The organism is Serratia oryzae, from assembly GCF_001976145.1.
In the GTDB taxonomy this organism is placed as follows: Bacteria; Pseudomonadota; Gammaproteobacteria; order Enterobacterales; family Enterobacteriaceae; genus Chania; species Chania oryzae.
The window spans coordinates 57722-173064 of the sequence record NZ_MOXD01000009.1; the positions used below are offsets into that span (position 1 = coordinate 57722).

Genomic DNA, 115343 nt, shown 5'->3' on the forward strand with positions numbered 1-115343 from the left:
CCATAACCCCACCGCCACCAGCAGGAACAGCAACAGAGCCACGGGAATACCGAGAAGGTTGCCGTTGCCGAGATACTGAATCACCGCCGGGAAGCCGGAAATCACCGCGCCGTTGGACAACAGGATATTCAGCCCGGTGATCAGCGTCATGGTGCCGAGCGAGGCGAGGATCGGCGAAACGCCGACCCAGGCGATCAGCGCACCGTTGAGCGCGCCGATGGCGATCGCCACCGCCAGCCCGGCCAACAGCGCCAGCAGCAGCGGCTGTTCCGGGTAGTTGACGATAATCGCTGCCATCACCAGCGAACAGGCGTTGGCCCCGGCGATGATCGACAGGTTGATGCCGCCGGTGAGCATGGTGATGCCCATGCCCAGCGCCAGCATGCCGAGGATCGGCAGTTGCGAAGCGATCGACTGGAAGTTGCCCACGCTGAAGAAGCGTTGGCCCAGCAACAGGGCAAACAGCAGGCCAACGGCCAGGATGATCACGCTTTGCAGGCGGATGATGCGATCTTTGGGGAGCAAACGGATGAATGGCGTCATATTAAAGCTCCTTTGCCAGCTTGCGTTTTTCGTTCCAGGCGGTGGTGCTGATGCTGATCAAAATGATCGCGCCGCTGAAGACCTGGTGCCAATAGGAAGAGACGCTGAGCAACGTCAGGCCGTTCTGCAGGAAGGCCAACAGCACCACGCCGAGCAGGGTACCGGTTAGCGAACCGCGCCCGCCGGTCATGCTGGTGCCGCCCAGCACCACGGCAGCCAGCACCGTCAGCTCGAAGCCCAGCAGTGAGTTGGGCGCAACCGACTGGGTGATCTGTGCCTGTACCACCGCCGCAATCCCCGCCAGAATCCCCATATAGCCGTAAACATAAAAATGCAGGCGCAGCAGGTTCAGGCCAAGACGCGAGGCCGCATCACGGTTGCCGCCCATGGCAAAGATCTGGCGGCCAAGGCGGGTGAAGTTCATCAGCACGCCGGTGACGATAATCACCGCCAACAGGCACAGCAGCGGCAGCGTCAGGCCATAGTCATAGCCGTCGGCACCCTGGAACGAAAACCAGTTAATGCCGTCCATAAACCAGTCGGGGAAGCCATACAGCCAGGTGCCCTTGGTGGCATACACCAGCAGGCCGTAGAACAGGTTCAGCGTGGCAATGGTGATGATAATGGCCGGTACTTTCAGCCAGTAAACCAGGAAACCGTTCACCAGGCCGAGCAGCAGCCCGCAGCCGATCGCCATGGCAAACGCCAGCGGGAAGCTGCCACCGTGCTGGATGACCCAACTGGCCATCACGTATTGGGCGATGGCGGTAATGGCGGGGAATGAGATGTCGATACCACCGGCGATCAGCACCACGAACAGGCCGCAGGCGAGAATGCCGAGAATGGCGTAGCTGGTGGCGACATCGCTCAGGTTACCCAGGGTGAGAAACTCATCGGTGCTCAGGCTCAGGCCGATGGCCAGAACCAACACCAGCAGGCCAAGATAGAATTCATGCCGCCCGGCCAGGCGGGCGAAAAACGGCTTATCCATTCACCACCTCGGCGATCTGTTGTTCGGTGCTGTGGTGCGGCGAAAACTCGGCGATCAGCTCGCCTTTGCGCATCACCATCACCCGATGGCTGTTGTAATAGGCTTCCGGGATCTCATCGCAGATCATCAACACCGCCATGCCCAGTTCGGCCAGGTGTTTGGCGATCTGGTAGATCCCCTCTTTGTTGGCGATGTCCACGCCGACGGTGGGGGAGTCGAGGATCAGGATCTTCGGCTGAGTAGCCACCCATTTGGCGATCGCGATACGCTGGGCGTTGCCGCCTGACAGGGTTTTCACCGGCAGTGCGCTGTCGGAAACTTTGATGTTCAGATCGCGGATCAGCTTATTCACCAGATCCTTGGCTTTCTGGTGATCCAGCAGGCCAAGTGGGGTATGCAGTTGATTAAACACCGTGACGATGGTGTTGTCGTAGATCGACTGCTCCATGATCAGCCCTTGCGTTAAACGATCCTCAGAGACATAGCCGATCCCGTGCTTGACCGCATCGCGGTTGCTGTGCAACTGCACCGGCAGGCCGTCAATCTTGATTTCACCGCTGTCTGGCCGCGTCATGCCAAACAGGCTCAGGCACAGCTCGGTGCGCCCAGACCCGAGCAGCCCGACGATGGAGACAATCTCGCCGCTGTGCAGTGCCAGGTTGATATGCTGGAACTTGCCGCGCCGGCTGAGATTGCACACTTCCAGCAGCGGGGTGCTTTCCTGCGCTGGGCGTTCCGGCAGCGGGCTGTAGTGGAAGCGTTGGCCGGTCATCAGGAAGGCCAGTTCGTGGCTATCCAACTCATTGGCCGGATAGGTGCCGACCAGTTTGCCGTCGCGCATGACGCTGATGCGATCGGCCACTTCCATTACCTCATCCAGGCGATGGCTGACGAAAACCACGCAAATCCCGGCGGCTTTCAGCTCATTCACCACCCGCAGTAACCCGTCCACCTCCTGACGCGTCAATGAGGCCGTGGGCTCATCCATAATCACCAGCCGTGCCTCGGCGGCGATGGCGCGGCAGATTGCCACCAACTGGCGATCGGCAATCGACAGCTTCTCGACTTTTTTCTCGGGATCGATATGGACGCCGACGCGGGCCATCGCGGCCAGCGCTTTCTCACGCATCACTTTCTGGCTCACCCAGAAATGCCCACCCGGCAGATAGCGGTGAATCGCGATATTCTCCGCCACCGTCAGATTAGGGAATAATGACAAATCCTGGTAAATCACCTGAATGCCGTAATAACCGGAAAGCTGCGGCGTCAGGGAATGAAACAGTTTGCCCTCCAGCGTAATAGCGGCGCCTTTTTCCGGCTGATAAACGCCCGAGATAATTTTAATAATGGTGCTTTTACCGCAGCCATTTTGCCCGGCCAGACAATGTACTTCGCCTTTATTCAGCGTCAGATGGATTTGGTCTAATGCCAGTACGCCTGGGAATTTTTTACTGATATTTTCCAGCGTGATAAATGCGGTGGATGCAGTCATGATAATTATGCCCATGTGTTAACGCTAACTATACCCTGCATACTTTAAGTAGCTTGGGTGTTATACCCTTCATACTTCAAGTTGCTTGGGTGTTGGCTGCCTTCGTTCACCCCAGTCACTTACCTGAGTAAGCTCCTGGGGCTTCGCTCAGTTGCCGCCTACAAGCAACTCGGATTATTTTGGGTATAGCGGCGCACCGTCGCCTACAGGCAACTCGAATTATTTTGGTTATAATCCCTCCCCCATGAAAAGGGAGAGGGAGAACAGAGATTTCCCGGTGTGGCGCATCAACTAAAAATTAAAAGCCCAGTGATTTGGCGTTGTCCTTGGTCACTTCAAGGATCTTGTTAAACCGAATCACTTTCTTGTCCATATCAACATCCGCCTTGCCTAACCCTTCGATCGCGAGATCCTGGGTGACGGCTTTACCCTGCAACAGCTGATCGGCGACGGTCACCATGGCATAACCGGCATCTTTCGGATCCCACAGCAGTGCTTTCTTGATATCACCGCGCATCAGGTAAGGGCCGGCCTGTGCTGGCATGGCGATACCGACTACGGCAATCTTGTCTTTGGCGCGTTTCTGAGCAACCGCCTGACCGGCACCGATCGGGCCGAGTGAGCCAAAGCCGATAATGCCCTTCATCTGCGGATAGGTTTTCATTAAATCCAGCGTGGTGGCGTAGGATTTATCGATGCTTTCTGCCACCGGCAGGCGTGAGGTGACCTCGAACATGTCCGGGTATTTTTCTTTCTGGTATTTTATGGCGGAATCGGCCCAGGCGTTGTGCAATGGCACGGTCAGCGAACCGACGTAAATGGCATAGCCCCCTTTACCACCCATATTTTTTGCCAACTCATCAATGTTGGCCTGAGCGTATTTCTCGCTGTCGATGGTTTCGATATCCCATTGACCGATCTGTTGATCCGGTGATTCATGGGTCAGCACGACGATGCCTTTGTCACGGGCTTTCTTGAGCACCGGTTCCAGCACTTTGGCGTCGTTAGGCACCACGATAATGGCGTTAACGTTCTTGGCGATCAGATCTTCAATCACTTTGACCTGAGCGGCCGGATCGGGCGTGGCGGGGCCAGTCTGGTAAGCATTCACGTCGAGTTTTTTGGCGGCTTCGTTGACGCCCACTTCCATACGGTTGAACCATGGAATGCCCGTCACTTTAGCGACAACCGCGATTTCGTATTTTTCTGCGGAAAAAGAAGGTGTTGTGGTGAATATGCACGCAGAAACCACACATGCATTCAATAATGCGAGGTTAAATTTCATAGCTATACCTTTTTATCTGTAGGGTGGTGTTTTTTCCACCGTTGCAGATTACAAAGGAAAGGAAGAGGGAGCGTAGCCAAAGTGATCAGAATGTGATCTATGACCATTTGTGTAAAATCAAGAGGTGTTTTTTGTTAAAAAAGTGTTATTTAAAAGATGAGTGGTAATATTACTACAAAATAATAGCGTTTTATCCCATTTAAATTAACAAGTGCATGTCAATTTATTAACATTTTCACAAAGATAAAAGAGGGATTCGGCGAAATTAATGCCGGCTGAAGCGCCGGCATTAAGACTTTTAACAGATTTGTGAGCAATGTCACTCAGGACTGCAATTAGAGCACGCCCTGGGCCAGCATGGCGTCAGCAATTTTAACGAACCCGGCAATATTGGCACCGTGAACATAATGCGTTTGCTTGCTCTCGCCACCGTATTCAACACAGGCCTGATGAATATCCGCCATAATATGACGCAGGCGCACATCCACCTTCTCGGCGCGCCAGTTAAGACGTGCGGCATTCTGTGCCATTTCCAGGCCAGAGGTGGCCACGCCACCGGCATTGGCCGCTTTGCCTGGTGCAAACAGAACACCCGCTTCCAGGAACGCATCGGTAGCTTGAATGGTGGTTGGCATATTGGCGCCTTCTGCCACGGCTTTAACGCCGTTGTGGATCAGCGTTTTTGCGGCGTCCAGATCCAGCTCGTTCTGGGTGGCGCAAGGCAGAGCGATATCCACCGGCACGTTCCACGGCTGCTGGCCAGCCAGATAGGTCAAACCACGCTCACGGGCGTAATCTTCCACGCGGCCGTAACGCTGGTTCTTGATTTCTGCCAAGTGAGCCAGTTTTTCGGTGGTGAAGCCTGCTTCGTCCACCACGGTGCCGCCGGAGTCAGAAACGGTGATCACGCGGGCATCCATCTCCAACGCTTTCTCAATGGTGTATTGTGCCACGTTACCGGAACCGGACACCGCCACACGCATGCCTTCAAAGCCCAGGCCATGGCGCTGCAGCATCGAATCGGTGAAGTAAACCAGGCCATAACCGGTGGCCTCCGGGCGGATCAGACTGCCGCCGAACGACAGGCCCTTACCGGTGAACACACAGCTGGTGTTGTTGGACAGTTTTTTCATCATACCGGCCATAAAGCCGACTTCGCGGCCACCAACGCCGATATCCCCGGCAGGAACGTCGGTATCCGGGCCCAGGTGGCGGTAAAGTTCGGTCATCAACGCCTGGCAGAAACGCATGATTTCGCCCTGGCTTTTGCCTTTTGGATCAAAATCTGAGCCGCCTTTGCCGCCGCCCATTGGCAGCGTGGTCAGGGCATTCTTGAAGGTCTGTTCAAAGCCGAGGAACTTCAGAATGGAGGTGTTGACCGACGGATGGAAACGCATTCCGCCTTTATATGGCCCGATAGCTGAGTTGAACTGGATACGATAAGCCCGGTTCACCCGTACTTGACCCAGATCGTCCACCCAACTGACGCGGAACTGAATGATCCGCTCAGGTTCAACCAGGCGTTCTAACAAGGCGTGGTCGCGGTAATGTGGGTTGCGTTCGATGAAGGGCCACAATGAGGTGAAAACTTCCCGTACTGCCTGTAGATATTCCGGTTGATGTGAATTATGGCGTTGTAACGAGGTTAGAAATGACTCCAGTGATACAGCTTGTTCCATGAAAAAACTCCTTTTGGATTTGGGTTCCCCTATTTTTTTAGATGCAGCTCACAGTTGGGGAGGATGTTGTGTCTATATCGACTATATCACCGGGGGGAGGCTGAATAACAAGTAATAAATAAGGGCTATACAACGAAAAACGCCCGCATCAGGCGGGCGTAGGCAGGAAGGGTTAGCAAATACTTACTTTTCTTCCTCGTCACGCAACGGCACAATCAGCATATCGATGTGCACAGTGTTGATTAACTGGCGTGCAGAAGACATCAGCTTGCTCCAGAAATCCTGGTGGTGGCCGCACAGCACCAGGTCCACGTTATATTTCTTGATGGCATCAACCAGCACCTGGGCCAGATCGCCGCTGCCGCTCAGCGTTTCGGTGATCGGATAACCTGCATTTTGCGACAGTTCGGTAAGCGCATGGTGAGTTTCTTCGGAGATGCGTTTCTGCATATCGCCGAGATTGACGTCGATCAGGCCGGTATACAGATCGGAATAGTTAACATCAACGTGGATCAGGGAAACTTTGGCATTGTACGGCCGCGCCATAGATACGGCTTTTTCTACCAGAATCTTGCTTTCCGGTGAGAGGTCAACCGCAATCAGAATGTGTGTGTAAGCCATGAGAATACTCCTTCCAGATAATGCCGATTAAAGGGTTGGCAGGCTTCAGTGTTTCAGCTTGGCGCTTGCGCCTTGCCTGCATAGTACCATCCAGATAACACAGTGATATGTCTGCACGATCACACTGTATTGCATCAATAAATCTTACTGACGTCTACCTATTTAGTTTTACACTGATGCAACAAAAAATCCCATTGTTTATATGGTTATTTGCCGTTTTCCCTCTTGAGTTATATACCCAAAATAATTCGAGTTACTTGTAGGCGGCAACTGAATGAATCCCTAGGAGCTTACTCAAGTAAGTGACTAGGGTGAGTGACAAATCTGCGCAAGCAGATTTGAACGCTGCTTGCAGCGGCCCCGAAGGGGCGAGGCCCAATATGGGCCGAGTAACGCAGCCAACACCCAAGCAACTTGAAGTATGAAGGGTATAGGCCTGTCTGAGTAAATAGGGGGTTACCATTTACCCTGCAGCGCTAAACGCAGTGTGGGTTACGGTTATGATTTATAACCAATGGATAGATGACAAATTTAACCATAGCGTTAAATTTTATACCTTGTGCAAGCCAGTTTGCGTTTCATTGTCCTACAATAGTGAATATGGGCTTCACCCTATCCCCTTTGAGCCGTAAGGCGCGCCCCGTCGGCCAAAGGTTGTGATAATGCGTGGACATCTATACCCAAAATAATTCGAGTTGCTTGTAGGCGGCAACGGAGTGACAAATCAGTCAAAGACTGATTTGAACGCTGCTTGCAGCGGCCCCGAAGGGGCGAGGCTCTACATGGGCCGAGTAACGTAGCCAACACCCAAACAACTTGAAGTATGACGGGTACAAAAGGTGCTAGGAGGATGGGAGCCACAGGCTCCGGCAGCATTGGGTAGAGTAGGGCGTTGGCCCGGCGGTTGGCCGGGATAACAACGCCCTTGAGGGGGCAATCATGATGAGTACCGTCGCGCTATTTTGGGGTTTGTGTGTGGTATGTGTGATTAATATGGCTCGTTATTACTCTTCTCTGCGTGCATTGCTGGTAGTTTTACGCGGCTGCGATCCGTTGCTGTATCAATACGTCGATGGTGGGGGATTTTTTACTTCGCACGGGCAACCGAGCAAGCAGATACGCCTGGTGCGTTACATCTTTGCGCAACGCTATGTTGAGCACCATGATCCGGAGTTTATTCGCCGCTGTGAACGTGTACGCGGCCAGTTCCTGCTGACCACTGAGCTGTGCGGCCTGGTGCTGCTGAGCCTGCTGGCGATGGCGATTTGGTACTAGTTACTTCTTGATTTAAAGGTATAAAAAAGGCGGCCAAGGCCGCCTTTGCTATTTCATTTGCGAGGCTTAAATCAGCTTCAGCGCCAGCCAGTATAGGCCGCCGGAAAGCAGAATCGACACCGGCAGGGTCAGTACCCAAGCCAACGCGATACTCTTCACGGTTTTACTCTGTACACCGCCGCCATCCACCAGCATGGTCCCGGCAACCGCCGAAGAAAGCACTTGGGTGGTGGAAACCGGCATACCGGTATAGCTGGCCACGCCAATCGACAGTGCGGCAGTCATCTGCGCCGACACGCCCTGCGCATAGGTCATGCCTTTCTTACCGATTTTTTCACCAATGGTGGTGGCAACACGCCGCCAGCCCACCATGGTACCGATGGACAGCGCCAGGGCGACCGCAATGATGATCCACAGCGGCGCATACTCAACGGTTTCCAGCAGGTCTGAACGCAGGTTCTTCAGGAAGCGCTGGTCGTCCGCAGAGGTTTCCGGCAGTTTGGCTACTTTGCCCGCCGTATCCGTTACGCACATCAGCAGGCGGCGCAGGTGGCTGCGTTGCTCTACCGTCAGTTGATCGTAACTTTGCAGATTATTCAGCAACTCCAGTGAACGCTCTACGGCGATCATGGCGCGCGAACTGTCGCAATGGAACTCGGCCGGTTGGTTAGGCGTTTGAGACGCCTCTTCCGGCGAAGGGACCAGCGGAGTCTGGGCAATCACATGAGAAAGGGAATCCCCATGCTGCTGATAGAATTGCTGCAGGTGAGCGACGGCATCACGCGTACGGGTGATGTCATAACCTGTGGCATTCATATTGAGGACGAAACCTGCAGGAGCAACGCCGATCAGCACCAGCATGATCAGACCGATACCCTTCTGGCCGTCGTTGGCACCGTGCGAGAAGCTCACACCGATCGCCGACAGGATCAGGGCAATACGCGTCCAGAACGGCGGCTTACGTTTGCCGTCGACCTTCTCACGCTCAGCCGGAGTCATGTGGATGCGCTGACGTTTCTTGGTCTTGCTCCAATAACGGCGCAGCACAAACACCATCAGCCCGGCAATAACCAACCCAATCAGTGGGGAGAAGATTAATGACAGGAAGATGCTGATCATTTTCGGCACATTCAGCGCGTCAACGACAGACGTGTTGGTGACGAGCGCGTTAGTTAAGCCGACCCCAATGATAGAGCCAATCAGCGTGTGTGAACTGGACGCCGGTATCCCAAGATACCAGGTGCCGAGGTTCCAGATAATTGCTGCCAGCAACATGGAGAAAACCATGGCTAAGCCATGCGTCGAACTGACGTTCAACAGCAGATCGGTTGGCAGCAGGTGCACAATGGCGTAGGCAACACTCAGGCCGCCGAGCATCACGCCAAGGAAGTTGAACAGGCCCGCCATCACGACCGCAAGTTGCGAGCGCATAGCACGGGTGTAAATTACAGTAGCCACCGCATTGGCCGTATCGTGGAAGCCGTTGATGGCTTCATAGAACAATACAAAGATCAATGCGAGGATTAACATTAGGCCGGTATGAAAATCCAGGCCAGCGAACAAATGCAGCATAAGCGTTACGCCAGGTTGGTGGACATGAACGCCGCGCATTATCCGTGACAACCGGTGTCGGGGAAAAGGAAAATATGACGTTTTTTTGATTTCAATATGACAAAAGAACATGAGTGGGATAGCTAATTGAAGAGATATCAGCACGTTATATGTATTTACGCCTGCTAACATTTTCTTACGGTAGCGCTGGCCGCATGATGCCCTTACAATCTGCCGCCGCAGATTTAACGCTGACTGGTAGCTAAACGGCGCAAAAAAGCGCTCTTTTATCGTGATTGTGATTTTTTGTTCAGAGAGGCTCAGGTGGAACAGTTTGATGTCGTAGTGATAGGTGCGGGTGCCGCAGGGATGTTTTGCGCTGCACAGGCAGGACAACTCGGCTGCCGAGTCTTGCTGCTCGACAACGGCAAAAAACCGGGCCGCAAGATCCTGATGTCCGGCGGTGGGCGTTGTAATTTTACCAACATGTATGTTGAACCGGCGGCCTATCTCTCAAACAATCCGCATTTCTGCAAGTCTGCGCTGGCGCGCTATACCCAATGGGACTTTATCGATCTGATTAATCGCTACGGCATTGCTTACCATGAAAAAACGCTGGGGCAGTTGTTCTGCGATGACTCTGCGCAACAGGTGGTCGATCTGCTGGTGAAAGAGTGTGAGCTTGGTCAGGTGACGGTACGCTTGCGCAGCGAAGTGCTGAGTGTGGAAAAAAGCGATACCGGGTTCGAACTGGCGCTGAATGGCGAAAAAGTGAGTGCTCGCTCACTTGTTGTGGCCAGCGGCGGGCTGTCGATGCCGGGTTTGGGCGCATCACCCTTTGGTTACAAATTAGCAGAGCAGTTTGGCCTGAACGTGTTGCCTACCCGTGCCGCGCTGGTGCCTTTTACCCTGCATAAACCGCTGCTGGAACAATCCCAGACGCTCTCTGGCGTTTCAGTACCTGCGGTAGTGACGGCGGAAAATGGCACCCACTTTCGCGAAAGCATTCTGTTTACCCATCGCGGCCTTTCTGGCCCAGCGATTTTGCAGATTTCCAGCTATTGGCAACCTGGTGAGTTTGTAAGTGTTAACTTACTTCCTGCGCTAGACCTGCTGGGCTTTCTGAATGAACAGCGGCAGGCCCATCCTAACCAGAGCCTGAAAAATACCCTGGCTCTGCACCTGCCGAAGCGCCTGGTCGAGTTCCTGCAAGCGTTGGGGCAACTGCCGGAGGCGACATTAAAACAGCTCACCCCAGCTCAACAGGCCGCGTTGGTCGAGAACCTGCAAAACTGGCGGGTGCAGCCGAACGGCACCGAAGGCTACCGCACCGCAGAAGTGACATTGGGCGGCGTAGATACCAAAGCGCTGTCTTCCAAAACCATGGAAGCAAACAGCGTGCCCGGCCTGTACTTTATTGGCGAAGTGGTGGATGTGACAGGGTGGCTGGGGGGGTATAACTTCCAGTGGGCCTGGAGTTCTGCCTGGGCCTGCGCACAGGCGGTGGCGGTGCAGGGGGGATAAGGTTGGTTTGTAAATGACACATCGCTGATGTTGCCGGATAGCATGATTTCCTACCGGTGGCATCAATATTTACTCTTTGCAGCGCTCACTATTAATTAGCGCTGAATAAGAATCAGAGGATTTATTTCTGTTAAGAAAAAGTATTTAAAGATAGACCACAATAGGCGGTCGTTTGGGTTGATAATTTCTCATAAATTAACCGGTTTAATTAGCTGAAGTTCCATACCAAGACGTATTGCATGTCGGGCATTGGTGACACCTAATTTTTTGACAATATTAGACATGTGGAATTTAACGGTACGCATCGTTATCCCTAAAATCATCCCCGTTTCTTGGTAAGTTTTACCCACGCTGGCCCAATAGAGAATGTCATTCTCTCTGTCAGTAAACCGAGGGGTTTCTTGCGGGTAAGGGGTGTTTTTTTCTGATAGCGAAGTCAGCATGAGATATATCTCATGTACCGCTGCCAGCAATATGGAGATATTCCCTTTATTCTGGGGAAGGGTTTGCGTTATTTCAGCCCTACGCTCCGCAGTGATAATAAAAGATAAGGTAGCAAGGTTATTATTATAATCATGCAGGACAAAAGTATAACCATTTGTGATGCCAAATTCTTCGGCCTGATCGAAGTTTTCATGCCATAAAAAAGGCGTCAACCGGTTTAGCGCGGTGATGACCACGGGATCGGTATACTGTAAACCATTTTCTATATATCGTTTCACCCACTCACCGGGGTAGTTGGTAACACCAAAGATAGATGACATATCATTTTTGGATAAGACAACGTAGGCCCAGGTTAACTCTCCAAAATCCTTTAATGCTGTTTCCAGATGCTTTTTGATAATGTGACTAATATTCCCAGTATCTTTCGTCAACTGCTTGCTCCTGGCAGCTAGAATCAATTTATCCGGTAGAATATACCAGACAAAGGCACAAAACCTGAATCGGCGAATACTTAACTACCCTAACCCCAGATGATGGCCTGGTTCTGCAGAATCACGAACGCCTGTCGGTTAAAGAGAGAGCTGAAGTACAGGTATCCGGCTGTACCTTTAGCCAGATGATTTTATCCAAAGTGGTGTACTACTATCAGCATCAATAAAATCTATGCTGGCGCAGTTCCCAGCGAAGCCCCAAACGCTTTCTAGGGGGAAGATCGTCAAAAACACCAGGGAAAACTAATCAATAGCGGGCATCACGCAGCACGAATCGTGCCGCTAAAAACGTGAACACCATTGTCGCAAAAGCCTAATTTAGGTTGGGTTTCAAGTTGCAGGCCGCTTCAGTCCCTTGTTTAGAAAGCGCGTTCTTAAGCAAAACATTGATCTCTGATCACCGGCTGGCGATGCCAGCCCCCACCTTTCGAGATCCCGCCCAGTGCTATTTGAGGCAAGGCGTTTAAATTATCGCTGCCTTTGAACGTTGGCCGCCGAGGCTTTGAGTGGTAACCCGATCGCCCTACGCCACTGGCTTAGCCTAACCTAAGTTGGCTCAGTAACACTCGATGCAATTCGCGGTTCTTGTTGACGTTGAGCTTGCGCATGGCCGAACGCTTGTGGGCACTGATGGTTTCCTGGCTGCGGTGCAGCATGCCGCTGCCTTGGTTAGATGCGGCCTGAGCAACCGATGCAGCAGTGAAAGCAATCACAGTTGCCAGCATTAATTTATTCAGTTTCATTTCTCAAGTTCCTGTAGAGAGTATTTAAATAAAAAGAAGAACACCTCTAAATCACCTACGTTAGCCGCAACGTCATGTCACGATTATCACAGTCGGAGCCAGTCCGTTTAGCTCGAAAAATATACTTCTGTACGTAATTCAGATATGAATTACGCACGGTTTAAGATGCGCTTAAAATCGCCATCATGGACGCAAAAGTATGAATATTACCATGGCTTTTTTATAGGAATGTTCCTATAAATAAATGGAGGAATTGAAAATAGATTTTGCCTTATTTAGGTGGATTCAGAGCGTAAATCCAAAATAAATTAAAAAGGTATGCCTTTGAAAATTAATGGTTCTTATATATGTGTGAAATAGAATAATAATCTTAATAAATTTAATTATTTGGTTTTTAATATCGATAATTTGTTTTTTCGACATATTTATCATGTATAGCCTGTCTTGGTTATGGTTTAAAGCCGTTGTCACTTGATTTCTTATGTCTACTAAACATTCTCTAACTTTATGTTTTTATATGAAAAATAATTTATTTTTATGTGTTGCATACGTTTTTAGCCATGTTTTTTATTAACGAATCGTCAACGAATTGGCGAGTGATTGAGTTATTTAATCTTTGTTGTTGTAAGCTGTTTTTTTCTGAGATTTTTCTGAGATTTTTCTGAGATTTTTCTGGTTTTTTAGTAGGGTATTGTCGGTTTTTTAGGGTTTATTGGGTGAGAGTAAATGTTAATTGATTGTGGTTACATTCACTTTTTCATGCGTGATACCTGCATTTAGTCGCTCTTCAATAAGCCTTGAAACTATCAATTATATATTTTAAATCGTGAGGGCTTAATAAATTGTGAAAAAATAACCATAGAAAATTCTTATCTGGTCGATGAGGCAGCCTTAGGTTAGGGATAGGTAGGCCACCATTTTTGTAGTCAACCCTCTGCGGATGGGGCCGCTGAAGAGAGAGGCTTAAAAGTTACGATGGAGCAAAACGGTATGAGGAATACAGCAAGCAAGTATGAGCTCAAGAAACGGCAGATGCTAAAGGAGTTACAAGGCTTGTGTGCACTGCAGATGACCGAAGAAACGCTACCGCCGCCGGAGTTGTGGCCAAAAACGCGGGAACTGGCAGATCGGTGCGGTGAGAATATCTATGTGGCGCGTTCGCTGCTTCTGGCGCTGGAAAAAGAGGGCAAGGTTTATTGCACTCATCGCAGCATAAATAATTCATTGCGTTGGTTTATCTGCACCGATCGGGTCTCTGCGCATAAAAAGTGATGGCTTGACGGTGCTCTGGAAGGTGCAAGGTATAATGGAACGATTGGGCACCAAACCGGAGTGAGCATGAAGAGCAGTAACGACATACTGGTACTGGATGATATCCACTATCAAATCGGGCAGGCGGTTATTCTGGATTCTGTTTCTTTCGCGCTGCAAGCGGGTGAATTTAAACTGATTACCGGGCCTTCGGGGTGTGGGAAGAGCACGCTGCTGAAGATCGTCTCGTCTTTAATCAGCCCAACTCGTGGGCGCATTCTGTTTGACGGCAAATCCATTGATGCTATGGCGCCAGAGGACTACCGCAAACAGGTGTCTTACTGCTTTCAAACGCCCTCGTTGTTTGGCGACACCGTCTATGACAACCTCGCGCTGCCTTACCACATCCGTAAGCTGAAGCCGGACGAAAACAACATGCTGCGGGGTCTTGAACGCCTGGCTTTGCCTGGCGACATGTTGAAAAAAGGCATTAACGAGCTATCCGGCGGAGAGAAGCAGCGCATTTCCTTGATTCGTAACCTGCAGTTTATGCCTAAGGTCTTGCTGCTGGATGAAATCACCAGCGCGCTGGATGAAGATAACAAGCGTAACGTTAATGCGCTGATCCATCGGTTGGTCGCCGAGCAGGGCCTGGCGGTGCTGTGGGTGACGCACGATAAGGATGAAATCAGCCATGCAGATGAGGTGATTACCCTGCCGGTTAACGGCGCGAATGCTCAGGAGAGTACCGATGGACCCGCATAGTATTACCAATGAATCATTGGGGCTTTCGATGATGTTGGTGGTGGTCGCCATTCTGATCAGCCACAGAGAAAAGCTGGCGCTGGAAAAAGAGATTATCTGGAGCATCTGCCGCGCGGTGGTGCAACTGATTATCGTCGGCTATGTTCTGAAGTCTATTTTTGCTTTAAATAATGACATTCTGACGGTACTGATGGTGTTGTTTATCTGCTTCAATGCGGCGTACAACGCGCAGAAGCGCAGTAAATATATCGATCACGCCTTTTCTATCTCCCTGATTGCCATCACCACCGGGGCGGCGCTGACGCTGTTGGTGCTGGTGTTAACCCGTTCAATCGCCTTCACGCCGATGCAGGTGATCCCCATCTCTGGCATGATCGCCGGTAATGCCATGGTGGCCGTGGGGCTGTGCTACAACCATCTGGGGCAGCGCTTTCACAGTGAACAGCAGAAAATCCAGGAAATGCTCAGCCTGGGGGCCTCCCCCAAATTTGCCTCTGCGGCGCTGATCCGTAGCAGCATCCGCGCTTCGCTGATCCCCACCGTGGACTCGGCGAAAACCGTAGGCCTGGTGAGTTTGCCGGGGATGATGTCGGGGCTAATTTTTGCCGGGATCGACCCGGTAAAGGCGATCAAATACCAGATTATGGTGACCTTTATGCTGCTTTCCACCGCCAGCCTGTCGACCATTATTGCCTGTTATCTGGCGTACCGGAAGTTCTACAACGCGCGTGCGCAACTGGTGGTGGAGCGGTTGAAATAGTGGGGAAAGGAGGAAACTAAGCCAGCGTGTAAAAATTGGCTGATCTATTATCAAAATAGATGAAGCCAATAATGTAAAAGTTGCCACCGTGTTTACTTAGCCTGCGGTAAACACGATGGAGAATAGGCCTATACCCGTCATACTTTAAGTTGCTTGGGTGTTGGCTGCGTGACTCGGCCCATCCATGGGCCTCGCCCCTTCGGGGCCGCTGCAAGCAGCGTTCAAATCAGCCTTTGACTGATTTGTCACTCCGTTGCCGCCTACAAGCAACTCGAATTATTTTGGGTATATATCAATCATACCGTACGTTAAACTGCACGGTGACATTGGCATTGCCAGGTTTAACATCATTACTCAAAGACTTATAGCGTGCGGAATAAGGGAAGGTAGTCTCTTTTCCCACTAGAGCAAGCCCTGTCGTCAAACGCCCTGACGGTGCATAACCCACAGGCATAACCTCTCCCCGGTAGTCGTCAATGATCTCCAGTCCTACACCGCTGGCCGTGGAGCTTTGGCCTGGTTCATCCAGAGCAAAGACCGTGCTGCTGTTTTCTGCGGCTGTGCCATCGAAACCCACCCAGGCGATCGTGCTAAGCGCACAGTCAGTAAATTTCAAATTGAACGGCACCGCTTTTGAAATAGCGCCTGGCGTTTTCAATTCTGACAGTTGAACATTATCCAGTGCTACCGTCATGTTGTGTGAGTCGGCATGCAGGTTGCAGGTGGCATCAAAGAATTCGGCAGTAACAGTCACGTTGCCATCGGCAGACAATGTACTGAAAGAGGTGATTCCGACAGTCGCAAATAATAAAATGCCATATATATTTTTCATCACAATATCCTTAGGTCTTGATGGATGTCTGTAGTGCCATAACATCACTGTCTGATGGTTAAAAAAGCGAGCCAGACGCCAGTCTTCTCAAGGGTATTCCACGCTAAATTGTATATTCGCTATGGCTGTTCCAGGCATTATTGCACCGGGTTCCAAAGCGTAATATCCGACAGTGAATGGCAGCTTGTTGACGGTGCCTGCACCCGTTTGAAGATCGTAGGTTTTGCTGACCCCATTAACCGAAACCAGGCTGCTGAAATCAAAGTTGTCTGAAATGATAAAGCCAGCGTTGCTTGCGGCATCTGTTTGCCCCGCGTTACTGAGAGCAAATAGCTTATCTGCGTTATATCCTGTGCTTAATGCTTTTTCTCCTTCAAAACGAATACGGACCTGATTGCTACTGGCTGGACAATTATTGAGCTGGATAGTGAAGCTAGCACCTTGACCACCGAGTGCCCCAATATGTGCCGTAGACCTTCTGCCCAAGTCCAACGTCTGTTTCTTCGAGCCTGCATCCAGCTCGCAGGCATTTTCTTTAAGCTTGCCACTGAACGTCATCGTGCCATCGGCGGCCCACAGCGGTGGGGCCAGTAGCGTGGCGGCCAGAATAGCCAAGGGGGTGATACGCTTAATCATGCTGAATATCCTTATTGGTAGGTCAGATTAAATGTCGCCACGGCGTTGACGTCGCCAGAGGCCACCTGGGGCTGCGTCTGGTAATAACGCACGGTAAACGGATAGGTACGCAGGCCCGCCGGGGCGGTTTCCAGCGGCAGTCGCTCACCCAGTTTCAACGGCGTCTGGTTGTACAACAGTTGCACACCAATACCGCGTGCCACGCCGGGTTGGTCTTGATCCACCAGCGCCAGCACCCCCGGCGTGCCGCTGGCGTCAGCTTCGCCGTCAAACTGAATGTTCACTTGTGCTCCGGCGTCGCAGATCAGCGATAGTTGAAAGGTTTGTTCGCCCTGTGAACTGCCCGGGCCGCTAAAACCGCTGCGCAGCACTGCGGGCAGCGGCACCACTCTGTCCCGGCTGTCGTTCATTTCACAGGCCTGGCGGGTGATGGCTATCGGGGAGGAGAGCATCAACTGTTCTACCACCTGCCCGTTCACGGTTTTGCGCGCATATTCACCGCTGTTGATCACCCCGGAGGAGATTGGCCCAGTGACCACCAGGCGCAGGCTGAAATAAGTCATTGGGCTGGGAGGGGGGCCCTCACGATAATTATCTGGCCAACCGTCGTTAAACATTGGGGTACTGGAAACAGCATATCCAACACCCGCGAGGCCGGTGCTGTAGACCTGGCTTTGCCCGCTGAGCATGCCGCTGTCCTGCCCCACCAGATTACTGCGCAACGTGTTAGCCGTTTCACATTCCCCGGTCAGTATTGACCGATTGGCCTCTGCGGTTTGCTGCCAGATCACGCTGCCCACCGGCAGATCGCGCTGTACCAGTAAAGGAGGAATGGTGACCGTTATCTTTGCCGCAGGGCCATCCAGTGCACAGGGAGCGGCCCAGGCATATCCACTGACCCCCGCCAACAGACACACTCCCGTTATCAGCTGTTTCATCCGTGCTCCTTAAAGACACTGTCCGTTGATCATCGGGACGCCGGGTTCTGCCGTTGGCGCTGGCAGGCGGTAATTCACCCTACATTGCTGGTCTGGTTGCGCGCCCCATTGCACCTGCAGCACGCCGCTTTCCGGCATCCCCGTCAGGTAGACCTGGCCACCGTCACCGACAATATTGCTGTTTACTTCTGCCGCGCCCTGTAACGCCGCCTGGGCACCAAAAGGCACCGGCTTGCCGCCCGCTTGCAGCAGCGTCATCATCAGCCTGCTGCCCACCTTGGTCTGGTAATCGGCCAGCACCACCGCCCCTTGTGTTGGCACCACCGTTTTGCTGGTTAATGTCAGCTCGACATCATCGGCCAGCGTGCTTGGATCAAGTGCAATGGTGTTTTCACGGTATGGCGTGGCGTAGGTCACCACGGCATAGCCGCGCCGATCGGTTTTCACCCCGGCGTTATTGAGCACGTTAACCCCTGCGGCCCTTGGCGCTTTCACCAGCACCACCGTTTCGTTAAGCGGTTGAGAAAGGGTCACCCCCCCGGCGTGCATCAACACGCCGCCCTGCGCGCCATAGCTCAGGCGCTGCTGGTTGCTGTCGTGGCTGAAACCGGTGCTGAGCAGTGCCTGTGGGGCACGATAGGCCAGGCTGGCGTTACCGCTTTGCCCTTGGCCCTGGTTGGTGTAACCCTGAGAGAGCCCCCAGTCGAGCGTGCCGTCGGCGGCACTGCCGTTAAGCCCGAGGGTATGCGTGGTCTGGCCGTTGTTGCTATGGCTCATGCCGTAACTGACCCACGCAGGCTGCGACCAGAGGTTGAACGGCACGCTGAGGTTGAGTGCCACTACCCGATCGGTGCTGTGGGGCGTATTGGCGGCATGGTTCTTGTTCTGGCTGTAATTGAGGCTGTAGCTCACGCCTTTAAAGCTGCCGTTGTATCCCAGGTTGATAGACTGCCGCTTGCCGCTGTTCCCCCTGAACTGTTCCGACACCAGGTTCAGCGCTAGTGAACCGCTCAGCGTTCCCAGCCCCTGCTGGATGGTCAGTTCCTGACGGCTGCGGGTTCGGGTGCCCAGGTTGGAAAAGTCAGAAGCGTTATCCACACCGCTGTTCAGCGTCTGCTGCAGCGTCGCGAACCCCTGGCTGGCGTACTGATACCCCGCCAGCGTCAGCCGCGTGCCCGTGGCATCGAAGCTTTTGCCGTAACGCAGGCGCCACATCTGCCCTTGGCTGTCGTTCTGCTCAGTGTGATCCGCTGCGCGAAGCTGGCTCCAGCCCTGGGTCACGTCCAGCGATAATGCCCCGGCGTTACCCATGTTTTTGCCGAAACCGGCGGCCAGAGAACGGTAGCGGCTGGCTAATTGTGTGCCGCCATAGACGGTGAGCCCCCACGGCAGGCCATAAATCAGCGTCGCCTGGAAGAAATCAGCGCGGGCCCCATTCTCATTCGGGCGGTACTGCCCGGCCGTGATGCTGTGGCTGAGACGGCCTTCCCGCTGCAGCACCGGCAGCGAAGCAAAGGGCACAATCAACTGCTGCTGGCTGCCGTCGCTCTCGGCGATTGTCACATTCAAGTCACCGCTGCCGGAGACGCCGTACAGATCGGCGATCTCAAACTCACCGGGGGGCACGTAGCGTTGGTCGATCACCTGGCCGTTTTGCCGCACCGTCACCTGCGCATTGCTGCGGGCAATCCCTCTGACCACCGGGGAGTAGCCTTGCAAGCTGTCTGGATACATCATGTCTACCGAAGCCAACTGCACGCCGCGAAACGGCAGGCTGTCAAAAATATTGCTGGGCGTGGTGGTGTCCCCCAGCGTCAACTGGCTTTTTAGCCGCACGATGTCACGTTGTAGATAGGTGTGCACGGCGTTAAAGTGCGTGCCGCCCCGATCGTCGCGGGTCCAGATGCTGTAGTTTCTCAGGCGCCAGGCTCCCAGGTTGGCACCGTTACGCAGGCTGAGAAAATAGCTGCTGTCCCGTTGCCCTCCACTGCGGCCGCGGCTCTGCGCCCCGTTGAAACCGTAGTTGCTGAACAGCGCAGGCACGCCGTTATCCCAGCGCTCGGGGGGGACGTAACCGCGCGCCTGATTTTTCAGGGCGATCTGTGGGATGCTGAGTTTGAGTTGCTGATGACTGAACTGAAACTCGGCGCTGGCATGGGGGATAGCGTGCGCCAGATCGATACATTTGGCCTGCGCATTCAGCGCGGGAAACGCGGCGGTATCGATGCCAAGCGCCGTCAGATCCGCCACGCTCAGGCAGGGTTGCAGAGCGGTTTTGCCCGGAGCGTCTTTTTGCAATGTAAAGGCCAGGGTGCGGGTATCGATCTTTTTTTCGTTGAGAAACAGATCGACCCGGTATTCCCCCGGTGGGGCCTGAGTGCTCTGGTTGGAAAACACCGACAGGTCAACGTCCGTTTTCGGCGTGTCGCCGATCTGCAGCAGGTTAGGGCTGAAAACATACTCGGCCTTTGCCAGCGAACTCCACAGCAGAAGCAGGCAGCCTATCTGCCACGCCAGCGGTGCCAACTCAGGTGCGCGGTTTGGCAAATCCCCTGTGAGGGTTGTGCTTGTCATTCACTCACGATCCTTGTTCTGTCATATTCCATGGCGAAATGCGAGGTGGCATTACCTATGTGAATAAGTGGATTTACAGCCTGTGCTGATAAACCTCACTGATCCCGCCAAAGTCGTTAATAATTTGCCAACTGACGTGGTTGCCCTGCGCGTTGGCGGGCAGCCTATAGCCGATCGAGGCCCCTGGGGCAACCATCTGCGGTTCTTTGATTTTTTCGTTTGCCAGTGAGACAGAGTAGAAACTCAGGTAATAGGGCGAATCGTTGAATGCCTGCAGGTTGTTGCCGTTGCGCTGCCAGCGCAACGCTTTAGCTGCCTCCTCCAGCGAACCTTTCAGGCCGGCAGGGCGGTAGATCAGCTTGATACGGGTTCGGACCGCAATTTGTAGCTGGTTGCCTTTCCCTTCTGAAGGGGGAACGGATTTAACACTCAGCCAGAACAGTGATTCCTTATCTTCCGGTAATTGCCCGGCGATGCGAACCACACGCAAGGTATTTTCCTGCTTGCCATCCAGACGAAACAGAGGAGGAGTGATGAGGAAAGGGGCTTTTTCTGTCCCTTCAATGTTGGTATTAGCCCAGGACTGTACCAGATAGGGAATATCGTCCGGGTTTTTGACCGTGATAGTAGCCTCTTTCTGGGCACCATTATAAATCAGGCGGGTTCCGCCAATAATGACCCCTGCATAGGCGCTGAATGGACTTAATATTGCAATCAGCAAAATAAAAGCTGCTTTCATTATTGATTACCTGATTATTAAGAATAAGGCGTTGTTGCGACACCCAGAATATTAAGAGCCGCGGGGCAATTAACGCTCCCCGCAACTCGAATTATTTGGGGTGAATGGCTGTTCTACAGAAAGACTCAGGTATTAATTATAAAGAACGCTGAACTGTACCGAGACGTTAGCATCCCCGGCGGTAATTTTGCCATCTGTCATTTTATAGGATGCGGTAAAAGGCAGCGAATTGGTGCCAGTGACTTTATCCAATGGCCAAGGGTCCGTTGCACCACCAGGGGCGACAACGCCAGAATAACTTTTGATTTCAAGCCCGACACCACTGGCCACCCCTGGCTGACCGGTATTATCCAGTTGGAAGGTATCGAGATCGCTGGCATTGGCGGTACCATCAAGCTGTATACTTGCCGTATTGAGGGTGTCAGGGCAGTCGGTCAAGACCAGTGTGAAATCTTTTGGGTTAGCTCGGTCACCGACAGCATGGAAAGTATCAATAGAGACATCATCCATGGTGACGTTGAGGGTTGGGCTGACATTACAGACGTTATCCACCACCTTTCCGGTAAAATGAATCACTCCGTCAGCAGCAAAGGCAGTGCTGGATAACGCCATACCGGTGATTAACATGCGAGTAATTAGAGACTTCTTCATCACAAAATCCTTATCAGTGAGCGTTAAGGGGATAACGCTTTGTATATGCGTTACCTTTTTTGTTATCGACACTTCCCATAGTGTCGATATTAAATCGGCCTTATCAGACTGGTTTTTTAGAAAAGCAGAGCCTAAATATGAAATTTTTTTGCTAAAAAATTCAGCATTACGCATGGCATCCCATGCATGATAATTCCGAAAAGATGTATAAGTTTTGAATGTTTCTGTGGGGTGGATTTTTAAGTTATATTTAACTTTTTGTAAAGATAAAAGAAATTAAGAGGTATATTTTAGAGTTAATATTACCTTGGAATGGTTAATGAGGTTTTTTTTACCATAAAATAATGATTAAGTAACATATTGTTTGGTTTTTATACATTAAACAAATAGTATTCAGAGCAAACTTTATGTTATGAGATTTATCCTGATAATAATGAAAGGCAGATGCGTTTTTATAAGTTAAATTAACCTGAATAACAGCATGAGATAATTCGCTTTTGGGGGCGAGATTAAAGCCCCTTGCGTATGCAAGGGGCTGATGATGATTACCCCTGCAACAGCGCAATACTTTGGCGGATCTCGCGCTCAATGTCCTGCTCTGTCCAGGTATCAAGCTGCGAAGAGAAGGGCTCGAAAGCATAGAGCCCCCGGTAGCCCAAACGCTCCAGATTCAGCACCTGTGCTTTACTCTTCAAGCGATCTTTGTCACTCAACATAATGCGCTGTTCATCGGTTAACCCACCTTTGAGCATCGGATCTTCCACGCCGGAAAGATGCACCAGACCAATTTGGTCGACCTGAATCTGCGCATCAAAGTCGGCCTGATTCACCTCGCTCAGATAGTGATGGAAGGTATCCAGCACCATTTTATAGGGCGCAGCCGCATCGCGGATCAGCGCCTGGGTCAGTAGCGAAGAGCGCAGAGAACTGATGCCAAAGCCCAGGGGCTCAACGTAACCTGCAATGCCGTACTGCTTGAACAGCGGGGCCAGCAATTGCAGCGATTCCAGCGTATCTTCACGCTTTTGTGCCTCACTGCGGCGATCGTTCGCGTCGCAGTTGGGGCACAACACCACCGCCCGGCAGTGGAGGGCTTGAGCCTGGGTCAACAGGGCCTCTGCCCTGGCCAAGAGCGCGCCTTTATCGGCCAGCAGGTTGAATTTCCCGAGGGCGTTGATAGTGACGATCTCAACCCCGTATTCGGTGGCTAGCGTATTGAGTTGTACGTTGCTGAGGTTATCAGTGACGCTGCCGCTCGGCATATCGTTACGCAACTCAACCTTGTTGAGCCCGCACCGTTGCACCAGGCGGAAGAAACTTTCCAGACTGAGCTTGGGCGCAATCTTGCGGTTGATGCAAAAACGTTCTAAGGCAATGGCCATGCTGTTTAACTCCTGTATGTAACGGGGATTCGCGCAGCTTGTTGCTGCACTCCGGGCTTCTATCCAATCTTTAAAAAGAATATTTATTTCATATTTATATGAATTTGAAATTTTATTGTTTGATCGAGTTCAAGGAATCGGTAAGGCATGACAAGAGTGATGCGCTTTTATCTTCTCTTTTGGCCAAGATTTGCGAGGTCCTGCACTAAAATTAAATTTTCTAAAATAATTTATTTGAAATATTTTTTTCATTGAAATAGAGTTTCTCGCATCTGGCCAGGATTTAGCCTGTCTGTAACAGCTGGGACTGAAAGAGGGTGGGGACATGAAAACTGTAGGTAACTTTATTGGCGGGCAGGTTTGCCTGAGCAGCAGCAATCAAACCGTCGACGTACACAATCCGGCCACCGGCCAGGTTGAGCGCCGCGTGACGCAAAGCACTGCCGCCGAGGTGAAACAGGCTATCGATGTCGCTCATCAGGCATTCACCGCGTGGTCGCGCACCACGCCGCTGCGCCGTGCACGTATCATGTTCAATTTCAAAGCATTGCTGGAACAACATCGCGAAGAACTGGCGCAGTTGATCGTCAGCGAGCATGGTAAGGTCTACTCCGATGCGCAGGGTGAACTGACGCGCGGGATCGAAGTGGTGGAGTTTGCCTGCGGTATTCCGCATCTGATCAAGGGGGAGTATTCAGCGGATGTGGGAAGCGGTGTCGACAGTTTCTCACTGATGCAGCCACTGGGCGTGGTGGCGGGGATTACCCCGTTCAACTTCCCGGCAATGGTGCCAATGTGGATGTTCCCGATCGCACTGGTCTGCGGTAACACCTTTGTGCTGAAGCCCCCTGCGCTGGTGCCTTCTGCCTCGGTACGCCTGGCGCAGCTACTGCAAGAGGCTGGGCTGCCGGATGGGGTATTTAACGTGGTGCACTGTGCCAACGAAGAAGCGTCGCCGTTGTGTACCGATCCGCACATTCAGGCGGTGAGTTTTGTCGGCTCATCCGCCGTGGCTGAGCATATTTACACCACCGCCAGTGCCCACGGTAAGCGCGTGCAGGCGTTTGGCGCGGCGAAGAATCAGGCCATCGTGATGCCGGATGCCGATCTGGATGCGACGGTGAATGCCCTGATGGGCGGCGCATTCGGCTCGGCCGGTGAGCGTTGCATGGCTTTGCCGGTGGCGGTTGTGGTCGGTGACAGCACCGCCGATAAGCTGATCGCCAAGCTTAAACCGCTGATCGCCCAGTTACGCGTTGGCCCAGGTATGCAGCAGGGTGGGGAAGAAAACGAAATGGGGCCGCTGGTTTCATCCGCCCACCAGAAAAAAGTGCTGGGGTATATCGATCTCGGTGTGGAGGAGGGGGCCACGCTGGTGGCCGATGGCCGCCATTATCAGGTACCGGGTTATCCGCAGGGCTATTACGTTGGCGGCACGTTGTTCGACAACGTCACGCCGAACATGCGTATCTACCGAGAGGAGATCTTCGGGCCCGTGCTGGGCATTGTGCGCGTACCGGATTATCAGACCGCCATCGACACGGTGAACAGCCACGAATTTGGCAACGGCAGCGCGATTTTTACCAGCAATGGCCACTATGCCCGCCAGTTTGTGCAGGAAGTGCAGGCCGGGATGGTGGGGGTCAATGTGCCGGTACCGGTGCCGATGGCGTTTCATAGCTTTGGTGGCTGGAAGCGCTCGGTATTCGGCGCGCTTAACGTACACGGCACCGACGGCGTGCGCTTTTATACGCGCATGAAAACCGCCACCGCCCGTTGGCCAAGCGGCCAGCAGACGCTGTCTGAATACAGTATGCCTACGTTGGGGTAACCGAGAAAATACCAGGAGAATCGCCATGTCTTCACTACTCGCCAAATGCCAGCCGCCGGACGCACAGGGGCGCATTCAAGCGGTGACGCCAGAAAATGCGGGCTGGCGTTACGTTGGGTTTGAGGTTTATCGCTTGCAGGCCGGGCAGACGCTGCAACTGGCCAGTGCGGATAAAGAGCTGTGCCTGGTGCTGGTGGCGGGCATTGCTTCTGTCGCGACTCAGCATGCGCACTATCCGCATATTGGCAAACGCATGAGCCCGTTTGAACGCACCCCGCCTTATGCGGTGTATGTTCCGCATCAGGATCGTGTAGAAGTCCGAGCTGAAAGCGACTTGGAACTGGCGGTATGCAGCGCACCGGGCAGCGGGTATTTGCCTTCGCGCCTGATCACCCCGGCAGAGATCGGCGTTGAGCGGCGTGGCAAGGGCCGCAATCAGCGGTTGGTGCACAATATCCTGCCGGACAGTGCCCCTGCCGACAGCCTGCTGGTGGTCGAAGTCTATACCGACGAAGGCAATACCAGTTCCTACCCGAGCCATAAGCACGATCGGGAGGATTCACCGGATGAAACCTATCTGGAAGAAACCTATTACCACCGCCTTAACCCCGAACAGGGCTTCTGCCTGCAGCGTGTGTATACCGACGACCGCTCACTGGATGAATGCATGCCGGTCTATAACCGTGATGTGGTGAAAGTGCCACGCGGTTATCACCCGGTGGCGACGTTAGCGGGTTACGACAGCTACTACCTCAACGTGATGGCCGGGCCGGTGCGCCAGTGGAAGTTCACCTGGGAAAAGGACCACGCCTGGATTAATAGCGAGAGTTATTCGTTGTAGGAATGGGGCAAAGGCGCTGCTGTGTTGCAGCGCCAAACCGCCCTACAACTCCTTAGCGTTATTCAGCGCCAGCGACACCGCCAGCGTTTGTGCCAAGCACATCGAGGCCACCTGCGAGCGGAACCCGTCGACCTGCGCTTCGCGCACCACAAAGCAGACATCGCTGAAGGCGGCCAGCGGGCTGACCTGGCTGTCGGTAATGGCGATTTGCAGCGCACCCTGTTTGGCTCCCAACTCCACCAGTTCAATCGCCTCTTTGGCATACGGCGAGTAGCTGATGGCGATCACCACGTCTTTGGGCTTTACCATACTGAGCTGTTCGGCAAACATCCCGCCTAAGCCGTCGATCAGAAATGCCCGCCTTTCCAGGTGGCGCAGGGCGTAGGTGAGGTAAGACGCCACGCTGAACGAACGGCGCAGGCCAATCACATAGATATTTTCCGCGTTATTCAGCAGCTCTACCGCCCGTTCCAACTGCGCGGCGCTGGTTTGCATCGCGAGCTGTTGCAGCGCCTGCGAGTTCACCATGGTGAAAACGTTGAGGATGTCGGCCGGTTTTTCTGGCGCGACGCTGTCATCGGAAGAGGTTTGGCGGAACAGCCGCGCACGTTCGGTGTAGTTGACCGTTTCTTCCATCAGGTGCTGACGAAAAACCTGTTTCATTTCGTTAAAGCCGCTGAAGCCAAAGGCGTTAGCGAAACGGATCAGGGTAGAGGGCGGAACACTGGCCTGCGCAGAGATGGAAGCAACGGTATCGAAAGCAATGCTGTTACTGTTATCCAGAATATAACGCGCTACCTGTTTCAAACGCTTGCTGAGCGTTTCATAACGGCGGCGGATCTCATCCTGTAACAGCGAAAGTTGAGTCGGGTTATTCATCAGTAGGCTCGCAGTAGGAGAGGAAGTGTATAGGTATATACGCCAGAAGCATTGGCAGGCCATTCTAACAGATGGAGTGGAAATTTCATTTCATCAAAAAGCGATTTATTCCATCGCAAGCGGTATTACCTCACAGAAAATCGGCAAAAACCCCCCTTAAAGCGGCGAAAAGTACCTTAAGGGGAAATGAGATAATGCCGGTCTGTCATGCCAAAAAGTGCCTGATTGTTCGGCACAATGCTGAAAATTTCGCCCCCTCTCGCTGTGGGAGAGGGCCGAGGTGAGGGGCTTGAGTTCGGTGAAATTCCCCTCATCCTAACCCTCAATTGTTGTCAGGTTTAGCGAAGCGCCGTTTTTCCCTCAGGCTGCGGGCGATATTGCCGCCACAGGCCGATCAGCCTCAGGTATTTCTGCTTCACCTGTTCGATTAGTGTGGCATCGTCGATTTCCCCCTGCAGCCAAAGACGGGAAGGGGGGCCAAAGATAGTGCGGCCAACCGCGAATCCTTTCACCCAGCGGGCGTCCGCGGCAGCGGCAAAACCGGCTTGCAGTGTGGCCTCCGGTGCATCCAGCCCCAGGATCAGCACTCCTCGGCAGAATGGATCATGCGTTTCAATCAGAGCACCGACCTGCTGCCAGTGGGCGGCACTGAGCGGAGGCAGCTTCCACCAGTCGGGTTTGAGCCCTAAGCGGTAGAAATGTTCCAGCACGGCCAGATAGTGGCGCTGGTCTTTATCGGCGCAGTTCTCCGGTAAAATCACCTCCAGCAGCAGTTCGTGGCCGGATTTGCAGCAGCCGCGATACACCTCGGTAATCCATTCATCCTGTTCATGGCGCAGCTCCGCCGCATCCTGTGGATGGTAGAACACCAGGCATTTCACCACATGCTCCTGTGGCCAATCGAGCAACTGTGAGCCGATATTGCCATGTTCCAGCCGCAATGGGCGCGAGCCTGGCTGCTCAACCGGGCGGCCAATCCACCAGCCTTGGCCGGTGATGGCATTCAGCGCCGCCTGGCCGTAGGTGGTATCGGCCAGAATGCCGCTGTTACCTGTGAGGCCGCCTTCCGCTGCTGCCGCCTGCGCCGCGGTTAACAGCAGATTTTTCAACTGTGGAATGCGCTGATGGCTGGCACCCGCCTGGTGCGCCATATCCGCTAACTGCTTACGGTGATCGAAGGCGAACACGCACAGCTCCGGCCATTGCTGCTTACGCGTGGTCACCCGGTGCAGATGATTCAGGTGTGCATCGCGATCCGGGCGCGGCACTTGCTGTTCGCGCTGCAAATAGTCGTCCAGCTCCAGTTTGGTGGGCATCGCCGGTGCGCAACCGTGGCGCGATACCACCAGCGCTCCGCAGGCGTTAGCGTAGCGGCAGGCCTGATCCCAACCTTCGTCATTCAGGTAGCCGCGCAGCAGGCCGGACATAAAGGCATCACCGGCGCCTAGCACATTAAGCACCTCCACCCGCACGCCAGAGTGCAGTTTCACCTGCTGCCAGTCAGTGGCGATAGCCCCTTCAAAGACTGAACAACCCTGCGCCCCGCGTTTGCACACCAGCGTTGCCTGAGTGGTGTTACGCACGTTTTGCAGGGCGGTTAATGTGTCGGTGCTGCCACCGGCAATATGGAACTCTTCTTCGGTGCCGACGATCAGATCGAAATGATGCAGCACCTCCTGCAACTTGCGGGTGACGTTCGCTGATTCAACGAAGCGGTTTTCACCGTCGCCCAACGAGGTCAGCCCCCACAGCACCGGGCGATAGTCGATATCCAGCGCGGTACGCAGCCCGTGGCGGCGCGCATACTCCAGTGCTTTCAGCACCGCCGCGCGGGTATTGGGGTGCGAAAGGTGGGTGCCGGTGATCGCCAGCGCCCGGGATGAGGCGATGTAGCTTTCATCAATATCCTCGGGCGTCAGGGCCATATCGGCACAGTTTTCGCGGTAAAAAATCAGCGGGAAGGTTTCTTGATCCTTGATGCCGAGGATCACCAGCCCAGTCAGGCGCTGTTTGTCGGTGATTAGGTACTGCGTATCGGCCCCGACGCGCTGCAGCTCTTCACGCAGGAAACGGCCCATGTGCTCGTCCCCCACGCGGGCCAACATGCCGGACCTGAGCCCTTGAATCGCCGTGCCATAAGCCACGTTGCCGGAGGAACCACCAAGATATTTGGCAAATGTGCTGGCATCTTCCAGGCGAGCACCAATTTGTTGCGCATAGAAATCGACAGCGATGCGCCCAAGGCAGATGACATCGAGCTGCTTGTGTTGTGTAGCCATACCCGTTTCCTTCTGTATTTAAACTGCGGTCCGGTAAAGGAGGTAAGCAGGAAGCTTGGGGTAAATTATGAGGAATAAAAATTTCAATTTCAATATTGAATGAAATTTACACCCCGTAAAGGGGCAAGGCCTGGCAATAATGTGCAACCGGGTATCAAGGTAGCCAAGGCGCGCTATGGCGGGCATAGGGCACTGCCAGGCTAAACCCGCGGCTGCCGCGTGCTGGAAGACGATTTTGTGTTAACAGGCCGAGACTTTTTACATCATCACGATAAAGAAAATTAATAACCATATGAATTTACTCCATAAATAGAGCACTGGCTTTCTTTGTTATGCGATCATTATCGCAAAATGAAATATTTTTTCTGTTATTAAATTTTATGGAAAATATATTTGTTTATAATCGATGGCGTTTCAGGTTTATCGACATCACAAGTTTCTCAGGCCCAGGCATGGCGTCCCATTGCAGGGCACCTACGGATAACAAAGCGGAAGGGTGAGTAAATGGGGAAGATCAGGTTAACCATGGCGCAGGCGCTGGTCAGATTTCTCGACAACCAGTACCTGCTGGCAGACGGTGTGGAAACCAAGTTCGTCAAAGGCATTTTCGCGATCTTCGGCCACGGCAATGTGCTCGGGCTTGGGCAGGCATTGGAGCAGGATTGTGGCGATCTGCGGGTGCATCAGGGGCGCAACGAACAGGGGATGGCGCACGCCGCCGCCGGTTTTGCCAAGCAGAAGCTGCGGCGGCAGATTTATGCCTGCACCTCTTCCGTCGGACCCGGCGCGGCCAATATGATCACCGCTGCGGCCACGGCCACGGCGAACCGCATTCCTTTATTGCTGTTGCCGGGCGATGTGTTTGCCTCACGCCAGCCGGACCCGGTGTTGCAGCAGATTGAGCAATCTTACGATCTGAGCATCAGCACCAACGACGCCTTCCGCACCGTCAGCAAATACTGGGATCGCATCGTGCGCCCAGAACAACTGATGAGTGCCTGCATCAATGCCATGCGGGTGCTCACCGATCCGGCAGAAACCGGGGCCGTCACGCTGTGCTTGCCGCAGGACGTGCAGGGCGAAGCCTACGATTACCCGGATTACTTCTTCCAGAAACGGGTGCATCGCCTCGATCGCCGCCCGGCCAGCGCAGGCATGCTGGCTGATGCGCTGGTGTTGCTGGCAGGCAAACGCCGACCGCTGCTGATCTGCGGCGGTGGTGCAAAGTACTCCCAAGCCGGGCAGGTGCTGAAGCAGTTTGCCGAGCAGTTTCATATTCCCTTTGCAGAAACCCAGGCCGGGAAGGGCACCATACCTTCAGACCACCCTTATAACCTGGGGGGGATCGGTGAAACCGGCTGCCTGGCGGCCAACATGCTGGCAAAACAGGCTGATGTGGTGATTGGCGTTGGCACCCGCTATAGCGATTTCACCACCTCATCAAAGTGGCTGTTCCAGCACCCGCAGGTGGCTTTCCTCAATATCAACGTCAGCGCGTTTGATGCCGGGAAGCTGGATGCGGTGCAGGTGCTGGCAGATGCGCGCGAGGCGCTGGCGGCCCTGAGCAACTCACTGGCGCAGACGGATTACCGTTCCGGCTGGGGCGATGCTATCCGCAGTGCGCTCAGCGAACAGCAGCAGGAAACCCGGCGCGTTTATCAGGCCGCCTATACCGGTGCCGACTTTGTGCCAGAAATTGATGATGCCCTCGATCGTGAGCGCGTCTTCGCCGAATTTATCGAAAAAACCGACTCCGTGCTGACGCAAAGCCGGGTGCTTGGCGTGCTGAATCAGCACTTGCCGCCAGACGGCATCGTCGTGGCCGCTGCCGGTAGCCTGCCGGGTGATCTGCAGCGCGTCTGGCAAAACCGCAGTGAGCATAGTTATCACGTGGAATACGGTTACTCCTGCATGGGTTACGAAGTTAACGCCGCGCTGGGCGTCAAGCTCGCCGAACCGCAGCGTGAAGTGTATGCCATGGTCGGCGACGGTGCGTTCATGATGCTGCATTCCGAACTGGTTACCTCGATCCAGGAAGGCTGCAAAATCAACGTGCTGCTGTTCGATAACATGACCAACGGCTGCATCAATAACCTGCAGATGGGCAACGGTATGGGCAGCTACACCACCGAATTCCGCTTCCGCAACCCGCAGGGCGGCAAGCTGGATGGCGAACTGGTGCCGGTCAACTTTGCCATGCTGGCGGCGGCCTACGGCTGCAAAACCTACAGCGTTACCAGCGAGCAGCAACTGATCGACGCGCTGGCGGATGCGCGCAAGCAGCAGGTTTCTACCCTGTTGGATATCAAAGTGTTGCCCAAAACCATGGTGCACAACTATCTCAGTTGGTGGCGCGTGGGCGGGGCGCAGGTGGCTGAAAGTGAAAAGATTGCCGCCGCTGTCCGCAGGCAGCAAGAAAACATCGATAAAGCGCGCGACTACTGAATTCCCAGACATTACATCTGCCGTATATATGCGAGGAGAGCGAGAATGACATTGAATATTGGGGTTATTGGTACTGGAGCCATCGGCAGAGATCATATTCGTCGTTGCAGCAAGGTGCTGCAGGGCAGCCGTATTGTGGCGGTGAATGATATTAACCGCGACAGCGCGGCCAACGTGGTCAGTGAACTGCAGCTGGATGCGCAGGTGTATGACAACGGTCACGATCTGATCCGCGCCGCCGACGTGCAGGCGGTGCTGGTGACCTCATGGGGGCCAAGCCATGAAGAGTTTGTGCTGGCGGCGATTGCGGCGGGCAAACCGGTATTCTGCGAAAAGCCGCTGGCGGTGACCGCGCAGGGCTGTAAGAACATCGTCGAAGCCGAAGCCAAACAGGGCAAACGCCTGGTGCAGGTTGGCTTTATGCGCCCTTACGATCAGGGGTACCGTGCGCTGAAACAGGTGCTGACCAGCGGCCAGATCGGCGAACCCCTGATGCTGCACTGCGCACATCGTAACCCGACGGTTGGCGAAGCCTACACCACGGATATGGCGATTACCGATACCCTGATCCACGAGATCGACGTGCTGCGCTGGTTGCTGGACGATGATTACGTCTCTGTGCAGGTGGTGTTCCCGCGTAAGTCCTCCAAAGCCTATTCCCACCTGAAAGATCCGCAGATTGTGCTGCTTGAAACGGCCAAGGGTACCCGCATCGACGTGGAAATCTTTGTGAACTGCCAGTACGGCTACGACATCCAGTGCGAAATCGTTGGTGAAAGCGGCATAGCCAAGTTACCGGAGCCTTCTTCCGTGCAAATGCGCAGCGGCGCCAAGCTTTCCACTGAGATCCTCACCGATTGGAAAGAGCGTTTTATCGATGCTTATGACGTTGAGCTGCAGGCTTTTATCAACGACGTACAAACCGGCAAGCTGACCGGCCCTTCCGCCTGGGACGGCTATGCCGCAGCGGTGGCTGCCGATGCCTGTATTGCCGCCCAGCTCAGCGGTGAAATTGTGCCGATCAGGCTGCCTGCCCGCCCTGATTTCTACGGTAAATAACTGGGTTGAGGGTGGCGTAATGCCGGTCAGTTAAACGCAAAACTGCATAATTGTGTGCAATTGCTAAAGGAGTCGCCCCCTCTCCCCGTGGGAGAGGGCCGGGGTGAGGGGCTTGCAGTGCGGTGTTCATCCCCTCACCCTAACCCTCTCCCCAAGGGAGAGGGAACTGGTTAGCCTTAACTCACAAGCATTACCGCAAGTGGCTGGCATTAACCGATTACCGAGGCTGAAAATGAACCAAGAACATGTGAAGTTGGCCATCGCCCCGATTGGCTGGACCAATGACGATCTGCCCGAGTTAGGGCAAGAAAACACTTTCCAGCAGTGCATCAGCGAAATGGCGCTGGCGGGGTTTATCGGCTGTGAGGTGGGTAGTAAATATCCGCGCGATCCAAAAGTGCTGAAACCGATGCTGGATATTCGTGGCATCCAAGTCTGCAATGCCTGGTTCAGCACCTTCTTTGCCGATGGTTTAAAAGAGAAAACCATTGATGAGTTTGTGAACCATATGAATTTCCTGCATGAAATGGGCGCGAAAGTGATCGGTTGTTCTGAGCAAAGCCGCAGCATTCAGGGCACCAGCAAAGGGGTGTTTGAAGAGAAACCTTATTTCAGCGATGCAGAGTGGCAACGCGTCGCCGCGGGCTATAACGAACTGGCGAAGATTGCCGCCAGCAAAGGTATGCAAGTGTGCCTGCATCATCACATGGGCACCGGTATCCAGACCGCGGAAGAGATCGATCGCTATATGAGTATGGTGAACGATGATGTTTACCTGCTGTTTGATACCGGGCACGCTTACTATTCCGAAGGCAACCAGCCTGCGATGCTGGCAATCCTGGAAAAATACCTGCCGCGTATCAACCATGTGCATTTGAAAGATGTGCGTGATGAGGTGGTGGCGGCAGTGAAAGCCAACAAGCTGAGCTTCCTCGATGGCGTGAAGAAGGGCACCTTTACCGTGCCGGGAGATGGGGTGATCGACTTCCGCCCGGTGTTTAAACTGTTGGACGAAGGTGGTTATCGAGGTTGGATGGTGGTTGAGGCCGAACAGGATCCGGCGATCGCCAACCCGTTTGAATATGCGGTAAAAGCGCGGCGCTATCTGCGTGCAACCGCAGGGCTTTAAGTTTGACGGGGCGCATCATCGCGCCCCGTGGTGATCAACAGGCTTCAAGCCGAACGGAAACGCGCCATATGGTAGGCATCCACCAGTTCGCCGTCGCGGAAGGCAAAGCGGCGGCTGGTGCCTTCGATCTCGAAACCAAATTTACGGTATAGCGCGATCGCGCTTTGATTATCAGTGAATACCGTCAGCTCAATGCGCTCGATAGCCCCCCAGTTGTCGCAAATATCGATCATCGCCTTCATCAGCGCGCTGCCGATGCCTTTACCCTGGTAATCGGCGTGCACACCGAGGCCAAACGTGGCCACATGGCGGCGGCGTATGCGCTGGATGAGTTCCACCGTCATTTGGCCGACCACCAGCTCATCAATACAGGCCACCAGGCTGTGTGTTCCGGGTTTCAGGTTGGCAAGGCGTTGTTGCCACAGCTCTTTTGAGGGTAGCGGCAGCTGTAGTGTGTCACGGTAAACGACAGGGTGTGAGAACAGTTGATGTAAAGCTTCGGCATCTTTATTTTCCGCGTGACGGACTACAATCTCACCCATTATTGCTTCTCCACTGAGTTTACCGTTTGAATAATCACTAAAATTATCCGTTTACCCGAGAGAGTCAATAGCCTTCTCCGTTGCTCAAAAAAACGCTTTACAAGTGCGAATGATAATGATTATTATTAACTCGCCTTCAGGAGAAGGCATCAATCTTTGATACTGTCGCTTGAAGGCACGACATTGCTCACATTGCTTCCAGTGTTTATTTAGCCAGCTCGGGTGCTGGCTTTTTTTTTGCCTGGATTTACCCCCTGCCGACTCAAGCAATTTATCTGTAACTTCGTTGAAAACTTCATCTAATTTTTTGAAGAGAGGGGTGAGATTTTTACGCTTTCTTATTCTGCTACCAAGACTAGACTGTAGAAAACATTGAGGAGAGTTGAATATGATTTATTTACGTAAAGCGGAAGATCGCGGTCATGCCAATCATGGTTGGCTGGATAGCTGGCACACCTTCTCATTTGCTGACTACTACGATCCTGATTTTATGGGGTTCTCGGCACTGCGGGTGATCAATGAAGATGTGATCGACGCGGGCCAGGGTTTTGGTACTCATCCCCATAAAGATATGGAGATCCTCACCTACATCCTGAGTGGTACGGTGGAGCATCAGGACAGCATGGGCAACAAAGAGCAGATCCATGCCGGTGAGTTTCAGATTATGAGTGCCGGTACCGGGGTGCGTCACTCGGAGTACAATGCCAATAGCGATCGGCCACTGCATCTTTATCAGATCTGGATTATCCCGGATCAGGTGGGGCTGACGCCACGCTATGAGCAGCGCAGGTTTGACGCGCCGCAGGGCCGTCAATTGGTGCTGTCACCCGATGCCCGCGAAGGCTCGCTGAAGGTGTTCCAGGATATGACGCTGTCGCGCTGGGCGCTGAAAAAAGATGAGCAGTCGGTTTACCCGATCCAGGCTGAACGCCGCATCTGGATCCAGGTCGTGCGTGGTAATGTGGCCATCAACGGCCATAAAGCGGGCACTAGCGATGCTTTTGCGGTGTGGGATGAAACCGCACTGTCGATCCACGCTGACGAAGACAGCGAAATACTGCTGTTTGACCTGCCGCCGGTATAATTGGGCTATGATCTCAGGGGTTCAGCGTGCTGAACCCCTTTTTCTTGCCCGCAGGCCGCGTAAGCAACGATATCGGCCAGCCGTTTTTTTTGCTAGAATGGCCGCCCATTCACGGTAAGCCAGTTCATTGATAATGAAGAAAAAACGGCCGGTGCTCCAAGATGTCGCAGATCAGGTTGGCGTCACCAAGATGACGGTGAGCCGCTATTTGCGTAACCCCGATCAGGTTTCCGCTGCCCTGCAGCAGAAGATTGCGGTTGCGCTGGACGATCTTGGCTATATCCCCAACCGTGCCCCAGATATTCTTTCCAATGCCACCAGCCGGGCGATCGGCGTGTTGTTGCCGTCGTTGACCAACCAGGTGTTCGCCGAAGTGTTGCGCGGTATTGAGAGCGTCACCGATGCGCATAATTATCAGACCATGCTGGCGCACTATGGCTATCTGCCGGAACGTGAAGAAGAGCGTCTGACGTCGTTATTGTCTTACAACATTGATGGGCTGATCCTGTCCGAGCGGCACCACACGCCGCGCACCTTGAAGATGATCGAAGTGGCCGGTATCCCGGTGGTTGAACTGATGGACTGCGTATCGCCGTGTATCGATCTGGCGGTGGGGTTCAACAACTTTGAAGCCGCCCGCCAGATGACCCAGCAAATTATCGCGCGTGGTCATCGTCACGTGGTGTATTTCGGCGCGCGCCAGGATGAGCGTACCATTATCAAGCAGCAGGGTTATGAACAGGCGATGCGTGAATCCGGTCTTGAACCCTACAGCATCATGACCACGCGTTCTTCCTCCTATTCTGCCGGTGGTGAGCTGTTGCTTGAGGCACAGCGCGATTACCCGCAGATCGACAGTATCTTCTGCACCAACGATGACTTGGCGATCGGCGCGGTGTTTGAATGCCAGCGTCAGGGGCTCTCGATCCCGCAGGATATGGCGATTGCCGGTTTCCACGGCCACGATATTGGCCAGGTGATGGTGCCGAAGCTGGCGAGCGTGCTGACGCCGCGTGAGCGTATGGGGCAGATCGGTGCGGAACGCCTGCTGGCCCGTCTGCGTGGTGAAATGGTCGGCCCGCGCATGGTTGACGTCGGTTTTACCGTGATCCCCGGCGGCAGTATCTGAAGCAGGGCACCGCAGGGTGCCCGTTGCCGGTTTATTTCTGCAGTGCAGCCACACAACGGCTGACTACGCCTTCGATATCGGTATCGATATCAATACCAATCACATCTTTCTCGTCGAGCGCAGGTTCTTCCAGTGCATCAAACTGGCTTTTCAGCAGCTCGGTCGGCATAAAGTGCCCGGAACGGGCTTTCAGGCGCGCCAGAATCACGTCGAAGCTGCCTTTCAAATAAATAAACACCATGTTCTCGTTATCTTGGCGTAGCAGATCGCGGTAGCGGCGCTTGAGCGCAGAGCAGACGATAACCCCGGTTTCATTTTTGTGATTCAGGCTGTACGCCGCATCATTAAGGCGCTGCAACCATGGAGCGCGATCATCGTCATTCAACGGTTGCCCGCTGGCCATCTTCTGGATATTGGCGCGCGGATGCAGATCGTCGCCATCAATGAATTTTGCCTGTATTTCCCGTGCGACAGCCGCGCCAATCGTGGATTTGCCGCTGCCGGAGACGCCCATCAGGATGATGCTTTTTCCCGCCATAAGTTTGATCTCTATCTCAGAATAAGAAATTCGCCTAGCTTCATGGTTCCGAATCTTAGCATGTTACCGGTATCATGATACGGGTAACAAATGGAGATGTGATTGTCATCACAAAGGGTAGAACAAGGGACAGTCGTCTGTACTCAATCGCACTCAAGTGGCCCGATAGCACCAGGACAGGGCCGTAAAATTAAAACCAAACACCCTCTTTTGCCGCACTTTGGCGCAGAGGTTTAGTGATAAAAGGGTTGGAGAAAAATTATGCCATTAGTGATTGTTGCAGTCGGCGTAGCGATGCTACTGCTGCTGATGATCCGCTTTAAACTGAACGGCTTTATCTCGCTGATTCTGGTCGCGCTGGCGGTTGGTGTTATGCAGGGGATGCCGGTGGATAAAGTGGTGGGCTCCATCAAGGCTGGCGTCGGCGGTACGCTGGGGGGCCTGGCGCTGATCATGGGCTTTGGTGCCATGCTCGGTAAACTGTTGGCGGACTGCGGTGGGGCACAGCGCATCGCCACTACCCTGATCGCCAAATTCGGTAAACAGCATATCCAATGGGCCATTGTGCTTACCGGTTTTACCGTTGGTTTTGCGCTGTTCTACGAAGTCGGTTTTGTGCTGTTGTTGCCACTGGTGTTTACCATTGCCGCTTCCGCGCGTATTCCATTGCTGTATGTCGGGGTACCTATGGCTGCGGCGCTGTCCGTGACCCACGGTTTCCTGCCGCCGCACCCTGGCCCGACCGCGATTGCCACTATTTTCCATGCCGATATGGGTAAAACCCTGTTGTTCGGTACTCTGCTGGCGATCCCGACCGTGATTCTGGCTGGCCCGGTATATGCCCGCTTCCTGAAAGGGATCGATAAGCCCGTTCCTGTCGGCCTGTATAACCCAAAAACCTTTACCGAAGAAGAAATGCCAAGCTTTGGTGTCAGCGTAGCGACTGCGCTGGTGCCGGTGATCCTGATGGCGCTGCGGGCAGTGGCCGAAATGGTATTGCCAAAAGGCCACCCGATCCTGGCTTATGCCGAATTCTTCGGCGATCCGGTGATAGCAACGCTGATTGCAGTACTGATTGCTATCTTCACCTTCGGCCTGAACCGTGGCCGCAGCATGGATGAAGTGATGGGTACCATCACCGAGTCGATCAAAATCATCGCCATGATGTTATTGATCATCGGCGGTGGTGGTGCGTTCAAGCAGGTTCTGGTAGACAGCGGGATTGAGAAGTATATTGCCGACATGATGCACGGCAGCAGCGTTTCACCGATCCTGATGGCCTGGTCGATTGCGGCGGTGCTGCGTATTGCACTGGGTTCAGCCACCGTTGCGGCGATTACCGCTGGTGGCATCGTTGCGCCACTGATCGCCACCACCGGGGTCAGCCCGGAACTGATGGTGATCGCCGTGGGGTCCGGCAGCGTGATCTTCTCGCACGTTAACGATCCGGGCTTCTGGCTGTTCAAGGAGTATTTCAACCTGACCATTATGGAAACCATCAAGTCCTGGTCAGTGTTGGAAACCATCATTTCAGTCTGCGGCCTGATTGGCTGCCTGCTGTTGGCGATGGTGGTTTAACGCTATGCCGCAAGGTGCTCCGCGCCTTGCGGCTACAGTTTCATATAGGCTCTGATGCCGTCCAGGAACATTTGGGTGGAGAGCATCACCAGAATCAGCCCCATCAACCTTTCCAGCGCGTTCACCCCTTTGCTGCCCAACAGGCGCAGGAACAGGCTCGACATTAGCAGGATCGCCGCCGACAGCCCCCAGGCAATCAGCAGCGCCACGACCAGGTGCGACAACTGATTAGGGTACTGATGTGAAAGCAGCATCAGCGCCGCCAGAATTGACGGCCCGGCCACCAGCGGAATGGCGAGCGGCACCAGGAAAGGTTCCTCACCGGCAGAAAGTCCGGTACCGTTGCCTTCCTGAGACGGGAAGATCATCTTGATAGCAATCAGGAATAGGATAATCCCACCCGAGATCGACACGGTTTCGGTACGCAGATTAAGAAACGCCAAAATGCGCTCACCGGCGAACAGAAAGATCAGCATCAGCAGCAAGGCGATCAGCAGCTCGCGGATCAGCACCACCCGGCGGCGGCGCGGTTCCAAGTGTTTGAGCACCGACATAAAAATCGGCAGGTTGCCCAGTGGATCCATGATTAAAAACAGCAGCACCGTGGCCGAAATCATCTCTGTCATCATTACCTCAAAATCTGAAAAATGTACCGGTGGTTCCGGTAACCCCCTTGGTCTCTACATCCCCTTCTCTTAGAAGGATGGCAGATATATATACTCGTCATACTTCAAGTTGCTTGGGTGTTGGCTGCGTTACTCGGCCCATACTGGGCCTCGCCCCTTCGGGGCCGCTGCAAGCAGCGTTCAAATCTGCCAAGCAGATTTGTCACTCACCCCAGTCACTTACTTGAGTAAGCTCCTGGTGCTTCATTCAGTTGCCGCCTACAAGCAACTCGAATTATTTTGGGTATAAGAAGCATTGCTGAGAATCGCTCAGCTATCGAATAAATTCACTTTGCGCCTGAGCTAACATTTTGTAAGGTGGGTAGATATTGCACACCACTTACGACATGGTCGTTATCCCCAAGGCAGGACTGTAAATTATGAAAAACGTTGGTTTCATCGGTTGGCGCGGTATGGTCGGCTCTGTACTTATGCAACGCATGACAGAAGAGCGCGATTTTGACGCCATTCGCCCGGTATTCTTCTCCACCTCGCAGCACGGTGCCGCCGCCCCGGCTTTTGGCGGCCAACAGGGTACGCTGCAAGATGCGTATGATGTTGAGGCACTCAGCGCACTCGACATTATTATTACCTGCCAGGGCGGGGATTACACCAATGAAATCTATCCAAAGCTGCGTGCAACCGGTTGGCAAGGCTATTGGATCGACGCCGCCTCCTCACTGCGTATGAAAGATGACGCCATTATTATCCTTGACCCGGTGAACCACGAGGTGATCCAGGAAGGGCTGAACAAAGGCATCAAAACCTTTGTCGGTGGTAACTGTACGGTCAGTTTGATGCTGATGTCACTGGGCGGCCTGTTTGCCAACAATCTGGTGGAGTGGGCGTCGGTTGCCACTTATCAGGCGGCATCCGGCGGTGGCGCACGCCATATGCGTGAACTGCTGACGCAAATGGGCATGCTGCACGCTGATGTGGCAAAAGAGCTGCAGAACCCGGCTTCGGCGATTCTGGATATCGAGCGTAAGGTGACTGAAGCCACTCGCTCCGGCAAGTTGCCAACCGATAACTTTGGCGTGCCTTTGGCGGGCAGCCTGATCCCGTGGATCGACAAGCAGTTGGATAACGGCCAGAGCCGCGAAGAGTGGAAAGGCCAGGCGGAAACCAACAAGATCCTCAATACCTCGGCGATTATTCCTGTCGATGGTCTGTGCGTGCGCGTTGGTGCGCTGCGCTGCCACAGCCAGGCATTCACCCTGAAGCTGAAAAAAGATGTGCCGCTGGCGGAAATCGAGCAGATGCTGGCAACGCACAACGATTGGGTGCGCGTGATCCCGAACGACCGCGAACTGACCATGCGTGAGCTGACGCCAGCGGCGGTGACCGGCACGCTGAACACACCGGTTGGCCGTTTGCGTAAGCTGAATATGGGCCCAGAATATCTCTCCGCGTTCACCGTTGGCGATCAGTTGTTGTGGGGGGCTGCCGAACCGCTGCGCCGCATGTTACGTATTCTGCTGTAAATCGATCTCCAGTCGACTTCAGGTTGCCGCCAACCGTGCTGCAGCCTGGGGGATGACGGAATAAGCTGAACTTCCTGAGGGCTGGTTTCTTTCGGCCCTTTAACGCCTTGTTTTCAACAATGTCTGTTCTCTGCGCATGCATCCGGTCCGGGTCGTTTCAGACCACGCGAAATATGGACAAAATCGCTGAAAGAAGGAATGAAACATCACCGTAACACGCATATCACAAAGCCGGTGGCAGTGCAAAATCGCTGTCAGATCGGCCATTTTCACCGTGCAAAATTTTCCTTTGAAATCATCAATGCTTTAACAGACTTTGGCTATGCTTGTTGGGGCGACGAATACATACCGATTAATGGTGAGTGTTTGTCTGAAAAATAGACATAAAGAGCGGTATTTCGGCTTTTAAGGATGCAAATTAATCAATAACCGACCGAAATCACGCTTTAGGTTCTGAATGAATTGCATGATAGACACAACGGCTGCTTTTAGATGTAGCCCCTTAAGAGTCATGCTCTTATCTAAGGAAGAATGCCATGCCTGTACTTCCCGATCGTGACGTGATTAATCAGATTATTTCCGGCCATTACGCCGATCCCTTCGCCCTGTTGGGTATGCATGTTACAGAACGCGGGCTGCAGATTTGCGCCCTGCTGCCGGATGCTGAGGCCGTATGGCTGGTGGAGAGCAAAACCGGTAAGCGTTTGGTTCAACTCGATTGTGACGATGCTCGCGGCTTTTTCAGCGCCATCGTACCGCGCCGTAAAAACCCTTTCCGTTATCAGCTAGAAGCCCGTTGGCGCGATCACCAGCAAATTCTCGACGATCCTTACCGTTTTGGCACCCTGTTGCAGGATATTGACACCTGGCTGTTGGCTGAAGGAACCCACCTGCGGCCTTACGAGCGCTTGGGGGCTCATCCCTGCGAGCTGGATAATGTAGAAGGTGTCAGCTTTGCCGTGTGGGCACCGAACGCGCAGCGCGTTTCCGTGGTGGGTGAGTTTAACTTCTGGGATGGCCGCCGCAATCCGATGCGCCTGCGCCGCGAAAATGGCATCTGGGAACTGTTCCTGCCGGGGGTCAAAGCCGGGCAACTGTATAAGTACGAGATCATTGACTGCTACGGCAACATCCAACTGAAAGCCGATCCTTATGCCTTCGAAGCGCAGATGCGGCCGGATACGGCGTCGTTGATTACGCCGTTGCCGGATGTGGTGGAAAATCCCCCTGAGCGGCGGCGCGCCAATGATTTTGATCGCCCGATCTCAATTTACGAAGTGCATCTTGGCTCATGGCGGCGTCATACCGACAACAATTTCTGGCTCAGCTATCAGGAACTGGCCGATCAACTGATCCCTTACGTCAAAGAGATGGGTTTTACCCATATTGAACTGCTGCCGATCAACGAACACCCGTTTGATGGCAGCTGGGGTTATCAGCCGTTGGGGCTGTATGCGCCGACACGCCGTTTCGGTACTCCTGCCGAATTCAAAGCTTTTGTGGCGGCGGCGCATGAGGCCGGGATTAACGTGATACTCGACTGGGTGCCGGGGCATTTCCCCAGCGATGCCCACGGGCTGGCGAACTTCGACGGCACGGCGCTGTATGAGTATGCCGATCCGCGCGAAGGGTTCCATCAAGACTGGAATACGCTGATTTACAACTATGGCCGCCACGAAGTGCGTAACTACTTGGCTGGCAATGCGTTTTACTGGTTAGAGCGGTTTGGCATTGACGGGCTGCGCGTGGATGCGGTGGCGTCGATGATCTACCGTGATTACAGCCGTGCCGACGGCGAGTGGGTGCCAAACTGCTACGGTGGTAATGAGAACCTGGAGGCCATCTCCTTCCTGCGCTACACCAACCAGACGCTGGGTAAAGAGCGGCCTGGCGCGGTCACGCTGGCGGAAGAGTCTACCGATTATCCGGGGGTCACGCTGCCGCCGGAAGCCAACGGTCTGGGTTTCCACTATAAATGGGACCTGGGCTGGATGCACGACACGCTCGATTACATGAAATGCGATCCTGTACACCGTAAGTATCATCACAATCTGATGACGTTCGGCATGCTCTACTCCCACACCGAAAACTTTGTGTTGCCGATCTCTCACGATGAAGTGGTGCATGGCAAACGCTCGATTCTGGATCGGATGCCGGGGGATGCCTGGCAAAAATTTGCCAACCTGCGTGCGTATTACGGTTTCATGTGGGCGCATCCGGGTAAAAAGCTGCTGTTTATGGGCTGCGAATTTGCTCAGGGCCGGGAATGGAATTTTGACACCAGCCTTGACTGGCACCTGCTGGAAGGGATGGATGGCTGGCACCACGGCGTGCAGCGCCTGGTGCGCGATCTCAACCACTGTTACCAGAACCAGGCACCGCTGTATGAGCGGGATTATCAGGCCGGTGGTTTTGAGTGGTTGGTGGTGGATGACCATGATAATTCGGTGTTTGCTTTCGCGCGCTATGACTCGCAGGGCAATGAACTGATTGCCATCAGCAACTTTACCCCGGTGCCGCGCCATCATTACCGCATTGGCGTTTCCCGCCCAGGTGAATACCGTGAAATCCTCAATACCGATTCGCACCATTACCACGGCAGCAATGCCGGTAATCAGGGGCGAGTGATAACGGAGGCGATCGGCAGCCATGGCCGTGAGCATTCGATCTGCATCATGGTGCCGCCGTTGGCAACGGTGTATCTGTTGCGGGAGAAGCAATGATTGCACTGACGCCCGGTCTTGCGGCGCCTTTAGGGGCTTATTACGACGGTAATGGCATTAACTTTACCCTGTTTTCGGCCCATGCCACACAGGTGGAGCTGTGCCTGTTTGACGCCAAGATGCGGGAAACGCGTTTGCCGTTGCCTGCCCGCAGCGGTGACATCTGGCATGGCTATCTGCCCGGGGGGGAGCCGGGGTTGCGCTACGGTTTCCGGGTGCATGGCCCGTTCAAGCCGCGAAGAGGGTTGCGGTTTAACCCTAACAAGCTGCTGCTCGATCCTGCCGCCCGTGCGGTGGAAGGGCCGGTTGCCGATCACCTGTACCTGCACGGCGGTTATGACCAGCCGGATCCGCAGGATAGCGCATCGTTGATGCCGAAATGCATTGTGATCGATGAACGTTACGACTGGGAGGACGATCGCCCACCGGCCACGCCGTGGAGCAAAACGGTGATCTACGAAGCCCACGTGCGTGGTTTAACGTTACTGCATCCAGAAATCCCGCCGGTGTTGCGCGGCAGTTTCGCCGCCCTGGGGCACCCGGTGATGATCGCTCACTTCAAGCGGTTGGGGATTACCGCACTGGAGCTGTTGCCGATCCAGCAGCACACCACGGAACCGCGTTTGCAGCGCCTGGGGTTGATCAACTACTGGGGCTACAACGTGCTGGCACCCTATGCGCCGGATAACCGCTATTGCAGCCTGAGAACTGATATGACGCCGCTGCGCGAGTTTCGCGATGCGGTGAAGGCGCTGCACAAGGCGGGTATTGAAGTGATTCTCGATGTGGTGTTCAACCACAGCGCGGAATTGGATCTCGATGGGCCGACGCTGTCACTGCGCGGCATCGATAATCCGAGCTATTACTGGCTGGAACCCGATGGCGACTATGTTAACGCTACCGGCTGTGGTAATACGCTGCGGCTGGATCAGCCAGCAGGAGTGGCGTGGGTGATGGATTGCCTGCGTTTTTGGGTGCGTGAGTGCCATGTGGACGGTTTCCGTTTCGATCTTGGCACCGTATTAGGCCGTACACCGGCGTTTGACCGTGATGCGCCGCTGTTTCAGGCGATGCTGGCGGACGATACGCTGGGGCGTTGCAAGCTGATTGCCGAACCCTGGGATATTGGTTCTGGCGGCTATCAGGTTGGGGCGTTTCCCGGCCGTTTTGCCGAATGGAATGACCATTTCCGTGACGATATCCGTAGCTTCTGGCTGCGGGGCCATTTGTCTCTCGGTCAGTTCGCTCGGCGTTTTGCTGCCTCCAGTGATGTGTTTAACCAACGTGGGCGCGCACCTTATGCCAGCATCAATATGCTGGCGGCCCACGACGGATTTACCCTGCAGGATGTAGTGAGTTTCAACCAGAAGCACAACCAGCCGAACGGCGAAGGAAACCGTGATGGCAGTGACCATAACTTTAGCTACAACCACGGCGTGGAAGGCCCAGTTGCCGACCACACCATTGTGCAACACCGCAGAGCCAGTCAGCGGGCGCTTCTTGCCATGTTGCTGCTGGCTCAGGGAACACCGATGTTGCTGGCTGGCGATGAACATGGACACAGCCAGCAAGGTAACAACAATGCCTATTGTCAGGATAACGAAACCACCTGGCTGAACTGGGCCAAAGCGGATGATTCCCTCACCGCCTACACCGCCGCGCTGATCCGCCTGCGCCAGCAAATTCCTGCTCTACAGCAAGGTGGCTGGTGGCAAGAGGGAGACGGCAGCGTGCAGTGGCTGAACGTGCATGGGCAACCGCTCAGTGCACAGGAGTGGGAGCAGGGCGAACGGCTGTTACAGATCCGCCTGTCGCAACGCTGGCTGCTGGTGATCAACGCCACGCCGCAAGCCGTTGAGATGACGTTACCTGAAGGGGATTGGCAGGTTGTTGCCCCCTTTGTTCAGGAAGAAGATTCGCAGGTGGAGTTACCCACCTGGTGCCAGGCTGCGCATTCGCTTTGCGTGCTGGCAGAAAAGAAAAATTAAAGGAGTCAGCTATGGTTAGGTTTGAGAGTAAAGACCCCCTGATGTTGGCGCGCCAACTGCCGAATAAAACCGTTGCCCTGATATTGGCTGGCGGCCGTGGCTCGCGTTTGAAAGATTTGACCTCTACCCGTGCCAAACCGGCCGTGCATTTTGGCGGCAAGTTTCGCATCATCGATTTTGCGATGTCGAACTGCCTGAATTCGGGGATCCGCCGGATGGGCGTGATCACCCAATATCATTCGCATACCTTGGTGCAGCATATTCAGCGTGGCTGGTCGTTCCTCAATGAAGAGATGAATGAGTTTGTCGATCTGCTGCCAGCCCAGCAGCGCCAGAGTTCCGATCACTGGTACAAAGGCACCGCCGATGCGGTGTACCAGAACCTGGATATCATCCGCCGCTACGATGCGGAATACATCGTGATCCTGGCCGGTGACCACATTTATAAAATGGATTACTCGCGCATGCTGATCGACCACGTGGAGAAGGGCGCGCAGTGTACGGTGGCCTGTATTCCGGTGCCGATTGGCCAGGCCAGCGAGTTTGGCGTGATGAAAGTGGCCGATAACGACCAGATTCTGGAGTTTCTTGAGAAGCCAGCGCATCCGCCCGCCATGCCGGGTAACCCGGAAATGTCGCTGGCCAGCATGGGGATTTACGTCTTCAACGCACAATACCTGTTCCGCTTATTGGAAGAGGATGTGGCGACGCCAGACTCCACTAATGATTTCGGCAAAGATCTGATCCCGAAAATCACCGCACAAGGGGAGGCCTGGGCGCATCCGTTTACCATGTCCTGCGTCACTTCCAACCCCGACTCACCGCCGTATTGGCGCGATGTCGGCACGCTGGATGCCTATTGGCGTGCTAATCTTGATCTGGCATCGGTAACGCCGGAGCTGGATATGTACGATCGCGGCTGGCCGATTCGCACCTATATGGAGCCGCTGCCGACGGCCAAATTTGTGCAGGATCGCTCCGGTAGCCACGGCATGACCATGAACTCGCTGGTGGCCGGTGGCTGCATTGTTTCCGGTTCGGTAGTTGTGCATTCGGTGCTGTTTTCGCGTGCGCGGGTGAACTCTTTCTGTACGATAGACTCTTCGGTCTTACTGCCTGACGTGAACGTTGGCCGCTCTTGCCGCCTGCGTCGCTGCATCATCGATCGCGCCTGCCAGATCCCGGAAGGGATGGTGATTGGCGAAAATGCCGACGATGACAGCAGACGTTTTTATCGTTCAGAAGAAGGCATCGTGCTGGTCACGCGCGAAATGCTGGCAAAGCTATAGGCATTGCCTGACCCCGTGGGCGCCGCTGGCGCCCTCTGTCTCCGCAAAGAATTTTTTGCCGATTTTCAGGAGTGATAATGCAGGTTTTACACGTATGTTCTGAAATGTTCCCACTGCTTAAAACAGGTGGTCTTGCAGACGTAGTTGGTGCATTACCGGCGGCACAAATTGCCGCGGGTGCGGACGTTCGGGTGTTGTTACCGGCTTTTCCTGATATCCGCAACGGTATACCGGACACCGTGCTGGTGGCGGAGATCGACTCTTTCGTCGGGCGGGTGGGGCTGCGGTACGGCACTTATCATGGCGTTGGGGTTTACCTGATTGATGCGCCTTGGCTGTATGACCGGCCGGGCAGCCCGTATCACGATCAGTCAATGAACGCTTACCCGGACAACCACCGTCGCTTTGCCTTGCTGGGGTGGATGGCCTGTGAGCTGGCGAAAGGGCTGGATCGCTATTGGCGGCCCAAGGTGGTGCATGCGCATGACTGGCATGCGGGGTTGGCCTGTGCTTATCTGGCCGCCAACGGTTATCCGGCGCGTTCAATCTTCACCGTGCACAACCTGGCTTATCAGGGCTTGTTCTACGCCCACCATATGCAGGAATTGTGGTTGCCACCGTCGTTCCTCAACATTTATGGCCTGGAATTCTACGGGCAGATCTCATTCCTTAAGGCTGGGCTGTTTTATGCCGATCATATCACGACCGTCAGCCCCACTTACGCGCGTGAAATCACCCGGGCGGAATTTGGTTATGGTATGGAAGGGTTATTGCAGGACCGCCAGCGGCAAGGCAGGCTGAGCGGCATTCTTAACGGCGTGGACGACAAGATCTGGGATCCGTCCCATGATGTACGCCTGACTGCCCGTTATGACGCCGATCGTCTGAAAGATAAAGTGAAAAACAAGATCCACCTGCAAAAAGCCATGGGTTTACAGGTGGATGCGTCATTACCGCTGTTTGCGGTGGTCAGCCGTCTGACCAGTCAAAAAGGGCTGGATCTGGTGCTGGATGCCTTGCCTGCGCTGCTGGATCAGGGCGGGCAGCTGGCGCTGCTGGGTGCCGGAGACGCGGTCTTGCAGCAGGCATTTCTGGCAGCGGCGGCCGATTACCCGGAGCAGGTCGGGGTACAGCTTGGCTATCATGAGGCGTTCTCTCACCGGATTATCGGCGGGGCGGATGTGATCCTGGTGCCGAGCCGTTTCGAGCCTTGCGGCCTGACTCAGCTTTACGGTTTGAAATATGGAACGTTGCCACTGGTGCGCCGCACCGGTGGGCTTGCGGATACGGTAGTGGACTGCGCGCTGGAAAATCTGGCCGACGGCACTGCCAGTGGATTTGTGTTTGATGATTGTGACGCCGTTGCCCTGGGCAACGCGATCCGGCGCGCTTTAGTGCTGTGGAGCAGGCCGAAACACTGGCGCCACGTGCAACGCCATGCCATGGGCCTGGACTTTGGCTGGCAGGTTGCTGCCAAGGATTATTTGTCGCTTTATCAACGCTTGTTGTAATCACGCACTTGGGATTGAACTGTTATGACTTCACCGTTTAGTTACACCTCACCCACGGTCAGTGTGGAAGCGCTGAAACATTCTATCGCCTATAAACTGATGTTTATTGTCGGTAAAGATCCGGCTATCGCCACCCAGCACGACTGGCTGAACGCCGTACTGTTTGCGGTGCGCGACCGGATGGTGGAACGCTGGCTGCGCTCTAACCGCGCCCAGCTTTCGCAGGACGTGCGGCAGGTTTATTACCTGTCGATGGAGTTCCTGCTCGGCCGGACGTTATCAAACTCGCTGTTATCCATGGGGATTTACCGGGATATCGAAGATGCGCTGGACGAAATGGGCCTGAGCCTGAGCGAACTGCTCGAAGAAGAGAACGATCCTGGCCTGGGTAACGGTGGTTTAGGGCGCTTGGCGGCCTGCTTCCTGGATTCGCTCGCGACGCTGGCACTGCCGGGGCGGGGCTATGGTATCCGTTATGAATACGGCATGTTCAAACAGAACATCGTTAATGGCCAGCAGATGGAATCACCGGATTACTGGCTGGAATACGGTAACCCGTGGGAGTTCCCGCGTCACAATACCCGCTATAAAGTCCGCTTTGGCGGGCGCATCCAGCAGGAAGGTGCGAAGGCGCGCTGGCTGGAGACCGAAGAGATCGTAGCGATCGCTTACGATCAGGTGATCCCGGGGTTTGATACCGATGCCACCAACACGCTGCGCCTGTGGAGTGCCCAGGCCAGTAACGAAATCAATCTGGGTAAGTTTAACCAGGGCGACTACTTCGCCGCTGTGGAAGATAAAAACCACTCCGAGAACGTGTCGCGCGTGCTCTATCCGGATGACTCCACCTATTCCGGGCGCGAATTGCGTCTGCGGCAGGAATATTTCCTGGTGTCGGCAACGGTGCAGGATATCCTCAGCCGCCACTGGACGATGCACAAAACCTTCGACAACCTGGCCGACAAGATTGCGATCCACCTCAATGATACCCATCCGGTGCTGTCGATTCCTGAACTAATGCACTTGCTGATTGATGAGCATAAATTCAGTTGGCTGGATGCCTGGGCGGTGGTGGAGAAGGTGTTCTCTTATACCAACCACACGCTGATGAGCGAAGCGCTGGAAACCTGGCCGGTCGATATGCTGGGCAAGATCCTGCCGCGCCATCTGCAGCTTATTTTCGAAATCAACGATCATTTCCTCAAGCAGGTGCAGGAAGCGATCCCCGATGACAATGAGCTGCTGTCGCGTGTTTCCATTATTGATGAAACCAACGGACGGCGGGTGCGCATGGCGTGGCTGGCGGTCGTTGCCAGCCATAAAGTGAACGGCGTTTCTGCATTGCACTCTGAGCTGATGGTGCAGTCTCTGTTTGCCGATTTTGCCCGCATCTTCCCGGATCGCTTCTGCAATAAAACCAACGGGGTAACGCCGCGTCGCTGGTTGGGGCTGGCTAACCGGCCGCTGTCGAAAGTGCTGGATGACAGCATTGGCCAGCACTGGCGCACCGATCTCAGCCAACTCGGTGAAATCAAACCGAATGTGGACTACCCGAGCTTCCTGCAGGCGGTGCAGTCGGCCAAGCGTCAGAACAAAGAGCGTTTGGCGAGTTACATTGCCAAAAAACTCAACGTGGTGGTGAACCCGGATGCGTTGTTTGACGTGCAGATCAAACGTATCCACGAATATAAGCGCCAGTTGCTTAACGTGCTGCATGTGATCACCCGCTATAACCGCTTGTTGCAGGATCCAGAAACCAAGAGCGTGCCGCGCGTGGTGATTTTTGCCGGTAAAGCGGCCTCGGCGTATTACGCGGCCAAGCAGATCATCCGGCTGATCAACGACGTGGCGAAGGTGATCAACAACGATCCGCGGGTGCACGACGATCTGAAAGTGGTGTTCATTCCTAACTATGGCGTGAGCCTGGCGCAGATGATCATTCCCGCGGCGGATCTCTCTGAGCAGATCTCGCTGGCGGGTACTGAAGCATCGGGCACCAGTAACATGAAGTTTGCCCTGAACGGTGCGCTGACTATCGGCACGCTGGACGGTGCCAACGTCGAAATGCTGGAGCATGTCGGCGAAGAGAATATCTTCATTTTCGGCAACACCGCCGAGCAGGTGGAAGAGTTGCGCCGTACTGGCTACAACCCGCGGCAGTATTTTGAGCAGGATGCCGAGTTGCATCAGGCACTGACGCAGATTGCCACCGGTGCGTTCAGCCCGGAAGAGCCGCAGCGCTACAGCAACCTGTTTGATTCACTGGTGAATCTGGGCGATCACTACCAGCTGCTGGCGGATTACCGCAGCTATGTGGATACTCAGGACAAAGTGGATGAGGTGTATCTCAATCAGGACGACTGGACGCGGCGTGCGATCCTGAATATCGCCAATATGGGCTATTTCTCTTCCGACCGTACCATTCAGGAATACGCAGACGAGATCTGGAACATCAAGCCGATCAAGCTGTGATCAGTTCCCTCTCCCTTGTGGAGGGGGAGGGGACTTTCCGCACTATATGTAGCGACCTGCATCGAAAACCGCCTGACCTGCAATCAACGGCGGTTTTCAACCCACATCATTTGCCTCCAACCTGCCTTCCATCCTTACCAACCCACATTATCTGCAAATTTGTGATGCGACGTTATTCCACTCCCACGGTGAAAACAGAGGGTTGTTGTCTCTGACTCCTTGGCTAATCCCTCTCCATTTTTGTATCAACCACTACACAACAAACGCCAATCGACACTTCCCGACCATAAAGACAAAATACTGTTTATGCATACAGTAATTGTTGTGTGCTTTACTGGTTTGATAGCAGAAAAGTGTTGAATCCTGTACGGGTCCACAGGATACGGGCGCTATCAACCGTCAGAAAACAGTCTGTAACAAAGGAAAATAACCATGGCTGAAGAAAAGAAAAATGCTCAGGTGCTGAACGGTGTGAATGATGACATTACTGAACTGAAATCACTGTCCACGTTGCGTAAGCGCGTCATCAGTGACAGTGAAGTGGTATCCAAATCACCAAACGGTTTTCGCCTGGCAAATGGCAATACCGGTGTGATCCTGCGTAATGATGGGCAAGATTTTTATGCCCTGACGACCCCAAGCGGTCAGGCACAGGATGGGCAATGGAACACCCTGCGTCCTTTCTCCTTCAATCTTGCCACCGGCAAGGTGTCTCTACGTAATGGCGTTGAGGTATCTGGTGGTGCTGTAGTGTCAAGTAACGCTGGCATTGCTGCGGTGACAACCGGTCCTACTGCTCTTATCAGTGGGCAAATCTATGAGGCACCCGGCATACATACCGATTTCACCAGCGGCAACGTGACGACTTCAATGTTGATGACTTCACGTACCGTTCCTGGAAAAGATGACTTTGGCATACTTTCCTATCTCGATCGGCTAGGAAACAGGAACGAAATTCATGTGAGAGCAAACAGTGAAGTGTCGGCTGGCCAGTTCGTCAAACGTAATGCCAACGGATGGATTTTGGCTACCGGAACCCTATCCGTTAATAACAATGCGGATCGCTATACGCAGGGGGTTCGTATTCAAGGGGAAAATGGCCTGAATTCAGAACTCTACCATTATGAGCGCATTGGCAAACATAACCTGATGGGGATCCATGTTGCCAATAATAATGGTCAGCATGCCTGGTATGAGTTCCTGCACACAGGTTATGCCTTCGCCAACGGCGGCTGGAATAGCAGTTCCGATGCTCGCATGAAGACGGATATCGTGAAAATCGATAGTGCACTAGAGAAGCTGCAAAAAATCGGGGGGTATACCTACCTGAAACAAGGTGTGCCAGAAGCCGGGGTTATTGCTCAGGAAGTGGAAAGCGTATTACCGCAGTCAGTGACTACAACTGAACTGAAGTTAAATGACGGTAGCACGCTTAAAGACGCCCGCGGGATCAATATCAACGGCGTTGTGGCTCTGCTGATTGAAGCGCTCAAGGAAGAACGGGCTGCCAGGATTGAAGATTGTCGCGAACTGGGATCTCGGTTAGCAGAGCTGGAAAAAGCGACTGGCGGTAAGCAGGACTGATACCTTGGGTGTCCCTGCGTGTATGTAGCCAAATGCAAAAATTTTACTATGCATATAAAATCAAGGAGATGGTGTTATGACAACACCTGCATACTACATAAATGGCGTGCCCTATGAGGCCAGTGGTCAGGTCATCATAACTATTACAAACGGCCCTACCAGTCCCGTGGGAAACGTTGGGAATAGCCCCATCGCACCACTTCCTGTTTATGTTCCATGGCAGCAAACTCATGGTGGTGGGAGCATAGCGTATGATCCGAACAAAGTTGTTTTTTACGGATTATCCGCCCTGCGTGATACTCAGACAAAAATCAATCAAATCTTGGCACTAGCAAGAAATGCTTATCCGCAGAATGCAGAGCAAATCAGGGATGAGGCCAATGCATTACTCGCTGATTTAATAACTGGGCTTATTAATCATCCTGAAATTAACACACTTACCAGAGCATTACAGGATGCGATTAATTCATTACAGATAAATATCGATTTAAAAAATCAGCAAGAGAGAATCGTCAGTATAAGAGTGCAGGAGACAGAGGTCGCCTTCCGTGATTTTATGAATAATAATAAAATGTCGAATTTTATCGACAAGTCTGCCGGTATGATTGACGTGGCTATTTCAACAACAGGGCCATGGTTCATAGATTTATGGAATAAAGCGGTACCCCCTAAAATTAATGCAGAGATTGAGGCGAAAAATAAGCTTGTCACATATCTTGACTGGGTAAAAACGGTCAAGGAAGACGTAAGCAGTAAAAAGAATACCCTGATTGAGATTAAAAATAGAGTAGAGGCGGATGCAGCAGCTAAGGCAAAAGCCGAAGTAGAAGCCAGGGCAAAAGCTGAAGCAGAGGCCCGAGCGAAACTGGCAGCACTGATGCTGGTTGCGGGTGTAAACCCTACACCAGTTTATACGTCGGAAATGGTCAAGTCGGCTCAGTCTGCTCTTACTGCTGCAGGAAGAATGATACTGAACCGCGCCTCGGGTATGTTGCAACTGTCAACGATTGCTGAGGGTATTCTGACTACGACCAGCGAAGGAGCTGGCACAATAGCTGGTGCATTGTGGCGAGGTGCTATGGAGTTGAGCAGGATAGCCACGGTGAGCGCAGTCGGGTCAACAGTTTGTGCTCTTGTGGTAGGATTCTATCCAAAAAAAGTTGGTGAAGGCAGTGACAAGGTTCCTGGCCGCGATATTGAGATGTTTGCCGCTCAGGCCCAACTGTTTGCCGCGGGTAAAGTCAATATTCAGCCTGAAATGACCTCAGTTAATTTGCCCGTGCGGGGTTTACTGGTCACGGAGAATGGCCGACAGTATGTCAGCCTGGTTAAGACGGGTGTAAACGGTGTTTCTGCGAACGTGCCTGTGCTCAGGGCCGTACGTGACGAGAAAACCGGGCTGGATAAAATCACACTGCCAGCAGTCGGTGGGGTTCCAACACGGACTGTCTTGATTAATCCAGTGCCGACGGGGCCAGCAGCACCACCGCATACCGGAAACAGCTCACCGGTTCCGGTGACACCGGTGCATACCGGAACGGAAATAAAACAGGTCGCCAGCATTGTGACAACTACCTACCCGGCTGATGACCTCCAGGGGTTACAGGATTTTATCTATTGGCAGCCTGATGCCGCGGGAACCGGTGTTGAGCCGATCTATGTGATGTTGAGTGAACCGCTTGACTCGGGCCGTTTTACCCGTAAACAATTGGATAAGAAGTTTAAGCATGCCATCGATTTTGGTATCAATGACACGAAGAAAAACAGTGAAACTTTGACTAAGTATCGTGATGCCATTGAAGCTCATTTGGCAGATACGGGAACCGTTGAGAGAGGTACATACCGACGGGAAAAAGGTTCTAAAGTGTATTTTAATCCGAAGACAATGAATGTTGTGATTCTTAAAGCTGATGAGAAATTCTTATCAGGATGGAAAATAAACCCTGATGCGGATAATGGCAGAATATATTTGGAGACAGGTGATTTATGAACAAGATGGCAATAATTGAATTAGCTAAGGCTTTTTTGAATTCAAAAGTAACGGCTCTTCAGTTTTCCGAAGATATATGCGCTGTAAGAAGGGAACTATACGGAATTAAAGACCAGGATAAAAATACTTTGAATTGCGGTGAGGAGTTATTTATGGTGGCCGAAATTTATAATCCTGACTCCGACCGTGCCAGCTATGAGCTAGACGAGGCTGGATTAAGAAAGGAAGTAAAAGCGACGCTAGAAAAGTTCAAGCTGCTTTAATCTCCCACACTTTCTGATAAGTGCGTTTTAAGCAATGTCCAACAAACGAGGGTTTGTTGGACGTTTTTATGGCTGTGTATTTTTTGCATAAAACTGTGATAATCAGCGTTCTCTTAATCTGTCCACTTTTCTATATTCCGATAGACTGGATTTTAGCGTGATAACGGGACATTCACACCATGCTGATAGGATATATGACCAGCACCTCGATCTGCAACGCGATGCGCTAAATCAGGCAGGCTGTGTTCGTTTGTTTGAAGATACTGCCAGCGGTATTAAAGCAGAGCAGCGTGGGTTTGTTGATTGTCATTTAATCTGGGTTTTAGACTCGGTGAGAATCGCCTAACGTGGGTTGAAAACCGCCGTTGATTGCAGGTCTGATATGTTTCAATGTCAGGTCATTACAACTTCAAGTCCATCACCCCGCCCCACTGAGAGAGGGGGCGATAAGCAACGGATACATGATTATGCCGCTTTGTGTTTAACTCAGCGGCATTAAGCGTGCAGTTTGTTGTGGGACTAAGACGCCAGCGACAGCGCCTTCGGTTTGGCGTGTTCCGCCAGCCAGGCTTGCACCCTTGCCTGCTGTGCTGCGTCGAGCCACATGCCCAGCTTGGTGCGGCGCCAGATGGCATCATCCAGCTCCACCACCCACTCTTTTTCCACCAGATAGTTCAGCTCCGCCTCATACAGGCCGTGCCCAAAGTCTTCACCCAACTCGCTCAGGCTGCCAGCATTAGCCAGGATCAGTTCGCTGTGGCTGCCGTAGGTGCGCGCATAGCGGCGGGCCAGCGATTCTGGCAGCCAAGCGTATTGGCGGCGCAGTTTGGCGGCATAGCTGTCACGATCGCCGCCGATGTCACCACCGGGCAGCGCGCCGTTTTTGGTCCAGGCTGGGCCAGCCCCTGGGTAGTAGTGCGCCAGTTTTTCCATTGCGTGCTCGGCCAGCTTACGGTAGGTGGTGAGTTTGCCACCGAATACGGAAAGCAGCGGGGCTTTGCCTTGTTCGTCGTGGACATCCAGCGTGTAGTCACGGGTGACCGCCTGCGGTGAGTCCGATTCGTCATCACACAGTGGGCGCACGCCGGAGTAAGTCCAGACGATATCGTCGCGGCCAAGCTGTTTTTTGAAGTGCTCGTTATACACCTTCAACAGGTAGTCGATTTCGTTGTCGTCGATCTTCACGTCTTTCGGATCGCCATGGTATTCCACGTCGGTGGTGCCGATGATAGAGAATTCATCCAGCCACGGAATAACGAAGACGATACGATGATCTTCGTTTTGCAGAATGTACGACTGTGGCTGGTTATGCGCCTTCGGTACCACAATGTGGCTGCCTTTGATCAGGCGGATACCGTAAGGCGATTTGAGCTGCAGGCCATCGTCGAAGAAATGTTTCACCCACGGGCCGGTGGCATTGACCAACCCTTTGGCACGCCAGGTGAAGGTTTTGCCACTGTCGATGTCGGTGGCTTCTACCACCCACAGGCCGTTTTCACGCCGCGCACGGGTGACCTTAGTGCGGGTGCGCACTTCACCGCCACGCTCAACCACTTCCTGCGCGTTCAATACCACCAGGCGCGCATCGTCTACCCAGCAGTCAGAATATTCGAAACCGCGCGTTAACTCCGGCTTCAGTACCGACTCTGCTCCAAAGCGCAACCCCTTACTGCCCGGCAGGCTGGTGCGTTTCCCCAGGTGATCGTACAGGAACAGGCCGGTGCGGATCATCCAGGCTGGGCGCAGATGCGGCTGGTGCGGCAGGCGGAAGCGCATCGGGAAAGCGATATGCGGTGCCAGCTTGAGCAGCACTTCACGCTCGGCCAGCGCTTCGCTCACCAGGCGGAATTCGTAATGTTCCAGGTAGCGCAGGCCACCGTGGATCAGTTTGGAACTGGCGGAAGACGTAGCGCAGGCCAAGTCTTGCGCTTCCAGTAGCAGAACGGACAGCCCGCGCCCGGCCGCATCTGCTGCGATGCCGGCTCCGTTGATGCCGCCACCGATCACGATCAAGTCTTTGGTTTCCACGTTAACTTCCTCCAGATGTTCGCAATAGCTCTTTAATGTTCGTTTTCGCTCATGATTGTAATCAAAAACCAACAAACAAGCCAAGAGTTAACCAAACAAAAACATTTTTGCGTGATAGAGGTAACGATTCAGTGATGGTAGGTATACAAAGTGAAGGGTTATCGAGTGCGCCATTGGCGTGCAGTAATGCGCATGAGAATGGGTGATGGTTTTGCATCACCCATTGCTTTTAAACAGATCATGATGGCGGGCTGAGGTGAGCTCAGCGATCAACCCAGATCGCCCCCCGCCACCGGCAGGATGGTGCCAGTTATGTAACTGGCCTCATCGCTGGCAAGGAACAAAATCGCATTAGCCTGCTCGTTAACGCTGCCATAACGATGCATCAAACTGGAACTGAGGGTTTGATCGACCACCTGCTGATACCAGCTTTCCTCCTGCGCCGTGGGGATTTCCCGGTTACGCGGCGTCAGGCGCGGCGGGGCTTCTGTGCCCCCCGGCGCGGTGGCGTTGATGCGAATACCGGCCTGGGCATATTCAAAAGCCAGCGACTGGGTGAGGGCGTTAACCCCGCCTTTGGCCGCGGAATAAGGCACGCGGTTGACCCCGCGGGTGGCGACGGACGACACGTTGACAATCACTCCGCTCCGCTGTTGCAACATATGCGGCAACACGGCGCGGCAGCCCCACAGCGTGGGGAACAGCGAACGTTGGATCTCGGCGGAAATCTGTTCTGGGGAATAGTCGGCAAACGGGCGTGCCCAGATGGTGCCCCCCACATTATTGACCAGAATATCCAGCCGACCAAAGTGCCGCTGAGCCTGTCGCATTGCGCTCTCGGTCTCTTCCCAGCGCTCCAGATCGGCACCGATCGCCAGTACCTGATTGCCCTGTGCGCTCAAGGTGGCGGCCAGTTCGCTCAGGTAAGGGGCCCGGTCGATCAGCGCCAGCTTGGCCCCTTCACGCGCGGCCTGTTCTGCAACCGCTTTACCGATGCCCTGCGCTGCCCCGGTGATCACCATCACCTTGTTTTCAAACCGCATTCTCTGCATGGCTATTCCTTATACCGTTTGGCTGGCGGCGAATTTTTCATAATGGAAGCTGGCCGGGGTAAAAGCTCGGCGTTGGAAATCGTTCAGGACCGCCTCCACCATCGGCGGCGGGCCGCACAGGTACACGTCCAGATCGCCCTCGTTCAAGACGCTGGCATCAAGATGCTGTGTGACATAGCCTTTGTGTGGTGATGGTGAGGCTTCACTGGCGACGCAAGTGAGATAGCTGAAGTTGGGCAAGCGTGTGCGGTATTGCTCCAGCTGTTCCAGTTTCACCAGATCGTGGTCGTGAGTGACGCCGTACACCAGATGCACCGGCTGCGAGCTGCCGTTTTGCGCCAACTGCTCCAGCATGGAAAGGAAAGGGGCTAGGCCGGTTCCCCCCGCCAGAAACAGGAGTGGCCGCGCGACGGTGCGTAGATAGAAACTGCCCTGCGGCCCGCGCAGGCGTATTTTATCCCCCGGCTGTGCTTTGCTGGTCAGATAGCTGCTCATCAGCCCGCCGGGAACATTGCGTAGCAGGAAAGACACCTGTTGTTTGCCCGGCAGAGAGCTGAACGAATAGGCCCGGCTGGCACCGCTGCCAGGCACCTCGATATTGACGTATTGGCCGGGCAGGAAGGCAATACCATCAGCATCGTCAAGCTGCAGGCTGAATTCGATGGCGCTGTCGGAAAGCGGCGTTGCCGCCACCAGGCTGGCTGAAAACTCTTCGCTGCCGGTTTTACAGCGGGTGGAGGCCATAGGTACGTCGATCACGCAGTCTGACTGTGGCACCATCTGGCAGGTCAGCACGAATCGCCGCTGCGCTTCCTGCTCTGACAGTGCCTCTGCCAGATAGTCGTCACCCAGGCTGTACTCGCCCTGCTCACAGTGGCATTTGCAGGTGCCACAGACGCCGTCGGAGCAGTCCATCGGCAGATTGATCTTTTGCCGGTAAGCGGCATCCAGCACTTTCTCGTTGGGATTGCACTGAATAAAGCGGCTGACGCCATCTTCAAAATTAAGAGCAATGGTAAAGGCCATAAGTACCCCGCATTAAATATGATAAATATCTATGACCTGATTGATGTAGTCGTTGTTGAGCTGAACCGTTTTGCGTTCGATCAGCGGTCGCCCCTCGTTGAGCGCAATTCGGCAGCGAGTGTTGCCAAAGAACAGATCGGTCTTTTGATAGCGATGGCTGAACGTCACCCAGTTGTAACGCACCTCAACGTGCAGGGCGCTGTCTTCCAGCAGTTCAACGTTGCTGATCTGATGGCTGGTGCGGGGCTCCGGCGTGCTGGCCGCAGAGCGCTCGGTTTTGATGCGATAGATGCGATCTTCCAGCCCTTCACGGTTCGGGTAGTAGATCAGCGAAATCTCCCGCTGCGGATCGCGGGTTAAGCGATCGTCATCGCCCCAGGCGGGCATCCAGTACTCCACCGTTGGGCTGTAGCAGGCCAGCCACTCATCCCAGTTACGCTCGTCCAGCAGGCGCGCTTCACGGTAGAGGAATTGTTCAATATCAGGCTGTCGGTTGCTCATTGCGTCACCTCGCGTTTATTCAGGCTGCGCAGCAGGGTTTGTTGCCAGTGATGGTGGTGGCTGATGTACAAGGCTTCATCTTCGGAACGTGGCGCGCTCAGCAGCGGGGTGATAGCCATCGCCTGCGCATTCTCATCGGCACCTTCCAGCCAGCGGGTTGCGCCGCGGCTCATATCGCTCCAGGGCAGGTTACTGGCGTTATAGGCTTGCTGACAGGCGCGGAACTCTTCCAGATCGTCCGGCGTCCCCATGCCGCTGACGTTGAAGAAATCCTCATATTGGCGGATGCGTAACGCGCGATCCTCGGCAGCCTCCCCTTTGGGGGCGAAGCAGAAGATAGTGACTTCGGTTTTATCGACGGCCAGCGGGCGAACGACGCGGATCTGGGTCGAAAACTGATCCATCAGATAAACGTTGGGGTACAGGCACAGGTTGCGCGTTTCGTTAACCATCAAATCAGCGCGAGTGGCACCAAAGCGTTCACTAAGGCGCTCAAAGTGCTTGAACACTGGGCGAACGGCCGGATTCAGCGCCCGGGTCCACAGCAGCATATGGCCGTGCTTGAAACCATAGACGCCACCGGTGCTTTTCGACCAGCCGTTGGCGTCTACGGTTGGGGTGCCGTTGGCCTCATAGTTGCGGCGTGACATGGTGGAGGCGTAGTTCCAATGCACCACGCTGACGTGATAGCCATCGGCACCGTTTTCCATTTGCAGCTTCCAGTTGCCGTCGTAGGTATAGCTGGAAGCGCCTTTCAGCACTTCCAATCCTTCGGGCGCCTGATCGACGATCAGATCGATCACCTGCCGGGTGTCACCCAGATATTCCTCCAACGGCAGCACGTCGGCGTTCAGGCTGCCAAACAGGAAGCCACGGTAAGAGGCAAAATGGGGCAAATGTTTGAGATCGTGTGAACCCGCCTGTTTAAAACAGGGTGGATAAGCGCCGCTCTTTTCATCTTTAGCTTTCAGCAAATTACCGGCGTTGTTGAAGGTCCAACCATGGAATGGGCAGGTGAACGAGGTCTTATTGCCAGATTTGCGGCTGGCCAGCATGGCTCCGCGATGCGAGCAGCTATTGATCATCCCGTGTAATTGCCCGTTGTGATCGCGGGTGATAATGATGGGCTGGCGGCCCATGGTTAGCGTGTAATAGTCGCCCGGTTCGGCAATCTGGCTTTCATGGGCCAAATAAATCCAATTACCTTCAAAGATGGCTTTCATTTCCAGTTCGAATAAAGACTCATCGGTAAATATGGCGCGATTGCACCGATAAATACCTTTCTCTTTATCTATGACTAAAGCGTTATTTATTTTTTCTTCCAGTGTGGAAAATAACGTAGTGGAGGATGAGTTCATCATGAAACCTCGTTTTAAATAACTCCGTTAAGGGACGCGGGGCAATAGCAGACCGTTGCCCCGCGCAGGCAATATCATTCCCATCAGCACTGTATTAATTTAATCACGAATCGGTACGTTTAATGCGTATTTCCTTTTTGCTGGCCGTGACGTGATGCGGCGCGGCCAAACATGGCTTCTCCTGAATGTGTAATGCTTGTCAGTAAAGCGCAAAGCAGCATAATAATGCATCAATGGCTCAAGGCATCGCCCCCCTCTCCCCAAGGGAGAGGGGACTGGTTAGCCTTAACTGACAAGCATTACTCCTGAATGTGTGGGTTATTTTGCTGTTAAGCACCAGGACCTATGGTTAACTTAGGGGATGAAAATTTTACCGACAAGGGCGAATATCAGGTGTTTGTGCGATTATCAGCGCTTTTGTTATTTTCTTGTTAATTTTGTGATGCAGGTAGCTAATTTGCTATTTACCCCATTCCAGATTATACCAAAAATAATTCGAGTTGCTTGTAAGCGGCAACTGAGCGAAGCCCCAGGAGCTTACTCAGGTAAGTGACTGGGGTGAACGACAAATCTGCCAGGAGCAGATTTGAACGCTGCTTGCAGCGGCCCCGAAGGGGCGAGGCCCACGGATGGGCCGAGTAACAAAGCCAACACCCAAGCAACTTGAAGTATGACGGGTATATTCAGGGTAAGAATTGAGAAGAGAAATGAAGGGCCTGTTTAACAGCCCTTGCAAATATTTTTATTTATCAATGTGTTTAGAATGCATGCCAACATCTCTTTCGGTAAAGAGATCAGCACAGCTCCAATTGCACATCATACTGCTCGATGATCTTCATCACGCTGGGTGGTGGAGCCTGATCGGTAAACAGATAGTCAATCAGGTTCATATTGCCCAGATTCACCATGGCATTACGGCCAAACTTGGAGTGGTCGGTCACCAGCATCACGCAGCGGGAGTTTTCGATAATCGCGCGCTTGGTGCGCACTTCGTGATAGTCAAACTCCAGCAGCGAACCGTCCATATCAATACCGCTGATGCCGAGAATGCCGTAATCCAGGCGGAATTGAGAGATAAAGTCCAGCGTGGCTTCCCCCATGATACCGCCGTCGCGGGTGCGCACTTCACCACCGGCCAGGATCAGGCGGAAGTCTTCTTTGGCGGTCAGCAGGGTGGCAACGTTCAGGTTGTTAGTGACCACCCGCAGGTTTTTATGATTCATCAGCGCATGGGCCACCGCTTCCGGGGTGGTGCCGATATCAATAAACAACGTAGCACCATCGGGGATCTGGCTGGCAACGCGCTGGGCGATGCGCGCTTTCTCAGCCGACCACATCACTTTGCGATCGTGATAGGCGGCATTGACCGAACTGGACGGCAGCGCCGCGCCGCCGTGGTGGCGTTGTATCTTGTTCTGGTCGGCCAGGTCATTCAAATCACGGCGAATAGTTTGCGGGCTGACGGCAAAATGCTCGACCAACTCTTCCGTACTGACGTAACCCTGCTGACGCACTAATTCGATAATGGCGTCATGACGCTGTGTCTGCTTCACGATAATCCCCTAAATCGCCTGATGTACCTGCCGTCTTTCTCAAGGTATCCGGCGGTTATTGTTGGTGGTGCGCACGGTGGCGCGTATCCCAAAATGCCATTAACAACCCTAACACCAAACCGGCCACGTGTGCCGCATTGGCGATCGACATTCCTAAAATATCGAAATAGCCAGCGACCAGCCAGAGCACGGAAAACACCATCAGGCCGCGTGGCAGATTGAGGCCGCACTCCGGATCGCGTTCACCGCTCAGCCAGACGTAGCCCATCAGCGCATAAACCACGCCAGACAGCCCACCGAACAGTGCGCCGCTGAACAGAGACTGCGCCCAGCCGCTGAAAAAGGCCGACACCACGGCGATCACGAACAGTTTGCCGGTGCCGAGGCGTTTTTCTACCGGGCCACCGAGATACCACCACCATAGCAGGTTGAAGGTAATGTGCAGCAGCGAGAAGTGCAGGAAGGCGTGGCTGAACCAGCGCCACAGTTGGCCGTATTGCGAGCTGTTCTGCGGCCAGGAAAGCCAGTACATCACGGTATCATCCCCCAGCACCTGCATCAGAATGTACACCAGAATGCACAGCGACATGACCGTGAGCGTCAGCGGCCCGGCTTTGCTGCGGATGATCTGCAGATAAGAGAATTGCTGATAGTTCAAACCGGCGTCGGTATTGCCGGCCTGCCAACTGGCCGCCTGATAGCGGCTATTCATGGGATCGAGCAGAAACTGCTGCAACTCATGTTGCACCTGTTCCAAGTGGCCGTCGTCCGCCAGCCAGATTTCTGCGGCCTCGCTGGTATTGCGGATCTCAAGCTGGATGCCTTGTGTTGCCATGTAATCAACAAAGGCTTGCGCCAGGCGAGGGTTGGATACGGCGATCACTCGAACCATGGATTTTCCGTCTAATTAAATGATTTTATCCGCGAGTTTAGCCCTCTGCGGCGCTAATGGCAGATTATACCGTTGAAATACTGCACGCAGCGAAAAAAACAGCGGAGAATTGAGCTGGCCACCCAAATAGGCGACCGGCGAAGAGTCAGACGGAGGTTTCGACATCCTGCGGGAACTGGCGGGCCCAGGCTTCAAAGCCGCCATCAATGCTGTAAACCGCATCAAACCCTTGGTGCAGCAGGTACTGCGCGGCGCTGCGGCTGCTGTTACCGTGATAACACATCACCATCACCGGGCGATCGAACTCGTTTTGCTGCATAAAAGCTGGCAGGCTGGCGTTGGTGAGGTGAAACGCACCCGGCGCGTGCCCGGCGGCAAAACTTTGCGGATCGCGGATATCAACCAGCGTTGCGCTGCCTTCTTTCCAGCGGGTATAGGCCTGCTCAACGCCGATCGCTTCAAACTGTTCCATAACTTCAGACTGCCTCATAATTGGGGGACACTGGTGAGTGTAACCAAATCCACCTCATTTATGACCAGAGCAACTCTATGGGTTTTCTGAACGGCAGATTACCAGCGGTAGCTCAGGCCTAACGAAGCCCCATAATCCTGGTAACTATTGCTGCCCATGGTGCTGCCGCCTTCCAGCCAAATCTGGAATGAGCTGGTGGTTGGCGTTTTTATCCCGACTTTTACTTCGAACAGATTATTCAGGGAGGCAGCTTCTATCCGCGCATTATTAAAAGAGACCGCATTGCTGCCATTATTGTGCCACCAGTTGGTGGCCAGATAGGCGGTAATATTGTCGTCTTGATTGCTATACCAACGGATGCCTGCCCGTGAGGTGAAATCCGGCGCATCACTTTGCTGAATGAATGTGCCTGTGGTATCACGGTAATTATCAGTACGGAAATCATTATAAATAAGCTGGAGCTGAGGCTCGATAATTAATTCCCACTGTGAGAACGGTTGAAAAGCATACCCGGTTTCCAGCGAGAGGCTGAAGTTATTGCTGTTGTAATCCTCTTGGCCTGCACGATTATTAAACCAGGAATATTGAAGCCATGAATCAATATAGACACCGTCATGGTTGTTACTGTCCTGATACCAGGTGCTGTAGATCCCGACCGAATAGCCGTTGACTCTGCCGTCGGAGGTGGTATTTACGGCGTGCGACTCGGTATTAGCGCGGCCATACCCGGCCATAAGGCCCACGGTCCACTCTTCGTTTTCCTGCTGGGAGGCGAAAACATCCCCACCCAATTGGAACACCTGGCGATCCATATCGATCGGTAAATTATTATTGGCGGCGCTCAGATTTTTCGTGTGATAACCGGAGGCACGCAGCCATAATTGATCGCTACCTGGAGCGGATTTCCGCTGATGCAAGGTTTGGGAAAATAACGAACGGGCGGCTATCTGGTTACCCAAATAGCTTCCGGCGTCTGCGGGGGGGTTATAATCTGCAGACGTATCGTTACTGGCGATGGCGGGGGAAATAGCCAGAAAAAGGCCAGCGGTAATTAGGAATGTCCTTATTATTGTCATTATTCCAACTCCTTATGGAAAATATTACGCAATATTACTGACAGGAAGCGTTAATGTCATTGGGCATACGACAAAATAAGAATATATCCTTCATACTTTAAGTTGCTTGGGTGTTGGCTTTGTTACTCGGTCCATCCGTGGGCCTCGCCCCTTCGGGCCAGCGCAAGCGCTGTTCAAATCAATCTTTGACTGATTTGTCACTCCGTTGCCGCCTACAAGCAACTCGAATTATTTTGGGTATACACCTGATCGGTAATAGAGTTTATTACGCGCTTCCTTTCCTCTTTCAATCTGCAGCACCTCCAAACCCTGGATGGCCTCCTGGGGAGGCCACCACGCGAAGTATTGAAAGGACAGCCTTTACGCCCCGTACCCCATCATTTTCAGCAACTGTTGCGCCTGTTGCACGGCCTCCTGTCGGTGAGCCACCCCCAGTTTCTGGTACAGATTACGAATATGGGTTTTGATGGTGGTGGCCGCCACCGCCAGTTCACTGGCGATCTGCTCGTTGCTGTAACCTGAATAAATCAGGCCAAGCACCTGCCATTCACGCTGGGTCAGCGGGCTGGTGCGGATCAGTTCCGGCACCTGCGGATGAGTCAGCAGTTTATCGACAAAGCTCTCGTCAAAATGGGCGAACTTGTGGCGATGATGCTGGTTGATATCGCGCAAAATACGTTGTGCCCGGTGTTGTTCCAGCTCCGGCAGCGTGTTGAGTTGGATCAGTTGACGCAGTTGTTGCGCCATGGTTTCCCCTTCAATCACAAAGTGGCTGATAAACCCGGTGCGGTTTGCCAGCGCCAGCGCTTCGATCAACACCCGCAGCGCATCGCTTTTGCGATCCATCTGCCAATAAAGCTGGTTGCTGAGCAGCAGGTTGCGGTTGAGATCGCTGACCAGCCGCAGGCGGCGGGCGTTCTCGTTCAACTCGTCTAGCACCACTTCGGCTTCTTCAAACTGGCCGAGCATAATCTGCACGCGGGCGATGTTACGCCATTGGCCCTGCATAAAGTGGTTGTTGGCCATGCCCGGTTTTTCGGTATGGCGCAGCCAGTTGGCCGCCGCAAGGGTATCTCCGGTCATCTGCCAATGGATCACCCGCGGTTTGTCGGCGTTGGTCAGCCAATCACGGTGATATTGCGAACCATGCAGCAGCACTTCGCAACGCTGCAAATGGGCATTGGCATTGTCCAGATCGCCCCGCGCCAGGGAACATTTCGCCAACATGGCGAGGCATTGCAACTGCTGCTGCGGCTGGTAGTTGGCCAGCACCTTCAGCCCTTCACGCGCCGCCTCTTCGGCCTCATCCAGCCGTGACCACGACCAGAGCACCTGCGAGCGGATACGCAGCAGGAATTCATGCATAGGCAACTGTTCCAGATGCTGTTCGCGCACCAGCTCAAAGGCTTTTTCCTGCGTTTCGTAAGCGGCCTGCAAGAACCCCTGGGCGATCAGGATTTCGCTTTGCTGCAACAGCGCCCACAGCGCGTAATGATAAGCCTGATGGCGACGAGCCATCTGTTCGGTCTGCTGCATCATCGGCAGCGCACGCGCCAGTTCGCCTTTACAGTGGTGAACCTCGCCGGTCACCGAGGTGGCGACGATGCGGCTGTAATAGCTGGAAAGCGGCAGGAATTTCAGCGCTTCGGTGGCTAAACGTTCGGCCTCCTCCGGCTTACCCGCGTTGATCGCCACCTGGGCGCGCAGTGCATCGAACTCTGCGTGCAAGGTCTGATCGATGGCGATCTTCTGCTCGCGCATGGCCTGCTCGGCGCGTTCCAACTGGGTGTTGACCTCGCTGTAGCGGTGCTGGCTTTGCGCCAGCCAAGCCTGCAGCAGCGCCAGCTTCGGATTTTGGATTAAGCGATCGTAAGGTAGCGCATTCAGGCACTCTTCCAGCAGCGCCAGCTCGCTGTGGTGGAACAGCGACCATGCGTGCTGCAGCAGAATATCGCGCAGCATGCTGACGTCGCTGGCCGCCAACGCATGGTGAATGGCTTCTGCCGGGTAACCGAGCGCCAGCCAGCCTTCGGCAGCGGCACGGTGCAGGCCCGGCAACTCGAGCGCCAGCTCCCACTGGCAGCGCTGGCGCAGGAAGGAGGCGAATAACGGGTGGAAACAGAACCACTCACCGGTATCGTCCATACGGTGGATAAACAGCCCCTGGCGCTCCAGTTCTTCGAGACGCTGCTGGCCGTTATCTTCACCGGTCAGGCGCACGATCAGCGCGTCGTTCATCGAACGTAATACCGAACAGCGCAGCAGGAAGGCGCGGGCATCGGCATCGACGCGATCCAGCACCTCATCCACCAAGTAGTCGGAAAGGTGGCTGGCGTTCAACCCGGCCAAGCGTTTGGCGGATTGTTGGGCTGATGAGGCCGATTGACGGGCAGAAAGCGCGATCAGCTGTAACGCGGTTGCCCAGCCTTCCACTTCGTCACACAGGCGGCTGCTGTCATGCTGTTCAAGCGGTGAACTCAGGCGACAGTCGAAGAACTGTTTGGCTTCCTGGTGGGTGAAAGCTAGCTGTTGCGCGCTCAATTCCAGCAGTTGATCGCGCACGCGCAGGTTGGCGATGCCGAGAGCGGGCAGCGTGCGCGACAGCAGGATCAGCGTCAGGTTTTCCGGCTGATGGCGCAGGAAGAAGCGCATCGCTTCGTGGATTACGTCATTGGTGATCAGATGATAATCATCAATCACCAGATACAGAGGGTGATGCCAGTCGGAAAGCTCGATAAACAGTTGCGCGAACAGCGCAGACAGGCTGGCGTACTGGTGTTTCTGGCTTAACGCTTCGCTCTTCACGCAGTGCCCACCGGTAGCCTGTTGCAGTGCGGCGATCAGGTAGCTGGCAAAGCGCTCTGGCTGGTTGTCGCTTTCGTCCAGTGAGTACCACCCGAGATCCGACTTGCCCGCTGCCCATTGGGCAACCAGCGTGGTTTTTCCATATCCTGCCGGGCAATTGACCAATGTCAGGCGATAATTTGCCGCGCTGGCTAGCTTCACCAGCAGGCGATCGCGTATCACGGTATTTTGCAGCCGTACCGGACGGCTCAGTTTTGATGGGATCAGCATAATATTCCAGGTGTAAAGTGCGGTTCCCGCCGCCGAAGGACTGCCCGAAGTTTTTTGTCGCGAATCTTCTTCGGGGCCGGGGTAATATTAATTATTTTGTAGCTCGTAATTAATCCCCCTCAATAACTTCGAACATCGCCAAAAGTATTGCAACAAGCTTCCGCTTTGGCTTGGAGTTAAGTTGCTATCGATCACACTTTTCACGCTTGTTGGCAGACTGCTTTTCTATCATGGCGTTTAACGACGTTCGATAACTGTAGCGGTGATTTCTTTGTCTGACGAGATAGGAACAAAACTTCAGCGACGCAGGCCACGTATGTTAATGTCGCTACGTTGTAGGCTGCCGTTGTTTTTTTGCACAACGGGAGCCTTAATGGCGCGTTTATCGAGGGTGAAAAGTGCCCGAGATCACAATTCTAACTACGCCCCAACCCTCCTCCCTCGCTAATCCTCAGGCGGGATGATGCCGCGGCGCATTCTCCCCGGCACGATAGTGAAAAAATTGGCCCATTTATCGGATTAGAGAGTTTTTCCTATGTCACAGCCTACGCTCAAAAAGGACGTTTTTCTGGCTGCGCTGACTCGTCAGTGGCAGCGTTTTGGCCTCAATTCTGCACAGCAGATGACCCAACATCAATGGTGGGAAGCAGTGAGTGCTGCGCTTGCCGAGCAACTGGCCGCACAGCCTGCGCCGCGTAAAAGCAGCAAGTCGTTGCGCCATGTGAACTATATCTCGATGGAGTTTTTGATTGGCCGCCTGACCGCTAATAACCTGATCAACCTCGGCTGGTACGATACGGTTGAAGCGGCGCTGGCTGAGCAGGACGTTAAACTGGCGGATTTGCTGGAGCAGGAAACCGATCCGGCGCTGGGTAACGGCGGGCTGGGGCGCTTGGCGGCCTGCTTCCTTGATTCAATGGCGACGGTGGAACAACCGGCCACCGGTTATGGCCTGAACTATCAGTATGGCCTGTTCCGCCAGTCGTTCAAAGACGGGCACCAGCAGGAAGCGCCAGATAACTGGCAGCGCGAAAGCTATCCGTGGTTCCGCCACAATGCGGCGCTGGCGGTGGATGTCGGTATCGGTGGTAAAGTAGAGAAGCTGGCCGATGGCCGCGAGCAATGGCACCCGGCATTCACCCTGCGTGGCGAAGCCTGGGATCTGCCGGTGCTGGGGTTCCGCAACGGGGTGACTCAGCCGCTGCGCCTGTGGCAGGCGACGCACGCACATCCGTTCGATCTGAACGATTTCAACGACGGTAAATTCCTGCAGGCAGAAAAGCAGGGCGTTGAAGCGGCCAAGCTGACCAAAGTGCTCTATCCGAATGATAACCATCAGGCGGGCAAACGCCTGCGCCTGATGCAGCAGTATTTCCAGTGCGCCTGTTCGGTGGCGGATATTCTGCGCAAACACCACCTGGCGGGCCGCAAGATTGCCGATCTGCCGAAGTACGAAGTGATCCAGCTTAACGATACTCACCCGACTATCGCCATTCCGGAAATGCTGCGCATCCTGCTGGATGAACATCAGCTGGATTGGGACGCGGCCTGGGCGATCACCAGCAAGACCTTCGCCTATACCAACCACACGCTGATGCCGGAAGCCTTGGAATGCTGGGATGAAAAGCTGGTGCGCAGCCTGCTGCCACGCCACTTCTCGATCATCAAGCAGATCAATGCCAACTTTAAAAAGCTGGTGGATCAACACTGGCCGGGAGATGACGCCGTTTGGGCCAAACTGGCGGTGCACCATAACAAGCAGGTGCGCATGGCGAACCTGTGCGTCGTCAGCGGTTTTGCGGTTAACGGCGTGGCACAACTGCACTCGGATCTGGTGGTGAAGGATCTGTTCCCGGAATATCACCAGCTGTGGCCGAACAAATTCCACAACGTCACCAACGGTATCACCCCGCGCCGCTGGCTGAAGCAGTGTAACCCGGCGTTATCCGGCCTGATCGACAACACGTTAAAGGTGGAGTGGGCCAACGATCTGGATGCGCTGAAAGGCCTGGAAAAGTATGCCGACGATGCGGCATTCCGCCAGCAGTATCAGCAGATTAAGCGTGAAAACAAGGTCGCTCTCGCCAATTATGTGCACAGCGTGATGGGCCTGACGCTTAACCCGGATGCGATCTTCGACGTGCAGATTAAACGCCTGCATGAATACAAGCGTCAGCACCTGAACCTGCTGCATATCCTGTCGCTGTATCGCCAACTGCGCGATAACCCGGAGATGGATATGGTGCCGCGCGTGTTCCTGTTCGGTGCCAAAGCGGCTCCGGGTTACTACCTGGCAAAAAACATCATTTATGCGATCAACCAGGCTGCGGAGAAGATCAACAACGATCCGATCGTGAAAGATCGTCTGAAAGTGGTGTTTATTCCTGACTATCGCGTTTCGGTCGCAGAGTTGATGATCCCGGCGGCCGATGTCTCTGAGCAGATCTCCACCGCCGGTAAAGAAGCGTCCGGCACCGGCAATATGAAGCTGGCGCTGAACGGGGCGTTGACCGTCGGGACGTTGGACGGCGCCAACGTTGAGATTGCTGAGCAGGTAGGCGAAGACAATATCTTTATTTTCGGCAACACCGTGGAGCAGGTTAAGGCGTTGTTGAAGAAGGGCTATGATCCGCTGAGTTATCGTAAGAAAGACAAGCATCTGAAAGCGATTCTGGATGAATTGGCCAGCGGTGCCTTCAGCCAGGGTGACAAGCACGCTTTCGATCTGATGCTGCACAGCCTGCTGGAAGGCGGCGACCCGTATCTGGTGCTGGCAGACTTTGCGTCTTACTGTGAGGCTCAACGGCAGGTAGACAAACTGTATCGTGACCGCGATGAATGGACGCGCCGCACTATCCTTAACACCGCGCGCGTGGGCATGTTCAGTTCGGATCGTTCGATCCGCGACTATCAGCAGCGTATCTGGCAAGCCAAGCGTTAAGGAGTACGAATGAGTAAAGCTATCGATCAGGCGGCCTCTCAGGCAGGGATTGCGGCTGATTACATCAATGCCCATGGTAAACAGCAGGCGATTTCGTCGGAGACCAAACGTAAGCTGCTGGATGCGATGAACAGCGCTTCGCTCCGCTCGGAGGAGGCGCCGTTACCGGTGGTGAAAGTGTTTTATCACGGCAGCCCGGTGGCACTGCCGCTGGGCGGTAGCGGTGAGTACCACTGGGTGCTGCAATGCGAGGACGGCAGCCAGCAGCAGGGCCGTGCCAGCGCGCGTAAAACCTTGACCCTGGCAGGGAAACTGCCGCAGGGCTACCACCTGCTCCAACTGATGCAGGGTGAGCAGCAGTGGCAGTGCCGGCTGATTGTGGCGCCAAAACGCTGTTACGAACCTAAGGCCTTGATGACCGGAAAAAAACTGTGGGGTGCCTGCGTGCAACTCTACACGCTGCGGTCCGATCGCAACTGGGGTATCGGTGATTTTGGCGACCTGCGCGTGATGGTGAGCGAAGTGGGAAAGCGCGGCGGTGCCTTTGTCGGGCTGAACCCCATCCACGCGCTGTACCCGGCCAGCCCGGAAAGTGCCAGCCCGTACAGCCCTTCGTCACGCCGTTGGCTGAACGTGGTGTACATCGACGTTAATGCGGTGGAGGATTTCCAGCGTAGTGCAGCCGCGCAGAAATGGTGGCAGAAAGCGGCAACGCAGAAGCTGCTGGCGAAAGCGCGCGGCAGCGATCGCGTGGATTACAGTGCGGTCACCCAGTTGAAGCTGGCGGCGCTGAAGTTGGCTTTCCCACAGTTTCAGGCGCGCAAGGCCAGTGATGCGTTGAAGCAGGCGTTTGAACATTTCGTGAGCGAAGGAGGCAGCAGCCTGTATCAACAGGCGGCCTTCGATGCGCTGCACGCGCATCTTTCTGCCAGCGATAACAGCATGTGGGGCTGGCCGGTCTGGCCGGAAGAGTATCGGCAGGGTAATACCGCCGCCGTAGAAGCGTTTTGCCGGCAGCATACGGATGAAGTGACCTTCTATCTGTGGCTGCAGTGGCTGGCCGCCAGACAGTTTGCCGAATGTTTCAGCCAGAGCCAGGAGCAGCAGATGCCGATCGGCCTCTACCGCGATCTGGCGGTGGGCGTGGCAGAAGGCGGTGCTGAAACCTGGTGTGAGCGTGAGCTGTATTGCCTGGGAGCCTCTGTCGGAGCTCCGCCGGATGTCCTTGGCCCACTGGGGCAAAACTGGGGCCTGCCGCCAATGGATCCCCATGTGATGGTCGCGCGCGGCTATCAGCCGTTTATCGATTTGCTGCGTGCCAATATGACCAGTTGCGGCGCTTTGCGCATCGATCACGTCATGGCGCTGCTGCGGCTGTGGTGGATCCCGTATGGGGAGACTGCCGATCATGGGGCTTACGTTAAGTACCCGGTTGACGATCTGCTGGCGCTGCTGGCGTTGGAAAGCCAGCGCCATCGCTGCATGGTGATTGGTGAAGATCTTGGTACTGTGCCGGTGGAGATCGTCGGCAAGCTGCGTGACAGCGGGGTCTACTCTTACAAAGTGCTGTATTTCGAACACGACAGCGAAAACCAGTTCCGTGCGCCGCAGTCGTATCCGGTGCAGGCGATGGCCACCATTACCACGCACGATCTGCCCACGCTGCGCGGTTACTGGCAAAGCGGCGACTTGACGCTGGGTGAAACGCTGGGGTTATACCCGGATGCCGCGGTGCTCAAAACGCTGTTTGCCGATCGTGAACGTGCCAAGCAGGGGCTGTTGGATGGGCTGCACCGTTACGGCTGTGTGCCGCAGAAGGTGGGCAAAAAGGCCTCGTTGCTGGCGATGAGCCCGTTGTTGAACCGCGGGTTACAGCGTTACGTAGCGGACAGTGCCAGTGCGTTACTGGGCCTGCAGCCGGAAGATTGGCTGGATATGGCCGATCCGGTCAATATCCCGGGCACCAGCAGCGAATACCCAAACTGGCGGCGCAAGCTGAGCCATACCTTGGAAGAGATGTTTGCCGATCGGCAGGTGAACCGTTTACTGAAGGACTTGGATAAGCGGCGCAAAAAGGTGTCGGTAGGGTAATGAAATGAGGGCGCCGTACTGGCGCCCTAAGCATATTAGTAGTAAGAGTGCTCGCCACGCTGGTGCTCGGTGAGATCGCGTACCCCTTTCAGCTCCGGGAACTTCTGCAGCAGCTCTTTCTCGATCCCTTCCTTCAGCGTCACGTCAACCATTGAGCAACCGTTGCAGCCGCCGCCGAACTGCAGGATAGCCAGCCCGTCATCGGTGATCTCCATCAGCGAGACGCGGCCACCGTGGCCTGCCAACTGCGGGTTGATCTGCGATTGCAGCACGTATTCCACGCGCTCCATCAACGGAGCATTGTCGTCGACTTTGCGCATTTTGGCGTTTGGCGCTTTCAGCGTGAGCTGGGAACCGAGCTGATCGGTGACAAAGTCGATTTCGGCGTCTTCCAGATACGGCGTGCTCAGCTCATCAACGTAAGCAGACAGTTTTTCGAACTTCAGTTCGGTATCTGTTGCTTCTACCGCATCTGGCGGGCAATAGGAAACGCCGCATTCCGCCGTTGGCGTACCCGGATTAATCACGAATACGCGAATCTGGGTACCTTCTTCTTGGTTTGCCAACAGTTTGGCAAAATGTTCCTGTGCTGCATCTGTTATACGGATCATGGCATTGACTCAATAGTTGACTGCTATAGTAGGATATAATACGCCCATTGCGATGGTACTACAATGTGCGGCAGACGCACCAGATCTGCAATGATGCGACGCCCTGTTTCTGCAATAATTTAGCGACTTCTGCCACTGTGCTGCCGGTGGTCACCACGTCATCCAGCAGTGCCACATGCTTTCCTGCCAGGTTTTCATCGCAACGGAATGCGCCGCGTAAATTGCGCCGCCGTGCGCGAGCGATTAACCCTTGCTGCGGTGAGGTCTCCCTGATCCGGCGCAGCGCGGCGGGCCGATATTCGCACCCCAGCCAGCGTGCCAGGTGGCGAGCGAGCAGATCGCTCTGATTATAACCCCGCCGCCAGCAGCGTTTATCCTGTAAGGGTATCGCTAAAATGATTTCCGGTCTGTTCAGATGTTGCTCTCGGTGAGCCTGTAGCCAATGCAGCAGGATCAGCCGGGCCAGCGTCGGGGCCAATTCCGGCGTACGCTGAAATTTGAAGCGTTTGATCAGGGTACTGAGTGGCAGGCAGTAGTCGCTGGCAAAAACCAATGCCTGCCAGGGCGGTGGCTGCTGCAAGCAGCGGCCGCAAGGCCGGTGCCGATCGCCGCTGGGCAGACCACAGCGCGGGCAGCTCAGCGGTTTGGCGGGCAACTCACGCAGGCAATAACTGCAGATCCCCTGCTGCAGCAGCCTTAATGGTTGCCGACATAGCCAACAGCGGCCATAGATTGATAGCATAGTCGTCCTCCGTGACGGAACGAGTTTCAGAAGGACAATAACTGATGACAGCGCTGTATTGGCAAACCCTAGGTGAAGGCGATCGCGATCTTGTGCTGCTGCACGGGTGGGGATTGAATGCGGAAGTATGGAGTTGCACGTTGGATCGACTGACGCCGCATTTTCGCGTGCACCTGGTCGACTTGCCTGGCTATGGCCGCAGCCAGGGGGATGGCGAACTCTCGCTGCCGCAGATGGCGGACATTCTGCTGGCGGCGGCCCCTGCGTGCGCTTACTGGCTGGGTTGGTCATTGGGTGGGCTGGTGGCCGGGCAGGTTGCACTGATGCAGCCTGAGCGCGTAGCCGGATTGATCACCGTGGCTTCCTCCCCCTGTTTTGCCGCACAGGGTGATTGGCCGGGGATCCGGCCCGACGTGTTGAGCGGTTTTCAGCAGCAACTCAGCCAAGACTTCAAACGCACCGTAGAGCGTTTTCTGGCGCTGCAAACTCTGGGGAGTGAAAGTGCCCGCCAGGATGCGCGCTTGCTAAAAACCGTAGTGCTGAATCAACCGATGCCGAGTGTCGCGGTGCTCAACGGCGGGCTTGATATGCTGCGCACCGTGGATCAGCGCCAATTGTTGGCCAAGCCTACGATGCCGGTGCTGCGTATTTATGGTTATCTGGACGGTTTGGTACCGCGTAAGGTGGCAACGCTGTTGGATGAGTGCTGGCCGCAGTCGTCCTCGGTGGTGATCCCCAAAGCGGCCCATGCGCCTTTCGTTTCTCATCCAGAGGAGTTCACCGATATTATTCATCAGTTTACTGCCAGCCGTTAAGTGCGGCGGTGTTCAGTTTTTCAAACGATAAACCACCGTGCTGCACCCGACGCCTTCTGGGCAGTTCTTGCAACTGCCGCTCAGGCATTCGCTGTTATCTTGTTCAATACGCTCTACTTTCCCCATCGCGGTTAAACGCTCCAGCATAGCCTCAACCAGTGGCAACGGCGTCGCCAGTTGGTAGCTCAACTGTTGCGCCTGGGCGCTGCCCCGTAGGGCCAGCGCATCACGGAGTTGCAGCAGGCTGGCCATCAGTGGCAATCCCCTTGCGGGTTTTGGCAGCAGGCGGCGGGCGTGGCGCTGCGCAGGCGGATGGTGACGCGGCTGCGGGCTTTACGCAATGCCAAGAGCAGCAACGCATTAAAGGCCAACACTGACAGGATCGCCACCAGGCTGTATTGCGGATGCTGGGCAAAGGTCGCCGTCTGGTAGAACAGGGTGGCCAATGAATAAGCGACGTTCAGCCCCCACAGGATGGAGAAGGTCATCCATCCACGGCTTGATTCGCGAGCGATAGCGCCCATCACCGAAACACAGGGGATATACAACAGCACGAAGATCAGATAGCTGTAGGCCGAAATCGAGGTGCCGAATTTGCTGCTCATGACCCCCATGGAGCCAGCGCCCATTTCGCCATCGCCTTTGCTGGCCTCGATAGGGTTAAAAAGTACGCTGAGGCTGAAAGTGTCCTTCAGGCCTTGCCAGGTTTCATCTACGGCTGTGGTCAATTCATCCAGTAAGTTAAAGCTGGCGGCGTCGAACGGCTGATTGGTGAGGTGTTCGGCGGTATAAAGCGTGTTGAGCGTACCCACCACCACTTCTTTGGCCATCGCCCCGGTGACCAAACCGACGGTCGCCTGCCAGTTATCGCTGTGAACGCCCATCGGTTGCAGCAATGGCGTGAGCACTTTAGAAACCGAGGCCAGCGCTGAATCATTAATGCTGTCTACCGGCTTGCCGCTGAAAGAGAAACTGTTCAGGCCACCGATCAGGATACTGGCGATCACAATCACTTTCCCGGCGCGCAGCACAAAGCCTTTCAGCCGTTGCCAGGTTTGCAGCAGCAGGCTTTTCAGGTGTGGGACGTGATAAACCGGCAGTTCCATAACAAATGGTGAGGCTTCACCGCGCATAATGGTGTATTTCAGCACCAGGCCGGTCAGGATCGCGACCACAATGCCTAACATATACAACGAGAACACCACGCCAGCGCCGTCCTGGCCGAAGAAGGCGGCGGCAAACACGGCAAAGATCGCCAAACGTGCACCGCAGGACATAAAGGGAGCCATCATGATGGTGATCAGGCGTTCGCGCTGGGCATCCAGCGTGCGGGCACCCATGATCGACGGCACGTTACAGCCGAAGCCGACGATCAGCGGCACGAAGGATTTCCCCGGCAAGCCGAGCGCCTGCATCAGGCGATCCATAACGAACGCGGCGCGTGCCATGTAGCCGGAATCTTCCAGGAAGGACAGGAACAGGTACATCATGCCGATCTGCGGCACCAGTGGCAGCACGGTATTGATCCCGCCGCCGACGCCCTGCGCCAGGAAAATGGTCAGCCACTCAGGGAAATGCAGGGTGTAACCAAGCCACTGGATCCCTTGGATAAAGATCGCCGACGAACCGAGATCGAAGATCGGTTGCAGCGCCCCGCCAATGTTAATCGCCAGCAGGAACATCAGGTACATCACCAGCAGAAAAATAGGCACGCCGAGCCAGCGGTTGAGGATCACCTTATCCAGCATCTCAGTCAGGCGGTTTGGCAATGCCTGCTGCGCGTTGCTGACCGCATCGCAAATGGTAGCGATCGACTGATAACGGGCATCGGCTATGACCAGAGCCGGATCTTCCTGCTGCTGCTGTTGCAGCGCTTGCCTGGCCTGCGGCAGCAGAGCGATAGCTTCACCAGCTAGCTGGTGGCTATAGATATCCCCTTCCAGCATCTGCAGCGCCAGCCAGCGGCGCTGTTCGGTGGGCAGATTCTGCGGCATGGCTTCGGTCAAGGCGTTGACTTGGTCGAGCAGCAGTGGCGGGTATGCCACCAGCGCTTTGAGCTGATTGAAACGGTGATTGTCGATCATCTGCTTCAACACGCCAATGCCGTCGGCTTTGGTGGAGATCAGCGGCACCACCGGGCAACCCAGGCGTTCAGACAGTGCGGCGATATCAATATCGATATGCTGACTTCTGGCGATATCCAGCATGTTCAGCGCCACAATGCAGGGAATGCCGAGCTCCAGCAGTTGCAGCGTCAGGTAGAGGTTACGCTCCAGGTTTGACGCATCCACCACGTTGATCAGTAAATCAGCATCGCCGCTCAGGATGTAATGGCAGGCGATCTGCTCGTCGAGGGAGGTTTGTTCGGAGATGGTCGTGAGCGAATAAGTGCCGGGCAAATCGACCAGAGTGACCTGCGATTGCGGGGTAGTAAACTGGCCTTCTTTACGTTCGACCGTGACCCCAGCCCAGTTACCCACCCGCTGACGTGCACCGGTGAGCTGGTTGAACAGCGTGGTTTTCCCTGAATTCGGATTACCTATCAAGCCAATGGTAATTTTCTTCATAATCCAACGTGATATCAGTAAATTAAGTACCGGCCATGCACAGAGGCACGGCAAAAGCCTGAGGCGGGGGGCGGCGTGTGATTACTGGCCGTCGAGCAGGATCAGGTCCAAATCTTTTTTCCGCAGCACCAGGCTGACGCGGCGGGTTCTGATTTCTATCGGATCGCCGAGCGGTGCAACGCGGATAACTTCAAACAATGAGCCGGGCAGCATCCCGAGCGACAGTAGCTTCTGCCGGTACGCGGGGCTGATTTCACTGGAGAAACCGGCGATTTTATACGTCTGTTTAGGAAGAAGATGCATGTTACCTTCTTGGGTATTCAAAGCGTTCCGCTGGAACGTCATTTTCAAAACAGTGTTGCCCAGACTACCCGAGGCGGGGTAAATGGGGCCGCAATAGACATGCAGCACAATAATAGTGAGAACGATTATCGTAAGCAATACAAAAAGAAGGGATATTGAGTGGTAATTGTACTACTTTCTTGCGATGCATCAAAAAGTGAGTGGAAATATTGTGTGGCAGAGGGCGGAGCGAGCTCCGCCCGTCGTGAGGCTTAACGCTTTTTACCGAACGCGGCGGCCAGTGCATCGCCCATGGCACTGTTGCCTGCCGGGGTGCTGCTGCGCGGTTTCGCGGCTTTATTGGCCGGCGGGCGGGCGGCGTTGTCGCGCGCTGGTGCGCTGTTGTTGCCACCGCCACCACGGCGTGGTGAACCCTCGCCCGGTTGCTCATCCAGGCGCATGCTGAGTGCAATGCGCTTGCGCTGCAGATCGACTTCCATCACCTTCACTTTGACGATATCACCCGCTTTCACCACGGTATGCGGATCTTCAACGAACTTGTCGGCCAGCGAGGAGATGTGCACCAGGCCATCCTGATGCACGCCGATATCCACAAACGCGCCGAAGTTGGTGACGTTAGTCACTGAACCTTCCAGAATCATGCCCACTTGCAGATCGTTCAGCGTTTCCACGCCTTCTGCAAAGGTGGCGGTTTTGAATTCTGGGCGCGGATCGCGGCCCGGTTTTTCCAGCTCTTTCAGAATGTCGGTAACGGTTGGCACACCGAATTTATCGTCGGTGAAATCGCTGGCTTTCAGATTACGGATAGCGTTGGGGTTGCCCATCAGATCCTGCAGCACCTGCTGGGTCGCGGCCAGAATGCGTTCTACCACCGGATAGGTTTCCGGGTGCACGGTTGAGGCATCCAGCGGGTTATCACCGTGGTTGATACGCAAGAAGCCCGCACATTGTTCAAAGGCTTTTGGCCCCAGTCGGCTGACTTTCAGCAGTTGCTCGCGGTTGCTGAAACGGCCGTTTTCATCACGCCAGGTGACGATGTTCTGCGCCATCATGCGCGTCAGGCCGGCCACGCGGGTCAGCAGAGGGACGGAGGCGGTATTCAGATCCACCCCGACGGCGTTTACGCAGTCTTCCACCACCGAATCCAGCTTTTTCGCCAATTGGCTTTGGCTGACGTCATGCTGGTATTGGCCAACGCCGATGGATTTCGGGTCAATTTTCACCAGCTCAGCCAGCGGATCCTGCAAACGGCGAGCAATGGACACCGCACCGCGCAGGGAAACGTCGAGGTTCGGGAATTCCTGTGCTGCCAGTTCGGAAGCGGAATAGACCGAAGCCCCGGCTTCGCTGACGATCACTTTCTGTGCTTTGACTTCCGGGAACTGTTGCTGCAGCTCGGCAAAGAAACGCTCGGTTTCGCGGGAAGCGGTACCGTTGCCGATCGCCACCAGCTCGACCTTGTGCTTGATGCACAGTGCGGCAACCACCGCAGCGGCTTTGGCGGCCTGACCGGTGTGCGGATAGACGGTATCGGTCGCCACCAGTTTGCCGGTGGCATCCACCACCGCCACTTTAACGCCGGTACGCAGGCCTGGGTCCAGGCCCATGGTGGCGCGCATGCCAGCCGGGGCGGCCATCAGCAGATCGTGCATATTGCGGGCGAAAACGTTGATCGCTTCATCTTCCGCACGTTCACGCAGGGTGCCCATCAGCTCGGTTTCCAGGTGCATCAGCACCTTGATGCGCCAGGTCCAGTTAACTACCGCTTTGCGCCAGGCATCTGCCGGCGCGTTGTTCAGGCGCAGATTGAGGTGATTGATGATGATCAGCTCGCCCTGGCTTTCGCGCGGCGCTTCTTCAAACTGCGGATCGGCATTCAGCGCCAGTTGTAACACCCCTTCATTGCGGCCGCGGAACATCGCCAGCGCGCGGTGTGAAGGCACCTGCGCAATCGGTTCGTGGTGATCGAAATAATCGCGGAATTTCGCGCCTTCCTCTTCTTTGCCTTCGACGACCTTGGACACCAGATGGGCGTTTTTCCAAAGGTAATCACGCACTTTAGCCAGCAGCGTGGCATCTTCGGCGAAGCGTTCCATCAGGATGTAGCGCGCGCCGTCCAGCGCTGCTTTCACATCGGCCACGCCTTTGTCGGCATCGACATAGCGTTCAGCCGCCTGTTCCGGCTGCTGTTGCGGATCCTGCCACAGCAAATCGGCCAGCGGTTCCAGGCCGGCTTCGATGGCAATTTGCCCACGGGTGCGGCGTTTGGGTTTGTACGGCAGGTAAAGGTCTTCGAGTTCTGTTTTGCTCAGGGTGGCGTTAATTGCCCCAGCCAGTTGTTCGGTCAGCTTACCTTGCTCATCAATGGACTTGAGGATGGTCTGGCGGCGGTCTTCCAGTTCACGCAGATAACCCAGGCGGGTTTCCAACTGGCGCAGTTGGGTGTCATCCAGGCCTCCGGTGACTTCCTTACGGTAGCGTGCGATAAACGGCACGGTATTACCTTCATCCAGCAGACGGATGGCGGAGTCAACTTGCTCCGGCCGGGCCTGCAATTCTGTTGCAATAATGCGGCTCAGTGGGTCATTCATAAGTCGGGTATCTGTTCAGCACGATAATCAAATAGGGGGATAGTTATACGTTTTGCAGGGATAAAATGCCAGCGCAGCGGGGCGCGGGCTGAAAAAGGCCCTCATTCTTTCACATAGGTGATCGCATTGACCGACCAGAAAGCTTCACCTGCCGGGGTTTGCACCGTGGCACTGTCGCCCACTTCCTTTTTCAGCAGCGCGCGGGCCATCGGTGAGTCGATGGAGATATAGTCTTTGCGGCCAAAAATCTCATCGTAACCGACGATGCGAAAGCGTTTGATATCGCCGTCATCGTTTTCGATCTCAACCCAGGCACCAAAGAATACGCGGCCTTCCTGTTGTGGTGAGTAATCAACGATTTTCAACTGCTCGAGGCATTTGGTGAGATAACGCACGCGGCGATCGATCTCACGCAGCCGCTTTTTGTTGTACTGGTAATCGGCGTTTTCGCTTCTGTCGCCCAGGCTGGCGGCCCAGGTCACTTTTTTGGTTACTTCCGGGCGTTCTTCACGCCAGAGAAAGTCCAGCTCCTGCTTCAGCTTGTTGTATCCCTCACGGGTAATCAGCAATGTTTTCATCGTTATCCACCTTGCGGCCAGCTGTTAATCTGGGGATTTTCGCATAAACGGGCCGTTGGGTGAGTTTTTTATCGGCATCTCTGACGTACACTGCCAAAATGGCTGTTTTGGTGATTCTGCTGTCTGGGTAAACAATCATTAAATCGCAGGGCTTTTTGACGAGCCTTGGCCCGAGACTTGAGTGAAAATAGTTGATATCTGGGCAAAAGAATAAGCTTTGTAACAATTTCGGCTAGAATGTATACCATTAAATGCTGTCAGTAATGACAGGGTTTTTTAACAATACGAGGCTGTTGCCAAACCGTTGCCACGTACCGGTACGTGTCACAGCCTAGAATCAGGCAATACCGCCTTTGGGAGTAACACAATGCAAGAAAATCATAAGATTCTGGTCGTCGACGATGACATGCGCTTGCGTGCGCTTTTAGAACGTTATTTAACGGAACAAGGGTTTCAGGTGCGTAGCGTGGCCAACGCTGAGCAAATGGATCGTTTGCTGACGCGTGAATCTTTCCATCTGATGGTGTTGGATCTGATGCTGCCGGGGGAGGACGGGCTTTCTATCTGCCGCCGTCTGCGCAGCCAGAGTAACCCGATGCCGATCATTATGGTGACTGCCAAGGGGGAAGAAGTGGATCGCATCGTCGGGCTGGAAATTGGCGCCGATGACTACATTCCCAAGCCGTTCAACCCGCGTGAACTGTTGGCCCGTATCCGAGCGGTGTTGCGCCGTCAGGCCAATGAATTGCCAGGGGCACCTTCTCAGGAAGAAGCCGTAATCGCCTTTGGTAAATTCAAACTGAACCTGGGGACGCGCGAAATGTTCCGGGAAGATGAGCCTATGCCACTCACCAGCGGTGAGTTCGCGGTGCTGAAAGCGTTGGTCAGCCACCCGCGCGAACCCCTGTCACGCGATAAGCTGATGAACCTGGCCCGTGGTCGTGAATACAGCGCGATGGAGCGTTCCATCGATGTGCAGATTTCCCGCCTGCGCCGCATGGTGGAGGAAGATCCGGCCCATCCTCGTTATATTCAGACCGTTTGGGGCCTGGGTTATGTCTTCGTACCGGACGGCAGTAAGGCATGAAGCGATTGCGCTTTTCACCGCGTAGCTCGTTTGCCCGAACTTTGCTGTTGATCGTCACCCTGCTGTTTGTCAGCCTAGTGACGACCTATCTGGTGGTGCTCAACTTCGCCATCCTGCCCAGCCTGCAGCAGTTCAACAAGGTTCTGGCGTATGAAGTCCGTATGCTGATGACCGACCGGCTGCAACTGGAAGATGGTACGCTGCTTGAAGTGCCGCCGGCGTTCCGCCGCGAAATCTACCGTGAGCTGGGCATTTCCCTGTATACCAACGCTGCGGCGGAGGAGAGCGGTTTGCGCTGGGCGCAGCACTACCAGTTCCTCAGCCAGCAGATGGCGCAGCAACTGGGGGGGCCGACCGACGTCCGCGTTGAGGTGAATAAAAACTCACCGGTGGTATGGCTGAAAACCTGGCTGCAGCCGGATATCTGGGTGCGCGTTCCGCTGACCGAAATCCATCAGGGCGACTTCTCGCCGCTCTTCCGCTACACCTTGGCGATTATGCTGCTGGCGATCGGCGGTGCCTGGCTGTTTATCCGCGTGCAGAACCGGCCCTTGGTCGAGCTTGAACACGCTGCTTTGCAGGTGGGGAAAGGGATTATTCCGCCGCCGTTGCGTGAATATGGTGCCTCTGAGGTGCGTTCCGTGACCCGTGCGTTTAACCAGATGGCGTCCGGCGTCAAGCAACTCGCTGACGATCGCACGCTGCTGATGGCCGGGGTAAGTCACGATCTGCGCACGCCGCTGACGCGCATCCGGCTGGCGACGGAGATGATGAGCACTGAAGATGGCTATCTGGCGGAGTCAATCAATAAAGACATTGAAGAATGTAACGCCATCATCGAGCAGTTTATTGATTACTTGCGTACCGGCCAGGAAATGCAGACCGAGCTTAGCGATCTGAACGCTATTCTGGGTGAAGTGGTGGCGGCAGAAAGTGGCTATGAGCGGGTGATCGAAACCGACATACTGCCGGGTGAACTGATGATGAATGTGCATCCGTTATCAATCAAGCGCGCGGCGGCCAACATGGTGGTGAATGCGGCTCGCTATGGCAATGGCTGGATCAAGGTCAGCAGCGGGCGTGAGCTGCAACGCGGCTGGTTCCAGGTGGAAGATGACGGCCCGGGTATCAAGCCGGAAGAGCTCAAACACCTGTTCCAACCTTTCGTGCGCGGCGACAGCGCGCGCAGCACCAGCGGCACTGGCCTGGGGCTGGCGATCGTGCAGCGTATTATCGATGCTCACGCAGGGGTATTGGATATCGGCACCAGCGAACGCGGTGGGTTGCGCATCCGCGCCTATATTCCAATGCCGATGGAAAGCGGGGAATTGCTTAACGGCCAACAGACGGTGAAAGATACGGTATAACTCTTGACCGGGCCGTGGCTCGGTCAGGGTTTTCGGCTCATCACGTAGTATTCCGCCGCGTCTTCATGCAGGCGCCTGCCGGTGGTGGCCTGCCACGGGTCGATTAGGGTAACACCACTATGAATGAAATCCTTGGTGTTACGTGTTGCCAATACGGCACCATAATGCAGGCAGGTCGCGGCAATTTGATTGTCTGCCATGCTGATAATTGTACCGCGACGGCGATTGGCCCCCATTAATTCTGCATACTGTATGGCGCAGTCAGCATCAAAAGGTAAAATCCTTTCAGGAAACTCTTCCTGTAGCATCAGATCTAAACGATTTTGCAGTTCAAGCTGCCTTTTCCCTGCGGGCATACAGGTGATGCCGGTATAGAGTTCTGCAACCACGATTGCACTTAGATAAAATTGATAAGTATCCTGTTCATCCAGCCACTTCAAAACGGTGTAATGAGGGGCTGGGCGCAGTAACTCTGAAACTACATGAGTATCGAGAATGATCATGCTTGGTCATCATCATCGTCAAAATTAATAATGCGTGGCGGTGTTGCGTCACGTGGTGGGATTGCCAGTTCGACACCGCCGAATTCAGCAAAATGCTGATGCAGGCGCGTTCCCAGCCCATAACGCGGCGGCTTTTTCGTCAGTGCCTGTTTCAAAATCATACGCACTTCCTCTTCCATGGAATGACCGTTTTTCGCTGCTGAGATGCGCAGCAGCTCTTTTATTTCGTCGTCCAGATTCCTGACGGTGATGGTAGCCATTAACCCCCCCCTGTGCTAGCAATGATTGCATTGCATAATTCTGCTATCGGGTTGGTTAAAAAGCAAGCGATTGGAATGAAAAAAGGCGCGGTGAGCGCCTTGGGGGAGAAAGTGTAGGGGGCTAGGTTAAGACCATTACAACGCCCCCTACAAGAGGGTATTACAGCTTCGGCCCGACACTGACCAGCGCGGCACCGGCCGGTGTATCCGTGTATTTGTCGAAGTTGGTGATAAAGCGGTTCGCCAGATCGTGCGCTTTCTCTTCCCACTGCTCTACCTTGGCGTAGGTAGCGCGTGGATCGAGGATCGCCGGATCAACGCCCGGTAAGGACGTTGGCATCGCTAGATCGAAGATCGGTAGCGTAATGGTTTCTGCTTTATCGATTTCACCGTTGAGAATAGCGTCGATAATGCCGCGGGTATCTTTGATCGAGATACGTTTACCCGTGCCGTTCCAGCCGGTGTTCACCAGATAAGCCTGCGCACCGGCCGCTTGCATGCGCTTAACCAGCACTTCGGCGTACTGGGTTGGGTGCAGTGATAGGAAAGCGGCACCGAAGCAGGCGGAGAAGGTTGGCGTCGGCTCGGTAACACCGCGCTCGGTACCGGCCAGTTTCGCGGTGAAACCAGACAGGAAGTGGTACTGGGTCTGGTTGGCCGTCAGGCGCGATACTGGCGGCAGTACGCCAAAGGCGTCGGCCGTCAGGAAGATCACCTTGGTGGCGTGGCCCGCTTTCGAAACCGGTTTAACGATGTTGTGGATATGGTAGATCGGGTAGGAAACACGGGTGTTCTCGGTTTTCGAGCCGTCGTTGAAATCCACCGTGCCATCGGCCAAAACGGTGACGTTTTCCAGCAGTGCATCACGCTTGATGGCGTGATAGATATCCGGCTCGGCTTCCTCGGAAAGCTTGATGGTTTTGGCGTAGCAGCCGCCTTCGAAGTTGAATACCCCGTCGTCGTCCCAGCCATGCTCGTCGTCGCCGATCAACTGACGTTTCGGATCGGTAGAAAGGGTGGTTTTACCGGTGCCGGACAGGCCGAAGAATACCGCCACATCGCCTTTCTCGCCCACGTTGGCCGAGCAGTGCATAGAGGCGATGCCTTTTAGCGGCAGCAGGTAGTTCATCATTGAGAACATCCCTTTTTTCATCTCGCCGCCGTACCAGGTGCCGCCGATCAACTGCATGCGTTCGGTCAGGTTGAACGCCACGAAGTTTTCCGAGTTCAGGCCCTGCTGTTGCCAGTTCGGGTTGGTGCATTTGGCACCGTTCATCACCACGAAGTCAGGCTCGAAGTTTTGCAGCTCTTCTTCGCTTGGGCGGATGAACATGTTTTTCACAAAGTGTGCCTGCCAGGCCACTTCAGTAATAAAGCGGACTTTCAGGCGGGAGTCTGCGTTGGCACCACAGAAGGTATCCACTACAAACAGGCGCTTGCCAGAGAGTTGTTCGGTGACCAGCTTTTTCAGATCTGCCCAGACTTCAGGGCTGAGAGGTTTGTTGTCGTTCTTGCCTTTACCCTGATCGGCCCACCAGACGGTGTCCCGGGTGATGTCGTCGCGGACGATGTACTTATCTTTTGGAGAACGGCCGGTGAAGATACCGGTATCAACGGCAACGGCTCCCAAGCTGGTTACTACACCACGCTCAAACCCTTCCAGTGAAGGGTCAGTCTCTTCCTTAAACAGTAATTCATAACTCGGATTGTGAACGATTTCACCAACGTTATGAATACCATAAGCGGCAAGATCCTGGTGGGTTATACCTTTAACACGCATGTCACTGCTCCTTGATCACAGAATTTCTGGCAACAATTGTAGGGATTCAGTGGGGAGTAACCGCGATAGGTATCAAATATTTAACGTTTTAAACGTTTTTTACTTACGTTATGCGATATAGCACACGGAAAAAAGCAAGCGTGCAAACTGCGCGGGCTGGCGAGCGCCTGAACGCTCGCCAGAGTGTGGTGCAACTCAGTGTAACTGCGGATTGCTGTCGGTATTACCGTTATAAAGTGCGGCAATGTCCACGGCATCAAAGACATAATGATTGCCACAGTAGTCGCAGTGCATGTCAATATTGCCGTCTTGCTCCAGCATGTTGGTCACTTCTTCCATTGGCAGCGTCATCAGCGCATCGGCGCAACGCTGGCGCGAGCAGGTGCAGCGGAAAGTGACATCCTGAGGCTCGTAGAGCGTCACTTCTTCCTGGTGGTACAAGCGATAAAGCACTTCGTTAGCGGGGAGGCCAAACAGTTCTTCATTCTTGATGGTGGCGGTCAGTTGCACCAGATGATCGAAGTCGTCGGCATTGCCGTCCTGTGCCGGTAGCACCTGCAGCAACATACCGCTCGCGGCGGGTTGGCCAGCTGATTCCCCGGTACGGATAAACAGGCGGGTCGGCAACTGTTCGGACTGGCGGAAATAGCCTTCCAGGCAGGCTGCCAGGGTTTCACCTTCCAACCCGACGACGCCCTGATAGCGCTCACCTTCGGTTGGGCTGATGGTGATCACCATAATGCCGTTACCGAGCATCTGATGCAGCGTGTTGCCTTCGGTGATTGGGCCTTCCACACGGGCGACGCCGCGCATTTCCTGGCGGTTATTGCCGTTGATGACGGCCAGTTTGAGCGGGCCGTCACCTTGGACCTGCACGGTGATGTCACCGTCGAACTTCAGCGTGGCAGTCAGCAGGCTGGTGGCAACCAGCAGTTCACCGAGCAGCTTTTGCACCGGTGCCGGGTAGTCATGGTTGGTCAGAATCTGCTGATAGGTTTCGCTGACGGTAACCAGCTCACCGCGCACCGCGTAGTTTTCGAACAGGTAACGGTGTAATTGGTCATGGTTGGACATAGTTTTCTCTCATTGAGGTGAAGGATCATTCCGGTTCACCAAGCTATCTTATGTGCGGCCCTACTGGGGCTGGCTCTTGAATTTAAGCAAATCACGCCGCTCTTTTTTATCCGGACGGCGATCCGGGTGCGGCATTGTCAGCGCATTCATCTTGCGGGCCAGCGCCATTTTTTCGCGGTTGGCAATGCTGGCCTCGGTTTCCTGGTAGATCTGCTGGGCTTCGCTGGCCCCACGCCGCTGAGCGGTAACGGCCAGCACCACGACGGTGCGTTCTTCATTACCCTGGCGCAGTTTGATCTCCGCATTAATCTCAACGATTTTGCTCGGCTTGCCGCGTTGGCCGTTGTAGTGCACCTTACCGCCGTCGATCATTTCGCGGGCCAGCGCACGAGTTTTATAAAAACGTGCCGCCCACAGCCATTTGTCCAGACGGACGGCATCATCATCCTGCGTTGCTTTGGCTTTCATTGCTCCCCCTGTTTCAACGCCGGTATCAACTGGCGATAGTCGCTCATTGATGGATAGCGCTGGAAAGTTTTACTCACCGTGCTGGAGTCCGGGTTTTGCACACCCAGGCAGTGGCGGATACCAAAGGTTTGGGCAGCGTCCAGAATCGGTTCGCTATCATCGATAAACAGCGTGCGCTGTGGATCAAAACCGGTTTGCTGCTGCACTGCCTGCCACAGACGCTGATCTTCTTTCGGATAACCAAATGTGTGGGTGGAAAGTAATAAATCAAGGTGCTGATCCAACCCGGTGTGCTCAATTTTTACCGCCAGGCTATGCGGATGGGCATTCGTCAGCAGAATGGTGCGGCGGCCTGCATGACGCAAAGCCTGCAGAAATGGCTCGGTATCTTCACGCAGCCGCGCGCGGTTCCCCACTTCGCTGGTCATGCGGTAGATGTCCAACTCCAGCCGATGGCTCCAGTAATCAAAGCAATACCAGTTCATGGTGTGCTGCACGGCGAGATATTCGGCATGAATGATTTTACGGGCTTCATCGAACGCAATGGCCCGTTGTTCACTCAGCGCCTGAGGAACCAGCGTCAGCCAGAAATGGCTGTCGAACTCCAGATCGAGCAGAGTCCCGTCCATATCCAGCAATACGGTGTCAATATTGCACCAGTCGAACTCGGGAACCATGAAAAAACTCCATAGGCAGGCCAAGGGTAGCCAATAGTGTTAGCGTAGCATAAGCAGAGTCTGGGTATGCACGTGCAATAGCGGAACTAGGCCACGGGGCGTATCGGTACCGGAGTGAGCTGAGGGTTAAAGCAGCTTTCATAGTAGCGCTGGATGTCGGCAAGACGATGTTGGCTCTTGCGCCAACGCTGCACCAGCCGCCAGGTGTTATAGCCAAGGCTGGCCACCAATGCCAGCAGCAGCAAGCTGGTGCCCAGGTAACGCCACAGGGTGATGATATCGGGCTCGCTGTGTAAGGCAATATGACGGGTGCCATTGGCATCAACGGCAATATTGGTGATTACGCCCTGAGCACGGAACGGGGTATTCAGTAACAGTCTGGAGAGACGTTGCAGCTCGTTCCATTGGTCGAGCGCATTGTACTCGGCCAGCGGTCGGGTTGGCAGCGGGTGATCGACCAACTGCTTACCTTCATCGCTGGTGATCAAGAATCCCCCCGGTGGCGGGCTGTTAAGTGCATCAGTGGCCAAGCGGGTTTCATGGGTGACGAACGACGATGCGGCCGCGTTGCTGAGGCTTTCCAGCGACTCTGCGCTTACTGGCCGCAACAGGACGTTAACGCCCTGCAGAGTGCCTGATTTGGCCCGCTTCACCAGGCTGGTCCAGTTTTTGGCATTGCCGAGATTGACCAGCGCGTTTTTCAAGCGTACACAGTCGCTTTCTGAGCCACAAAGATCCTGAGTTTTCAGCACAATGTCTGAGAAGTCATCCAGCAGGATCATGCCGGATTTTTCAATGGCGCTGGCCAACTGCGGGTTCAGCTTCTGATCGGTTCCACTAGGGTGCAACTGGCGGTTAATCGTAGCCAGCAGGGCGGCAGCCTTGTCGATCACCTCCGACTCCGGCTGTGGTAACGGCGCTGCGGTGTTCCAGTAGATCCCTGAGCAGTCAAAAGGCATAAAGCCTGGCACTACGGCGTTGGTGTTCCCGTTGGCGGGGGGGACATAGCACATACCGGAGCCCTGAATCTTGAGGGTGTCGCCAATGCGCAGCGGTATGGCCTCCAGCGTCTGAACGTTGGTGACATTGGCATTCTGCGCACCTTGCAGCCAGGCGCTGCTCAATTTAACCGGCAGGCTGAGGGGAACGTAGGCCAGTAATAGGACCAGCGTTACCAGGGCACTGGCGGCTAGCACGGCGTGCTTACCCCATTGCTGCAAAGGGAAATTCTTTACCTCGTCATGCAAGGAAAGATAGCGCCCTTGGCGTACCACTTGCCGGTTGAGGTAGATATCCACGTTGGTGACTTTCCCCAAATCTGACGTGAGGTAAGGCTGCCAGTGTGGGGGATAGGTCAGATCGATCACTCCCAGAGAGATATTGCTGATTTGCCCCTGATCGGCTTCGTCGAACAATCCCCAGCGTTTTGGCGTGCCGCGTAGGCAGTGGACTTCTTTCAACTCGCTTTCGGTCGGATGGCGCAGCAGCTTCCAACAGCCCCAGACGATCATCAGTACGGCAACAAAGATCATCCAGGGGATGACTATCACGGGGCTGATCAGGCTGAGAAACAGCAGCAATAGGGCGACGGAAATAGCCGCAGCCTCCTTGATACCGTTTGGGCGATGAAGCGCATGTTCCTCGGGTGTTTCCTTGCGGATGTTAACTAACTCAATATGCTCGTTCTCCTCCTGGCGGATAGAAGCATTCTGGGCGGGTGTTGCACTGACAGCGGGAGGATGCGCACGATCGTGAATATGATCAAGCAGCGAATGGCCATTGAGTGAGATAACCAGGGGTAACGTCTGTGTTTTGATTACTTCCACATGATTGTCAGCACTGATGTATTGCTCCCAGAAAGGCGGTAAATGTATTTCTTCAGAATCAAGATAATAGCGCCAGTTATTGGGCTCATCACTAGCTAGCCCATAACGAGTAATGGCATGAGTAATGGGGTAAACATGCTCACTCTGTGGCGTGAGCACCAACCTGGGGGAAGACAGCGCTGGGGAAACGGGCAAAAACTTGTTACCGGGCCTGTTTTGTTGATTGAGATAATATTCAACTGCCGCACGTTCATCTGCGGTCAGCTTACGGTGCGTTGGTTTGATAAAGGGTAGGGAACGCGCCAGTACTGGCTGTGTGCGGAATTTAAGCCAGAAACAGAGGCCAGCAGTAATCAGGCAAGCTAGCACCAAGACCAATATTAATACTATTGTGCTCATGCTGCCCTCATCGTGAACCCATAAACCTGCCAACCTCATAGACTGCTTGCCTATTATACGGAACTAACTTCCAAAGGAGATAGCTTTCATAACGTAAATTACAGTCACGAGAGCGATTGCTACGGCTGCAATATCAGTTATTTCGGACATATGCACAATTCAGATTATCCGCAGGGGATGTGCCGTATAACTTGACGACTGATAATAGATGATAGCAACGCATCTACAGACCTGATATCGGCTTTATCCTATTTTATTATGCCGTTTTTAGTGAGTTTTTTGGGCAAATGGCTTCATGCTGGCTACGCTTGTTAAAAAAAAGTAAATTAGTGCTGAAGTTCGTTGCGACAAAGGTTCTCATTAACGCACAATGTGATCAAGATCGAATTTAAGCACCTGAACTGAATGGCGTGCGCACATCATTATCCTGGTTATCGGCTTGTTGAGCAGGTAATCCATTTGAGGCAATCATGCATAAACACCTGCAAAAACCTAAAATTCTGAAAGTAGAAACGGTCGCCCGCTCGCGTTTATTCAACGTCGAATCAGTCGATCTGGAGTTCAGTAACGGTGTTCGGCGGGTTTATGAACGTATGCGGCCTTCAGAGCGTGAGGCGGTGATGATTGTGCCCGTCGTGGGGGACGATCTCTTGCTGATCCACGAATATGCGGTGGGTACCGAATCTTACGAGCTGGGCTTCCCGAAAGGCCTGATCGATCTTGGGGAGGGCGTGCTGGAAGCGGCTAACCGTGAATTGATGGAGGAGGTGGGTTTTGGTGCGCGCCGCTTTGATTTCCTTGGCAAACTGACGATGGCTCCCTCTTACTTTTCTAGCCAGATGAATATCGTGCTGGCGCACGATCTCTACCCGCAAAGCCTGGAAGGGGATGAACCGGAGCCGCTACCACAGGTGCGCTGGCCGATTGCCAACATGATGGCGTTACTGGAAGAGGAGGATTTCCGCGAGGCCCGTAACGTCAGCGCGCTGTTCCTGGCTGAGGCTTTTCTGCGTAATTCGCGTTAACGTTACCCAGATGATTTCCTGCTAAAAAAATGGCCAGATCGCTCTGGCCATTGTCGTTTTTAGAACAGCTCGTGGCTTTCGCCGCCAGGGTCCGTCAAGGTGGTACCGGCGTCATGTACCGAGAATGTTGTTGGCTGAGTGCCGTCGATAAAATACTCGGAGCGGCTGCCACTACCACCGTTGGACAGCTTGCCGGTGCTCTTGTCGATGGTTACGCTGACAATGCCCGGTGGTGGTGTGACTTTCTGCTCAGGTATACCTTCCAGTGCCACTTTCATAAAGTCATCCCACGCCGGTTGCGCACTCTTTGCACCGCCTTCGCCGCCAGAGATCTGATCCTCAATAGCGCCAGAAGCGGTTGCACGCCCCAGATCGCGACGATGATCGTCAAAACCGATCCAGACCGACGTTACGGTATTCGGGCCGTAGCCGGAGAACCAGGCATCTTTTGAACTGTTAGTGGTCCCGGTTTTGCCACCGATATCACGGCGCTTCAGATCGCGCCCGGCACGCCAGCCGGTCCCCATCCAGCCTGGTTCGCCGAAGATGTTGCTATTCAGCGCATCGCGCATCAGGAATGCCAGAGGCGTGCTGATAACGTGCGGCGCATATTGCTGCTCGTTATCCTGCTGTACCTGGGTTGGCGTTACCTGCTCCAACTGAGGCATTGGCACAGTGGCGTTACTGTTTTCCTGCGATACTGCCACGTTTTCAACGTTATCATCAGAAAGCATCGCCGAACGTTGCGTATCGCCATAGATCACCGGCAGGTTGCAGCTTTCACATACCACTTTCGGCTTGGTTTCAAACAGGGCTTTGCCGCTGTCGTCTTCAATCTTGGTGATGAAGTAAGGGTCGACCAGATAGCCGCCATTCGCCAGCACCGAGTAGCCACGCACGACCTGCAGAGGCGTAAAGGAGGCAGAACCTAACGCCAGGGATTCCGAATGCACGATGTTCTGTGCCGGGAAACCAAAGCGTTGCAGATATTCCGCTGCATAATCAACGCCCATCGCGCGCATGGCACGCACCATCACCACGTTCTTCGATTGCCCCAGACCTTGGCGCAGCCGGATCGGGCCGTCATAGGTTGGCGGTGAGTTTTTTGGCCGCCAATCTGTTCCGGCACCGGCATCCCAGCGAGCAATCGGCAGATCGTTGAGAATGGTGGCCAGCGTCAGACCCTTATCCATCGCCGCGGTGTACAGGAAGGGCTTGATGTTGGAACCGACCTGGCGCAGCGCCTGAGTCACGCGATTGAACTTGCTCTGGTTGAAATCGAAACCACCGACCAGCGCCTTGATGGCACCGTTGTTGGGATCGATGGATACCAGCGCCGAGTTGACATCTGGAACCTGAGACAGCCACCAGTTGTCATTCACTTTGCGCACCCACACCTGCTGGCCCGCCTGAACCACATCGGTGACGCGTTTCGGCGTTGGGCCCTGCTGGGTATCTGTTTTGAACGGGCGTGCCCAGCGCATACCAGACATCGGCAACGTAACGTTGCTGCCATCACCCAGCATCGCCATGGCCTGGTTGGCATCGGCCTGGGTAATCACCGCAGGAACCAGCGGGCCGTAGCTCGGCAGGTTTTTCAGGGAATCAACAATCTGTTTCTGATCCCAGGCGGCTTCACCCACTTTCCACAGCACGTTCGACGGGCCGCGGTAACCGTGGCGCATGTCATAGTCCAGAACGTTGTTACGCACCGCGTCCTGCGCTGCCAACTGCAGCTTCTTGGTGATGGTGGTGTAAACCTTGTAGCCGTCGGTATAGGCGTTCTCACCATAACGCGTGATCATCTCCTGACGTACCATCTCGGCAAGATAGGGCGCAGAGAAGCTGATTTCCGGCGCATGGTAGTGAGCGACCAGTTCCTCATTACGGGCCTGATCGTATTGCGCCTGCGTGATGTAATGCTCATCGAGCATACGCGACAGCACGACGTTGCGGCGCGCCACGGCACGATCGTGCGAATACAGCGGGTTGAAGGTCGACGGTGCTTTCGGCAGGCCGGCAATGGTCGCCATCTCGCTTAAGCTGAGCTGGCTGACATCTTTGCCGAAGTAAACCTGCGCGGCCGCCCCGACGCCGTAAGCGCGGTAGCCCAGGTAGATCTTGTTGAGATACAGCTCAAGAATTTCGTCTTTGGACAGCATCTGCTCGATGCGTATCGCCAGGAAAACTTCCTTGATTTTACGCATCAGGGTGCGTTCTGGGCTCAAGAAGAAGTTTCTTGCCAACTGTTGGGTGATGGTGCTGGCACCTTGCGACGCACGGCCAGAAACCAGGGCGACAGATGCAGCACGGAAGATACCCACCGGATCAATACCGTGGTGTTCATAGAAACGGCTGTCTTCCGTTGCGATGAAGGCGTGCGTCATCACCGGTGGAATTTGTTCCAGCTTGAGAGGAATACGCCGTTTTTCACCGAATTGAGCGATCAGTTCGCCATCGGCGCTGTAAACCTGCATCGGAATTTGCAGCCGCACGTCTTTCAGCGTTGCGACGTCGGGCAGTTGTGGCTCGACATATTTGTACAAGCCAAAAATCGAGGCTGCTCCCAGCAAGATGCAACACACTGCAAGGATTAGAAAATACTTTACGAACTTCACCTGAGATTTCCCATTTCATGTCATTTGGGCAGTTTATAAACAACCGCGCGGTAGTATAAAGGCAAGCCTGCGACATGGATATGTTCTTTTGTCATCTGACGATACGGAAGTGGGGTGAAATATGTTCTCTCAAACATGGCAGGTAGGCTTGGATATACAAAGTCACTGCGTGAGGGCACTGGCGGCGCAGCATCGCCGTAGTGGCTGGCAACTGCGTTATTGGTGGCAACAGGCGCTGCCGCAGCCGGTGCTGCGCGATGGTTATATGGAAAATTCTGAAATACTGATTACCCTACTAAAGCAGTGGCGTATTCGGTTACCAAGACATATTTCCTTACGCATTGCTTTGCCAGCGCAGCGGGTGTTACAGCACAGTTTACCGTCGCCGGATTATCGCCTGCGGGAACCGGTTCGCCATGACTACATCACGGCCCAAGGGCTGAAACAGTTCCCGCTCGACAGCCAGACGCTGGCGATGGATTACCGCATCGCGCCGTCCAATACCAATCAACTGCTGCTCACCGCCGCCCGTCAGCAGGAACTGCAGCAGTGGCTGCACTGCCTGCAGCAAGCCAATCTCCAGCCGCAGGTTGTTGATATTACTCCCAGCGCGTTGTGTTCCATGGCGGCCTTTGCCGGCCTGACGCGTGATGCTGGCCTGCTGCATCGTCTGGAACAGGAGTGGCTGTGGGTGGCACCGCGCAGTATGCCTTTTGCCTACGGCGTACTGCCGGTCAGTGAAACAGGTTGCGTGCAACAGGCACTGGCCGCCATGCGAGCGGCCTGCCCGGGATTGGGTGAGAAAGAGGTGTATTACAGCAGCGTCTTGGATGAGCCTTTGCCCGCAGGCGTCAGTTCTTGGTCACCCTTCACCGCCTTCAGCCAGTTGCACCCACCGTTACCCGCGCAGCCTACGGCTTTTGTTCTGGCGGGTGGGCTGGCGTTACGCCGCGAGGATCGCTGATGTATCAGGTTAATCTTTTGCCCTGGCGCATCAGGGCACAACGGCAACGCTATGGTTTCTGGTTGCGAGCCTTCAGCATGCAACTGTTGGTTGTTTTGGTGCTCCTGACCACGGCTTGCTTCCTATTGCGTTATCAGCAGGGGCAACAGCAGAGTGCGGTGCAGAGGCTGACACAGCAACACCAGGTGCTGACGGGGCAGCTCCAGCAGACGCAGCAGGTGATGGCAACGCTGGCGCGCCTGGCCGAGGCAGAAAATCGTCGCCAGCAGAATGAAGCACATAACCGGCGTTACCGGTCTTTACTGCAGCAACTCTCGGCGTTAATACCCGACGAACTATGGCTGACGGCGCTGGAAGAGAATGCGCAGGGCATTGCGTTGCGTGGTTTTGGCCGGCAGTACGCCGCGATCGCCCTGTTTACGCAGCGCTTGGCGGCCTTGCCTTTGTTGGAAAATCACCGCCTGGCGGAGGTGGTCCAGCATAAAGACGGCATGTTGGCTTTCACCCTGACAGCCCGCTGGGGGAAAAAAGATGGATAAACCGCTGCCGGATTGGATCAGGCCTTGGCTTTACCGGCCAGCTTGGCAACTGCTGGTGGTGCAATGGCTGCTCCTGATGGGGTTGGTGTTGCCGATCGGCGCGTTGCTGGTCTATGGCGAATGGCAACAGCGTGAGCAGTGGCAGGCGCAGCGGCAGCAGTTAGAGGCACAGATTTCCGAGCGCCAGCAACAATTGGCGCGCTTGCCGGCGCTGGGGGAATTGGAGCGGCAACTGCAGGGGCGAGTTTTGGCGCTGCCCGCGGAACCGGAGAGCTTTGCCAGCAGGCTTTATCAGGCAGGTGGTGTATTGCTACGTTGGCAACAGCAGGATCAACCCGCCCAGCAAGTTGTGAAGCTGCAGGTGGATTTTCGCGGGCTTTTGCACTTGCTGGAAGGGGTATCGCCCTCGCAGCGTATTGGCCAGATGGCGGTCGAAAAGCAAACGGCAGGGTTGATTACCCAACTGATTTTGCTCTCACCTGAAGAGAGGCACGAATGAGGCGGAAATATTGGCTGTGGCTGATGTTTGCCAACCCGGTCTGGGCTGCTCAAGATCGCGATCCGTTTCAGCAACCTTTGACGGCGTCTTGTCTTTCACCGGTGGTTTCTCCGGCAGACTGGCAGCTAAAAGGCACAATTGGTGAGCCCGGTTTGCGCCATGGTTGGCTGATGACGCCGCAAGGGCAGTGGTTCAGGCTGCAACCGCAGCAGACGTTGTTGGACGGGCTTTGGCAGGTGCTACAGATCAACGAGCGGCAACTTGAACTCAGTGAAGTGGACATGGAGCGCGTTTGTTCTCCAGCGAAGAGCAACATTGTGTTGCGGTTGGGTAAACCCTAGGGAAATGGGAATGAAAAAATGTCGTTGGCTCGCGGGATTACTGCTGGCGGTGCCCTTCATGGTGGTAGGGAATGTGCAGCAGGAAAAACCGATCTCTTTGGAGTTTCATGACACACCGGTCAGCCTGGTGTTACAGGCTTTGGCGGAATATCAGCAGTTAAACCTGGTTGCCGCCGAGGGCGTGGATGGCAATCTGACCTTGCGGCTGGAGAATGTCCCCTGGCGACAGGCGTTGGCGGTCGTATTGCGCATGGGGAAGCTGACCATGACCCTCGACGGTAATGTGATGCTGGTGTTCCCGGAGCCGGACGAACAGGAACAGCAGCGCCGCCAGCAGGCGCTGGCGCAGCAGCAACCATTGGAGAACCTGACGATCTCACTGCAAAATGCCGATGCCGGAGAGATTGCCCAAAGCCTGGATAGCCAGCGTGGCAAACTGCTGACCGAGCGCGGCAGCGTGGTGGTAGATAAGCGCACTAACGCGTTATTACTGCGCGATACCGCACCGGCGCTTACCCAGATGAAATCCTGGGTGGCAGATATGGATACGCCGCTGGAGCAGGTACAACTGGCGGCACATATCGTCACCATCAGCAGTGAAAATCTGCGTGAGCTCGGTGTGCGTTGGGGGTTGTTAGCGGATGAGAAACCGCCGCAGCCTCTGCGGATAGATAATTTCAGCGTGGGTTTGCCGGTAGAGAACAACGCCGTCGCGGCTGGTTTTCATCTGGCGCGTATCAGTGGGCGCATTCTGGATCTGGAACTGTCGGCGCTGGAACAGGAAAATGAGGTAGAAATCATTGCCAGCCCACGCCTGCTGACGGCACATCAGCAAACGGCCAGTATCAAACAGGGAACGGAAATCCCTTATGAAGTCGCGAGCGGTGCCAGTGGCGCGACCTCGGTAGAATTTAAAGAGGCCGTGCTGGGTATGGAGGTCACGCCCAAAATCCTGCCCAATGGCCGAATTACACTGACACTGCAAATCAGCCAGAACATGCCTGGTCGTTCGATAAAACAGGGGGCTGGGGAGGCTTTGGCTATCGACAAGCAGGAAATCAAAACTCAAGTCACGGTAAAAAACGGTGAAACCATTGTATTGGGTGGTATATTTCAGCAGCAAAACGTGAATGGTGCGAACAAAGTGCCAGGCGCTGGTGACGTACCGTGGCTAGGATCCTTGTTCAAACACAGCAGCAAGCAGCACAAAAGGCGTGAGTTGGTGATATTTATTACTCCAACGTTGATCAAGGTCTGAGTTACCGTGCACAACCGTTGGCGAAAAGACAAAAGTTAATGGTCAGATAGACTTTTTTCTCTCCTTGAGAGTTTCTGCGTTTGACGCTGCGGCTGATTTAGCTTACAAGGGTTACCGAATTAGGCTCCGAGGTTTTTTTCTTAATGCTATACCCGTCGTACTTTAAGTTGCAGGTGTGTTGGCTATGCTTTCTCACCCCCAGTCACCTACCTGAGTAGGCTATGAGGGTTCGTTCGCTTGCTGCCTTCCCGTAACTCGAATTATTTAGGGTATTACCCGGCGTCTTCCAAGCGGCTGCGTTGTTGGCTGCCGCGTGAAATCCATAGGATATAAGACGCCGTTAAAAACGTATGGTTTCCCTCCTGCGGCGTGAATAGCGATTTATTCGGTTGCCAAACTACCAAGAGTGTTGAGATAATTTTTCGTCTGATCTCGCACTATCGCTCATGAGGTTTCAGTTTAGGTCCCGCCGCTAATTTGATTGGCGGGGCGGGTTAACATTAACGAATTGTCTTAGTAATACCGAAAAACATGGCAGAGAAACGCAATATCTTTCTGGTTGGGCCTATGGGTGCCGGCAAAAGCACTATTGGCCGTCAGTTAGCTCAGCAACTCAATATGGAGTTTTTCGACTCCGATCAAGAAATTGAGCGACGTACCGGAGCTGACGTGGGCTGGGTATTCGACGTGGAAGGGGAAGAAGGTTTCCGCGATCGTGAAGAAAAAGTCATTAATGAACTGACGGAAAAGCAGGGGATTGTGCTGGCGACCGGCGGGGGCTCGGTTAAGTCGCGTGAAACGCGTAACCGCCTGTCGGCGCGTGGTGTCGTGGTCTATTTGGAAACCACTATCGAGAAGCAATTGGCCCGTACCCAGCGTGACAAAAAGCGTCCGCTGTTGCAGGTTGATTCTCCTCCGCGTGAAGTGCTGGAAGCGCTGGCTAAAGAGCGCAATCCGTTATACGAAGAAATTGCAGATGTTACTATCCGCACAGACGATCAAAGCGCTAAAGTGGTTGCTAACCAGATAATTAGCATGCTGGAAGGTAACTGATTGCGGTTTCCGCGTTGGCTACGGGCAAATGCGGAAATTTTGATTGTATTCCCCGCGTTGGCGGGGATAAACCACATCGAGAACTGAGCGCGACATGGAGAGACTTACCGTAACGCTTGGGGAGCGTAGCTACCCGATTACCATAGCCGCCGGATTGTTTAACGATCCGGCTTCTTTTATGCCGCTGAAGGCGGGTGAACAGGTCATGCTGGTCACCAATCAGACCTTGGCCCCGCTGTATCTGGCGCGAGTCCGTAAGGTGCTGGAGCAAGGTGGTATGGTGGTGGATCAGGTGATTCTTCCCGATGGTGAACAGTACAAATCCCTTGCCGTACTTGAGCAGGTGTTCTCGGCACTGCTGGAAAAGCCACACGGTCGTGACACCACGCTTATCGCCCTCGGCGGTGGTGTGGTGGGCGATCTGACTGGTTTTGCGAGCGCGTGCTATCAACGCGGTGTGCGTTTTATCCAGGTTCCTACCACGCTGCTTTCGCAGGTGGACTCCTCCGTTGGTGGCAAAACTGCCGTCAATCATCCGCTCGGTAAAAATATGATCGGCGCTTTCTACCAACCCGCTGCGGTGGTGGTGGATCTCGACTGCTTGCGAACCTTACCGGCGCGTGAACTTTCCTCTGGCCTGGCTGAAGTGATCAAGTACGGGATTATTCTCGACGGTGATTTCTTTGTCTGGTTGGAAAACAATATTGATGCACTGGTGGCGTTGGATATGGGTGCATTGGCGTACTGCATCCGTCGCTGCTGTGAATTGAAGGCTGAAGTGGTGGCTGCCGATGAGCGCGAAAGCGGTCTGCGTGCGTTGCTCAATCTGGGCCATACATACGGCCACGCCATTGAAGCTGAAATGGGCTACGGTGTATGGTTACACGGTGAGGCCGTTGCTGCCGGCATGATGATGGCAGCACAAACCGCGCGCCGCCTGGGCCAGTTTTCTACCAGCGATATTGAGCGTATCAGAGCGCTGTTGCTGCGTGCCGGGTTGCCAGTGTACGGGCCGCAGGAAATGGCACCGGGGGCTTATCTGCCGCACATGATGCGTGACAAGAAAGTGTTGGCAGGGGAGCTGCGCCTGGTGTTGCCGAAGGCGATCGGTGAAGCGGAAGTTCGCGGTGGTGTGGCACATGATATCGTGTTGGCTGCCATTGCGGATTGCCTGCCGCCACACGCGTAAAAAATACGAATAACTAACAGTGGCTTAGCTGCTGTTTGCATCTATGATTAATGGATGTGCAAAGCAAAAGCGGTGTCGCTTTGCCATTATCGGGTTAATAGTCTCGCACCATACCAGATTCAGGGTGGTGAGCTTTTGCCTCTAGTTGGAGGGTTTCAGATGGACGAGTTTAAACCGGAAGACGATCTCAGACCTGATGCCAGCGATCGCCGTCCTTCACGTTCGCGGCGGCCAGCAACAGGGCCGAGTTTTTCCTTATCGCGTCAGCATTTGATGATTGGTGTCGGTATCTTGGTTCTGCTGTTGCTGATCCTGGGGATCGGTTCGGCGCTGAAAGCCCCTACCCAACACGAGACTGCGCAGCAGGGAACTGCCCGGGATATCAACCTGTCGGGCTCTTCGTCACTGACCACCAGCAACAACGGTGTTCCGGGGGGCACTACCGACACCAACGATAATAACGGCGTTGGTCATTCTCAACCGCTGCAGCCGCAGAACATCAGCGTTCCCCCGATCTCCAGCACGCCGAGCGAAGCACAGCTGCAGCCACCGCAGGGTGGTGCGCAGCAGCGTGTTGAGCTGCCAGGGAATATGGCAGACGTCCTGTCATCGCAGCAGAGCCAGATTGATGCTGCCGCACAGAGCCTGAATGCGCCGGTTTCCGGGTTACCAACCGCGCCAGCAACCGTAATGAGCGGTGCCGGTGCGAGAGAAACCACGCGTCCGGTGCACAACAACAGTAATACCGCTGCAACGGCACAGCAGCATAAAGCACCGGCAAAAACCGCTGCGACAAAACCGGTGACGTCAGTGAAACCCGCTCCAACGACGACCACGGTTTACACGCCACCCGCCTCGGCAAAAAGCGGTGTTGTCAGTGGTAGTGCGGGCTCCATCACTTCGGCACCGGGCAGCCATTACACGCTGCAGCTGAGCAGTGCTTCACGTTCCGATACGTTGAAGGCGTTTGCCAAACAGCAGAATCTGCAGAACTTTACGGTGTATGAAACCAAGCGTGACGGTAAGCCGTGGTTCGTGTTGGTGAGCGGTAACTATGCTTCTTCGGCGGATGCGAAGCGCGCAGTTGCGACGTTACCGGCAGAGGTTCAGGCGAAGAAACCATGGGTCCGACCTGTACATCAAGTACAACAAGACCTTAAAAAATAAATCATTTAATTTTGTGCGCTGATGTGCTGTCTGAAACAGAGTACAATCCGCCGCTCTGAATTGTATAAGTAGCTAACTGACGGCATGAAGAAAAACCGCGCTTTTTTAAAATGGGCTGGTGGAAAATACCCGCTGGTTGACGAGATCCGTCGTCATCTGCCAGCGGGCGACTGCTTAATCGAGCCCTTCGTGGGTGCGGGTTCAGTATTTTTGAACACGGAATACGACGCCTATATTCTCGCCGACATCAACAGCGATCTTATTAATCTGTATAACATCGTTAAGCTGCGTACGGATGATTTCGTGCGTGATGCCCGCATGCTTTTCGCTGATGAATACAATTTCTCGGAGCAGTTTTACCTGTTGCGTGAAGAGTTCAATACCAGTGATGACGCCTATCGCCGCGCACTGTTGTTTCTCTATCTGAACCGCCACTGCTATAACGGCCTGTGCCGTTATAATCTGCGCGGTGAGTTTAACGTACCGTTCGGACGTTATAAGAGGCCGTACTTTCCGGAAGAGGAACTGTACTGGTTTGCTGAAAAATCCCGCAATGCCACTTTCGTCTGCGAGCATTACCGCGATACCATGGCCAAAGCAACGCGTGGTGCGGTAGTGTATTGCGATCCGCCTTATGCGCCGCTGTCGGCAACGGCGAATTTTACCGCTTATCATACCAACAGCTTCAGCCTGGCCGATCAGCAGGGGCTGGCGCAGTTGGCGCATCAATTGTCGGTAGAAAACCAGGTACCGGTATTGATTTCCAATCACGATACCGAACTGACGCGTGACTGGTATCAGCATGCTGAATTCTTTGAAGTGTCGGCCCGCCGGACGATCAGCCGCAATATCCTGGGCCGCAGTAAAGTAAACGAACTTCTCGCTTTATATCGCTAAGTCGGGGTTGCGCCCCGGCGTATAACAACTCGAACCCTACGTTTGGAGAAGCGGATGAAAAAGTTTTTGATTGCCCCGTCCATTCTGTCGGCAGACTTTGCCCGGTTAGGTGAGGACACCGCCAAGGTGCTGGCTGCCGGTAGTGACGTGGTGCACTTTGACGTGATGGATAACCACTATGTTCCCAATCTGACGATTGGGCCGATGGTGTGCGCAGCGCTGCGTAATTACGGCATTACTGCCCCCATTGATGTGCATCTGATGGTCAAGCCGGTCGATCGCATTGTGCCGGACTTCGCCAAAGCCGGTGCAACCTATATTTCTTTTCATCCTGAAGCCTCCGAGCACGTCGACCGTACCCTCCAACTGATCAAAGAACATGGCTGCAAGGCCGGTTTGGTCTTTAACCCGGCAACGCCATTGAGCTATCTCGACTATGTGATGGATAAACTCGATGTGATCCTACTGATGTCGGTTAACCCTGGCTTTGGTGGCCAATCGTTTATCCCGAGCACGCTTGACAAACTGCGTCAGGTGCGCAAACTGATCGACGACAGCGGGTTCGATATTCGTCTGGAAGTGGACGGTGGGGTTAAGGTGGACAACATTGCCGAGATCGCCGCAGCGGGTGCCGATATGTTCGTCGCCGGTTCCGCTATCTTTGGCCAGCCGGATTATCGTGCGGTGATTGACGACATGCGCCGTGAACTGGCGAAGGTGAATCATGGCTGATTTCAGCGCCATTCGCGGCCTGGCCTTCGATCTGGACGGTACGCTGGTTGACAGTGCTCCGGGGCTGGCGGCGGCGATCGATCTGGCGCTGGCAGAAATGGGCTTGCCGCAGGCCGGTGAGGCGCGAGTCGGCACCTGGATCGGGAATGGCGCGGATGTGCTGGTGCAACGTGCGTTGCGCTGGGCGGAAGTGGACGCCACGTCAGCGCATTGCCAGCAGATGCGCGAACGTTTCGATCATTTCTACGCGCAGACCGTGAGCAGCGGCAGCCGTCTGTTCCCACAGGTGAAAGCCACCCTTTGCTGCCTGGCTGAACAGGGTTACCCGATGGCGCTGGTGACCAACAAGCCAACGCCTTTTGTGGCCCCGTTGCTGACTGAGCTCGGTATTATCGACACGTTCTCGCTGATTATCGGTGGTGATGATGTGGTGGCAAAAAAGCCGCATCCTGCGCCATTGTATCTGGTGTTCGGCAAGCTTGGCCTGCGGGCTGGCGAGGTGTTGTTCGTTGGTGATTCACGCAACGATATTCAGGCGGCACAGGCGGCAGGTTGCCCGAGCGTTGGCCTGACGTATGGATATAACTACGGTGAAGCGATCGCCCTGAGCCATCCCGACCGTGTGTTGGAGCGCTTTGCCGATTTGTTGCCCGCTCTTGGGCTGTCATCTTTAGAGAATCAGGAATGTAATCATGAGTAAGCCCATCGTATTTAGCGGCGCGCAGCCGTCTGGTGAACTGACTATTGGCAACTACATGGGTGCGCTGCGTCAGTGGGTTCAAATGCAGGATGATTATGACTGCATTTACTGCATCGTCGATCTGCACGCGATTACCGCGCGCCAGGACGCAGAAAAGCTGCGTAAAGCCACGCTGGACACGCTGGCGCTGTACCTGGCCTGTGGTATCGATCCATCGAAAAGCACTATCTTTGTGCAGTCGCATGTGCCGGAGCATACGCAACTGAGCTGGGTGCTCAACTGCTATACCTATTTCGGCGAACTGAGCCGCATGACCCAGTTCAAAGACAAATCAGCGCGCTATGCCGAAAACATCAACGTTGGCCTGTTCAGCTACCCGGTGCTGATGGCGGCAGATATCCTGCTGTACCAGACCAACCAGGTGCCGGTGGGGGAAGACCAGAAACAGCATCTGGAACTGAGCCGCGACGTGTGCCAGCGTTTCAACGCACTGTATGGTGAAGTGTTCACCCTTCCTGAGCCGTTTATTCCCAAGTCTGGTGCGCGCGTGATGTCACTGCAGGATCCGGCCAAGAAGATGTCCAAGTCGGACGATAACCGTAACAACGTGATCGGCCTGCTGGAAGATCCAAGCGAGGTGACCAAAAAAATCAAACGTGCCATGACCGACTCGGAAGAGCCGCCGGTCATCCGTTACGATGTGGCGAACAAAGCGGGTGTTTCTAACCTGCTGGATATCCTGTCCGGCGTCACCGGCAAGAGCATTGCCCAACTGGAAGCAGAGTTTGCAGGCCAGATGTATGGTCACCTGAAGGGCGCGGTCGCAGAGGCGGTTTCCGGTATGCTGAGTGAGCTGCAGGAGCGTTACCACTATTTCCGCAATGACGAGGCGTTTTTGCAGCAGGTGATGCGTGATGGTGCGGTAAAAGCCCGCGCCCGTGCGCAGGAGACGTTGGCGAAAGTGTATGACGCGGTAGGTTTTGTGCCACATCCGTAATAGCTAACCAGTTCCCTCTCCTTGGTGAGAGGGTTAGGGTGAGGGGAATATCACCGCAGCTAAGGTTCCTCACCCCGGTCTTTCCCAAAGAGAAAGAGGGCGTTAATGCTCGGTGAAGGGTGTTAGGCCGATGGCCGCTTTTTTTACGCCATTTTGCTGAGGCTTTCCGGCAGTTCCCGGCTGGAGAACCAGTTCAATTGGTTGCGCAGGCTGACCACGCTGCCAACGATAATCAGGCTCGGGCTGGCGGCTCGCTGCGCAAGTTCCCCCAACTGAGCCAGTTCTCCTGTAATCACTCGCTGGCGGGTAGACGTGCCGTTTTCCACCAAGGCTATCGGCATGGTGCCAGCCATACCATGAGCGATCAGTTGCCGTTGAATCTCCGCCGCCTGCGTCAGGCCCATATAAAACACCAGCGTTTGTTGTCCGGCGGCCAGCGTTGCCCAGTCTAGCCCGCCGTCGGCCTTGGCGTGGCCGGTCACCAAGCGGACGCTTTGGGCATGATCGCGATGGGTGAGGGGAATACCGCTGTAGGCGGAACAGCCAGAGGCGGCGGTAATGCCTGGCACCACCGAGAACGGGATGCCAGCTGCGGCCAAGGTTTCTAATTCTTCACCGCCGCGGCCGAAGATAAAGGGATCGCCGCCTTTCAGCCGGACCACGCGTTTACCCTGTTGTGCCTGCGCCAGCAAGATCTGATTGATCTGCTCTTGTGGCACACAGTGATGCCCGGCGTGTTTACCCACAAAGATGCGTTCCGCATCGCGGCGCGTCAGCGCCATCACGTCTGCAGACACCAAACGATCGTAAACCACCACGTCGGCCTGCTGGATCTGCTGCAGGCCTTTTAGCGTCAGCAGCCCGGCATCGCCCGGCCCGGCGCCGACTAACACCACCTCGCCCTGTTCTTCCGGTTGTTGCGCCAACAGTTGTTCAACCTGTTGTTCCGCCAAAACGGTGTCATTGTTAGCCAGTGATTGCGCCAGCCGATCGTGGGCAAACAGCTTTTCCCAGAAACGGCGGCGCGCACCGATGCTGCTAAACTGCTGCTTTACCCGTTGGCGCAGCGAACCGCCCAACTGAGCCAGTTTGCCAAGGTGTTGCGGTAGCACGGCCTCCAGCTTTTCCCGCAGCAGGCGCGCCAGCACCGGGGCTTTGCCACCGGAAGAGACGGCGACCATCAGCGGAGAGCGATCGATAATCGACGGCATGATAAAGCTGGCACGTTTGGGATCGTCTACCACGTTACAGAATACCCGCTGCTGATTGGCACACTGATAGACCAGAGCATTCACTTCCAGCCGATCGGTGGCGGCAATCACCAGCCATTTTTCTGCCAGCAGTGCGGCATAAAACTCCCCCTCCACCAGCGTTACCCGCCCTTGTTCGGCCCAGGCCAGAAACTGCTGATTGAACTGGCAGGCATTGACCGTCAGCCGGGCACCGGCATCCAGCAGCAGGCGCGCTTTACGTTCGGCGACTTCCCCGCCGCCGACCAGCAGGCAGGCTTTATGTTGCAGTTGGCAGAAAATCGGTAAGTAATCCATCGGCAATCCTTGGGGAAGCGGCTGACGGGGCGATAACTCGCCCCTGCTTGATTATGCGGTTTGGCGAGTGGCGGCGTTTGCAGCCTGCGGACGTTGCGCACGCGGTGTGGCATACCAGTAGCCGAGGCCCATCAGGACCGCGCCAGACAGCGTATTCCCCAACGTTACCCACAACAGGTTATGGCCGATGCCGCTCAGGGTATAGGCTTCGCTGTGATGGCCGAACCAGGAGAGGGCAAACAGCGTCATGTTGGCAATTGAGTGTTCGTAGCCGGAAGCGATAAACGCCAGCAAACACCACCAGATGGCGATGAACTTGGCAGCACCTTCAACGCGCAGCGCCATCCAGATCGCCAAACAAACCAGCCAGTTACACAGCACCCCTTTGAAGAACAACACTTCTGCCGGGGCGGTGGTTTTCGCCAGCGCTGCGGTATGCACCAGGCTGGTGTCGACCGGCAACAGGCTACCGCCACCGTAGTAATACATCAGCGCCACCAGCACCGAGCCGAGCAGGTTGCCCAGCCAGGTTTGCGGCAACACGGCCCACATTTGGCTCTGTTTGATGGTGCCCGCTTTCACGCCCAGCGTCAGGAACATAGTGTGGCCGGTGAACAGTTCGGAACCGGCGATGATCACCAGCGTGAGTGCGATACCGAAGGTGGCGCCCATTACCAATGGGCGGATCGATGGATCCACCAGATTACCCAGAGTGAAGATCAGGATGATGCCAAGGCCGACGTAGGCTCCGGCCATGGCTGAACTGATCCAGAAGCCGAGCGGGCTCTCTTGCGCCAGTTTGACGATGCGCGCCGCGTTGGCGGCAGATTTGTTGATGGTATCGGTAAACATAGATTTCCCTGGAAATTAAAAACAAAAAGTGTAAAGGCAATAGCGGTAAGCCCCTCTCCTCTCTTTCGAAGGGAGGGGGAGTATTACTGAGCTGCTACTTGCACCATGCCATCGACGATTCTGTGGGTGAAACTGGCCACGGAACGGCTTTCGTCTTCCATGCACAACCCATCATGCAGGCGGAAATGCTGTTTCTTCAGCGGGCTGGCTACCCACAATTCCCCCTGATGCTCGGCAATCAGGCCGCGCGACAGCACGCTGGCCTGAGCGAACGGATCGATATTGCTGATGGCATACAGTTGTTCATCGGCGCGGGGGCGGAAGATAGCCACCTGCTGCTCGCCAATCAGCGCACACACGCCGGTGCCGGGCAGGATCTCGGCAAGCGGGCAAACGGAAATCCACTGGCTCATGCGTTGCTCTCCTCGGTTTCCAAGATCTTAACGGGGATACGCTCATCCGGGCGCGCCGGGCGATGCTGTTCACGTTCGGGCACCACCTGCACGTTAGGATCGCGCTGGCTGCTGTTGATGAAGTGAGAAAAACGTACCTGAGCGGCAGGGTCTTCGACGGTGGCCTTCCATTCGCAGGTGACCGCGCTGCGCAGGCGGGCGATTTCGGCCTCTAACTGATCGTTGATCCCCAGTTTGTCGTCGATGATCACCTTGCGCAGATAATCGATACCGCCTTCCAGGCTTTCCAGCCAGACCGAGGTGCGCTGCAATTTATCGCCGATACGGATATAGAACATCATAAAGCGGTCGAGATAGCGCATCAGCGTATCGCTGTCGAGATCCGCCGCCAGCAGATCCGCGTGGCGCGGTTTCATTCCGCCGTTGCCGCACACATACAGGTTCCAGCCGTTTTCGGTGGCAATAATGCCCACGTCTTTCCCCTGCGCTTCGGCACATTCACGGGTGCAGCCGGAAACGCCGAACTTCATTTTGTGCGGGGTACGGATGCCTTTGTAGCGGTGTTCAAGCTGCACGCCGAAGCCGACGCTGTCGCCGACGCCGTAACGGCACCAGGTGCTACCGACGCAGGTTTTCGCCATACGCAGCGCTTTGGCATACGCGTGACCGGTTTCGAACCCGGCGGCGATCAGCCTGCTCCAGATGGCGGGCAGATCGTCTTTCTGCGCGCCGAACATGCCGATGCGCTGGGAACCGGTCATCTTGGTGTACAGGTTATAGTCTTTAGCGATCTGGCCGATGGCCAGCAGCCCGTCCGGGGTGATTTCACCACCGGCAGAGCGCGGGATCACCGAATAGGTGCCGTCTTTCTGGATGTTGCCGAGGAAGTTGTCGTTAGTGTCTTGCAGCGGTGTGTGCTGTGGCTTGAGCACATACTCATTCCAGCAGGACGCCAGCAGCGAACCGACGGTGGGTTTACACACTTCGCAGCCGTAGCCTTTGCCGTATTTTGCCAGCAGCTCTGCAAAGGTTTTAATGCCTTCGACGCGGATAAGGTGGTACAACTCCTGGCGCGAATAGGCAAAGTGTTCGCACAGGTGGTTGTTGACCTCGATGCCCTGTTTGCTCAACTCGGCGTTCAGCACCTGGGTGATAAGCGGAACGCAGCCGCCGCAGCCGGTTCCGGCTTTAGTTTCAGACTTGATGGCCGCCACGGTGTGGCAGCCCAGGTTCACCGCCTTGATAATGTCGCCTTTAGTGACGTCAAAGCAGGAGCAGATCTGCGCGCTTTCCGGCAGCGAATCCACCCCGATCGCCGGTTTGCTGCCCGCGTGGGCTGGCAGGATCAGGCTGTCTGGGTTTTCCGGCAGCTCAATGTTGTTCAACGCCAGTTGCAATAGGTTGCCGTAGTCGCTGGTGTCACCGACCAACACCGCGCCGAGCAGGGTTTTGTTGTCTGCGCTAACGACCAGACGTTTGTAGACCTCTTTGCTCTCGTCCAGATAGACGTAGCTGCGTGCGCCAGCGGTGCGCGCATGGGCATCACCGATCCCGCCGACGTCGACGCCCAGCAGTTTCAGCTTGGCGCTCATGTCCGCGCCCTGGAAGGCATTCTCGCGGTTTAACAGATGATCGGCGGTGACCTGCGCCATCTTGTACCCTGGAGCGACCAGGCCAAAGGTGCGTTCGTGCCACGAGGCACATTCACCAATGGCATAAACATCGGGATCGGAGGTCTGGCAGCGATCGTTGATCGCAATGCCGCCGCGCGGAGCCGTTGCCAGCCCGCACTGGTGAGCCAGTTTGTCCTGTGGGCGGATGCCGGTAGAGAACACGATGAAATCGACTTCCAGCTCGCTGCCGTCGGCAAAGTGCATGGTTTTGCGCGCACTTTGCCCGCCGTTGACGATCTCGGTGGTGTTCTTACCTGTGTGAACTTTTACGCCCATCCGCTCGATCTTGCGGCGCAGTTGATCGCCGCCCATCGGATCGAGCTGTTCGGCCATCAGCATCGGGGCGAATTCGATAACGTGAGTTTCTACCCCCAGGCTTTTCAGTGCCCCGGCGGCCTCCAGGCCGAGCAGGCCACCGCCAACCACCGCGCCGCGTTTGCTGCGGCGCGCGCAGGATTCGATGGCGTTCAAATCTTCAATGGTGCGATAAACGAAACAATCCTGGCTTTCGGAGCCTTTGATCGGAGGAACCCACGGGTAGGAGCCGGTGGCCATGACCAGTTTGTCGTAATACACCGTGCGGCCGGTGTTGGAGTGGATCACCTTCTCCGCCCGGTTAATGGTGATGGCACGTTCGCCCACCAGCACTTTCACGCCCTGTTTCTCGTAAAAGCCTTCACGTACCAGCGACAGTTCTTCAGCGGTATGGTGAGAGAAATAGGAGGAGAGATGCACGCGATCGTAGGCGATACGGGGTTCTTCACAAAAGATGGTTATTTCAAACTGATCTTTGTCTGCCTTATCCAGCAGATCTTCGATAAATCGGTGGCCAACCATGCCGTTGCCGATGACAGCGAGTTTTACTCTACTCATTATTGCCTCAAAATTCTGATTTCCTGAGCGTACCTTATTCCTCCCTGACATCGATTTATTGATGCAAATCAATTTGGCTGCCATATACCTCTAATGTGGTATATATATGATTTTTATCAATATTTGTTAAGTTGCGGTTTTTGTTCAACTTTAGCTGAATCGAGCCAGTTGACGGGTCTGTGAGGTGAGTTCGGGAGGGGGCACCATTGCGCTGCTTTGTCAGCCACCAACGGCAGCCGTATGATGTGGGAACGTTTGGCAGAACAGAGGTGACAAGGTGGCGAATCATCCCGTGAAGTTTATCGATAATCTGCGCCTGAGTGGGCAGGAAGGGTTATGGCAACTGGCTCTTGAGCAGGGGCGTATTAGCCAGATCGTTCCGCAACCCGCAGGGCTGGAACCGGGCAGTGATGCATTGGATGCTGAAGGCGGCTTGGCATTGCCGGCGTTTGTTGAACCGCATATTCATCTGGATACCACCCAGACCGCCGGGCAGCCCGCCTGGAATCAGTCGGGTACGTTGTTTGAAGGCATTGAGCGCTGGGCCGAGCGCAAAGCGTTGCTGACCCATGAGGATGTGAAACGGCGCGCCTGGCAGACGCTGAAATGGCAGATCGCCAACGGTGTGCAGTATGTTCGTACTCACGTCGATGTTTCCGACCCTACGCTGACCGCACTGCGCGCGATGCTGGAAGTGAAGCAGGAAGTCGCCCCTTGGGTAACGCTGCAAATTGTGGCGTTCCCACAGGAAGGGATCCTGTCTTATCCCAACGGCGAAGCGCTGTTGGAGGAGGCGCTGCGCCTGGGGGCCGACGTGGTTGGGGCGATCCCGCATTTTGAGTTCACCCGCGAATACGGTGTGGAATCCCTGCATAAAGCATTCGCCCTGGCGCAGAAGTACGACCGGCTGGTGGATGTGCATTGCGATGAGATCGACGATGAACAATCGCGCTTTGTTGAAACTGTAGCAGCGCTGGCGCTGAAGCTGGAAATGGGCAGCAAGGTCACCGCCAGCCATACCACGGCGATGCACTCTTACAACGGGGCTTACACCTCGCGGCTGTTCCGCCTGCTGAAGATGTCTGGGATTAACTTTGTTGCTAATCCACTGGTGAATATTCATCTGCAGGGGCGTTTTGATACTTACCCTAAACGGCGTGGCATTACGCGGGTGAAAGAGATGCTGGAGGCGGGGATCAACGTCTGCTTTGGTCATGACGACGTCTTCGATCCCTGGTATCCGCTCGGCACCGCCAATATGTTGCAGGTGCTGCATATGGGGTTGCACGTCTGCCAACTGATGGGATACGGCCAGATCAACGATGGTTTGAACCTGATCACCACTCACAGCGCGCGGACGATGCACTTGCAGGACTATGGCCTAAAAGTGGGTAACAGCGCCAATCTGGTGATTTTGCCTGCGGAAAACGGCTTTGACGCGGTGCGCCGCCAAACGCCGGTGCGTTATTCCATGCGCCAGGGTGCGCTGATTGCTGAAACTCAGCCGGCAAGCACCACGTTGTATCTGCAAACGGAGGAGAAGGTGGATTTCCGGCGCTAGATGCCATGGAAAAAGGGTTCTGCGATGGCAGAACCCTTGAGGTGCCTTCATCAGAACTTAATGCGTGACATGCCCATGGCTGCGGTGTTTGGTGACAAAGCCAAGCAGCAGACACATCACAAACACCGCCAGATACAGGCCGTTGGCGGTGGTCAGCGCTGCGTGTGCGCCGCCTTTGCCCACGATCGGGCCGGTCACCACAAAGGTCAGCATAGTGCCGATGGTGCCGCAGGTCAGGATAAAGTTGACCAGCTTCGGTGAAGAAACTTTAGTTTGCAGCGAGCCAAGGGTGATCAGCGTGGTGTAAATAGCGCTGGAAACGAAGCCCAAAGCCATAATGAAATAGCTCAGGTGCTGCGGATTATCGCTGCTGACGAACAGGTACATGGCGCCGGTGGCTAAGGCTGCCAGCACGGTCACGATGCGTTGCAGATCGAAGAAGCGCAGGATAAAGCTGAACACCCACATGCCGATCATATAAGAAGTCCAGAAGTCGCTCACCAGCTTGCCCGCCTGGCCGATATCCATATTAAAGGATTTGGTGGCATATTCCGGCACCCACTGGATAAAGCCCAACTGACCAAGGATGTAGCACAAGGCGGCGATCGACAGGAACAGTACGCCAATGCCCCATTTCTCTTTCACTGCCGGTTCACCGCTTTCCGGCCCTTTGTTACCCAGCACCGGGAACTCAGAGCACAGGGTCAACACGAAGATCGCGACATACAGCAGGCCAATGCAGGCATAAACCCAATACCAGCCAATGCTGCGCGCCAGCAACATGGCGGCGACGATCGGGAAAATCATCCCCGCCATGCTGAAGAAAGAGTCGGTAAACAACAGGCGCGAACCCCGCTGGCGGCCAGCGTACATATGGGTAATCAGGAAGGTGCCGATCGACATGGTGATGCCGCTGACCACGCCGAGCACAAACATGCACAGCGAGAACAGGGTCAGGCTTTTGCTCACCATCAGCCCGGCAACTGCCAGCACCATCAGCACAAAACCAAACAGCAACTGGCGTTTCAACGGGATGATTTCCATCAGCCAGGCGTTCAGGAAGATCGAAATCAGAATACCGGCGTTCAGAAAGGTAAAGGTGTTACTCATGCTGGACACTGGCAGATTGAAGTATTCTGCAATGTTGCCCATCACCATCCCTGTGACGATCACTAAAGCTCCGGTCAGCGCGTAAGAAAAAAAGCTGATCCATGTTAGCCGGATGCGGTTGCTGTCATTCATTGTATAGGCCTGATTGATGACTGTTTCGGTTGAGGGTTAACACTGGCAAAAGGCCACGGCTTTTCTGGCAAAGCAGAGAAAGTCCCGCGAGAACCACCAGGAAGCGGATCCTAGCATAGCCAACGGGAGTTTTTGTGATGGTGGTCTGCTTTCTGATGCAAAAGATGAAATGCAATGAATGTCCCTGTGATCTAAACGGCGATCGGCACGATCGAATCACGGTGTACGATCGTTGGCTCAAAGGTGACCGCAGGCGTGTGTGGATCGATCAAGCGACGGGTGGCATGTTGTGCCATCTCGGTGATCGGGAAATGCACGCTGGTCAGCGCCGGGCGTGCAAAAGGCGCACGCTCGCCGCTGTCATAGCAAATCAGCGCGATATCCTGCGGTACGCGCAGACGGTGTTCATTAATGGCCAGCAGGGCACCAATTGCCATTTCTTCGTTACAGCAATAGATGGCACTCGGCAGCGTTGCACGGCGTAACAACTGGGCGGCACAGTCGTAACCGCTTTCCAGATCGTAAACCCCGGCAAGGCAATCCACCGGTTGCAGATCGGCAGCCCGCATCGCGTTAAGAAAACCCTGCAATCGCAGCTGGCTGGAGGCGCGCTGCGGTGGGCCGCTGATGCAGGCGATGCGCCGGTGGCCAGCATCGATCAGCTGTTGCGTCGCTATCTGGCTGGCGCGTACGTGATCAAACGTAACGCAACGATCTTCCAAACCTGGCACCAGGCGATCCAACAGCACAAAGTGGCGCTGCTCTGCGGCTAGCTGGCGGAGCCGATCGTCAGAGAGAAAACGCACGTGCAGGATCACCCCGTCACAGCGCAGGCTGAACAGGCGTTGAATCGCCAGCAGTTCGTTCTCTGCGCTGTTACGGCCTTGGGTCACCAGCAACTGTTTACCCTGCGATTCTGCCTCGGTTTGCACAAAATCCATCAGCGCACCAAAAAAGCCACCGCGGTAAGAGGTGGTAACCAGCCCCAGCGTATTGCTGTGGCTGGAGGCCAGCGCTCTGGCTGCCGGATTGGGGGTATAACCCAGTTCGGCCACGGCTTTGGTCACCTTCTCACGCGTGAGGGGTTTGACGTTGCTGTCACCATTCACCACGCGTGACACCGTGGCGCGGGATACCCCGGCCAACGCTGCGACATCTTCCAGTGTCACCATTATCCTGCTCCTGATTGCGTATCCCCTTGGTTTTTCAAGCTGCAGCGTGATGGGCTGTGTTGGCTCGTTTTCTCAGTGTGGTGTACGACATGTTATTTAAACGGTGGCAAATAGGCCTAATGCCGGTCAGTTAAACGCAAAACTGCATAATCGTGTGCAATTGCTAAAGGAGCCGCCCCCTCTCCCGTGGGAGAGGGCCGGGGTGAGGGGCTTGTAGTGCGGTGTTCATCCCCTCACCCTAACCCTCTCCCCAAGGGAGAGGGAACTGGTTAGCCTTAACTGACCAGCATTAGGCAAATAGGCCTGGTTTGCCTCCAGCACCTCGTCTAACAGCGGCTGGGCAATCTGGGCATTGGCCACCAATGGGTTGGTCACCAGCGCCAGCAGCGCGCTGCGGCGATCGCCATGTACGGCGGCTTCGATCGTCAGGCGTTCATAGGCCTTTACCTGCTGGGTCAAGGCGTGCATCGATTCCGGTAGCTGGCCGAAAGCGAGCGGATGCGCTCCCTGAGCGTCGATAATACAGTTGGTTTCTATCACAGCGTCGTCCGCTAAACCGCGAATAGCGCCACGGTTTGCGGTATTTACGACTAATTGCAACCCGAGATTATTGTGAATAGCACGAATCAGTTCCAGTGCGACCTCTGAATAGAAAGAGCCACCACGGAAGCTGAGCTGCTCAGGCTTGCTGTCCAGATGTGGGTCGGCATACAGTTCGAACAGTTCTTGTTCCACTTTCATCACCTGTTCGGCACGGGTGCCGTGCTCGGCAGCGGCGGCCGTTTCTTCTGCCAGCATCTGCTGAGTCTGGTAGAAATAACGATGATAAGGGCAAGGGATCGCACCCAGCGCCCGCAGGAATTCCGGCGGCCACGGCGCTTCTTTGATGTTGTTCATGGTTAACGTTGCGCCGTCACACAGCATATCGATCACCTTGCTGGTGACGTTCTGGCCGTTTTGCAGCACCTGGTGCACCCAAACCATGTGGTTCAACCCGGCAAACCGCAGTTGCACCCGGCCGCAAGGGGTTTGCAGCAGATTGGCAATCATATGGTGCATGCTGATAGGCACGTTGCACAGGCCGATGATTTTCGCTTGGGTATAACGCGAAACCGCTTCGGTTACGATGCCCGCCGGATTGGTGAAATTGATGATCCAGGCGTTCGGTGCCAACTGTTCCACTTTACGCGCGATGTTCAGCATCACCGGGATGGTGCGCAGTGCCTTGGCAAAACCGCCGACGCCGGTGGTTTCCTGGCCGATTAAGCGATATTTCAGCCCTAAGCGCTCATCGGCGGCGCGTGCCGGTAGCTGCCCGACGCGCAGTTGGGTGAGCACAAATTTGGCACCGCGAATCGCGTCGTCCAGTTCGAAATGCACGCTGACCTTTACCTGCTCCAGCCCGTTGCGTGCCAGCATACGCTGGGTCAACGCGGCAATGATCGCCACTTTCTCGCGGCCGGGTTCGACGTCCACCAACGCCAGTTCGGTGACGGGTAATTCTTCAATGCGCTGGATCAGCCCTTCGACCAACTCCGGCGTATAGCTGCTGCCACCGCCGATAATGGCGATCTTCAACGCACTCATGAACGGGCCTCCTGCTGTGCCTGACGGCGGTAAAGTTCAATCATGTCGCTTGCCAAGTCCTGAATGACCATCGCGTTCATCAGGTGATCCTGCGCATGTACGGTAATCAGGTTGATGGGCAGTTTGCCGCAGCCTTCGTCCAGGCTAATCAGCTGGGTCTGGATATGGTGCGCATGTTTCACCGCCTGCTGTGATTCGGCCATATGCTCAGCCGAGGCGGCAAAATCACCGGCTCGCGCCTGCTGCAATGCCATCAGCGCG

96 protein-coding genes (2 of these 96 running past the window's edge) are annotated in these 115343 nt (G+C 54.8%); 42 read left to right on the forward strand and 54 right to left on the reverse strand.

Annotation, left to right across the window (positions count from 1 at the left end):
• The 6 genes from BMI79_RS16195 to uspA all read right to left on the reverse strand — a co-directional run.
• Nucleotides 1-543 carry the 5' portion of an ABC transporter permease gene (locus tag BMI79_RS16195; protein ID WP_076943158.1) on the reverse strand. It extends 405 nt beyond the left edge of the window, so only the first 543 of its 948 coding nucleotides appear in the window; it begins with the start codon at nt 541-543; the stop codon falls past the left edge of the window.
• A gap of 1 nt (nt 544) precedes the next feature.
• On the reverse strand, nt 545-1534 hold the full coding sequence (locus tag BMI79_RS16200; protein WP_076943159.1) for an ABC transporter permease: 990 nt from the start codon (nt 1532-1534) through the stop codon (nt 545-547).
• Nucleotides 1527-3026: a sugar ABC transporter ATP-binding protein gene (locus tag BMI79_RS16205; protein ID WP_076943160.1), complete on the reverse strand. Its 1500-nt coding sequence runs from the start codon at nt 3024-3026 to the stop codon at nt 1527-1529. Before BMI79_RS16205 ends, BMI79_RS16200 begins: the two co-directional genes overlap by 8 nt.
• A gap of 298 nt (nt 3027-3324) precedes the next feature.
• Complete coding sequence (locus BMI79_RS16210; protein WP_076943161.1) at nt 3325-4311, reverse strand: autoinducer 2 ABC transporter substrate-binding protein; 987 nt, start codon at nt 4309-4311, stop codon at nt 3325-3327.
• A 335-nt stretch (nt 4312-4646) separates the two neighbouring features.
• Nucleotides 4647-5990 carry an NADP-specific glutamate dehydrogenase gene (gene gdhA, locus BMI79_RS16215; protein ID WP_076943162.1) on the reverse strand — a complete coding sequence of 448 codons (1344 nt, stop codon included), beginning with the start codon at nt 5988-5990 and terminating at the stop codon, nt 4647-4649.
• 183 nt (nt 5991-6173) lie between these two features.
• Nucleotides 6174-6611, reverse strand: a complete 438-nt coding sequence (gene uspA, locus BMI79_RS16220) for a universal stress protein UspA (RefSeq protein ID WP_076943163.1) — start codon at nt 6609-6611, stop codon at nt 6174-6176.
• Between the two features lie 939 nt (nt 6612-7550).
• On the opposite strand from uspA, the gene uspB reads away from it, so the two are divergent.
• On the forward strand, nt 7551-7886 hold the full coding sequence (uspB, locus tag BMI79_RS16230; protein ID WP_076943165.1) for a universal stress protein UspB: 336 nt from the start codon (nt 7551-7553) through the stop codon (nt 7884-7886).
• A gap of 66 nt (nt 7887-7952) precedes the next feature.
• Here the strand turns inward: uspB and pitA are convergent, their stop codons facing one another.
• A complete protein-coding gene (pitA, locus tag BMI79_RS16235) occupies nt 7953-9458 on the reverse strand; it encodes an inorganic phosphate transporter PitA (RefSeq protein ID WP_076943166.1) in 1506 nt (501 codons plus the stop codon).
• A 303-nt stretch (nt 9459-9761) separates the two neighbouring features.
• Between pitA and BMI79_RS16240 the strand changes: the two genes are divergently transcribed.
• Nucleotides 9762-10961 (forward strand): BaiN/RdsA family NAD(P)/FAD-dependent oxidoreductase, encoded by a 1200-nt coding sequence (locus BMI79_RS16240; RefSeq protein WP_076943167.1) that lies wholly within the window; start codon nt 9762-9764, stop codon nt 10959-10961.
• A 188-nt stretch (nt 10962-11149) separates the two neighbouring features.
• On the opposite strand, the gene BMI79_RS16245 is transcribed toward BMI79_RS16240, so the two are convergent.
• Together BMI79_RS16245 and BMI79_RS23370 are read right to left on the reverse strand one after the other, a co-directional pair.
• On the reverse strand, nt 11150-11836 hold the full coding sequence (locus BMI79_RS16245; RefSeq protein ID WP_076943168.1) for a helix-turn-helix transcriptional regulator: 687 nt from the start codon (nt 11834-11836) through the stop codon (nt 11150-11152).
• 596 nt (nt 11837-12432) lie between these two features.
• Entirely contained in the window at nt 12433-12639 is a 207-nt protein-coding gene (locus BMI79_RS23370) for a LuxR C-terminal-related transcriptional regulator (RefSeq protein WP_076943169.1), read from the reverse strand.
• A 990-nt stretch (nt 12640-13629) separates the two neighbouring features.
• On the opposite strand from BMI79_RS23370, the gene BMI79_RS16255 reads away from it, so the two are divergent.
• From BMI79_RS16255 to fetB, 3 genes are all read left to right on the forward strand, one after another.
• Nucleotides 13630-13911: a FaeA/PapI family transcriptional regulator gene (locus tag BMI79_RS16255; RefSeq protein ID WP_076943170.1), complete on the forward strand. Its 282-nt coding sequence runs from the start codon at nt 13630-13632 to the stop codon at nt 13909-13911.
• A 66-nt stretch (nt 13912-13977) separates the two neighbouring features.
• Nucleotides 13978-14655: an iron efflux ABC transporter ATP-binding subunit FetA gene (fetA, locus tag BMI79_RS16260; RefSeq protein ID WP_076943171.1), complete on the forward strand. Its 678-nt coding sequence runs from the start codon at nt 13978-13980 to the stop codon at nt 14653-14655.
• On the forward strand, nt 14642-15415 hold the full coding sequence (gene fetB, locus BMI79_RS16265) for an iron efflux ABC transporter permease subunit FetB (RefSeq protein WP_076943172.1): 774 nt from the start codon (nt 14642-14644) through the stop codon (nt 15413-15415). The genes fetA and fetB overlap by 14 nt, the downstream gene beginning before the upstream one ends.
• Before the next feature lie 292 nt (nt 15416-15707).
• Here fetB and BMI79_RS16270 read toward each other — a convergent pair whose 3' ends face one another.
• From BMI79_RS16270 to BMI79_RS16300, 7 genes are all read right to left on the reverse strand, one after another.
• Nucleotides 15708-16247, reverse strand: coding sequence for a fimbrial protein (locus tag BMI79_RS16270; RefSeq protein WP_076943173.1), 540 nt, complete (start codon nt 16245-16247; stop codon nt 15708-15710).
• A gap of 87 nt (nt 16248-16334) precedes the next feature.
• The gene (locus BMI79_RS16275) at nt 16335-16883 is read right to left on the reverse strand and encodes a fimbrial protein (RefSeq protein ID WP_076943174.1); all 549 of its coding nucleotides are present in this window, start codon (nt 16881-16883) and stop codon (nt 16335-16337) included.
• Nucleotides 16884-16894: 11 nt separating this feature from the next.
• Nucleotides 16895-17821, reverse strand: a complete 927-nt coding sequence (locus BMI79_RS16280) for a fimbrial protein (protein ID WP_076943175.1) — start codon at nt 17819-17821, stop codon at nt 16895-16897.
• Nucleotides 17822-17830: 9 nt separating this feature from the next.
• Nucleotides 17831-20395, reverse strand: coding sequence for a fimbria/pilus outer membrane usher protein (locus BMI79_RS16285; RefSeq protein ID WP_076943176.1), 2565 nt, complete (start codon nt 20393-20395; stop codon nt 17831-17833).
• Nucleotides 20396-20468: 73 nt separating this feature from the next.
• Nucleotides 20469-21134, reverse strand: a complete 666-nt coding sequence (locus BMI79_RS16290) for a fimbrial biogenesis chaperone (RefSeq protein WP_076943177.1) — start codon at nt 21132-21134, stop codon at nt 20469-20471.
• Between the two features lie 132 nt (nt 21135-21266).
• Nucleotides 21267-21785 (reverse strand): fimbrial protein, encoded by a 519-nt coding sequence (locus BMI79_RS16295; RefSeq protein ID WP_158069124.1) that lies wholly within the window; start codon nt 21783-21785, stop codon nt 21267-21269.
• 545 nt (nt 21786-22330) lie between these two features.
• The gene (locus BMI79_RS16300) at nt 22331-23167 is read right to left on the reverse strand and encodes a TIM barrel protein (protein WP_076943179.1); all 837 of its coding nucleotides are present in this window, start codon (nt 23165-23167) and stop codon (nt 22331-22333) included.
• A gap of 325 nt (nt 23168-23492) precedes the next feature.
• Between BMI79_RS16300 and BMI79_RS16305 the strand changes: the two genes are divergently transcribed.
• Together BMI79_RS16305 and iolB are read left to right on the forward strand one after the other, a co-directional pair.
• Entirely contained in the window at nt 23493-24998 is a 1506-nt protein-coding gene (locus tag BMI79_RS16305) for a CoA-acylating methylmalonate-semialdehyde dehydrogenase (RefSeq protein ID WP_076943180.1), read from the forward strand.
• 25 nt (nt 24999-25023) lie between these two features.
• The gene (iolB, locus tag BMI79_RS16310; protein WP_076943181.1) at nt 25024-25839 is read left to right on the forward strand and encodes a 5-deoxy-glucuronate isomerase; all 816 of its coding nucleotides are present in this window, start codon (nt 25024-25026) and stop codon (nt 25837-25839) included.
• Between the two features lie 42 nt (nt 25840-25881).
• Here the strand turns inward: iolB and BMI79_RS16315 are convergent, their stop codons facing one another.
• Both BMI79_RS16315 and BMI79_RS16320 read right to left on the reverse strand, forming a co-directional pair.
• The gene (locus BMI79_RS16315; RefSeq protein WP_076943182.1) at nt 25882-26718 is read right to left on the reverse strand and encodes a MurR/RpiR family transcriptional regulator; all 837 of its coding nucleotides are present in this window, start codon (nt 26716-26718) and stop codon (nt 25882-25884) included.
• A gap of 338 nt (nt 26719-27056) precedes the next feature.
• On the reverse strand, nt 27057-28997 hold the full coding sequence (locus BMI79_RS16320) for a bifunctional 5-dehydro-2-deoxygluconokinase/5-dehydro-2-deoxyphosphogluconate aldolase (protein ID WP_076943183.1): 1941 nt from the start codon (nt 28995-28997) through the stop codon (nt 27057-27059).
• Between the two features lie 504 nt (nt 28998-29501).
• Between BMI79_RS16320 and iolD the strand changes: the two genes are divergently transcribed.
• The 3 genes from iolD to iolE all read left to right on the forward strand — a co-directional run bounded on the left by iolD (nt 29502) and on the right by iolE (nt 33630).
• On the forward strand, nt 29502-31442 hold the full coding sequence (gene iolD, locus BMI79_RS16325; protein ID WP_076943184.1) for a 3D-(3,5/4)-trihydroxycyclohexane-1,2-dione acylhydrolase (decyclizing): 1941 nt from the start codon (nt 29502-29504) through the stop codon (nt 31440-31442).
• Nucleotides 31443-31487: 45 nt separating this feature from the next.
• Entirely contained in the window at nt 31488-32501 is a 1014-nt protein-coding gene (gene iolG / locus BMI79_RS16330) for a bifunctional inositol 2-dehydrogenase/D-chiro-inositol 1-dehydrogenase (protein ID WP_076943185.1), read from the forward strand.
• Between the two features lie 232 nt (nt 32502-32733).
• Nucleotides 32734-33630: a myo-inosose-2 dehydratase gene (gene iolE / locus BMI79_RS16335; protein ID WP_076943186.1), complete on the forward strand. Its 897-nt coding sequence runs from the start codon at nt 32734-32736 to the stop codon at nt 33628-33630.
• A gap of 44 nt (nt 33631-33674) precedes the next feature.
• Here the strand turns inward: iolE and BMI79_RS16340 are convergent, their stop codons facing one another.
• On the reverse strand, nt 33675-34172 hold the full coding sequence (locus BMI79_RS16340; protein WP_076943187.1) for a GNAT family N-acetyltransferase: 498 nt from the start codon (nt 34170-34172) through the stop codon (nt 33675-33677).
• A gap of 388 nt (nt 34173-34560) precedes the next feature.
• On the opposite strand from BMI79_RS16340, the gene BMI79_RS16345 reads away from it, so the two are divergent.
• Together BMI79_RS16345 and gntR are read left to right on the forward strand one after the other, a co-directional pair.
• On the forward strand, nt 34561-35256 hold the full coding sequence (locus tag BMI79_RS16345; protein ID WP_076943188.1) for a pirin family protein: 696 nt from the start codon (nt 34561-34563) through the stop codon (nt 35254-35256).
• A gap of 133 nt (nt 35257-35389) precedes the next feature.
• On the forward strand, nt 35390-36385 hold the full coding sequence (gene gntR, locus BMI79_RS16350; protein ID WP_076943189.1) for a gluconate operon transcriptional repressor GntR: 996 nt from the start codon (nt 35390-35392) through the stop codon (nt 36383-36385).
• Between the two features lie 31 nt (nt 36386-36416).
• Here the strand turns inward: gntR and BMI79_RS16355 are convergent, their stop codons facing one another.
• Nucleotides 36417-36923 carry a gluconokinase gene (locus tag BMI79_RS16355; RefSeq protein ID WP_076943190.1) on the reverse strand — a complete coding sequence of 169 codons (507 nt, stop codon included), beginning with the start codon at nt 36921-36923 and terminating at the stop codon, nt 36417-36419.
• 261 nt (nt 36924-37184) lie between these two features.
• Here BMI79_RS16355 and gntT point away from each other — a divergent pair, with 261 nt between their 5' ends.
• Nucleotides 37185-38501 carry a gluconate transporter gene (gntT, locus tag BMI79_RS16360; RefSeq protein ID WP_076943191.1) on the forward strand — a complete coding sequence of 439 codons (1317 nt, stop codon included), beginning with the start codon at nt 37185-37187 and terminating at the stop codon, nt 38499-38501.
• Between the two features lie 32 nt (nt 38502-38533).
• Here the strand turns inward: gntT and BMI79_RS16365 are convergent, their stop codons facing one another.
• Complete coding sequence (locus BMI79_RS16365) at nt 38534-39127, reverse strand: YhgN family NAAT transporter (RefSeq protein ID WP_076943299.1); 594 nt, start codon at nt 39125-39127, stop codon at nt 38534-38536.
• A gap of 419 nt (nt 39128-39546) precedes the next feature.
• Here BMI79_RS16365 and asd point away from each other — a divergent pair, with 419 nt between their 5' ends.
• The 10 genes from asd to BMI79_RS16420 all read left to right on the forward strand — a co-directional run bounded on the left by asd (nt 39547) and on the right by BMI79_RS16420 (nt 54470).
• Nucleotides 39547-40650 carry an aspartate-semialdehyde dehydrogenase gene (asd, locus tag BMI79_RS16375; protein WP_076943192.1) on the forward strand — a complete coding sequence of 368 codons (1104 nt, stop codon included), beginning with the start codon at nt 39547-39549 and terminating at the stop codon, nt 40648-40650.
• A 198-nt stretch (nt 40651-40848) separates the two neighbouring features.
• Entirely contained in the window at nt 40849-41031 is a 183-nt protein-coding gene (locus BMI79_RS16380; protein WP_076943193.1) for a hypothetical protein, read from the forward strand.
• Nucleotides 41032-41186: 155 nt separating this feature from the next.
• A complete protein-coding gene (gene glgB, locus BMI79_RS16385) occupies nt 41187-43373 on the forward strand; it encodes a 1,4-alpha-glucan branching enzyme (protein WP_076943194.1) in 2187 nt (728 codons plus the stop codon).
• Nucleotides 43370-45361 carry a glycogen debranching protein GlgX gene (glgX, locus tag BMI79_RS16390; protein ID WP_076943195.1) on the forward strand — a complete coding sequence of 664 codons (1992 nt, stop codon included), beginning with the start codon at nt 43370-43372 and terminating at the stop codon, nt 45359-45361. Before glgB ends, glgX begins: the two co-directional genes overlap by 4 nt.
• An 11-nt stretch (nt 45362-45372) precedes the next feature.
• Nucleotides 45373-46650 (forward strand): glucose-1-phosphate adenylyltransferase, encoded by a 1278-nt coding sequence (gene glgC / locus BMI79_RS16395; RefSeq protein ID WP_076943196.1) that lies wholly within the window; start codon nt 45373-45375, stop codon nt 46648-46650.
• Between the two features lie 77 nt (nt 46651-46727).
• Entirely contained in the window at nt 46728-48161 is a 1434-nt protein-coding gene (glgA, locus tag BMI79_RS16400; protein ID WP_076943197.1) for a glycogen synthase GlgA, read from the forward strand.
• Nucleotides 48162-48185: 24 nt separating this feature from the next.
• Nucleotides 48186-50633 carry a glycogen phosphorylase gene (gene glgP, locus BMI79_RS16405; RefSeq protein WP_076943198.1) on the forward strand — a complete coding sequence of 816 codons (2448 nt, stop codon included), beginning with the start codon at nt 48186-48188 and terminating at the stop codon, nt 50631-50633.
• 432 nt (nt 50634-51065) lie between these two features.
• Nucleotides 51066-52217 carry a tail fiber domain-containing protein gene (locus BMI79_RS16410; protein ID WP_076943199.1) on the forward strand — a complete coding sequence of 384 codons (1152 nt, stop codon included), beginning with the start codon at nt 51066-51068 and terminating at the stop codon, nt 52215-52217.
• A gap of 76 nt (nt 52218-52293) precedes the next feature.
• Nucleotides 52294-54207 (forward strand): S-type pyocin domain-containing protein, encoded by a 1914-nt coding sequence (locus BMI79_RS24325; protein WP_244157354.1) that lies wholly within the window; start codon nt 52294-52296, stop codon nt 54205-54207.
• Complete coding sequence (locus BMI79_RS16420) at nt 54204-54470, forward strand: colicin immunity domain-containing protein (protein WP_076943200.1); 267 nt, start codon at nt 54204-54206, stop codon at nt 54468-54470. The genes BMI79_RS24325 and BMI79_RS16420 overlap by 4 nt, the downstream gene beginning before the upstream one ends.
• A gap of 519 nt (nt 54471-54989) precedes the next feature.
• Here BMI79_RS16420 and glpD read toward each other — a convergent pair.
• The 10 genes from glpD to malT form a co-directional block, all read right to left on the reverse strand.
• A complete protein-coding gene (gene glpD, locus BMI79_RS16430) occupies nt 54990-56498 on the reverse strand; it encodes a glycerol-3-phosphate dehydrogenase (RefSeq protein ID WP_076943202.1) in 1509 nt (502 codons plus the stop codon).
• A 269-nt stretch (nt 56499-56767) separates the two neighbouring features.
• Nucleotides 56768-57541 (reverse strand): benzoate diol dehydrogenase BenD, encoded by a 774-nt coding sequence (gene benD / locus BMI79_RS16435; protein WP_076943203.1) that lies wholly within the window; start codon nt 57539-57541, stop codon nt 56768-56770.
• 18 nt (nt 57542-57559) lie between these two features.
• Nucleotides 57560-58576 (reverse strand): benzoate 1,2-dioxygenase electron transfer component BenC, encoded by a 1017-nt coding sequence (gene benC, locus BMI79_RS16440; protein ID WP_076943204.1) that lies wholly within the window; start codon nt 58574-58576, stop codon nt 57560-57562.
• Between the two features lie 12 nt (nt 58577-58588).
• Nucleotides 58589-59077, reverse strand: a complete 489-nt coding sequence (benB, locus tag BMI79_RS16445; RefSeq protein ID WP_076943205.1) for a benzoate 1,2-dioxygenase small subunit — start codon at nt 59075-59077, stop codon at nt 58589-58591.
• Nucleotides 59074-60435, reverse strand: a complete 1362-nt coding sequence (locus BMI79_RS16450) for a Rieske 2Fe-2S domain-containing protein (RefSeq protein ID WP_076943301.1) — start codon at nt 60433-60435, stop codon at nt 59074-59076. The genes benB and BMI79_RS16450 overlap by 4 nt, the downstream gene beginning before the upstream one ends.
• Nucleotides 60436-61229: 794 nt before the next feature.
• The gene (locus BMI79_RS16460; protein ID WP_037402883.1) at nt 61230-61988 is read right to left on the reverse strand and encodes a DeoR/GlpR family transcriptional regulator; all 759 of its coding nucleotides are present in this window, start codon (nt 61986-61988) and stop codon (nt 61230-61232) included.
• A 55-nt stretch (nt 61989-62043) separates the two neighbouring features.
• Nucleotides 62044-62880, reverse strand: coding sequence for a rhomboid family intramembrane serine protease GlpG (gene glpG / locus BMI79_RS16465; protein WP_076943206.1), 837 nt, complete (start codon nt 62878-62880; stop codon nt 62044-62046).
• A 145-nt stretch (nt 62881-63025) separates the two neighbouring features.
• Nucleotides 63026-63352 (reverse strand): thiosulfate sulfurtransferase GlpE, encoded by a 327-nt coding sequence (gene glpE / locus BMI79_RS16470; RefSeq protein WP_076943207.1) that lies wholly within the window; start codon nt 63350-63352, stop codon nt 63026-63028.
• Between the two features lie 98 nt (nt 63353-63450).
• Nucleotides 63451-64428, reverse strand: coding sequence for an autotransporter family protein (locus BMI79_RS16475; RefSeq protein WP_076943208.1), 978 nt, complete (start codon nt 64426-64428; stop codon nt 63451-63453).
• Nucleotides 64429-64788: 360 nt separating this feature from the next.
• The gene (gene malT / locus BMI79_RS16480) at nt 64789-67503 is read right to left on the reverse strand and encodes an HTH-type transcriptional regulator MalT (protein ID WP_076943209.1); all 2715 of its coding nucleotides are present in this window, start codon (nt 67501-67503) and stop codon (nt 64789-64791) included.
• 535 nt (nt 67504-68038) lie between these two features.
• Here malT and malP point away from each other — a divergent pair.
• Nucleotides 68039-70444 (forward strand): maltodextrin phosphorylase, encoded by a 2406-nt coding sequence (gene malP / locus BMI79_RS16485; protein ID WP_076943210.1) that lies wholly within the window; start codon nt 68039-68041, stop codon nt 70442-70444.
• Between the two features lie 9 nt (nt 70445-70453).
• Nucleotides 70454-72535: a 4-alpha-glucanotransferase gene (gene malQ / locus BMI79_RS16490; RefSeq protein ID WP_076943211.1), complete on the forward strand. Its 2082-nt coding sequence runs from the start codon at nt 70454-70456 to the stop codon at nt 72533-72535.
• 35 nt (nt 72536-72570) lie between these two features.
• Here malQ and nfuA read toward each other — a convergent pair whose 3' ends face one another.
• Both nfuA and gntX read right to left on the reverse strand, forming a co-directional pair.
• Entirely contained in the window at nt 72571-73146 is a 576-nt protein-coding gene (nfuA, locus tag BMI79_RS16495) for a Fe-S biogenesis protein NfuA (protein WP_076943212.1), read from the reverse strand.
• 58 nt (nt 73147-73204) lie between these two features.
• Nucleotides 73205-73888, reverse strand: coding sequence for a DNA utilization protein GntX (gene gntX, locus BMI79_RS16500; RefSeq protein WP_076943213.1), 684 nt, complete (start codon nt 73886-73888; stop codon nt 73205-73207).
• 44 nt (nt 73889-73932) lie between these two features.
• Between gntX and bioH the strand changes: the two genes are divergently transcribed.
• Nucleotides 73933-74703, forward strand: coding sequence for a pimeloyl-ACP methyl ester esterase BioH (gene bioH / locus BMI79_RS16505; protein ID WP_076943214.1), 771 nt, complete (start codon nt 73933-73935; stop codon nt 74701-74703).
• Nucleotides 74704-74715: 12 nt separating this feature from the next.
• Here the strand turns inward: bioH and BMI79_RS16510 are convergent, their stop codons facing one another.
• The 5 genes from BMI79_RS16510 to greB all read right to left on the reverse strand — a co-directional run bounded on the left by BMI79_RS16510 (nt 74716) and on the right by greB (nt 80742).
• Nucleotides 74716-74955: a FeoC-like transcriptional regulator gene (locus tag BMI79_RS16510; RefSeq protein ID WP_076943215.1), complete on the reverse strand. Its 240-nt coding sequence runs from the start codon at nt 74953-74955 to the stop codon at nt 74716-74718.
• Nucleotides 74955-77270, reverse strand: a complete 2316-nt coding sequence (feoB, locus tag BMI79_RS16515; RefSeq protein WP_076943216.1) for a Fe(2+) transporter permease subunit FeoB — start codon at nt 77268-77270, stop codon at nt 74955-74957. Before feoB ends, BMI79_RS16510 begins: the two co-directional genes overlap by 1 nt.
• Before the next feature lie 81 nt (nt 77271-77351).
• Nucleotides 77352-77573, reverse strand: a complete 222-nt coding sequence (gene feoA / locus BMI79_RS16520) for a ferrous iron transporter A (RefSeq protein WP_076943217.1) — start codon at nt 77571-77573, stop codon at nt 77352-77354.
• 251 nt (nt 77574-77824) lie between these two features.
• Complete coding sequence (locus BMI79_RS16525) at nt 77825-80164, reverse strand: Tex family protein (protein WP_076943218.1); 2340 nt, start codon at nt 80162-80164, stop codon at nt 77825-77827.
• 101 nt (nt 80165-80265) lie between these two features.
• The gene (gene greB, locus BMI79_RS16530; RefSeq protein ID WP_076943219.1) at nt 80266-80742 is read right to left on the reverse strand and encodes a transcription elongation factor GreB; all 477 of its coding nucleotides are present in this window, start codon (nt 80740-80742) and stop codon (nt 80266-80268) included.
• Between the two features lie 367 nt (nt 80743-81109).
• Here greB and ompR point away from each other — a divergent pair, with 367 nt between their 5' ends.
• Both ompR and envZ read left to right on the forward strand, forming a co-directional pair.
• Nucleotides 81110-81829 carry an osmolarity response regulator transcription factor OmpR gene (gene ompR / locus BMI79_RS16535; RefSeq protein ID WP_004709363.1) on the forward strand — a complete coding sequence of 240 codons (720 nt, stop codon included), beginning with the start codon at nt 81110-81112 and terminating at the stop codon, nt 81827-81829.
• Nucleotides 81826-83196, forward strand: coding sequence for a two-component system sensor histidine kinase EnvZ (envZ, locus tag BMI79_RS16540; RefSeq protein WP_076943220.1), 1371 nt, complete (start codon nt 81826-81828; stop codon nt 83194-83196). The genes ompR and envZ overlap by 4 nt, the downstream gene beginning before the upstream one ends.
• A 23-nt stretch (nt 83197-83219) precedes the next feature.
• On the opposite strand, the gene BMI79_RS16545 is transcribed toward envZ, so the two are convergent.
• The 7 genes from BMI79_RS16545 to BMI79_RS16575 form a co-directional block, all read right to left on the reverse strand.
• Nucleotides 83220-83699 carry a type II toxin-antitoxin system VapC family toxin gene (locus BMI79_RS16545; RefSeq protein ID WP_076943221.1) on the reverse strand — a complete coding sequence of 160 codons (480 nt, stop codon included), beginning with the start codon at nt 83697-83699 and terminating at the stop codon, nt 83220-83222.
• On the reverse strand, nt 83696-83959 hold the full coding sequence (locus BMI79_RS16550) for a FitA-like ribbon-helix-helix domain-containing protein (RefSeq protein ID WP_076943222.1): 264 nt from the start codon (nt 83957-83959) through the stop codon (nt 83696-83698). The genes BMI79_RS16545 and BMI79_RS16550 overlap by 4 nt, the downstream gene beginning before the upstream one ends.
• A gap of 160 nt (nt 83960-84119) precedes the next feature.
• A complete protein-coding gene (gene pckA / locus BMI79_RS16555; RefSeq protein ID WP_076943223.1) occupies nt 84120-85739 on the reverse strand; it encodes a phosphoenolpyruvate carboxykinase (ATP) in 1620 nt (539 codons plus the stop codon).
• 195 nt (nt 85740-85934) lie between these two features.
• On the reverse strand, nt 85935-86813 hold the full coding sequence (hslO, locus tag BMI79_RS16560) for an Hsp33 family molecular chaperone HslO (protein ID WP_076943224.1): 879 nt from the start codon (nt 86811-86813) through the stop codon (nt 85935-85937).
• Between the two features lie 60 nt (nt 86814-86873).
• Nucleotides 86874-87281 carry a ribosome-associated heat shock protein Hsp15 gene (gene hslR / locus BMI79_RS16565; protein ID WP_076943225.1) on the reverse strand — a complete coding sequence of 136 codons (408 nt, stop codon included), beginning with the start codon at nt 87279-87281 and terminating at the stop codon, nt 86874-86876.
• A complete protein-coding gene (gene yrfG / locus BMI79_RS16570; protein ID WP_076943226.1) occupies nt 87278-87958 on the reverse strand; it encodes a GMP/IMP nucleotidase in 681 nt (226 codons plus the stop codon). The genes hslR and yrfG overlap by 4 nt, the downstream gene beginning before the upstream one ends.
• A gap of 86 nt (nt 87959-88044) precedes the next feature.
• Entirely contained in the window at nt 88045-90183 is a 2139-nt protein-coding gene (locus tag BMI79_RS16575; protein ID WP_076943302.1) for an intracellular growth attenuator family protein, read from the reverse strand.
• 470 nt (nt 90184-90653) lie between these two features.
• Between BMI79_RS16575 and nudE the strand changes: the two genes are divergently transcribed.
• Entirely contained in the window at nt 90654-91208 is a 555-nt protein-coding gene (gene nudE, locus BMI79_RS16580; protein ID WP_076943227.1) for an ADP compounds hydrolase NudE, read from the forward strand.
• A 59-nt stretch (nt 91209-91267) separates the two neighbouring features.
• On the opposite strand, the gene mrcA is transcribed toward nudE, so the two are convergent.
• Entirely contained in the window at nt 91268-93826 is a 2559-nt protein-coding gene (gene mrcA / locus BMI79_RS16585) for a peptidoglycan glycosyltransferase/peptidoglycan DD-transpeptidase MrcA (protein WP_076943228.1), read from the reverse strand.
• 121 nt (nt 93827-93947) lie between these two features.
• On the opposite strand from mrcA, the gene pilM reads away from it, so the two are divergent.
• From pilM to trpS, 12 genes are all read left to right on the forward strand, one after another.
• A complete protein-coding gene (pilM, locus tag BMI79_RS16590) occupies nt 93948-94790 on the forward strand; it encodes a type IV pilus biogenesis protein PilM (RefSeq protein ID WP_076943229.1) in 843 nt (280 codons plus the stop codon).
• Nucleotides 94790-95329, forward strand: coding sequence for a PilN domain-containing protein (locus BMI79_RS16595; RefSeq protein WP_076943230.1), 540 nt, complete (start codon nt 94790-94792; stop codon nt 95327-95329). Before pilM ends, BMI79_RS16595 begins: the two co-directional genes overlap by 1 nt.
• Nucleotides 95322-95828: a hypothetical protein gene (locus BMI79_RS16600; RefSeq protein ID WP_076943231.1), complete on the forward strand. Its 507-nt coding sequence runs from the start codon at nt 95322-95324 to the stop codon at nt 95826-95828. The genes BMI79_RS16595 and BMI79_RS16600 overlap by 8 nt, the downstream gene beginning before the upstream one ends.
• The gene (locus BMI79_RS16605; protein ID WP_076943232.1) at nt 95825-96169 is read left to right on the forward strand and encodes a DNA utilization family protein; all 345 of its coding nucleotides are present in this window, start codon (nt 95825-95827) and stop codon (nt 96167-96169) included. Before BMI79_RS16600 ends, BMI79_RS16605 begins: the two co-directional genes overlap by 4 nt.
• A 10-nt stretch (nt 96170-96179) precedes the next feature.
• Nucleotides 96180-97427 (forward strand): DNA uptake porin HofQ, encoded by a 1248-nt coding sequence (gene hofQ, locus BMI79_RS16610; protein ID WP_076943233.1) that lies wholly within the window; start codon nt 96180-96182, stop codon nt 97425-97427.
• 531 nt (nt 97428-97958) lie between these two features.
• The gene (aroK, locus tag BMI79_RS16615; protein ID WP_076943234.1) at nt 97959-98480 is read left to right on the forward strand and encodes a shikimate kinase AroK; all 522 of its coding nucleotides are present in this window, start codon (nt 97959-97961) and stop codon (nt 98478-98480) included.
• 94 nt (nt 98481-98574) lie between these two features.
• Nucleotides 98575-99669, forward strand: a complete 1095-nt coding sequence (gene aroB / locus BMI79_RS16620) for a 3-dehydroquinate synthase (protein WP_076943235.1) — start codon at nt 98575-98577, stop codon at nt 99667-99669.
• Between the two features lie 159 nt (nt 99670-99828).
• The gene (locus tag BMI79_RS16625) at nt 99829-100836 is read left to right on the forward strand and encodes an SPOR domain-containing protein (protein WP_076943236.1); all 1008 of its coding nucleotides are present in this window, start codon (nt 99829-99831) and stop codon (nt 100834-100836) included.
• A gap of 84 nt (nt 100837-100920) precedes the next feature.
• Nucleotides 100921-101733, forward strand: a complete 813-nt coding sequence (gene dam, locus BMI79_RS16630; protein ID WP_076943237.1) for an adenine-specific DNA-methyltransferase — start codon at nt 100921-100923, stop codon at nt 101731-101733.
• Nucleotides 101734-101787: 54 nt separating this feature from the next.
• Nucleotides 101788-102465: a ribulose-phosphate 3-epimerase gene (gene rpe, locus BMI79_RS16635; RefSeq protein WP_076943238.1), complete on the forward strand. Its 678-nt coding sequence runs from the start codon at nt 101788-101790 to the stop codon at nt 102463-102465.
• Nucleotides 102458-103165, forward strand: a complete 708-nt coding sequence (locus BMI79_RS16640) for a phosphoglycolate phosphatase (protein WP_076943239.1) — start codon at nt 102458-102460, stop codon at nt 103163-103165. The genes rpe and BMI79_RS16640 overlap by 8 nt, the downstream gene beginning before the upstream one ends.
• Entirely contained in the window at nt 103158-104162 is a 1005-nt protein-coding gene (trpS, locus tag BMI79_RS16645; protein ID WP_076943240.1) for a tryptophan--tRNA ligase, read from the forward strand. The genes BMI79_RS16640 and trpS overlap by 8 nt, the downstream gene beginning before the upstream one ends.
• Nucleotides 104163-104305: 143 nt before the next feature.
• On the opposite strand, the gene cysG is transcribed toward trpS, so the two are convergent.
• The 4 genes from cysG to nirB all read right to left on the reverse strand — a co-directional run bounded on the left by cysG (nt 104306) and on the right by nirB (nt 109520).
• Nucleotides 104306-105709 (reverse strand): siroheme synthase CysG, encoded by a 1404-nt coding sequence (cysG, locus tag BMI79_RS16650; RefSeq protein WP_076943241.1) that lies wholly within the window; start codon nt 105707-105709, stop codon nt 104306-104308.
• A gap of 51 nt (nt 105710-105760) precedes the next feature.
• A complete protein-coding gene (gene nirC / locus BMI79_RS16655) occupies nt 105761-106561 on the reverse strand; it encodes a nitrite transporter NirC (protein WP_076943242.1) in 801 nt (266 codons plus the stop codon).
• Between the two features lie 83 nt (nt 106562-106644).
• Nucleotides 106645-106974 (reverse strand): nitrite reductase small subunit NirD, encoded by a 330-nt coding sequence (nirD, locus tag BMI79_RS16660; RefSeq protein WP_076943243.1) that lies wholly within the window; start codon nt 106972-106974, stop codon nt 106645-106647.
• Nucleotides 106971-109520 carry a nitrite reductase large subunit NirB gene (nirB, locus tag BMI79_RS16665; protein ID WP_076943244.1) on the reverse strand — a complete coding sequence of 850 codons (2550 nt, stop codon included), beginning with the start codon at nt 109518-109520 and terminating at the stop codon, nt 106971-106973. The genes nirD and nirB overlap by 4 nt, the downstream gene beginning before the upstream one ends.
• 277 nt (nt 109521-109797) lie before the next feature.
• Here nirB and BMI79_RS16670 point away from each other — a divergent pair, with 277 nt between their 5' ends.
• Entirely contained in the window at nt 109798-111081 is a 1284-nt protein-coding gene (locus BMI79_RS16670) for a cytosine deaminase (RefSeq protein ID WP_076943245.1), read from the forward strand.
• Nucleotides 111082-111138: 57 nt separating this feature from the next.
• Here BMI79_RS16670 and tsgA read toward each other — a convergent pair whose 3' ends face one another.
• The 4 genes from tsgA to BMI79_RS16690 all read right to left on the reverse strand — a co-directional run.
• Nucleotides 111139-112323: an MFS transporter TsgA gene (gene tsgA / locus BMI79_RS16675; RefSeq protein WP_076943246.1), complete on the reverse strand. Its 1185-nt coding sequence runs from the start codon at nt 112321-112323 to the stop codon at nt 111139-111141.
• Nucleotides 112324-112514: 191 nt separating this feature from the next.
• On the reverse strand, nt 112515-113495 hold the full coding sequence (locus BMI79_RS16680; RefSeq protein ID WP_076943247.1) for a LacI family DNA-binding transcriptional regulator: 981 nt from the start codon (nt 113493-113495) through the stop codon (nt 112515-112517).
• 225 nt (nt 113496-113720) lie between these two features.
• Nucleotides 113721-115082, reverse strand: a complete 1362-nt coding sequence (locus BMI79_RS16685) for a 6-phospho-beta-glucosidase (RefSeq protein ID WP_083704466.1) — start codon at nt 115080-115082, stop codon at nt 113721-113723.
• Nucleotides 115079-115343, reverse strand: partial view of a PTS lactose/cellobiose transporter subunit IIA gene (locus BMI79_RS16690; RefSeq protein ID WP_076943303.1) — the 3' portion only. It continues 74 nt past the right edge of the window; 265 of the gene's 339 nt are visible here — the last part of the coding sequence; its start codon lies beyond the right edge, outside the window — the gene reads right to left on this strand; it ends in the stop codon at nt 115079-115081. Before BMI79_RS16690 ends, BMI79_RS16685 begins: the two co-directional genes overlap by 4 nt.

Bases quoted from the DNA above. Each gene is read 5' to 3' on its own strand.
- aroB (WP_076943235.1), top strand. From the start codon at position 98,575: ATGGAGAGACTTACCGTAACGCTTGGGGAGCGTAGCTACCCGATTACC.
- BMI79_RS16605 (WP_076943232.1), top strand. From the start codon at position 95,825: ATGAGGCGGAAATATTGGCTGTGGCTGATGTTTGCCAACCCGGTCTGG.
- BMI79_RS16625 (WP_076943236.1), top strand. From the start codon at position 99,829: ATGGACGAGTTTAAACCGGAAGACGATCTCAGACCTGATGCCAGCGAT.
- fetA (WP_076943171.1), top strand. From the start codon at position 13,978: ATGAAGAGCAGTAACGACATACTGGTACTGGATGATATCCACTATCAA.
- iolE (WP_076943186.1), top strand. From the start codon at position 32,734: ATGAACCAAGAACATGTGAAGTTGGCCATCGCCCCGATTGGCTGGACC.
- BMI79_RS24325 (WP_244157354.1), top strand. From the start codon at position 52,294: ATGACAACACCTGCATACTACATAAATGGCGTGCCCTATGAGGCCAGT.
- gntX (WP_076943213.1), bottom strand. From the start codon at position 73,888: ATGCTATCAATCTATGGCCGCTGTTGGCTATGTCGGCAACCATTAAGG.
- dam (WP_076943237.1), top strand. From the start codon at position 100,921: ATGAAGAAAAACCGCGCTTTTTTAAAATGGGCTGGTGGAAAATACCCG.
- BMI79_RS16290 (WP_076943177.1), bottom strand. From the start codon at position 21,134: ATGAAAGCAGCTTTTATTTTGCTGATTGCAATATTAAGTCCATTCAGC.
- nirB (WP_076943244.1), bottom strand. From the start codon at position 109,520: ATGAGTAGAGTAAAACTCGCTGTCATCGGCAACGGCATGGTTGGCCAC.
- BMI79_RS16320 (WP_076943183.1), bottom strand. From the start codon at position 28,997: ATGGCTACACAACACAAGCAGCTCGATGTCATCTGCCTTGGGCGCATC.
- BMI79_RS16340 (WP_076943187.1), bottom strand. From the start codon at position 34,172: ATGGGTGAGATTGTAGTCCGTCACGCGGAAAATAAAGATGCCGAAGCT.
- BMI79_RS16380 (WP_076943193.1), top strand. From the start codon at position 40,849: ATGAAACATCACCGTAACACGCATATCACAAAGCCGGTGGCAGTGCAA.
- hslO (WP_076943224.1), bottom strand. From the start codon at position 86,813: ATGTCCAACCATGACCAATTACACCGTTACCTGTTCGAAAACTACGCG.
- BMI79_RS16295 (WP_158069124.1), bottom strand. From the start codon at position 21,785: ATGAAGAAGTCTCTAATTACTCGCATGTTAATCACCGGTATGGCGTTA.
- BMI79_RS16595 (WP_076943230.1), top strand. From the start codon at position 94,790: ATGTATCAGGTTAATCTTTTGCCCTGGCGCATCAGGGCACAACGGCAA.
- benD (WP_076943203.1), bottom strand. From the start codon at position 57,541: ATGCGGTTTGAAAACAAGGTGATGGTGATCACCGGGGCAGCGCAGGGC.
- feoB (WP_076943216.1), bottom strand. From the start codon at position 77,270: ATGAAGAAAATTACCATTGGCTTGATAGGTAATCCGAATTCAGGGAAA.
- BMI79_RS16205 (WP_076943160.1), bottom strand. From the start codon at position 3,026: ATGACTGCATCCACCGCATTTATCACGCTGGAAAATATCAGTAAAAAA.
- greB (WP_076943219.1), bottom strand. From the start codon at position 80,742: ATGAAAACATTGCTGATTACCCGTGAGGGATACAACAAGCTGAAGCAG.
- BMI79_RS16255 (WP_076943170.1), top strand. From the start codon at position 13,630: ATGAGGAATACAGCAAGCAAGTATGAGCTCAAGAAACGGCAGATGCTA.
- BMI79_RS16575 (WP_076943302.1), bottom strand. From the start codon at position 90,183: ATGAGCACAATAGTATTAATATTGGTCTTGGTGCTAGCTTGCCTGATT.
- nirD (WP_076943243.1), bottom strand. From the start codon at position 106,974: ATGAGCCAGTGGATTTCCGTTTGCCCGCTTGCCGAGATCCTGCCCGGC.
- BMI79_RS16600 (WP_076943231.1), top strand. From the start codon at position 95,322: ATGGATAAACCGCTGCCGGATTGGATCAGGCCTTGGCTTTACCGGCCA.
- BMI79_RS16510 (WP_076943215.1), bottom strand. From the start codon at position 74,955: ATGGCCAGCCTGCTGCAACTCCGTGATGCGCTGGCCCTACGGGGCAGC.
- BMI79_RS16345 (WP_076943188.1), top strand. From the start codon at position 34,561: ATGATTTATTTACGTAAAGCGGAAGATCGCGGTCATGCCAATCATGGT.
- fetB (WP_076943172.1), top strand. From the start codon at position 14,642: ATGGACCCGCATAGTATTACCAATGAATCATTGGGGCTTTCGATGATG.
- BMI79_RS16285 (WP_076943176.1), bottom strand. From the start codon at position 20,395: ATGACAAGCACAACCCTCACAGGGGATTTGCCAAACCGCGCACCTGAG.
- gntT (WP_076943191.1), top strand. From the start codon at position 37,185: ATGCCATTAGTGATTGTTGCAGTCGGCGTAGCGATGCTACTGCTGCTG.
- BMI79_RS16420 (WP_076943200.1), top strand. From the start codon at position 54,204: ATGAACAAGATGGCAATAATTGAATTAGCTAAGGCTTTTTTGAATTCA.
- BMI79_RS16365 (WP_076943299.1), bottom strand. From the start codon at position 39,127: ATGACAGAGATGATTTCGGCCACGGTGCTGCTGTTTTTAATCATGGAT.
- asd (WP_076943192.1), top strand. From the start codon at position 39,547: ATGAAAAACGTTGGTTTCATCGGTTGGCGCGGTATGGTCGGCTCTGTA.
- glgX (WP_076943195.1), top strand. From the start codon at position 43,370: ATGATTGCACTGACGCCCGGTCTTGCGGCGCCTTTAGGGGCTTATTAC.
- BMI79_RS16280 (WP_076943175.1), bottom strand. From the start codon at position 17,821: ATGAAACAGCTGATAACGGGAGTGTGTCTGTTGGCGGGGGTCAGTGGA.
- malQ (WP_076943211.1), top strand. From the start codon at position 70,454: ATGAGTAAAGCTATCGATCAGGCGGCCTCTCAGGCAGGGATTGCGGCT.
- hslR (WP_076943225.1), bottom strand. From the start codon at position 87,281: ATGAAAGCCAAAGCAACGCAGGATGATGATGCCGTCCGTCTGGACAAA.
- feoA (WP_076943217.1), bottom strand. From the start codon at position 77,573: ATGCATCTTCTTCCTAAACAGACGTATAAAATCGCCGGTTTCTCCAGT.
- BMI79_RS16545 (WP_076943221.1), bottom strand. From the start codon at position 83,699: ATGATCATTCTCGATACTCATGTAGTTTCAGAGTTACTGCGCCCAGCC.
- BMI79_RS16680 (WP_076943247.1), bottom strand. From the start codon at position 113,495: ATGGTGACACTGGAAGATGTCGCAGCGTTGGCCGGGGTATCCCGCGCC.
- BMI79_RS16410 (WP_076943199.1), top strand. From the start codon at position 51,066: ATGGCTGAAGAAAAGAAAAATGCTCAGGTGCTGAACGGTGTGAATGAT.
- BMI79_RS16685 (WP_083704466.1), bottom strand. From the start codon at position 115,082: ATGAGTGCGTTGAAGATCGCCATTATCGGCGGTGGCAGCAGCTATACG.
- pckA (WP_076943223.1), bottom strand. From the start codon at position 85,739: ATGCGTGTTAAAGGTATAACCCACCAGGATCTTGCCGCTTATGGTATT.
- BMI79_RS16475 (WP_076943208.1), bottom strand. From the start codon at position 64,428: ATGACAATAATAAGGACATTCCTAATTACCGCTGGCCTTTTTCTGGCT.
- aroK (WP_076943234.1), top strand. From the start codon at position 97,959: ATGGCAGAGAAACGCAATATCTTTCTGGTTGGGCCTATGGGTGCCGGC.
- ompR (WP_004709363.1), top strand. From the start codon at position 81,110: ATGCAAGAAAATCATAAGATTCTGGTCGTCGACGATGACATGCGCTTG.
- BMI79_RS16525 (WP_076943218.1), bottom strand. From the start codon at position 80,164: ATGAATGACCCACTGAGCCGCATTATTGCAACAGAATTGCAGGCCCGG.
- BMI79_RS16270 (WP_076943173.1), bottom strand. From the start codon at position 16,247: ATGAAAAATATATATGGCATTTTATTATTTGCGACTGTCGGAATCACC.
- benB (WP_076943205.1), bottom strand. From the start codon at position 59,077: ATGAGCAACCGACAGCCTGATATTGAACAATTCCTCTACCGTGAAGCG.
- BMI79_RS16315 (WP_076943182.1), bottom strand. From the start codon at position 26,718: ATGAATAACCCGACTCAACTTTCGCTGTTACAGGATGAGATCCGCCGC.
- rpe (WP_076943238.1), top strand. From the start codon at position 101,788: ATGAAAAAGTTTTTGATTGCCCCGTCCATTCTGTCGGCAGACTTTGCC.
- malP (WP_076943210.1), top strand. From the start codon at position 68,039: ATGTCACAGCCTACGCTCAAAAAGGACGTTTTTCTGGCTGCGCTGACT.
- BMI79_RS16450 (WP_076943301.1), bottom strand. From the start codon at position 60,435: ATGAACTCATCCTCCACTACGTTATTTTCCACACTGGAAGAAAAAATA.
- BMI79_RS16200 (WP_076943159.1), bottom strand. From the start codon at position 1,534: ATGGATAAGCCGTTTTTCGCCCGCCTGGCCGGGCGGCATGAATTCTAT.
- hofQ (WP_076943233.1), top strand. From the start codon at position 96,180: ATGAAAAAATGTCGTTGGCTCGCGGGATTACTGCTGGCGGTGCCCTTC.
- benC (WP_076943204.1), bottom strand. From the start codon at position 58,576: ATGGCCTTTACCATTGCTCTTAATTTTGAAGATGGCGTCAGCCGCTTT.
- tsgA (WP_076943246.1), bottom strand. From the start codon at position 112,323: ATGAATGACAGCAACCGCATCCGGCTAACATGGATCAGCTTTTTTTCT.
- BMI79_RS16210 (WP_076943161.1), bottom strand. From the start codon at position 4,311: ATGAAATTTAACCTCGCATTATTGAATGCATGTGTGGTTTCTGCGTGC.
- BMI79_RS23370 (WP_076943169.1), bottom strand. From the start codon at position 12,639: ATGAAACTGAATAAATTAATGCTGGCAACTGTGATTGCTTTCACTGCT.
- gdhA (WP_076943162.1), bottom strand. From the start codon at position 5,990: ATGGAACAAGCTGTATCACTGGAGTCATTTCTAACCTCGTTACAACGC.
- envZ (WP_076943220.1), top strand. From the start codon at position 81,826: ATGAAGCGATTGCGCTTTTCACCGCGTAGCTCGTTTGCCCGAACTTTG.
- BMI79_RS16275 (WP_076943174.1), bottom strand. From the start codon at position 16,883: ATGATTAAGCGTATCACCCCCTTGGCTATTCTGGCCGCCACGCTACTG.
- nirC (WP_076943242.1), bottom strand. From the start codon at position 106,561: ATGTTTACCGATACCATCAACAAATCTGCCGCCAACGCGGCGCGCATC.
- glgP (WP_076943198.1), top strand. From the start codon at position 48,186: ATGACTTCACCGTTTAGTTACACCTCACCCACGGTCAGTGTGGAAGCG.
- uspA (WP_076943163.1), bottom strand. From the start codon at position 6,611: ATGGCTTACACACACATTCTGATTGCGGTTGACCTCTCACCGGAAAGC.
- glgC (WP_076943196.1), top strand. From the start codon at position 45,373: ATGGTTAGGTTTGAGAGTAAAGACCCCCTGATGTTGGCGCGCCAACTG.
- uspB (WP_076943165.1), top strand. From the start codon at position 7,551: ATGATGAGTACCGTCGCGCTATTTTGGGGTTTGTGTGTGGTATGTGTG.
- iolD (WP_076943184.1), top strand. From the start codon at position 29,502: ATGGGGAAGATCAGGTTAACCATGGCGCAGGCGCTGGTCAGATTTCTC.
- pilM (WP_076943229.1), top strand. From the start codon at position 93,948: ATGTTCTCTCAAACATGGCAGGTAGGCTTGGATATACAAAGTCACTGC.
- cysG (WP_076943241.1), bottom strand. From the start codon at position 105,709: ATGGATTACTTACCGATTTTCTGCCAACTGCAACATAAAGCCTGCCTG.
- glpG (WP_076943206.1), bottom strand. From the start codon at position 62,880: ATGGTTCGAGTGATCGCCGTATCCAACCCTCGCCTGGCGCAAGCCTTT.
- gntR (WP_076943189.1), top strand. From the start codon at position 35,390: ATGAAGAAAAAACGGCCGGTGCTCCAAGATGTCGCAGATCAGGTTGGC.
- BMI79_RS16300 (WP_076943179.1), bottom strand. From the start codon at position 23,167: ATGGCCATTGCCTTAGAACGTTTTTGCATCAACCGCAAGATTGCGCCC.
- nfuA (WP_076943212.1), bottom strand. From the start codon at position 73,146: ATGATCCGTATAACAGATGCAGCACAGGAACATTTTGCCAAACTGTTG.
- BMI79_RS16355 (WP_076943190.1), bottom strand. From the start codon at position 36,923: ATGGCGGGAAAAAGCATCATCCTGATGGGCGTCTCCGGCAGCGGCAAA.
- BMI79_RS16550 (WP_076943222.1), bottom strand. From the start codon at position 83,959: ATGGCTACCATCACCGTCAGGAATCTGGACGACGAAATAAAAGAGCTG.
- BMI79_RS16305 (WP_076943180.1), top strand. From the start codon at position 23,493: ATGAAAACTGTAGGTAACTTTATTGGCGGGCAGGTTTGCCTGAGCAGC.
- nudE (WP_076943227.1), top strand. From the start codon at position 90,654: ATGCATAAACACCTGCAAAAACCTAAAATTCTGAAAGTAGAAACGGTC.
- trpS (WP_076943240.1), top strand. From the start codon at position 103,158: ATGAGTAAGCCCATCGTATTTAGCGGCGCGCAGCCGTCTGGTGAACTG.
- yrfG (WP_076943226.1), bottom strand. From the start codon at position 87,958: ATGGTTCCCGAGTTCGACTGGTGCAATATTGACACCGTATTGCTGGAT.
- BMI79_RS16640 (WP_076943239.1), top strand. From the start codon at position 102,458: ATGGCTGATTTCAGCGCCATTCGCGGCCTGGCCTTCGATCTGGACGGT.
- malT (WP_076943209.1), bottom strand. From the start codon at position 67,503: ATGCTGATCCCATCAAAACTGAGCCGTCCGGTACGGCTGCAAAATACC.
- glgA (WP_076943197.1), top strand. From the start codon at position 46,728: ATGCAGGTTTTACACGTATGTTCTGAAATGTTCCCACTGCTTAAAACA.
- bioH (WP_076943214.1), top strand. From the start codon at position 73,933: ATGACAGCGCTGTATTGGCAAACCCTAGGTGAAGGCGATCGCGATCTT.
- glgB (WP_076943194.1), top strand. From the start codon at position 41,187: ATGCCTGTACTTCCCGATCGTGACGTGATTAATCAGATTATTTCCGGC.
- iolB (WP_076943181.1), top strand. From the start codon at position 25,024: ATGTCTTCACTACTCGCCAAATGCCAGCCGCCGGACGCACAGGGGCGC.
- iolG (WP_076943185.1), top strand. From the start codon at position 31,488: ATGACATTGAATATTGGGGTTATTGGTACTGGAGCCATCGGCAGAGAT.
- glpE (WP_076943207.1), bottom strand. From the start codon at position 63,352: ATGGAACAGTTTGAAGCGATCGGCGTTGAGCAGGCCTATACCCGCTGG.
- pitA (WP_076943166.1), bottom strand. From the start codon at position 9,458: ATGCTGCATTTGTTCGCTGGCCTGGATTTTCATACCGGCCTAATGTTA.